Annotated in this window: 99 protein-coding genes, 2 pseudogenes and 1 riboswitch (2 of these 102 only partly in view); of the genes and pseudogenes, 33 read left to right on the forward strand and 68 right to left on the reverse strand. The window is 68.4% G+C overall.

Annotation, left to right across the window (positions count from 1 at the left end):
* The 3 genes from GFK26_RS05590 to GFK26_RS05600 all read left to right on the forward strand — a co-directional run.
* Positions 1-224: the end of a response regulator transcription factor gene (locus GFK26_RS05590; protein WP_099794604.1), read on the forward strand. Its footprint begins 499 nt before the window's first position; the window shows 224 of its 723 coding nt (coding positions 500-723); its start codon lies off the left edge, out of view; its stop codon occupies positions 222-224.
* Positions 225-237: 13 nt separating this feature from the next.
* On the forward strand, positions 238-1443 hold the full coding sequence (locus tag GFK26_RS05595; RefSeq protein WP_153281129.1) for an ATP-binding protein: 1206 nt from the start codon (positions 238-240) through the stop codon (positions 1441-1443).
* A gap of 64 nt (positions 1444-1507) precedes the next feature.
* Positions 1508-2755 carry an O-antigen ligase family protein gene (locus GFK26_RS05600; RefSeq protein WP_153281130.1) on the forward strand — a complete coding sequence of 416 codons (1248 nt, stop codon included), beginning with the start codon at positions 1508-1510 and terminating at the stop codon, positions 2753-2755.
* Here GFK26_RS05600 and GFK26_RS05605 read toward each other — a convergent pair.
* Genes GFK26_RS05605 through GFK26_RS05615 form a run of 3 tightly spaced genes read right to left on the reverse strand, consistent with a single transcriptional unit; the run spans position 2746 to position 4341 of the window.
* Positions 2746-3168 (reverse strand): ABZJ_00895 family protein, encoded by a 423-nt coding sequence (locus GFK26_RS05605; protein ID WP_153281131.1) that lies wholly within the window; start codon positions 3166-3168, stop codon positions 2746-2748. The genes GFK26_RS05600 and GFK26_RS05605 overlap by 10 nt on opposite strands.
* Position 3169: 1 nt before the next feature.
* Positions 3170-3379 carry a zinc-finger domain-containing protein gene (locus tag GFK26_RS05610; RefSeq protein WP_056583879.1) on the reverse strand — a complete coding sequence of 70 codons (210 nt, stop codon included), beginning with the start codon at positions 3377-3379 and terminating at the stop codon, positions 3170-3172.
* An 8-nt stretch (positions 3380-3387) separates the two neighbouring features.
* Complete coding sequence (locus GFK26_RS05615; protein ID WP_153281132.1) at positions 3388-4341, reverse strand: branched-chain amino acid transaminase; 954 nt, start codon at positions 4339-4341, stop codon at positions 3388-3390.
* A gap of 132 nt (positions 4342-4473) precedes the next feature.
* On the opposite strand from GFK26_RS05615, the gene GFK26_RS05620 reads away from it, so the two are divergent.
* Positions 4474-5472, forward strand: a complete 999-nt coding sequence (locus tag GFK26_RS05620; protein WP_153281133.1) for a recombination-associated protein RdgC — start codon at positions 4474-4476, stop codon at positions 5470-5472.
* Between the two features lie 32 nt (positions 5473-5504).
* Here GFK26_RS05620 and GFK26_RS05625 read toward each other — a convergent pair whose 3' ends face one another.
* Complete coding sequence (locus GFK26_RS05625; RefSeq protein ID WP_153281134.1) at positions 5505-5933, reverse strand: glycerate kinase; 429 nt, start codon at positions 5931-5933, stop codon at positions 5505-5507.
* A 190-nt stretch (positions 5934-6123) separates the two neighbouring features.
* On the opposite strand from GFK26_RS05625, the gene GFK26_RS05630 reads away from it, so the two are divergent.
* Positions 6124-6579 carry a hypothetical protein gene (locus GFK26_RS05630; RefSeq protein ID WP_153281135.1) on the forward strand — a complete coding sequence of 152 codons (456 nt, stop codon included), beginning with the start codon at positions 6124-6126 and terminating at the stop codon, positions 6577-6579.
* Between the two features lie 110 nt (positions 6580-6689).
* Here the strand turns inward: GFK26_RS05630 and GFK26_RS05635 are convergent, their stop codons facing one another.
* The gene (locus GFK26_RS05635; RefSeq protein WP_153281136.1) at positions 6690-8207 is read right to left on the reverse strand and encodes a BCCT family transporter; all 1518 of its coding nucleotides are present in this window, start codon (positions 8205-8207) and stop codon (positions 6690-6692) included.
* A 55-nt stretch (positions 8208-8262) separates the two neighbouring features.
* Positions 8263-9651: a DNA repair protein RadA gene (gene radA, locus GFK26_RS05640; protein WP_153281137.1), complete on the reverse strand. Its 1389-nt coding sequence runs from the start codon at positions 9649-9651 to the stop codon at positions 8263-8265.
* Between the two features lie 99 nt (positions 9652-9750).
* Between radA and hpaR the strand changes: the two genes are divergently transcribed.
* From hpaR to GFK26_RS05715, 15 genes are read left to right on the forward strand one after another with little or no spacing between them, the layout of a single operon-like run.
* Complete coding sequence (hpaR, locus tag GFK26_RS05645) at positions 9751-10188, forward strand: homoprotocatechuate degradation operon regulator HpaR (protein ID WP_153281138.1); 438 nt, start codon at positions 9751-9753, stop codon at positions 10186-10188.
* On the forward strand, positions 10185-10817 hold the full coding sequence (locus tag GFK26_RS05650) for a fumarylacetoacetate hydrolase family protein (protein ID WP_153281139.1): 633 nt from the start codon (positions 10185-10187) through the stop codon (positions 10815-10817). The genes hpaR and GFK26_RS05650 overlap by 4 nt, the downstream gene beginning before the upstream one ends.
* The gene (locus GFK26_RS05655) at positions 10814-11596 is read left to right on the forward strand and encodes a fumarylacetoacetate hydrolase family protein (RefSeq protein ID WP_153281140.1); all 783 of its coding nucleotides are present in this window, start codon (positions 10814-10816) and stop codon (positions 11594-11596) included. Before GFK26_RS05650 ends, GFK26_RS05655 begins: the two co-directional genes overlap by 4 nt.
* Before the next feature lie 47 nt (positions 11597-11643).
* Entirely contained in the window at positions 11644-12642 is a 999-nt protein-coding gene (locus tag GFK26_RS05660; protein WP_153281141.1) for a Bug family tripartite tricarboxylate transporter substrate binding protein, read from the forward strand.
* A gap of 37 nt (positions 12643-12679) precedes the next feature.
* Entirely contained in the window at positions 12680-14146 is a 1467-nt protein-coding gene (gene hpaE / locus GFK26_RS05665) for a 5-carboxymethyl-2-hydroxymuconate semialdehyde dehydrogenase (protein ID WP_153281142.1), read from the forward strand.
* A complete protein-coding gene (locus GFK26_RS05670) occupies positions 14143-15117 on the forward strand; it encodes a tripartite tricarboxylate transporter substrate binding protein (protein ID WP_153281143.1) in 975 nt (324 codons plus the stop codon). The genes hpaE and GFK26_RS05670 overlap by 4 nt, the downstream gene beginning before the upstream one ends.
* 2 nt (positions 15118-15119) lie before the next feature.
* Entirely contained in the window at positions 15120-15455 is a 336-nt protein-coding gene (locus tag GFK26_RS05675) for an aromatic ring-opening dioxygenase subunit LigA (protein ID WP_153281144.1), read from the forward strand.
* The gene (locus GFK26_RS05680) at positions 15452-16279 is read left to right on the forward strand and encodes an extradiol ring-cleavage dioxygenase (protein WP_153281145.1); all 828 of its coding nucleotides are present in this window, start codon (positions 15452-15454) and stop codon (positions 16277-16279) included. Before GFK26_RS05675 ends, GFK26_RS05680 begins: the two co-directional genes overlap by 4 nt.
* 22 nt (positions 16280-16301) lie before the next feature.
* A complete protein-coding gene (locus GFK26_RS05685) occupies positions 16302-16709 on the forward strand; it encodes a 5-carboxymethyl-2-hydroxymuconate Delta-isomerase (RefSeq protein ID WP_153281146.1) in 408 nt (135 codons plus the stop codon).
* Between the two features lie 20 nt (positions 16710-16729).
* Entirely contained in the window at positions 16730-17533 is an 804-nt protein-coding gene (gene hpaH / locus GFK26_RS05690; RefSeq protein ID WP_153281147.1) for a 2-oxo-hept-4-ene-1,7-dioate hydratase, read from the forward strand.
* A 12-nt stretch (positions 17534-17545) separates the two neighbouring features.
* On the forward strand, positions 17546-18367 hold the full coding sequence (gene hpaI, locus GFK26_RS05695) for a 4-hydroxy-2-oxoheptanedioate aldolase (protein WP_153281148.1): 822 nt from the start codon (positions 17546-17548) through the stop codon (positions 18365-18367).
* A 39-nt stretch (positions 18368-18406) separates the two neighbouring features.
* A complete protein-coding gene (gene ilvD / locus GFK26_RS05700; protein WP_153281149.1) occupies positions 18407-20143 on the forward strand; it encodes a dihydroxy-acid dehydratase in 1737 nt (578 codons plus the stop codon).
* 37 nt (positions 20144-20180) lie between these two features.
* Positions 20181-21173: a Bug family tripartite tricarboxylate transporter substrate binding protein gene (locus GFK26_RS05705; protein WP_153281150.1), complete on the forward strand. Its 993-nt coding sequence runs from the start codon at positions 20181-20183 to the stop codon at positions 21171-21173.
* An 18-nt stretch (positions 21174-21191) separates the two neighbouring features.
* A complete protein-coding gene (locus GFK26_RS05710) occupies positions 21192-21983 on the forward strand; it encodes a class II aldolase/adducin family protein (protein ID WP_153281151.1) in 792 nt (263 codons plus the stop codon).
* 13 nt (positions 21984-21996) lie between these two features.
* A complete protein-coding gene (locus tag GFK26_RS05715) occupies positions 21997-22974 on the forward strand; it encodes a 2-dehydropantoate 2-reductase (protein WP_153281152.1) in 978 nt (325 codons plus the stop codon).
* Between the two features lie 16 nt (positions 22975-22990).
* Here GFK26_RS05715 and GFK26_RS05720 read toward each other — a convergent pair whose 3' ends face one another.
* From GFK26_RS05720 to alr, 4 genes are all read right to left on the reverse strand, one after another.
* A complete protein-coding gene (locus GFK26_RS05720; protein ID WP_153281153.1) occupies positions 22991-23785 on the reverse strand; it encodes a hypothetical protein in 795 nt (264 codons plus the stop codon).
* A 334-nt stretch (positions 23786-24119) separates the two neighbouring features.
* The gene (locus GFK26_RS05725; RefSeq protein ID WP_101493489.1) at positions 24120-24833 is read right to left on the reverse strand and encodes a YebC/PmpR family DNA-binding transcriptional regulator; all 714 of its coding nucleotides are present in this window, start codon (positions 24831-24833) and stop codon (positions 24120-24122) included.
* 120 nt (positions 24834-24953) lie between these two features.
* Positions 24954-25688, reverse strand: coding sequence for a hypothetical protein (locus GFK26_RS05730; protein ID WP_153281154.1), 735 nt, complete (start codon positions 25686-25688; stop codon positions 24954-24956).
* Position 25689: 1 nt separating this feature from the next.
* The gene (gene alr, locus GFK26_RS05735; protein WP_153281155.1) at positions 25690-26787 is read right to left on the reverse strand and encodes an alanine racemase; all 1098 of its coding nucleotides are present in this window, start codon (positions 26785-26787) and stop codon (positions 25690-25692) included.
* A gap of 170 nt (positions 26788-26957) precedes the next feature.
* On the opposite strand from alr, the gene lplT reads away from it, so the two are divergent.
* The 3 genes from lplT to GFK26_RS05750 all read left to right on the forward strand — a co-directional run bounded on the left by lplT (position 26958) and on the right by GFK26_RS05750 (position 29714).
* Positions 26958-28262 carry a lysophospholipid transporter LplT gene (gene lplT, locus GFK26_RS05740; RefSeq protein WP_153281156.1) on the forward strand — a complete coding sequence of 435 codons (1305 nt, stop codon included), beginning with the start codon at positions 26958-26960 and terminating at the stop codon, positions 28260-28262.
* A 61-nt stretch (positions 28263-28323) separates the two neighbouring features.
* A complete protein-coding gene (locus GFK26_RS05745; protein WP_153281157.1) occupies positions 28324-29214 on the forward strand; it encodes a DMT family transporter in 891 nt (296 codons plus the stop codon).
* Between the two features lie 11 nt (positions 29215-29225).
* On the forward strand, positions 29226-29714 hold the full coding sequence (locus GFK26_RS05750; RefSeq protein WP_153281158.1) for a glutathione peroxidase: 489 nt from the start codon (positions 29226-29228) through the stop codon (positions 29712-29714).
* Here GFK26_RS05750 and GFK26_RS05755 read toward each other — a convergent pair whose 3' ends face one another.
* The 10 genes from GFK26_RS05755 to GFK26_RS05800 form a co-directional block, all read right to left on the reverse strand.
* Positions 29715-30149 (reverse strand): carboxypeptidase regulatory-like domain-containing protein, encoded by a 435-nt coding sequence (locus tag GFK26_RS05755; RefSeq protein ID WP_153281159.1) that lies wholly within the window; start codon positions 30147-30149, stop codon positions 29715-29717.
* Between the two features lie 98 nt (positions 30150-30247).
* Positions 30248-31486, reverse strand: coding sequence for a glycolate oxidase subunit GlcF (gene glcF, locus GFK26_RS05760; RefSeq protein ID WP_153281160.1), 1239 nt, complete (start codon positions 31484-31486; stop codon positions 30248-30250).
* A 24-nt stretch (positions 31487-31510) separates the two neighbouring features.
* Positions 31511-32635 (reverse strand): glycolate oxidase subunit GlcE, encoded by a 1125-nt coding sequence (glcE, locus tag GFK26_RS05765; RefSeq protein WP_153281161.1) that lies wholly within the window; start codon positions 32633-32635, stop codon positions 31511-31513.
* Positions 32636-32651: 16 nt separating this feature from the next.
* Positions 32652-34154, reverse strand: a complete 1503-nt coding sequence (locus GFK26_RS05770; RefSeq protein WP_153281162.1) for an FAD-linked oxidase C-terminal domain-containing protein — start codon at positions 34152-34154, stop codon at positions 32652-32654.
* Positions 34155-34168: 14 nt separating this feature from the next.
* Positions 34169-35830 (reverse strand): L-lactate permease, encoded by a 1662-nt coding sequence (locus tag GFK26_RS05775; RefSeq protein WP_153281163.1) that lies wholly within the window; start codon positions 35828-35830, stop codon positions 34169-34171.
* 115 nt (positions 35831-35945) lie between these two features.
* Positions 35946-36833, reverse strand: coding sequence for a LysR substrate-binding domain-containing protein (locus tag GFK26_RS05780; RefSeq protein ID WP_153281164.1), 888 nt, complete (start codon positions 36831-36833; stop codon positions 35946-35948).
* An 18-nt stretch (positions 36834-36851) separates the two neighbouring features.
* Positions 36852-37781 (reverse strand): SMP-30/gluconolactonase/LRE family protein, encoded by a 930-nt coding sequence (locus GFK26_RS05785; RefSeq protein WP_153281165.1) that lies wholly within the window; start codon positions 37779-37781, stop codon positions 36852-36854.
* Positions 37782-37985: 204 nt separating this feature from the next.
* Positions 37986-39419 carry an ammonium transporter gene (locus GFK26_RS05790; protein ID WP_153281166.1) on the reverse strand — a complete coding sequence of 478 codons (1434 nt, stop codon included), beginning with the start codon at positions 39417-39419 and terminating at the stop codon, positions 37986-37988.
* Between the two features lie 29 nt (positions 39420-39448).
* Positions 39449-39787 (reverse strand): P-II family nitrogen regulator, encoded by a 339-nt coding sequence (glnK, locus tag GFK26_RS05795; protein WP_056583732.1) that lies wholly within the window; start codon positions 39785-39787, stop codon positions 39449-39451.
* A gap of 70 nt (positions 39788-39857) precedes the next feature.
* On the reverse strand, positions 39858-40721 hold the full coding sequence (locus GFK26_RS05800; RefSeq protein WP_153281167.1) for a TorF family putative porin: 864 nt from the start codon (positions 40719-40721) through the stop codon (positions 39858-39860).
* 217 nt (positions 40722-40938) lie between these two features.
* Here GFK26_RS05800 and GFK26_RS05805 point away from each other — a divergent pair, with 217 nt between their 5' ends.
* Positions 40939-42477, forward strand: a complete 1539-nt coding sequence (locus GFK26_RS05805; RefSeq protein WP_153281168.1) for a YifB family Mg chelatase-like AAA ATPase — start codon at positions 40939-40941, stop codon at positions 42475-42477.
* An 18-nt stretch (positions 42478-42495) separates the two neighbouring features.
* On the opposite strand, the gene GFK26_RS05810 is transcribed toward GFK26_RS05805, so the two are convergent.
* From GFK26_RS05810 to tssJ, 6 genes are all read right to left on the reverse strand, one after another.
* Positions 42496-44472, reverse strand: a complete 1977-nt coding sequence (locus GFK26_RS05810; protein ID WP_153281169.1) for a serine/threonine-protein kinase — start codon at positions 44470-44472, stop codon at positions 42496-42498.
* 37 nt (positions 44473-44509) lie between these two features.
* A complete protein-coding gene (gene tagF / locus GFK26_RS05815) occupies positions 44510-45244 on the reverse strand; it encodes a type VI secretion system-associated protein TagF (RefSeq protein WP_153281170.1) in 735 nt (244 codons plus the stop codon).
* A 156-nt stretch (positions 45245-45400) separates the two neighbouring features.
* Positions 45401-49036 (reverse strand): type VI secretion system membrane subunit TssM, encoded by a 3636-nt coding sequence (gene tssM, locus GFK26_RS05820; RefSeq protein WP_153281171.1) that lies wholly within the window; start codon positions 49034-49036, stop codon positions 45401-45403.
* On the reverse strand, positions 49036-50424 hold the full coding sequence (locus GFK26_RS05825) for a DotU family type VI secretion system protein (RefSeq protein ID WP_153281172.1): 1389 nt from the start codon (positions 50422-50424) through the stop codon (positions 49036-49038). The genes tssM and GFK26_RS05825 overlap by 1 nt, the downstream gene beginning before the upstream one ends.
* Positions 50425-50432: 8 nt before the next feature.
* Positions 50433-51728 carry a type VI secretion system baseplate subunit TssK gene (gene tssK / locus GFK26_RS05830; RefSeq protein ID WP_265590137.1) on the reverse strand — a complete coding sequence of 432 codons (1296 nt, stop codon included), beginning with the start codon at positions 51726-51728 and terminating at the stop codon, positions 50433-50435.
* A gap of 243 nt (positions 51729-51971) precedes the next feature.
* Positions 51972-52487: a type VI secretion system lipoprotein TssJ gene (gene tssJ / locus GFK26_RS05835; protein WP_153281174.1), complete on the reverse strand. Its 516-nt coding sequence runs from the start codon at positions 52485-52487 to the stop codon at positions 51972-51974.
* A 134-nt stretch (positions 52488-52621) separates the two neighbouring features.
* Here tssJ and GFK26_RS05840 point away from each other — a divergent pair, with 134 nt between their 5' ends.
* Genes GFK26_RS05840 through GFK26_RS05850 form a run of 3 tightly spaced genes read left to right on the forward strand, consistent with a single transcriptional unit; the run spans position 52622 to position 55800 of the window.
* Complete coding sequence (locus GFK26_RS05840) at positions 52622-53032, forward strand: TssQ family T6SS-associated lipoprotein (protein WP_153281175.1); 411 nt, start codon at positions 52622-52624, stop codon at positions 53030-53032.
* 55 nt (positions 53033-53087) lie between these two features.
* Positions 53088-54992 carry a type VI secretion system-associated FHA domain protein TagH gene (gene tagH, locus GFK26_RS05845; RefSeq protein WP_153281176.1) on the forward strand — a complete coding sequence of 635 codons (1905 nt, stop codon included), beginning with the start codon at positions 53088-53090 and terminating at the stop codon, positions 54990-54992.
* Positions 54985-55800, forward strand: coding sequence for a PP2C family protein-serine/threonine phosphatase (locus GFK26_RS05850; protein WP_153281177.1), 816 nt, complete (start codon positions 54985-54987; stop codon positions 55798-55800). The genes tagH and GFK26_RS05850 overlap by 8 nt, the downstream gene beginning before the upstream one ends.
* Before the next feature lie 42 nt (positions 55801-55842).
* Here GFK26_RS05850 and GFK26_RS05855 read toward each other — a convergent pair whose 3' ends face one another.
* The 29 genes and pseudogenes from GFK26_RS05855 to GFK26_RS05995 form a co-directional block, all read right to left on the reverse strand.
* Positions 55843-56226, reverse strand: a complete 384-nt coding sequence (locus GFK26_RS05855) for a DUF4150 domain-containing protein (protein ID WP_153281178.1) — start codon at positions 56224-56226, stop codon at positions 55843-55845.
* Between the two features lie 40 nt (positions 56227-56266).
* Entirely contained in the window at positions 56267-56977 is a 711-nt protein-coding gene (locus GFK26_RS05860; protein ID WP_194274034.1) for a DUF3540 domain-containing protein, read from the reverse strand.
* A complete protein-coding gene (locus GFK26_RS05865; protein WP_228121924.1) occupies positions 56974-58077 on the reverse strand; it encodes a pentapeptide repeat-containing protein in 1104 nt (367 codons plus the stop codon). The genes GFK26_RS05860 and GFK26_RS05865 overlap by 4 nt, the downstream gene beginning before the upstream one ends.
* A gap of 20 nt (positions 58078-58097) precedes the next feature.
* A complete protein-coding gene (locus tag GFK26_RS05870) occupies positions 58098-60764 on the reverse strand; it encodes a DUF2169 family type VI secretion system accessory protein (protein WP_153281179.1) in 2667 nt (888 codons plus the stop codon).
* Positions 60761-61204, reverse strand: a complete 444-nt coding sequence (locus GFK26_RS05875) for a hypothetical protein (protein ID WP_153281180.1) — start codon at positions 61202-61204, stop codon at positions 60761-60763. Before GFK26_RS05875 ends, GFK26_RS05870 begins: the two co-directional genes overlap by 4 nt.
* 34 nt (positions 61205-61238) lie before the next feature.
* Complete coding sequence (locus GFK26_RS05880; RefSeq protein ID WP_153281181.1) at positions 61239-63581, reverse strand: type VI secretion system Vgr family protein; 2343 nt, start codon at positions 63579-63581, stop codon at positions 61239-61241.
* Positions 63582-63636: 55 nt separating this feature from the next.
* Entirely contained in the window at positions 63637-65967 is a 2331-nt protein-coding gene (locus GFK26_RS05885; RefSeq protein WP_153281182.1) for a type VI secretion system Vgr family protein, read from the reverse strand.
* A 15-nt stretch (positions 65968-65982) separates the two neighbouring features.
* Complete coding sequence (locus GFK26_RS05890; RefSeq protein WP_153281183.1) at positions 65983-68316, reverse strand: type VI secretion system Vgr family protein; 2334 nt, start codon at positions 68314-68316, stop codon at positions 65983-65985.
* 20 nt (positions 68317-68336) lie between these two features.
* Positions 68337-71036, reverse strand: coding sequence for a type VI secretion system ATPase TssH (gene tssH, locus GFK26_RS05895; RefSeq protein WP_153281184.1), 2700 nt, complete (start codon positions 71034-71036; stop codon positions 68337-68339).
* Positions 71033-72169, reverse strand: a complete 1137-nt coding sequence (gene tssG / locus GFK26_RS05900) for a type VI secretion system baseplate subunit TssG (protein WP_153281185.1) — start codon at positions 72167-72169, stop codon at positions 71033-71035. Before tssG ends, tssH begins: the two co-directional genes overlap by 4 nt.
* Positions 72166-74037, reverse strand: coding sequence for a type VI secretion system baseplate subunit TssF (gene tssF, locus GFK26_RS05905; RefSeq protein ID WP_153281186.1), 1872 nt, complete (start codon positions 74035-74037; stop codon positions 72166-72168). Before tssF ends, tssG begins: the two co-directional genes overlap by 4 nt.
* A 166-nt stretch (positions 74038-74203) precedes the next feature.
* Positions 74204-74749 (reverse strand): type VI secretion system baseplate subunit TssE, encoded by a 546-nt coding sequence (gene tssE / locus GFK26_RS05910; RefSeq protein WP_153281187.1) that lies wholly within the window; start codon positions 74747-74749, stop codon positions 74204-74206.
* Positions 74746-75621, reverse strand: a complete 876-nt coding sequence (locus tag GFK26_RS05915; protein WP_153281188.1) for a type VI secretion system accessory protein TagJ — start codon at positions 75619-75621, stop codon at positions 74746-74748. Before GFK26_RS05915 ends, tssE begins: the two co-directional genes overlap by 4 nt.
* A gap of 140 nt (positions 75622-75761) precedes the next feature.
* Positions 75762-76244 carry an Hcp family type VI secretion system effector gene (locus GFK26_RS05920; RefSeq protein ID WP_056583653.1) on the reverse strand — a complete coding sequence of 161 codons (483 nt, stop codon included), beginning with the start codon at positions 76242-76244 and terminating at the stop codon, positions 75762-75764.
* A gap of 51 nt (positions 76245-76295) precedes the next feature.
* On the reverse strand, positions 76296-77804 hold the full coding sequence (gene tssC, locus GFK26_RS05925) for a type VI secretion system contractile sheath large subunit (protein ID WP_153281189.1): 1509 nt from the start codon (positions 77802-77804) through the stop codon (positions 76296-76298).
* The gene (gene tssB / locus GFK26_RS05930; RefSeq protein WP_153281190.1) at positions 77801-78373 is read right to left on the reverse strand and encodes a type VI secretion system contractile sheath small subunit; all 573 of its coding nucleotides are present in this window, start codon (positions 78371-78373) and stop codon (positions 77801-77803) included. Before tssB ends, tssC begins: the two co-directional genes overlap by 4 nt.
* An 82-nt stretch (positions 78374-78455) precedes the next feature.
* Positions 78456-79553, reverse strand: coding sequence for a type VI secretion system protein TssA (gene tssA / locus GFK26_RS05935; protein ID WP_153281191.1), 1098 nt, complete (start codon positions 79551-79553; stop codon positions 78456-78458).
* A gap of 140 nt (positions 79554-79693) precedes the next feature.
* The gene (locus tag GFK26_RS05940; protein ID WP_153281192.1) at positions 79694-80881 is read right to left on the reverse strand and encodes a fumarylacetoacetate hydrolase family protein; all 1188 of its coding nucleotides are present in this window, start codon (positions 80879-80881) and stop codon (positions 79694-79696) included.
* 72 nt (positions 80882-80953) lie between these two features.
* Positions 80954-84692 (reverse strand): annotated as a pseudogene (locus GFK26_RS34540) (molybdopterin cofactor-binding domain-containing protein).
* Positions 84693-84828: 136 nt separating this feature from the next.
* On the reverse strand, positions 84829-85329 hold the full coding sequence (locus tag GFK26_RS05950; RefSeq protein ID WP_153281193.1) for a (2Fe-2S)-binding protein: 501 nt from the start codon (positions 85327-85329) through the stop codon (positions 84829-84831).
* A 112-nt stretch (positions 85330-85441) separates the two neighbouring features.
* Entirely contained in the window at positions 85442-86170 is a 729-nt protein-coding gene (pncA, locus tag GFK26_RS05955; RefSeq protein ID WP_153281194.1) for a bifunctional nicotinamidase/pyrazinamidase, read from the reverse strand.
* Positions 86171-86213: 43 nt separating this feature from the next.
* Positions 86214-86948 (reverse strand): ABC transporter ATP-binding protein, encoded by a 735-nt coding sequence (locus GFK26_RS05960; RefSeq protein WP_070063547.1) that lies wholly within the window; start codon positions 86946-86948, stop codon positions 86214-86216.
* On the reverse strand, positions 86945-87736 hold the full coding sequence (locus GFK26_RS05965; RefSeq protein ID WP_153281195.1) for an ABC transporter ATP-binding protein: 792 nt from the start codon (positions 87734-87736) through the stop codon (positions 86945-86947). The genes GFK26_RS05960 and GFK26_RS05965 overlap by 4 nt, the downstream gene beginning before the upstream one ends.
* On the reverse strand, positions 87733-89658 hold the full coding sequence (locus GFK26_RS05970) for an ABC transporter permease (RefSeq protein WP_153281196.1): 1926 nt from the start codon (positions 89656-89658) through the stop codon (positions 87733-87735). The genes GFK26_RS05965 and GFK26_RS05970 overlap by 4 nt, the downstream gene beginning before the upstream one ends.
* An 80-nt stretch (positions 89659-89738) precedes the next feature.
* A complete protein-coding gene (locus GFK26_RS05975; RefSeq protein ID WP_153281197.1) occupies positions 89739-90944 on the reverse strand; it encodes an ABC transporter substrate-binding protein in 1206 nt (401 codons plus the stop codon).
* 59 nt (positions 90945-91003) lie between these two features.
* Positions 91004-91588 (reverse strand): amino acid synthesis family protein, encoded by a 585-nt coding sequence (locus GFK26_RS05980; RefSeq protein WP_153281198.1) that lies wholly within the window; start codon positions 91586-91588, stop codon positions 91004-91006.
* Positions 91589-91626: 38 nt separating this feature from the next.
* Entirely contained in the window at positions 91627-92268 is a 642-nt protein-coding gene (locus tag GFK26_RS05985; RefSeq protein ID WP_101493533.1) for an amino acid synthesis family protein, read from the reverse strand.
* A gap of 21 nt (positions 92269-92289) precedes the next feature.
* On the reverse strand, positions 92290-93192 hold the full coding sequence (locus GFK26_RS05990) for a UPF0280 family protein (RefSeq protein WP_153281199.1): 903 nt from the start codon (positions 93190-93192) through the stop codon (positions 92290-92292).
* Between the two features lie 161 nt (positions 93193-93353).
* On the reverse strand, positions 93354-94973 hold the full coding sequence (locus tag GFK26_RS05995; protein WP_153281200.1) for a 6-hydroxynicotinate reductase: 1620 nt from the start codon (positions 94971-94973) through the stop codon (positions 93354-93356).
* A gap of 319 nt (positions 94974-95292) precedes the next feature.
* Between GFK26_RS05995 and GFK26_RS06000 the strand changes: the two genes are divergently transcribed.
* From GFK26_RS06000 to GFK26_RS06010, 3 genes are read left to right on the forward strand one after another with little or no spacing between them, the layout of a single operon-like run.
* Complete coding sequence (locus GFK26_RS06000) at positions 95293-96066, forward strand: ferredoxin--NADP reductase (protein ID WP_153281201.1); 774 nt, start codon at positions 95293-95295, stop codon at positions 96064-96066.
* A 30-nt stretch (positions 96067-96096) separates the two neighbouring features.
* Positions 96097-96870 (forward strand): TetR family transcriptional regulator, encoded by a 774-nt coding sequence (locus GFK26_RS06005; RefSeq protein ID WP_153281202.1) that lies wholly within the window; start codon positions 96097-96099, stop codon positions 96868-96870.
* Positions 96816-98015 (forward strand): amidohydrolase family protein, encoded by a 1200-nt coding sequence (locus GFK26_RS06010; protein WP_153281203.1) that lies wholly within the window; start codon positions 96816-96818, stop codon positions 98013-98015. The genes GFK26_RS06005 and GFK26_RS06010 overlap by 55 nt, the downstream gene beginning before the upstream one ends.
* Positions 98016-98136: 121 nt before the next feature.
* Here the strand turns inward: GFK26_RS06010 and GFK26_RS06015 are convergent, their stop codons facing one another.
* From GFK26_RS06015 to metH, 4 genes are all read right to left on the reverse strand, one after another.
* Entirely contained in the window at positions 98137-98526 is a 390-nt protein-coding gene (locus GFK26_RS06015) for a GtrA family protein (RefSeq protein WP_153281204.1), read from the reverse strand.
* Complete coding sequence (locus tag GFK26_RS06020; RefSeq protein ID WP_153281205.1) at positions 98523-99509, reverse strand: glycosyltransferase family 2 protein; 987 nt, start codon at positions 99507-99509, stop codon at positions 98523-98525. Before GFK26_RS06020 ends, GFK26_RS06015 begins: the two co-directional genes overlap by 4 nt.
* On the reverse strand, positions 99506-101269 hold the full coding sequence (locus tag GFK26_RS06025) for an ArnT family glycosyltransferase (RefSeq protein ID WP_228121928.1): 1764 nt from the start codon (positions 101267-101269) through the stop codon (positions 99506-99508). The genes GFK26_RS06020 and GFK26_RS06025 overlap by 4 nt, the downstream gene beginning before the upstream one ends.
* A gap of 100 nt (positions 101270-101369) precedes the next feature.
* A complete protein-coding gene (gene metH, locus GFK26_RS06030) occupies positions 101370-104084 on the reverse strand; it encodes a methionine synthase (RefSeq protein WP_416222545.1) in 2715 nt (904 codons plus the stop codon).
* Between the two features lie 70 nt (positions 104085-104154).
* Positions 104155-104230, reverse strand: a riboswitch (S-adenosyl-L-homocysteine riboswitch).
* A gap of 133 nt (positions 104231-104363) precedes the next feature.
* Here metH and GFK26_RS06035 point away from each other — a divergent pair.
* Positions 104364-105419, forward strand: a complete 1056-nt coding sequence (locus GFK26_RS06035; protein ID WP_153281208.1) for an esterase/lipase family protein — start codon at positions 104364-104366, stop codon at positions 105417-105419.
* Positions 105420-105430: 11 nt separating this feature from the next.
* The gene (locus GFK26_RS06040) at positions 105431-106342 is read left to right on the forward strand and encodes a lipase secretion chaperone (protein ID WP_153281209.1); all 912 of its coding nucleotides are present in this window, start codon (positions 105431-105433) and stop codon (positions 106340-106342) included.
* Positions 106343-106363: 21 nt separating this feature from the next.
* On the opposite strand, the gene GFK26_RS06045 is transcribed toward GFK26_RS06040, so the two are convergent.
* Entirely contained in the window at positions 106364-106801 is a 438-nt protein-coding gene (locus tag GFK26_RS06045; protein ID WP_153281210.1) for a PACE efflux transporter, read from the reverse strand.
* A 109-nt stretch (positions 106802-106910) separates the two neighbouring features.
* Here GFK26_RS06045 and GFK26_RS06050 point away from each other — a divergent pair, with 109 nt between their 5' ends.
* The gene (locus GFK26_RS06050) at positions 106911-107831 is read left to right on the forward strand and encodes a LysR family transcriptional regulator (RefSeq protein WP_153281211.1); all 921 of its coding nucleotides are present in this window, start codon (positions 106911-106913) and stop codon (positions 107829-107831) included.
* A gap of 575 nt (positions 107832-108406) precedes the next feature.
* Here GFK26_RS06050 and GFK26_RS34545 read toward each other — a convergent pair.
* From GFK26_RS34545 to GFK26_RS06090, 8 genes and pseudogenes are all read right to left on the reverse strand, one after another.
* Positions 108407-108601: pseudogene (locus GFK26_RS34545) on the reverse strand (SH3 domain-containing protein); the annotation flags it as partial.
* A gap of 79 nt (positions 108602-108680) precedes the next feature.
* Positions 108681-109727, reverse strand: a complete 1047-nt coding sequence (locus tag GFK26_RS06060) for a homocysteine S-methyltransferase family protein (RefSeq protein ID WP_153281212.1) — start codon at positions 109725-109727, stop codon at positions 108681-108683.
* Positions 109728-109768: 41 nt separating this feature from the next.
* A complete protein-coding gene (gene hutG, locus GFK26_RS06065; protein ID WP_153281213.1) occupies positions 109769-110596 on the reverse strand; it encodes an N-formylglutamate deformylase in 828 nt (275 codons plus the stop codon).
* 10 nt (positions 110597-110606) lie between these two features.
* On the reverse strand, positions 110607-112058 hold the full coding sequence (locus GFK26_RS06070) for a formimidoylglutamate deiminase (RefSeq protein ID WP_153281214.1): 1452 nt from the start codon (positions 112056-112058) through the stop codon (positions 110607-110609).
* Positions 112055-113341, reverse strand: a complete 1287-nt coding sequence (gene hutI, locus GFK26_RS06075; RefSeq protein ID WP_153285870.1) for an imidazolonepropionase — start codon at positions 113339-113341, stop codon at positions 112055-112057. The genes GFK26_RS06070 and hutI overlap by 4 nt, the downstream gene beginning before the upstream one ends.
* A gap of 27 nt (positions 113342-113368) precedes the next feature.
* On the reverse strand, positions 113369-113944 hold the full coding sequence (locus GFK26_RS06080) for a HutD family protein (protein ID WP_153281215.1): 576 nt from the start codon (positions 113942-113944) through the stop codon (positions 113369-113371).
* A gap of 125 nt (positions 113945-114069) precedes the next feature.
* Complete coding sequence (locus tag GFK26_RS06085) at positions 114070-114738, reverse strand: amino acid ABC transporter permease (protein WP_153281216.1); 669 nt, start codon at positions 114736-114738, stop codon at positions 114070-114072.
* Between the two features lie 7 nt (positions 114739-114745).
* On the reverse strand, positions 114746-115343 hold the 3' portion of the coding sequence (locus tag GFK26_RS06090; RefSeq protein WP_153281217.1) for a transporter substrate-binding domain-containing protein. 155 nt of this gene lie beyond the right edge of the window; the window shows 598 of its 753 coding nt (coding positions 156-753); its start codon lies beyond the right edge, outside the window — the gene reads right to left on this strand; its stop codon occupies positions 114746-114748.

The raw sequence follows: 115343 nt of genomic DNA on the forward strand, positions 1-115343 counted from the left end.
ACCAGTTCGACCTGCTCGTGGCGATGGCCGAGCGCGCGGGCCGCGTGCTCACGCGCGACCAGATCATGGAAGCCGTGCGCGGCCGCGAACTCGAAGCCTTCGACCGCTCGATCGACGTGCACATGGGGCGCATCCGCGCCGCCATCGAGGTCGACGCGAAGAACCCGAAGCGCATCCTCACCGTGCGCGGCGTCGGCTACGTGTTCGCCAAGCAGCAAGATTAGGACGCGACCCGCGATGCTGCGCAGCCTCTACCGCCGCCATCTCTACGTCCGCATCTGGCTCGCGGTGGTCGGCGGCGTGGTCATCCTCACGCTGATGGCCAACTGGATCGTGCGCGTGGCCGCCGAGGCCGAGCGCGAGCGCCTGGCGCCCGTGCCGCGCGAAGTGGTCGTGCTCGACAGCCAGGACCGCACCATCGGCACCGGCAAGGCCATGCGCGTGCCGGGCCAGGGGCTGGAGTTCGACGTGTCGCTGAGCGACGGCCGCGACATGACATTGCGCGTCGCGCCGCGCGAACGCCCCACCGGCACCGGCGGCTTCGCGCCCTGGCGCACCCCGTTCGGACTGGGCTGGATGATCGCGCTCGTGGGCGTGGCGGTGGCACTGGGCGTCTACCCGATCGTGCGGCGCATCACCCAGCGGCTCGAAACCCTGCAACGCGGCGTGCAGCGCTGGGGCGAGGGCGACCTCTCGGCGCGCGTGATCGAGGAAGGACAAGACGAAGTGGCCGATCTCTCCAAGCGTTTCAATGCCTCCGCCGAACGCATCGAGCAGCTCGTGCGTTCCCACAAGTCGCTGCTGGCGAATGCCTCGCACGAGCTGCGCTCGCCGCTCACCCGCATCCGCATGGGCCTGGAACTCATGGGCGACCAGCCGAGCCCGGCGGCGCGCGAGGAAATCTCGCGCAACATCGGCGAACTCGACCAGCTCATCGACGAGATCCTGCTGGCCAGCCGGCTCGACGCCAGCGAGGCCGACATGGGCACCATCGAAGCCGTCGACCTCACCGGCCTGGCCGCCGAAGAGTGCGCGCAGGTCAACGCCGAACTCGACCTGGCCGAAGGCACCGACAACGCCACGCTCACCGTGCCGGGCGTGTCGCGCCTGCTGCGCCGTGCGATCCGCAACCTGCTGGAGAACGCCCGCCGCTACGGCGCCGGCGAAATCAGCGTCGAGCTCGGCAGCGCCGGCGGCTACGCCACAGTGCGCGTCAACGACCGCGGACCGGGCGTGCCGGCTGCATTGCGCGACCGCATCTTCGAACCCTTCTATCGCCTGCCGGGCGCCAGCGAGCGCAACGGCGGTGTCGGCCTCGGGCTGGCGCTGGTGAAGTCGATCGCCGAGCGCCACGGCGGCTCGGTGCAGTGCGAAGACCGGCCGGGCGGGGGCGCGAGCTTCGTGATCCGCCTGCCGGCCAAAGCCACCGCCGCACCGCACTGACGCCAGCGGGCGCGCAGGGTCAAGTCAGGTTCGGCAGAAAGGCCGCACCTAAAATCCCGGCCCTATGCAGAGATCGCACATCGTTCGGCCCGCGGCCATGTTCTGGGGGCTGGTGGTGTTCATGCCGGTCGGCGTCACCTACCTGTCGGCCATCGTGCTGCTGCTCGCCCTGCTCGTGGGCGGTGGCTTGCGCGAGCGGTATGCGCGGCTGCGCGCCAACCCGCTGTGGTGGCCGGTGGTCGCCTACGTGGCGTGGACCTTCATCGTGCTGGCCGTGCGGCCGCACTATCCCGAGACCCCTTCCAACCTGTTCCACGGGCTGCGCATCGCCTTCACCTTCCTGATGGCGATGGCGCTCACGCGCGAGGAGGCGCTGTGGGCGCTGCGCGGTTTCCTCTTGATCGCGGCGCTGAACATCGTGCTCATCGTGCTGCACTACACGCTGGGCTTTCCGGTGCCGGGCGCGCTGCGCGGCGTGGTGATGGAAGTGGGCAACAAGTCGATCAGCAACGCGCTGCTGTTCAGCATCGTCGCGGCCAGCGCGGCGGTCTACGGGCTCTCGCAGATCACGGGGCACCGGCCCTGGCGCGCGCTGGCGGCCTTTGCCCTCGTGCTCGGACTGGGCGCAGTGGTCGCGCTGCCGCTCACGTCGCGCACCTCGGTGCTCGCGCTGCTGCTGGTGATTCCGGTGGTCTGCCTGCACCAGTGGAAGAACCACCTGAAGGCGCTGTCGGCCGCGCTGATCCTCGGGGCGGTGGTAATCGGTGCGAGCCTGTACCAGCTGCCGCAGCTGCAGCAGAAGGTCGAGACCGGCATCGAGGAACTCGAGAAGGCGCAGGCCGGCGCCGTGTTCCACGGCAGCTGGATCATCCGCTACTACATGTACCGCGACACCGGCGCGATGATCGCCGACCAGCCCGTCGCGGGCTGGGGCATCGGCGGCTGGACCGACCAGTGGCACAAGCGCGGCCCGGCGCTGTTCGCCGACTCCAACATGCCGCACAACGACTTCCTCTGGGTGGGCGCGCAAAGCGGCATCCCGGGCATCCTGAGCCTGCTGGCGATCATGCTCATCGCCGTCTGGCAGGCCTGGCGCCGGCCGGACATCGCCGGCCGCTACGCACTGGCGGCCACGCTCATCGCACTCATTGCGTCGAGCGTGAACTCGGCGATGCGCGACGCGCAGATCGGCCTGGCGGTGCTGTGGATCGCGATGGTCTACCTGCGGCTGGCGCAGGAATCGCAGGACCCCGATCCGTGGCGCGGCCTGTGGCCGGTGCGGCCGGCGCGGCCGGCCCGTCTTCAGGCCTGACCGCGGTCAGTCTTCTGTTTCTGCGCAGCAGCAACCTGCTTGCCGCTGAGCCCGACAAAGAAATAGATCGTCACGGCGTGCAGCACGCCGATGAAGACCAGCGAGAACAGCAGCGGCCCCATCTGCGGGGCCAAGGCCCCGGACAACAGGCCCACGCCCAGCCCGAACGCGGCCTGGAGTGCCAGGTCGACCGCCAGCATGCCGAGCACGGCACGCGGCTTTTCTTCGCGGGTGAAGTAGCGGCCGTTGCGCTTGCCGAACGCCATGCACGCCCACATGACGGCGCCGAGCAGCGCCGCCGTGTTGGTGCCGGCGTTGGTCTTGACGCCCAGCAGGCTCAGCGCGATGGCGATGCCGAGCAGCAACACCAGGTAGGCGAGGCCGAATCGCACCAACAGGCCGCGGATCGACACGTCAGTGGCGGCTCGAGACGGTCTCGCCCGCCTTCAGGCGGTACACCGTGCCGCAGTACGGGCACTTGGCTTCGCCGGTGCGCGCCACGTCGAGGTAGACCTTCGGGTGGCCGTTCCAGAGCTTCATGTCGGCCTTGGGGCTGGGGCAGAACACGCCGCCCTGGTGGTTGAGCTCCTTCGCGAGGAGTTCGACGACTGCATTGGTGGACATGTTTTCTCTCAGACCTTCGTGAGCCAGTGGGCGTACTTGGGATTCTTGCCGTTCACGATGTCGAAGAAGGCCGACTGGATCTTCTCGGTGACGGGGCCGCGCGAACCACCGTCGCCACGGTTGCCGATTTCGATGCGGTCGAGTTCGCGGATGGGCGTCACTTCGGCGGCGGTGCCAGTGAAGAAGGCTTCGTCGGAAATGTAGACCTCGTCACGCGTGATGCGCTTTTGCACGAGCTCGATGCCGAGATCCTTGCAGATGTGCAGGATGGTGTTGCGCGTGATGCCGTTCAGGGCACCGGCCGACAGGTCGGGCGTGTAGACCACGCCGTTCTTGACCACGAACACGTTCTCGCCCGCGCCTTCGGACACGAAGCCGCTCGCGTCGAGCAGCAGCGCTTCGTCGTAGCCGTCGTCCAGCGCTTCCATGTTGGCGAGGATCGAGTTGGTGTAGTTGCTGACCGACTTGGCCTGCGTCATCGTGATGTTCACGTGGTGGCGCGTGTAGCTCGAGGTCTTCACGCGGATGCCGCGGCGCATGCCTTCTTCGCCGAGGTACGCACCCCAGGACCAGGCGGCGACCATGGCGTGGATCTTGTTGCCCTTGGGGCTCACGCCCAGCTTCTCGGAGCCGATCCAGATGAGGGGGCGCAGGTAGCAGCTTTCGAGCTTGTTCTCGCGCACGACCTGCTTCTGGGCTTCGTTCAGCTGCTCTTGCGAGAAGGGGATCTTCATGCGCAGGATCTTGGCGCTGTTGAACAGGCGCTCGGTGTGCTCGGCCAGGCGGAAGATGGACGTGCCGCCGTCCGCCGTCTTGTAGGCGCGCACGCCCTCGAAGGCGCCGCACCCGTAGTGCAGCGTGTGGCTCAGCACGTGGATCTTGGCGTCGCGCCAGTCCACGAGTTCGCCGTCCATCCAGATCTTGCCGTCACGGTCGTCCAGCGAGGGGGGGATCGAGCTCATTTCCTGATTCCTTTGGGAGCGGTGTGGGTGCGACCCACTGGGAAGTCGCAAAAGCTTTCGATTTTACGGCCGAGCCCGGAACGCGGTGCCCGACAATGGCCGGTTGTGCCAACCAGTGGAAAAAGGGTTCCCGTGTCCGTATTCAAGAACGTCATCGTCTATCGCATCGAACCTGCCTGGTCCCAATCACTGACCGAGGCAGAAGAAGGGCTGGCCAAGCAACGCTTCGTGCCTTGCGGCCCCTCGCAGGAAAAGTCCGCCGGCTGGGTCGAGCCCCGCGGCGAAGCCAACGGCCCATTGGTCGAATCCATCGACGGCCAGTGGCTGGTCGAGTACATGATCGAAAGCAAGCAGGTCCCCGGCTCCGTGGTGCGCCGCAAGCTCGACGAGCGCTGCGCCCAGATCGAAACGACCACCGGCCGCAAACCCGGCAAGAAGGAAAAGAAGGAGCTCAAGGAAGACATCACCCTGGAGCTGCTGCCCATGGCCTTCACGCGCAGCGCGCGCGTCACGGTGTGGATCGACAAGGCCGAGAACCGCCTCGTGATCAACAGCGGCAACGCCTCGCGCGCCGACGAAGTGGTCACCAGCCTCGTGAAGTCGCTCGACGGCTTTGCCGTGGCGCTGATCAACACGCAGATCGAGCCGGCCGCCGCCATGGCCAACTGGCTGCTGACGCAGGAGCCGCCGGCCGGTTTCAGCATCGACCGCGAGTGTGAGCTCAAGGCCTCCGACGACTCGAAGGCCGTGGTGCGCTACGCCAAGCACGCGCTGGACATCGACGAGGTCAAGCAGCACATCACCGACGGCAAGCGCCCGACGCGCCTGGCGCTCACCTGGGACGACCGCGTGTCCTTCGAGCTCACGCACGGCTTGCTGATCCGCAAGATCACCTTCCTCGAAGGCACGGGCGACGGCGCGGCAGGCGGCAAGAAGGAAGACAACTTCGACGCCGACGTGGCCATTGCCACCGGCGAACTCGGCCAGCTGGTGCCGGCGCTGCTCGACGCGCTGGGCGGCGAGGCGGCGTTCTCGGCGGCACCGCCAGATGAAGCACCCAAGGCTGCGGCTATTGCCACCGCACCTGCGGCGCAGGCCGACACGCCCGAAGAAGAAGACGCGCCTTTCTAAGTAAGCAAGCCAGGCGAAGCGCCCGCGCGCCTTCAGGCCGCGGGCGTTTCTTCGTCGGCCGGCGTCTCGGGCCGCGTGAGCGTCCAGCTCTGCAGCTTGCCGCCGTTGAACACGGCATCGACGTAAGAGCCGCCGGCGTCGGTCCAGCGGTACAGCTCGGGCTGCTCGTTCTCGGGCGAGCGCAGTTCGCCGAGCGCGCGCGTCATCGCAATGACGTGCATCAGCGTCACGCCGGGCTTGAGCTTGGCATTGAGCATCACCGAGCTCGCCACCGTGCCGATCGGCCGGTCGGCGGCGCGCTTGAGCACCTGCATGGCGCGGTTGAAGTGCATCAGCAGGAACATCACGATCGCGCCGCCGGCGAACGCCACGCCGCCCCATCCGTATTGGTGCCACGACAGGCCGAGGAGCGCGATGGCCCCCACGGGCACCAGCAATTTCTGGAAATTCATGGGGCGCATTGTCGCCGCCCGGCACGCGCGCCCTCGGAGGCGATGCGGTGGTTCCTGGCGAACGAACGCCCCGTCGCAGTAGCCACCGTGGCTACCGCCGGGCGCAGAAAGCGGTACTCACCCCGAAAAGCACAGGGTACCCAGGCGGCTGCGGGCACATTTCGCCGCACGGGCATCTGCCCGGGCCACCGAGAAACGCATGAACATCCCGCGCTCCGTCACTTTCGTTCGACTCACCCTTGCCGCCGCACTCGCGGGCACCGCCCTCAGCGGCTGCTACGTGGTGCCGCTCGGGCAACCCGCTCCCATCGCGCCATCACAGCAAAGCTACGCCGTCGCACCGGGGCCGGTGTCACAGACCTTCAGCGCGCGGCTCTACCCGTCGAACGCCGAAGCCGCGCGCTACGGCGCCGTCGGGGGCACGGTGACCAACGACATGAACGGCCGCGGCCACTTCAATGCGCAGATCGGCGCCGAACAGTTTCAGGGAGAGGCGACCCGCGTGGCCGGCTCGCGCACGGCCGGCGTGGCAAACGCCACCGGCAGTCGCGGCGGCAACCTGAGTTGCCAGTACACGATGAACTCCGCCACCTTGGGCAGCGGCCAGTGCGTGCTCAACAACGGGCCGGCGTTCACGATGCACATCGGAAGTTGAGCAGCGTCACACACAGAGAAATAGAAGGCCAGGGAGGCCAGGGAGGCCAGGGAAGGTAGGGAGGGTATGCCCGGCGCGACCACCACGCGCCGGGCATTTTTTTCTTTGGGCTACCAGTTCACGAGTTGGCGCATCTTGCGCCGCAGCTCGCGCTCACGCTTCTGCTCGGCCCTCCAGTCGTCGCGGATGGCCAGCGTGACCGACAGCGCCATCAGCAGGATCACGAACGCGAACGGCAAGGCGAACACGATGGTCGCCGTCTGTATGGCCTTGATGCCGCCCGCGAACAGCAGGCTCAGCGCAATCGCCGCCACCAGCACGCCCCAGGTGATCTTCACGCGGGCCGGCGGGTTCGGGTTGCCGTTGGTGCTCATGATGCCCAGCACCAGCGTCGCGGAATCGCCCGAGGTCACGAAGAACACGAACACCAGCAGCGTGCCCACGATCGACAGCAGCCCGCCCATCGGCATGGCCTTGAACATCACGAACATGGTGGTCGACACGTCGGCCTTCACCGCTTCGACCAGCGGCACGCCCTGGAAGATTTCGAAGTTGAGCGCCGCGCCGCCGAACACCGAGAACCAGGCGAAGCCCACCAGCGTCGGGGCGATCACCGTGCCCAGGATGAACTGGCGGATCGTGCGGCCGCGCGAGACGCGCGCAATGAACAGGCCCACGAACGGCGACCACGCCAGCCACCAGGCCCAGTAGAACAAGGTCCAGTCGGCCACCCACGAGCTGTTGCGAAACGGGTTCATGCGCAGGCTCATGCGCACGAAATCGGCGAGGTACGCGCCCAACGTGTTGGTGAAGGTCTCGACGATGGCAATGGTCGGCCCCACGACCAGCACCGTGAGCGCCAGCAGCGCCGCCACCACCAGGTTGCCCATCGACAGCCACTTCACGCCGCGCTCGACGCCGGTGACCGCCGAGGTGATGAACAGCGCCGTCGTCACCACGATGATCGTCGCCTGCGTCCAGCGGCCGATCTCCGCACCGAAGGCCGCGTGCAGCCCGCTGTTGATCTGCGTGGCGCCCATGCCCAGCGAGGCCGCCACACCGAAGGCCGTGGCCACCACGGCCAGCACGTTGAAGGCCGGCGACAGCCGCTGCACGAAGCGCCATGGCAGCGCCTCGGTGGCCGAGCTGACCAGCGGCAGCGCCTTGCGCCGGAAGCTGAAGAAGGCGATCGACAGGCCCACGATGCCGTAGATCGCCCAGGGGTGCAGTCCCCAGTGGAAGAAGGCGTAGCGCATCGCCACGCCCGCGGCATCGGGCGAAGCGGCGATCACGCCGGGCGGCGGATTCGCATAGTGCGAGATCGGCTCGGCCACGCCCCAGAACACCAGGCCGATGCCCATGCCGGCCGCGAACAGCATCGAAAACCACGCGCCGATGGAGAACTCGGGCTCGTCGTCTTCATCGCCCAGCTTCAGGTCGCCGAAGCGGCTGAAGGCCAGGAAGAAGGCCAGCACCACCAGCCCGAGCACCACCCACAGGTAGAACCAGCCGAAGTTGCGCGTGATGTCGGCGAGCGCGGTGCTGAACACGCGGTCGAGCGACGCGGGAGAGACCAGCCCCCACAGCACGACCACCGCGATCAGCCCGGCAGAGACGATGAGTTGCATGGCGGGGTCCTCCTGAATGTGAGTGTTGTCGTGCCGGCGCACGCACGTGCGAGTGTCAGTCGAGTCGGCGCACCACGTCCATCGCTTCCTCGATGCGGTCGACCGGGTGAATGGTCAGGCCCTCGATCTCCTTCGCGCCCTTGCGCGGCGCGTTGGCCTTCGGCACCACGGCCACGCTGAAGCCCAGCTTGGCCGCCTCGCGCAGGCGCTCCTGGCCGCGCGGCGCGGGGCGCACCTCGCCGGCCAGGCCCACTTCGCCGAAGGCGATGAAGCCCTTGGGCAGCGGCTTGCCGCGCAGGCTCGAGGTGATGGCCAGCATCACGGCCAGGTCGGCCGCGGGCTCGCTGATGCGCACGCCGCCCACCGCGTTGACGAACACGTCCTGGTCCATGCAGGCCACGCCGGCGTGGCGGTGCAGCACGGCCAGCAGCATCGCGAGGCGGTCGCGGTCCAGGCCCACCGAGAGGCGACGCGGGCTCGGCCCGCCGTTGTCGACCAGCGCCTGGATTTCGACCAGCATCGGCCGCGTGCCTTCGAGCGTGACCAGCACCACGCTGCCCGGCACCGGCTCGTCGTGCTGGCTCAGGAAGATCGCGCTCGGGTTGGTCACGCCCTTCAGGCCGCGCTCGGTCATGGCGAACACGCCGATCTCGTTCACCGCGCCGAAGCGGTTCTTGATGGCGCGCACGAGCCGAAAGCTCGAGTGCGTGTCGCCTTCGAAATACAGCACCGTGTCGACCATGTGTTCGAGCACGCGCGGACCGGCCAGCGCGCCTTCCTTGGTGACGTGCCCCACCAGCACCACGGCCGTGCCGCTGGTCTTGGCAAAGCGCGTCAGGTGCGCCGCGCATTCGCGCACCTGCGCCACCGAGCCGGGCGCGGAGGTGAGCTGGTCGGAGTACACCGTCTGGATCGAGTCGATCACCGCGATGGCCGGGCGCGTGGCGTCGAGAGTGGCGATGATCTTTTCGAGCTGGATCTCGGCCAGCACCTGCACCTGCGAGTGGTCGAGCCCGAGCCGTTTGGAGCGCAGCGCGACCTGCGAGCCGCTTTCTTCGCCGGTGACGTACAGCGCGTTCTGCCCCGCGCGCTGCAGCGCATCGACCGCCTGCAGCAGCAGCGTCGACTTGCCGATGCCCGGGTCGCCGCCGATGAGCGTCACGCCGCCCGACACGATGCCGCCGCCGAGCACGCGGTCGAGTTCGTCGATGCCGGTGGGGGTGCGTGCGATGTCGGTCGCTTCGATTTCCGAGAGCGTGGCCAGTTCGGAGACGCCCGCCAGCGGCGAGAACTGCGTGCCGAAGCGGTTGTTAGCCGGTGCGTTGCTGCCAGCCACTTGTTCTATCAATGTGTTCCATGCCCCGCAACTCGGGCATTTGCCGAGCCACTTGGGGCTGGTGCCGCCGCATTCGCTGCAGACGAAAGTTGTTTTGTCCTTGGCCATGCAGCGAGTTTAGGTGTCCGCACAAACCCTGATGACTGGCATCTTGGAAAGAAAGCCCCAATCATTTAACATGTTAAATAATTCTGAGAGGCACAGCTTTTGAGCACCACCTTCACGCACCGCAATTTGCCGCGCCTGCTGCTGCAGGCCCGCGAAGCCGTGATGGCCCACACGCGGCCCAGCCTGCGCGAGCACGCGCTGTCCGACCAGCAATGGCGCGTGCTGCGCGTGCTGGGCGAACACGGCGCGGTCGACACCGGCCGCGTCGCGCGCGAGGCCTTCATCCTCGGCCCCAGCCTCACGGGCGTGCTCGCACGCATGGAGCGCGACAACCTCATCACCCGCGCCCGCGATCCGGCCGACCAGCGCCGCACCGTGGTCGAGGCCACGCCGCACGGCATGAAGCTCGTGAAGCGGCTGGGCAGCAGCATCGAGGCGCACTACGACTGGATGGAAAAGTCGCTGGGCAAGGCCAAGCTGACGCAGCTCTACGGCCTGCTCGACGAACTGATCGCGCTGGAGCAACCCGACACATGACCACTTCCTTTCTTCCCACCGGCACCGTGTACGGCACGCTGCTGAACTTCCGCGCCGAAGCCGCAGCGCTCGCGCCGCAGATGACCGAGGCGCCCTACAAGGCACCGCCGAAGGCGCCCGTGCTCTACGTGAAGACGGCCAACACCTGGAGCCCGCACGGCAGCGCGATCGCCGTGCCCGCTTCGGTGCCCGAGGTGGAAGTCGGCGCGAGCATCGGCATGGTGATCGGCGCCGAGGGCGACATCGAAGGCTTCGTGCTGCTGAACGACCTGTCGATTCCGCATGCGAGCTTCTTCCGCCCGCCGGTGAAGTTCAAGTGCGTCGACGGCTTCCTGGGCATCGGCCCGGCGCTGCGCGACGCGCAGGACGTGGCCGACCCGGCGCAGTTCCGCGTCGAGGTGCGCATCAACCGCGAGCTGAAGCAGTCGATCGACTTCTGGCAGCTGGTGCGCCCCGCACCGCAGCTGCTCGCCGACGTGGGCGAGTTCATGACGCTGGCGCATGGCGACGTGCTGATGCTCGGCTGCGACCTCGGCCGCCCGCTGGCCCGCGCGGGCGACCGCATCGACATCTCCGCGCCAGGGTTCGAAACCCTGAGCAATACGCTGGTGAAGGAAGCCACGGCATGAAGCACGCACGCGTCATCTTCGAAGGCCGCGAGCACACCGGCACCGCACATGAATTCAACGGCCAGGCCGACGTCGCCGTGCGGCTGGGCGACGGCCGCGTCGTGCCGCAGGACCAGCTCGTGTGGCTGCCGCCGCTCGCGCCCACGGCGCGCCCGCGCACCATCCTCGCACTCGGCCTGAACTACGCCGACCACGCGAAAGAGCTGGAGTTCAAGGCGCCTGAAGAACCGCTGGTGTTCGTCAAGGGTCAGAGCACGCTCATCGGCCACCGCCAGCTCACGCACCGCCCGGCCGACGTGAAGTTCATGCACTACGAATGCGAACTCGCCATCGTGGTCGGCAAGACCGCCAAGCATGTGAAGCGCGACGATGCCTATGACTTCATCGGCGGCTACACGGTGGCCAACGACTACGCGATTCGCGACTACCTCGAGAACTGGTACCGCCCCAACCTGCGCGTGAAGAACCGGGACACCTGCACGCCGCTGGGGCCGTGGTTCGTCGATGCGGCCGACGTGCACAACCTTCCAGGTGGCCCGATGGCGCTCGAGCTGCGCACCACCGTGAACGGCACCGTCACGCAACAGGGCAACACGCGCGACATGATCTTCGACGCGCCCTTCCTCATCGAGTACTTCAGCCGCTTCATGACGCTGTCGCCGGGCGACCTGATCCTCACCGGCACGCCCGACGGCGTGGTCGATTGCCAGCCGGGCGACGTGGTCGTGACCGAGATCGACGGCGTCGGCGCCCTGGTCAACACCATCGCCGCGCGCTGACCGGCTGACCGAGCTACCCCTTTCAAAAAAAACGGAGACACACCGCCATGACGACTGCCAGAACCCGGACCTTCCGCCTTGCTGCCGCCCTCGTGGCGGCCAGCGCCGCCACGATGTTCACGCCGGCCTCGACCGCGCAAACCACATCGGCCTACCCGACCAAGCCCGTACGCTGGGTGGTGGGCTACCCGGCCGGCGGCGGCACCGACTACCTTGCGCGCACGGCCGGTGCGCAGCTCTCTCAGCAGCTCGCACAGCCCGTCACGGTGGACAACCGCCCCGGCGCGGGCGCGATCATCGCGTCGGAAAACGTGGCGCGTTCGCCGGGCGACGGCTACACCGTGTTTTCGGCCGACAACGGCGTGCTGGTCTACAACCCCGCGCTCTACAAGAAGCTGCCCTACGACGCCGAGAAAGACTTCGCGCCGCTCGGCATGATGGGCCGCTCGCCGCTCATCATCACGGCCGCACCCGGCGCGGGCTTCAGCGACGCCAAGGCGCTCATCGCGGCGCTCAAGGCCTCGCCGGGCAAGTACAGCATCGCCACGCCGGGCACCGGCAGCCCGCACCACCTGGCCTACGAGCTGTTCCAGCGCGAAGCCGGTGTCTCGCTGCTGCACATTCCCTACAAGGGCGGCGCGCCCGCGCTGCAGGACCTCATGGGCAACCAGGTGCCGCTGATGATGCTCGACCTGCCCAGCGGCATCAGCGCCGTGAAGGCCGGCAAGGTCATTCCGCTGATGGCCATGTCGGCCGAGCGCGTGCCGCAGCTGCCCCAGCTGCCGACGGCCAAGGAGCTCGGCTACGCCGTCGAGGCCTACACCTGGCAAGGGCTGGTGGCACCGGCCGCCACGCCCAAGGACATCCAGGCGCGCCTCGGCGCCGACCTGCTCAAAAGCATGAACGACCCCGGCGTGAAGCAGAAGCTCTACGACGCCGGCTGGGAAGCCCGCCCCACGGACGCCGCCGAGATGACCCGCTTCGTGGACACCGAACGCAAGAAGTGGCACGCGCTGATCAAGGCGCGCGACATCAAGCTCGACTGACGACACACCGCCTCAAGGCCGCAACACCTTCACGCCCATGCAACAGATCCATCACCTCATCGACGGCAAGCAAGTCCAAGGCGCCGACTACTTCGAAACCGTCAACCCCGCCACGCAGGAAGTGCTGGCCGAAGTCGCCTCGGGCGGCGAGGCCGAAGTGAATGCCGCCGTGGCGGCCGCCAAGGCCGCGTTTCCGAAGTGGGCCGGCCTGCCCGCGCCGGAGCGCGCGAAGCTGATCCGCAAGCTCGGCGACCTCATCGCGAAGCACGTGCCCGAGATCGCGCAGACCGAAACCAACGACTGCGGCCAGGTGATCGCGCAGACCGGCAAGCAGCTCATTCCACGCGCGGCCGACAACTTCTACTACTTCGCCGAGATGTGCACGCGCGTCGACGGCCACACCTACCCCACGCCCACGCACCTGAACTACACGCTGTTCCATCCGGTGGGCGTGTGCGCGCTCATCAGCCCGTGGAACGTGCCCTTCATGACCGCCACCTGGAAGGTCGCGCCCTGCCTGGCCTTCGGCAACACGGCCGTGCTGAAGATGAGCGAGCTCTCGCCGCTCACGGCCGCGCGCCTGGGCGAGCTGGCGCTCGAAGCGGGCATTCCGGCCGGCGTGCTGAACCTCGTGCACGGCTACGGCAAGGAAGCGGGCGAGCCGCTGGTGGCGCACCCCGACGTGCGCGCGATTTCGTTCACCGGCTCCACCGCCACGGGCAACCGCATCGTGAAGAGCGCGGGCCTGAAGAAGTTCAGCATGGAACTCGGCGGCAAGAGCCCCTTCGTGATCTTCGAAGACGCCGACCTCGACCGCGCGCTCGACGCGGCCGTGTTCATGATCTTCAGCAACAACGGCGAGCGTTGCACGGCCGGCTCGCGCATCCTGGTGCAGCAGTCGATCTACGCCGACTTTGCCGCCAGGTTCGCCGAGCGCGCCAGGCGCATCACCGTGGGCGACCCGCTCGACGAGAAGACCATCGTCGGCCCGATGATTTCGCAGGCCCACCTGGCCAAGGTGCGCAGCTACATCGAGCTGGGCCCGAAGGAAGGCGCCACGCTGCTGTGCGGCGGCCTCGACGCACCGGCCAACCTGCCCGACCGCGTGAAGAAGGGCAACTACGTGATGCCCACCGTGTTCGCCGACGTCGACAACCGCATGAAGATCGCGCAGGAAGAAATCTTCGGCCCGGTCGCCTGCCTGATTCCGTTCAAGGACGAGGCGCACGCCATCGAGCTGGCCAACGACATCGCCTACGGCCTCTCGAGCTACGTGTGGACCGAGAACATCGGCAAGGCGCACCGCGTGGCCGCTGCCGTCGAGGCCGGCATGTGCTTCGTCAACAGCCAGAACGTGCGAGACCTGCGCCAGCCCTTCGGTGGTACCAAGGCCTCGGGCACGGGGCGCGAAGGCGGCACCTGGAGCTACGAAGTGTTCTGCGAGCCGAAGAACATCGCGGTGTCGATGGGCTCGCACCACATTCCGCACTGGGGCGTGGCGTGAGCGTTCAACGCCGCACGCTGCTGCAGGGCGTTGCCGCACTCGCGGCACTGCCCGCACTGGCACGCGCGCAAACGGCATGGCCCGCCAAGCCGGTGCGCATCGTCGTGCCCTTCACGCCCGGCGGCACCACCGACTTCGTCGCGCGGCTGGTCGGCCTCGAACTCGGCAAGGCGCTGGGCCAGCCGGTCATCGTCGAGAACAAGCCCGGCGCCGGCACGGTGATCGGCGTCGATGCGGTCGCCAAGTCGGCACCCGATGGCCACAGCTTCGTGTGCGTGGCCAACAGCTTCACAGCCAACCCCACGCTCGTGCGCAAGCTGCCCTACGACACGTTGAAAGACCTGCGCCCGGTCGCGCTCATGGGCATGTCGGAGCACGTGCTCGCCACGCACCCGGGCAGCGGCCTGAAGACGCTGGCCGACCTGCGCAACCAGGCCAAGGACAAGCCCGGCACGCTGAGCTTCGCCTCCTTCGGCAACGGCACCTCGGCGCACCTGTCGGGCGAGATGCTCAAGCTGCAGATGGGCCTGGACATCGTGCATGTGCCCTACAAGGGCCAGGGCCCGGCGCTCGCCGACCTGCTCGGCGGCCAAGTCACCGTGATGTTTGGCAACTGGCCCGAGTTCCGCAGCCATGTGCAGGCCGGCAAGCTGGTGGCGCTGGGCATGGCGACGGCGCAGCGCTCGCAGTACGCGCCCGCGATACCCACACTGGCCGAACAGGGCGTGGCCATCGAGTCCAATTCGTGGAACGGCCTGCTGGCTCCGGCCGGCACGCCCGACGCCATCGTGCAACGCATGAACGCCGAGGTGAATCGCGCACTCGCGTCGCCGGCCGTGGCCGAGGCGTTCCACAAGGGCGGCATCGCGTCGCTGTCGGGCACGCCCGAGCGCTTTGCCGAGTTCATTCGCAGCGAGATCGCGAAGTACGCCGACGTGATCCGCAAGGCTAACATCCAGATCGAGGGCTGACCATGAGCCTCTATGCGATGCAGAAGTTCCTGTTCGCGCTGAACCGCGACGCCGAGGTGCAGCGCCGCTTCGCCGAAGGCGGCGACACGCGCACCGCGCTGCTGGCCGGCTACGACCTGAACGACGAAGAGCGCGAAGCCATCGGCACCGGCGACATCGGCAAGCTCTACGTGCTCGGGTGCAACGGCCAGTTGCTGATGCACTTCGCGCCGCTGCTGGGCATCGCATGGGCGGACTATCTGGAAGCCATGCGCGAGGGCGTTCGCAAGTACGGCCCGGTCCGCGCAGGCATCTACGCGATGACGACAGGCACAGACGAAAAGGTGGCAGGCGTATGAGTCTCGTATTCGCAGGCGTGTGCAGCCACGCCCCCGGCATCACGGGCCGCGCCCATCTGGCCGACCCTGCCGTGAAGGACGAGTTCCACGCGCAGTTCCATCGCTTCGGCGAGGCGATGCGCGCGACCAAGCCCGACGCGGTGATCGTCATCGCGGCCGAGCACTTCGCGAACTTCTTCATGAACAACATGCCCGCGTATGCGATCGGCATGGCCGACCGCTACGAGGGCCCGATCGAAGACCCGAAGTGGCTGGGCATCGAGGCGCGCACCATCCCCGGCGACGCCGCGCTGTCGCAGCGCCTGATCCGCGAGGTGATGCAGACCGTGGACGTGGCCTACGCGGAAGAGTGGAAGTTCGACCACGGCATCATGGTGCCGCTGAACTTCCTCACGCCGAACTTCGACACCAAGGTCATTCCCGTGAACATCAACTGCCAGGGCCCGCCGCTCACGCCGCTGCACCGCGCGTGGGCCTTCGGCGAGGCCTTGCGCCGCGCCTGCGACAAGGCGCCCGAGCGCATCGCGCTGGTGGGCACGGGCGGCATCTCGCACTGGCCGGCCACGCCCGACTCGGGCAAGGTGAATGCCGAGTGGGACGCCGAGTTCATGCGCCGCTGGTGCGCCAACGACCGCGAGGCGCTGCTTTCGCAGGTCGACTACAACGACGAAGCCACCTACCGCGAAGCGGGCCAGGGCGGCTTCGAGATCCGCACCTTCCTCAGCGTGGCCGCGGCCGCGCGCGGCAAGGGCGAGATCTTCCACATGAAGGCCATCCCGATCTTCGCGGTGACCTGCACGGCCGCCGTGATGTCGGTGGCCTGAACAAGAGAAAAAGAGAACACGCATGCCGCACCTCGTGATCCTGTACACGCCCAACATCGAGGCCGAGACCGACGTGTCGGCGCTGTGCCGCACGCTGGCCGACACCATGCTCGAACAGCGCGACGAGGCCGGCAAGCCGGTGTTCCCCACCGGCGGCACGCGCGTGCTGGCCTACCCCGCCGCGCACTACGCGGTGGCCGACGGCCAGGCCGACTACGCCTTCGTGTACCTCAACCTGCGCATGGCCTCGGGCCGTTCCGAGGCGGTGAAGAAGAAGGCCGGCGACGAGTTGCTGGCCGCGGTGCGCACGCATTTCGAGCCCATCTTCTCGCAGCGCCACATCGGCATCACACTGCAGATCGACGAAGCCCCGGGGCAGGTGTACGACGGCAAGCACAGCAACCTGCATCCCCTGTTCAACAAGACCTAAGCACCGAGAAGCGAGCCCCCATGCTCTCCACCGCCACCATCGCCCAACTGGCCGCCGAACTGCACGAGAGCGAGAAGTCGCGCGTGCAAGTCGAGCATTTTTCCAAGCGCTTTCCCGAGATGACGATCGAGGACGGCTACGCCATCTCGCGCGAATGGGTGAAGCACAAGATCGCCGAAGGCCGCATCGTCAAGGGCCACAAGATCGGCCTCACGTCGCGCGCGATGCAGCAGTCCAGCCAGATCGACGAGCCCGACTACGGCACGCTGCTGGACGACATGTTCTTCGAGCAGGGCGGCGACATCCCGTTCACGCGCTTCATCGCGCCGCGCATCGAGGTCGAGCTGGCCTTCGTGCTCGGCAAGAAGCTGCAGGGCCCCAACGTGACCCTCTTCGACGTGCTGGCCGCCACCGACTACGTGGTGCCCGCCATCGAGATCATCGACGCGCGCATCGAGCAGTTCGACCGCCACACCAAGGCGCCGCGCAAGGTGTTCGACACCATTTCCGACAACGCGGCCAACGCCGGCATCGTGATGGGCGGCCGGCCGGTGAAGCCCGACGCGGTCGACCTGCGCTGGGTGAGCGCGCTGCTCTACAAGAACGGCGTGATCGAAGAGTCGGGCGTGGCCGCGGCCGTGCTCAACCACCCGGCCACCGGCGTGGCCTGGCTCGCGAACAAGCTCGCGCCGTGGGACGAATGCCTCGAGGCCGGCGAGATCGTGCTGGGCGGTTCGTTCACGCGCCCCACCACCGCCGTGCCGGGCGACACCTTCCATGCCGACTACGGCCCCCTGGGCTCCATCGCTTTCCGTTTCGTCTGACGAGTTCTTTTCATGCACACCCCACTCAACACCTTCAAGCAGGCCATGCAGGCCGGCCAACCGCAAATCGGCCTGTGGGTCGGCCTGGGCGACGGCTACGTGGCCGAGCTGCTGGCCGGCACCGGCTACGACTGGCTGCTGGTCGACGGCGAGCACGCGCCCAACGACGTGCGCTCGGTGCTCGCGCAGCTGCAGGGCATTTCCAGCGCGTGGTCGGCGCAGCCCGACGCGCAGCGCTCGCACCCCATCGTGCGCATTCCCGTCGGCGACACCACGCTGATCAAGCAGTACCTGGACATCGGCGCGCAGACGCTGCTGGTGCCGATGGTCGACACCGCCGAGCAGGCCGCCAAGCTGGTGCAGGGCATGCGCTACCCGCCCGAAGGCATCCGCGGCATGGGCAGTGCGCTGGCGCGCGCGTCGCGCTGGCAGGCGTATCCCAACTACCTGCACGAAGCCAACGCGCAGACCTGCCTGCTGGTGCAGGCCGAGACGGTCGAGGCGATGAAGAACCTCGACGCCATCGCGGCCACGCCGGGCGTGGACGGCGTGTTCATCGGCCCGGCCGACCTGTCGGCCTCGATGGGCTTCGTGGGCCAGCCCAACCACCCCGAGGTGCAGGCCGTGATCGCCGACGCCGTCGCGCGCATCCGCAAGGCCGGCAAGGCGGCCGGCATCCTGTCGACCACCGAAGAGCAGGCGCGCAAGTGGCTCGCGGCCGGCGCGCTGTTCGTGGCCGTGGGCGTCGACACCATCCTGCTCGCGGCGGCGGCCAAGCAGCTGCTCACGAAGTACAAGGCCGCACCGGGCGCCACCGCGCCCAACGGCTACTGACCTCTCACGCCCTTTCACGAGCCAGCTTCCGCCAGCCGCATGACCACGCCCACCGACCCGACCCCCAAGCGCTTCCGCTCCGCCACCATCCGCGAGGGCACGATCCGCGCGACCACGCGCAGCTTCCTGCACGCGCTGGGGCAGGACGACGAGGACATCGCGCGCCCGCACGTCGGCGTGTTCCACACGGGCGGCGAGATGAGCCCGTGCAACCTCAACCTGCGCGAGCAGGCGCAGCACGCCAAGACCGGCATCTACGCGGGCGGCGGCACGCCGCACGAATGCCCGGTGGTGTCGGTGAGCGACGGCCTGACGATGGCGCATTCGGGCATGCGCTTCTCGCTGATCTCGCGCGAACTCATCGCCGACAGCGTGGAAGCGTCCACGCGCGGCCACCAGTGGGACGGCATCTTCGCCATCGGCGCCTGCGACAAGAACCTGCCGGGGCTGATGATGGGCATGGTCCGCTGCAACGTGCCCAGCGTGTTCGTGCATGGTGGCTCGGCTTTGCCCGGGCAGATGCCCGGTCCCGATGGCCGCGACCTCAACGTGGTCGACACCTACGAGACCATCGGCAAGGTGCTGGCCGGCACCGCCACGCACGACGAACTCGACGCCATGAGCCGCGCCTGCCTGCCCACGGCCGGCGCCTGCGCGGGGCAGTTCACGGCCAACACGATGGGCATGGTGTCGGAGGCGCTGGGCCTGGCGCCCATCGGCTCGAGCATGGTGCCGGCGGTGTTCAGCGAGCGCGCGCCGCTGATGCGCCGCGCCGCGAAACAGCTCATGAAAGCGGTGCTGGGCGATGGCCCGCTGCCGCGCGATGTCGTGACGCGCAAGGCACTCGAGAACGCCTGTGCCGTGGTCTCGGCCACGGGCGGCTCGACCAACGCGGCGCTGCACCTGCCGGCCATTGCGCACGAGGCGGGCATCAAGTTCCACCTGGACGACGTGGCCGAAATCTTCGCGCGCACGCCGCTCATTGCCGACCTGCGTCCGGGCGGCCAGTACCTGGCGCGCGACGTGTACTACATCGGCGGTGCGGGCGTGATCCTGCGCACGCTGCTCGAGCAAGGCTTCCTGCACGGCGACGCCCTCACCTTCACCGGCCGCACGCTGGCCGAGGAAGTGGCCGACGCCGCCGCGCCCGATGGTCGCGTGGTGCGCGCAGCGGGCAACCCGATCACGCGCGACGGCGGGCTGGCGGTGCTCAAGGGCAACCTCTGCCCCGATGGCGCGCTGCTCAAGACGGCCGGGCTGCAGACGCTGGTGCACCGCGGCCCGGCGCGCGTCTTCAACTCGGAAGAAGAAGCGCAGGCGGCGGTGCAGAACCGCCGCTACGAAGCGGGCGACGTGATCGTCATCCGCAACGAAGGCCCCAAGGGCAGTCCCGGCATGCGCGAGATGCTGGGCATCACCGCGCTGCTCTACGGCCAGGGCATGGGCGACAAGGTGGCGCTGCTCACCGACGGGCGTTTTTCGGGCGCCACGCGCGGCCTGTGCATCGGCTACGCGGGGCCCGAGGCGGCCGACGGCGGGCCGATTGCGGTGCTGCGCGACGGCGACATGGTGGCCATCGATGCACGCGCCGCGGCGCGCAGCATTTCGGTCGAACTGAGCGCCGAAGAAATCGCCTCACGGCTGGCCGGACGTGAGGTAAACGCGGGGGTGGTGCACGGTGGTTTGTTGGAAAAATACGCGCTCACCGTGCGCCCTGCCCACCAGGGCGCCGTGACCCACTCGGGCGCGGTCACCTGGCTGCGCGACGAGTCGTGATCCTGCTCCCTCCTCACCCTCCAGAAAAGAGACAGACATGACCTTCACCCGCCGCCACATGCTGCAGTCCACCGGCGCTTCGGCGCTGCTTGCCAGCCTCGGCCAGCAGGCCTTTGCGCAGGCTGCCGCGCTCGAGAACGCGACCATCGTCACCGGCTTTGCGGCCGGCGGCACCTCGGACACCACCTGCCGGCGCATCGCGCTGAAGCTGAGCCCCGACTACGCCAAGACCGCCGTGGTCGAGAACCGCACCGGCGCGGGCGGCCAGATTGCCGTGAGCTATGTGAAAGGCCGTCCGGCCGACGGCACCACCATCCTGCAGACGCCCACGTCGATCCTCACGATCTATCCGCACATCTACAAGAAGCTGCCGTACGACCCGATGGTCGACCTCACGCCCGTGAGCCTGGCCTGCATCTTCGACTTCGGCTTCGCGGTCGGTCCGGCCGTGCCGGCCACCGTCAAGACGGTGCCCGAGTTCCTCGCCTGGGCCAAGGCCAACCCGGCCGGCGCCAACTACGGCTCGCCGGCCGCGGGTTCCACGCCGCACTTCATCGGCGCGCTGCTGGGCAAGCAAGGCGGCGTCGAGCTCAAGCACGCGGCCTACCGCGGCACGCAGCCGGCCATGCTCGACCTGCTGGGCGGCAACATCTCGGCGGTGTCGGGCCCCATCGGCGACATCACGCAGCATCTGCAATCGGGCAAGGTGCGCATCCTGGGCGTGTCGGGTGCCAAGCGCAACCGCTTCGCGCCCGATGTGCCCACTTTCGGCGAGCAGGGCATCAAGAACATGGCGCACAGCGAATGGTTCGCCTTCTTCCTGCCGGCCAAGGCCTCGCCCGAACTGGTCACGAAGCTCAACACGGCGATGAAGAACGCGCTCGCGCAGAAGGACGTGATCGACGGCCTCGGCACCTTCGGCCTGGAAGCCATGTCTTCCACGCCTGCCGAGCTGGGCGATCTGTTGAAGAAGGACACCGCCAAGTGGGCGCCGATCGTCAAGGAAGTCGGCTTCACGGCTGAAGGTTGATCACATGAAGGAACTGCCATGAACACACTCGCCACCACTGCGCCGTCGGCGCTGGTCCATCCCTCGATCCATCCCGACGAGCGCGCCGCGCGCGAAGAGCTCGCGGCCTGCTATCGCGTGTTCGCGATGCTGGGCTGGGTCGAGATGATCTACAACCACATCACGGTGCGGCTGCCCGACAGCGTGACGGGTGGCGAGAAGCAGTTCCTCATCAACCCCTTCGGCCTGCACTACAGCGAGGTGACGGCCAGCAACCTCGTAAAGATCGACCTGCAAGGCAAGGTGCTCGACGGTTCGACGCACGCGGTGAACCCGGCCGGCTTCGTGGTGCACGCGGCCATCCACGACGGCCTGCCCGGCGCGCACTGCGTGATGCACACGCACACCACGGCCGGCGTGGCCGTGGCCTGCCTGCAGGGCGGCCTGCAGCAGACCAATTTCTATACCGCCCAACTGCACGGCATGGTGGCGTACCACGACTTCGAGGGCATCACGATCCATGCCGACGAAGGCCCGCGCCTCTTGAAGAGCATCGGCGACCGCAACGCGGTGATCCTGCGCAACCACGGCCTGCTGGCCTGGGGCCAGACGCTGCCGCAGACCTTCGCGATCCTGTGGACGCTGCAACGCGCCTGCGAGATCCAGATGGCGACCTTCTCGATGGGCGCTGCGATTCCGGTGAGCGAAGAGATTGCGCAGCGCTGCACGCGCGACGCACTGCAGTTCAGCCCCGCGCATGGCGCCGGGCAGGACGTGTTCAATGCACTGGTGCGGCAAGTGGACCGCATCGACCCAAGCTACCGCAACTGAGGCGCCTGTTCCCATGAAGATTTGCATTTACGGCGCCGGCGCGATCGGCGGATGGATCGGCGTCGGCCTTGCACAGGCAGGCCAGCGTCTCAACGTGGTGGCGCGCGGCGCCACGCTCGACGCGCTGCAGAAGGACGGCCTCTCGCTCATGCGCGGCGAAGTGCGCACGCGCGTGCCGGTGAACGCGGTGGCCGACCCCGAGGCAATCGGTGTTCAAGACCTGGTGGTGATCGCCGTGAAGGCGCCCGCGCTGGCCGGCGTGGCCGAACGCATCGGGCCGCTGATCGGGCCCGACACGATCGTGCTGGTCGCGATGAACGGCGTGCCGTGGTGGTTCCTCGAAGGCGGCTTCGGCGGCGAGATCACGGGGCATCGCCTCGCGGCCGTCGACCCCGAAGGCGCGATTGCCAAGGCCATTCCGTCGCGCAACGTGATTGGCTGCGTGGTGCACGCGAGCTGCTCGCTCGACGGGCCGGGCGTGGTGCGGCACCACTTCGGCAACGGGCTGATCGTGGGCGAGCCTTCGGGCGAGGCCACGTCGCGCGTGCAGAAGCTGGTGGAGCTGCTGAAAAGCACGGGCATCGACACCACGCTGTCGCCGCAGATCCAGAAGGACGTGTGGTTCAAGCTGTGGGGCAACATGACGGTGAACCCGATCAGCGCGCTCACGGGTGCCACCACCGACCTGATCATGGGCGACGACTACGTGCGCGGTTTCATCTCGGCGGTGATGCTCGAGGCCAAGGAGATCGGCCGGCGCATCGGCATCGAGATCACGCAGAGTCCCGAAGACCGGCACGCGGTGACGATGAAGCTCGGCGCGTTCAAGACCTCGATGCTGCAGGACGTGGAAGCGGGCCGTTCGGTCGAGCTCGACGCGCTTGTCACCGTGGTCCGCGAACTCGGCGAACTGACGGGTGTGGCCACGCCGTTCACGGATGCGCTGCTGGGGTTGGCGCGGCTGCGGACGCGGCAGCTCGGGTTGTACTGAGCGGACTGCCGCTGACTTACCAGCGCTTTTCGGGCGCGGCGGCGATGAACTTGGTGCAGGCCTCCACGGCCTTCGCGCGCTCTTCGCGCAGCAGTTGCCAGTTGTCGGCCTGCCACCGCGCCCACGCAACCGCCTCCGACTGGTAGCGGCATTCGATCGGCGGGCGCATGAAGCCGGGGCGCCCCAGGTCGGCGCCGAACTTGAGGCGGAACAGCTCGTCCGATCCCAGCAGGTTTTCGTAGACGAGGTGCCACGGCCCCGGGAGCAGCAGGGTGTCGGCTTCCTTCGGAATCTGGCGCGCCGCCTCGATCTCCTCGGGCGTGGAACCGTCCGTCAAGGCGGTGGCCAACGCGGCCTCGGCGCGCTTCCGGTAGATATCGGTGGCGACCTTGCTCAAGGCGTCGTTGAGTTCGCTCATGGCGGGGTTGACGCCCAGCGGGTCGTCCTTGAGTTCCTCGAGCGTGGTGCCGCCCAGGTCGTCTTTCGAGAAGCCTTGCGCACCCACGCCGCCCGAAAGCACCGCGAACGCGACGTTCAGCGCGACCTGTCCGGCGACGTTGTTGATCGTGTTCTCTCGGCGCACCACCCGCAGGTGCTCGATGCCGGGCTTGTAGGTGCCGCGGTTGAAGCGCAGACGGGTTTGCAGGGGTGCGGCGGGTGCTGCTTCGGCGGGTGCTGAAGCTGCGGCCATGGGTTGTGGCGCGGGCGCTTCGGTCTGGGCCTGCGCCGAGAAGCCGGCGATGGCCAGTGCCAGGCCGAGGGCATGCCGTGCGGCACGCGACGGCGTTCGTTTCTTCGTCGAATGAATCATGTGAGCTGTTTTCCTCCGGGGCGGATTGTCTCCGGCGGGAGGCTCGGTTCTATCGACGATGTTCAGGGCGTGTGCACAGGCCACCGGGTACTTCCCTCCGCGAATGTCCTCCGGGCTTCGCCCTCCCCCTTGATTTCGCTGCGGGAAGCACCCAGTGTCCTGCGCACGGGACGCGGCGGTGGTGTGCGGCCGATCAACAGCCGCACTGCCCAAAGCTCACGTCGATGGGGTGCCTTGCGCAGCGAAATCAAGGAGGAGCCCGAAGGGCGGGGGACATTCGCGGAGCAAGGCTCCCCGTCGGCGGGAGCGTCGCCCTGAACGTCAGCCGTTCAGTTCAACCAGCCAGCCCGACGTACACGTTCTGCACGTCGTCGTTCGCATCGATGGCGGCAAGGAAGGCTTCGACCTCTTCCAGGTCCGCAGCGCTCAGGCTCGCCGGGTCGATCGGATTCTTGGGCCGGTAGCCGAGCTTGGCCGACAGCACGGTGAAGCCCTGGGCCGGCAGTGCGCGGCTCACGAGGTCGAGGTCGGCGGCCTCGGTCAGGAACAGGGTGGTGCCGTCTTCGGCGCCCGGCTCGAAGTCTTGGGCGCCGGCTTCGATGGCGGCCACTTCGGCGTCTGCGTCCGGGGTGGCGGGTTCGGCTTCGATCATGCCGAGGTGGTCGAAGTCCCACGAGACCGAGCCGGAGGTGCCGAGCTGGCCCTTGCGGAACAGCACGCGCATTTCAGGTGCGGTGCGGTTCACGTTGTCGGTCAGGCACTCGACCATCACGGCCACGCGGTGCGGGGCGAAGCCCTCGTACATGACGTGGTCGAAGTGCACCGCCTCGCCCGTGAGGCCGGCGCCCTTCTTGATGGCGCGGTCGAGCGTGTCCTTCGGCATCGAGACCTTGCGGGCCTGCTCGACGACCAGCCGCAGCCGCGCGTTCGAGCCCGGATCGGCGCCGTTGCGCGCGGCGATCATGATTTCCTTGGCCAGCTTGCCGAACAGCCGGCCCTTGGCATTCGCGGCCACGTCCTTGTGCTTGGCTTTCCATTGCGCGCCCATGTCTGCATTCCTTGGTGTTGTTGGGGGGCGGCGAAACGCCGCAGCCCCCGAGGATGCCACGAGCCGGAGGCCTCGCACAGCGGGGCCCCTTCCATCGTCAGGGGGACCGGGTCGTGCGCGTCAGCCCTTTCGGGCGCCCGTGAGCACGCGCACCGCCTCGGGCAGCGAGTGGACCTGCGGCATGAAGTGATCGATGAGCGCGCCCAGCGCCACCGCGCAGACCACGGCGCCCAGCAGCGGCTTCCAGGTGAGCCGCACCGCCGCCATGAGCCAGCCTTCGCGCGCCACGCGCACCGCGGCGCGGGCCGACACATAAGAGAAGGCGACCTCGATCGCCACGGCCAGCAGCGCGTCCCAGCTGAAGTACAGCAGCACGAGCGAGCCCGCGCCGAGCACGACGGCCACGCACAGCAGGAAGATGGCGAGCACCGGCACGACGATGATGGCGCCCTCGTCGGCGCTGCCCGCGGCATCGAGTGCGCCGCCGGCCACGTCGGAGAGCGCGCTGCCGCCGTCGGCGGCGTCGGTCGCGGACCCTTGATCGCCGGTGCTGTCGATGCCCAGGTCCGCATCGGGCGGCTCGAACTCGGTGCGCCGCTCCACCAGCCGCTGCGCCCACCAGCGCAGCACGCACAGATACCCGACGTAGCCCACGCCGAGCGTGACGAGGTAGCGAATGGCCAGCGACTCGACATGCAGCAGGTGCATCTGCAGCGCCGACACACCCCACATCAGGAGCAGCGTGAAAGTGCCGATCAGCAGGCCGTGCGTGCGCAGGCTGTGATCGCGGTGCAGGTCGCGTTCGACCTGGGTTTCCCACAGGCGCACGGAGCGCCAGTTGGAAAGAACCTTCACGTCATTCGTCGGCGGGTGCGAAGGGCACCCGCGGCGCGACCGCGCACATGAGTTCGTAGCCGACGGTGCCGGCGGCCTGCGCCACCTCGTCGATCGGCAGCACCGCGCCGGTCAGGGCCGAGCGGCCCCACAGCGTGACTTCGGCGCCGAACTGCGCGTCGGGCACGGGCGTGAGGTCGACGGTGATCATGTCCATGCTCACGCGGCCCACCATGCGGGTGCGCACGCCGTTCACGAGCACCGGGGTCCCGGTGTCGCAGTGCCGCGGGTAGCCGTCGGCATAACCGACCGCCGCGATGCCGATGGTGAGCGGGCCCTCGGCCTTGAAGCGCGAGCCGTAGCCGATGGTGTCGCCGGCCTTCAGCGTCTGCACCGAGATGAGCCGGGTCGACAGCGTCATGGTCGGCTGCAGCTGCCAGTGCGCTGCGTCATGTTCCGGGAAGTCTGGGGCGCTGCCGTACAGCACGATGCCGGGGCGCACCCAGTCGCCGCGCGTGCGCGGCGCGTGGCGCAGCGTGGCCGCGCTGTTGGCAATGGAGCGCTCGCCGGGCAGGTCGCGCGTGGCGCGCTCGAACACCTCGAGCTGGTGCTCGACGCCGCGCGGGCCGTCGGCGTCGCTGAAGTGCGTCATGAGCGAGATCTCGTCGACCTGCGGGAGCGCGTTCAGGCGCGTCCAGGCCGAGCCGAAGCGCTCGGGCGTGAAGCCCAGGCGGTTCATGCCGGAGTTCATCTTCAGGAACACGCGCTGCGGCTTCAGGGTCTTGTGGGCCGCGAGCATGTCGATCTGCTCGTCGCAGTGCACCGAATGCCACAGGTCGAGCCGCGAGCACAGCTCCAGGTCGCGCGCATCGAACACCCCTTCGAGCAGCAGCACCGGGCCGCGCCAGCCCAGCGCGCGCACGCGCTCGGCCTCGGCCAGGTCGAGCAGCGCGAAGCCGTCGGCGCCGCGCAAGCCTTCGAAGACGCGCTCGATGCCGTGCCCGTAGGCATTGGCCTTGACCACGGCCCAGACGCGGGCGTCGAGCGCCGAACGGCGAACGCGGTCGAGGTTGTGGCGCAGGGCGGCGGTGTGGACGGTGGCAAGGATGGGGCGCGGCATGGGGGTGTTGGGGTGATTTCAGACCACGTTTTAGCATCTTCGGGAATGGGGTCGAATCCCGTGGGGATGCCTGAATTCGCGTCGTACCCCCATGCTATAACCGCCCATTCGCGCCTGACGCGACACTTTTTCACTACCGCCAGCAGACCCTCTGGCCAGCCAGCCCATCGATGAAGCGCGGTTTTTACACGATCATGTCGGCCCAGTTCTTTTCGTCGCTGGCCGACCAAGCGCTTTTCGTCGTTGCCGTCGATCTCATGCGAAGTTCGGGCGCCCCTGAATGGCAACGGGCCGCCCTGGTGCCGATCTTCGCGGTCTTCTATGTGGTGCTGGCCCCGCTGGTGGGCGCCTTTGCCGACGCATTGCCCAAGGGCAAGGTGATGTTCATCAGCAACGCGATCAAGGTGATCGGCTGCCTGATGATGCTGTTCGGCTCGCACCCGCTGCTGTCGTATTCCATCGTGGGCCTGGGCGCCGCGGCCTACTCGCCGGCCAAGTACGGCATCCTCACCGAGCTGCTGCCGTCGTCGCAGCTGGTCAAGGCCAACGGCTGGATCGAAGGGCTCACCATCGCGTCGATCCTGCTGGGCATCGTGCTCGGCGGCGTGCTGGTGGGGCATGCGGTGTCGAGCCAGCTGCTGCTCATCGACCTGCCGCTCATCGACACCGGCATCGACTCGCCGGCCGAAGCCGCCATTGCGGTGCTGATCTTCGTCTACGCGCTCGCGGCCTGGTTCAACACCCGCATCCCGCACACCGGCGTCGAGATGCGACCGCTGCGCTCCGACCCCGCGCAGAGCATGGCGCGCAACCTGGCCGGCCTGCTGCCCGACTTCTGGCATTGCAACGCCCGCCTGTGGCGCGACCGGCTGGGCCAGATCTCGCTGGCGACCACCACGCTCTTCTGGGGCGCGGGCGGCAACCTCAAGTACATCGTGCTGGCCTGGGCCGCCGTGGCGCTCGAATACAACACGACCCAGGCTTCGGCGCTGACCGGCGTGGTCACCATCGGCACCGCGGTGGGCGCCATCGTGGCCTCGATGTACATGCGGCTGGACATGGCCACGCGCGTGATCCCCATGGGCATCGCGATGGGCGTGATGGTCATCGGCATGAACTTCATCGGCAACGTCTGGCTGGCGGTGCCGTTCCTCATCATCCTGGGCGGCCTGGGCGGCTTCCTGGTGGTGCCGATGAACGCGCTGCTGCAGCACCGCGGCCACAACCTGATGGGCGCGGGCCGCTCCATCGCCGTGCAGAACTTCAACGAGCAGGCCTGCATTCTTCTGCTGGGCGGCTTCTACAGCGTGTGCACGGGCCTGGGCCTGTCGGCCTACGGCGCCATCAGCGCCTTCGGCCTCGTGGTGGCGGGCTGCATGTGGATCATCAAGCGCTGGCACGAGAACAACCTCAAGAAGTATCCTGAGGAAGTCGAGCACCTGCTGGCGATCGCCCGCAGCGACAAGCACCACTGATTTCGCGCGACCGCGTTGGTGAATGGCCGGCGCGCCGAGCGCCCTCCATTCCAACGCCCCCATGCCCGCCCTCGCCCTGATGTTCAACGCCTTCGTGTGGGGCGTGTCCTGGATTCCATTCCGCCAGATCGCCAGCCACGGGCTGCATCCGCTGTGGACCACCTGCCTCATCTACCTTGTCATCGCCACGGCGATGGGCCTCGTGCGCCGGCATGCCTGGAAGGCCTTCACAGCCTTTCCGATGCTGGTGGCGCTGGGCCTGGCAGCGGGCTTCACCAACGTGGGATTCAACTGGGCCGTGACGCAGGGCGACGTGGTGCGCGTGGTGCTGCTGTTCTATCTGATGCCGCTGTGGAGCGTGATGCTCGCCTGGCTGCTGCTGGGCGAGCGGCCGACGGGCGGCGCGCTGGCGCGCGTGGCGCTGGCGCTCACCGGCGTGGTGGTGGTGCTGAAGGCGCCGGGCACCGACTGGCCGGTGCCCTCGAGCCTGCCCGACTGGCTGGGCGTGGCGGCGGGCTTCGGTTTTGCCGTGACCAACATCGTGCTGCGTCACCTGCGGCATGCGCCGGGCGAGTCGCGCGCGCTGGCGATGTTCTGGGGCTGCACCGTGGTCGCGGGCGTCGGGGCGGTGAGCGGCACCGCGTTCGGCGGCATCGATTCGCCGCTGCTCGCCTCGCCCGGCTGGTTCGGCTGGGCCGCACTGCTGGGCACGGGCTTCATCGTCGCCAACGTGTGCCTGCAGTACGGCGCACCGAAGCTGGCGGCCAGCGCGACCTCGGTGATCATGCTGTCGGAAGTGCTGTTCGCGAGCGTCTCGTCGGTGGCGCTGGGCGCGTCGACCATGAACTCGCGCATCCTCGTCGGCGGCGCGCTGATCGTGCTGGGGGCTGTGTGGTCGGCGTTTGCGCGAACCCCGCCCGCGCGCGATGATCGCGTTTCCGCGTCCACCTGAGGAACTCCCCCATGACCAGCGTCTATGACTTCCAGGCCACCCGCATCGACGGCAAGCCGGTGAAGCTCTCGACCTTCCGCGGCAAGGTGCTGCTGATCGTCAACACGGCAAGCAACTGCGGGTTCACGCCGCAGTTCGAAGGCCTGGAAGCGCTGCACGAAAAGTACGCCGGCCAGGGCCTCGCGGTGCTGGGTTTTCCGTCCAACCAGTTCGGTGGACAGGACCCGGGCACCAACGAGGAAATCGGTGCCTTCTGCATGACCAACTACGGCGTGAGCTTTCCGATGATGGAGAAGATCGACGTCAACGGCAGCGGCGCCCTGCCGCTGTTCCAGTGGCTCACCAAGGAAAAGCCGGGCCTGCTGGGCAGCACGGCCATCAAGTGGAACTTCACCAAGTTCCTGGTCGGGCGCGACGGCACGGTGCTCAAGCGCTACGCGCCGCTGGACACGCCGGCCTCGCTCACGCGCGATATCGAGGCGGCGCTCGCGGCCGGCTGATCAGAAGCGGAAGTCCGCCGTCTTCGGCGCGCCGCCGACCGTCACGGTCTGGCTTTTTGTCTCGCCCGTCGACGTGCTCACGTCGATCACATAGCGCCCCGCCGGCAGGTCGATCAGGCAGACCGGCCCGGTGGCCGTGAAGGCCATGGCGGCCGACGTGTTTGTGTCGCCGCCCTTGATCGCGACATTCAGGTTGGCCAGGTAGGCACCGTCGGCGCGCGCGAACAGCAGCGCCAGCGGATGGTTCTTCATGGCGGCGCGCATTGCGATCGACTCGTCGGAGCCGATGCCGCCGCACACATGGCGTGTGGGGCCGGCGCCCTGCCAGGGCGGCAGCGCCGACGGCGGCTGCTGCGCCTGCGCAGCGAAGGTGCCTGCGATACAGGCAGCGGCCAGCAATGCACGGCGCAGCGGAAAAGCAGAAACGAAGGACATGGCGCGAACTCCTTGCAGCGTCTTCGGTGCGCCATGATGCGCCCCGAACGCGCGCTGCGCACGTCGGACGGCAACGTGCCCTGCCGTGCGCGTGCGCCCTACCCTGCGGGCGTCTGCAGCGCCGCGTCGAGCAGCTCGACCCAGTGCCGCACGGGCGTGTCACCGCTGCCGCTTTGCAGGTGCGTGATGCAGCCGATGTTGGCCGAGGCGATGGTCGTGGGTTGCAGCTGCTTCAGGTGGCCGAGCTTGCGGTCGCGCAGCGGATACGCCAGCTCGGGCTGCAGCACCGAGTAGGTGCCGGCCGAGCCGCAGCACAGGTGCGATTCGTTCATGGCCACGCGCACATCGAAGCCGAGCGCGCGCAGGTGCGTCTCGACGCCGCCGCGCAGCTTCTGGCCGTGCTGCAGCGTGCATGGCGGGTGATACGCCACCACGCCTTCAGGCGCACGCACGCGGGCCTTCAATGCGGGCACGAGGTCGGGCAGCAGTTCGCTCAGGTCGCGCGTGAGCGCGCTGATGCGCGCGGCCTTCGCGGCATAGGCCGCGTCGTGCTGCAGCAGGTGGCCGTACTCGCGCACGGTGACGCCGCAGCCCGAGGCGTTCATCACGATGGCTTCGACCTCGTTGCCTTCGACAAAGGGCCACCAGGCGTCGATGTTGGCGCGCATCTGCGCCTTGCCGCCTTCCTGGTCGTTGAGGTGGAACTTCACGGCGCCGCAGCAGCCCGCCTCTTTCGCGATCACGGTCTGGATGCCGGCCGCATCCAGCACGCGCGCGGTGGCGGTGTTGATGTTCGGCATCATCGACGGCTGCACGCAGCCCGCGAGCATCAGCACCTTGCGCGCATGCGTGCCGGTGGGCCAGCGGCCGGCGTCCTGCTTGGCGGGCACCTTGGCCTTCAGCGCTTCGGGCAGCAGCCCGCGCACCGACTGGCCGAGCTTCATCGCGGGGCCGAACAGCGGCGATGGCAGCGCCTCTTTCAGCAGCCAGCGCGTGGCCGACTCCAGGGCGGGGCGCGGCACTTTCTCGTCGACGATCTTGCGGCCGATGTCGACCAGGTTCCCGTACTGCACGCCGCTCGGGCAGGTGCTCTCGCAGTTGCGGCAGGTGAGGCAGCGGTCGAGGTGCAGCTGCGTGCTGCGCGTGGGCACATGGCCTTCGAGCACCTGCTTGATGAGGTAGATGCGCCCGCGCGGCCCGTCGAGCTCGTCGCCGAGCAGCTGGTAGGTCGGGCAGGTGGCGGTGCAGAAGCCGCAGTGCACGCACTTGCGCAGGATGGCTTCGGCTTCGCGGCCCGCGTCGGTGTCGCGGAATTCGGGGGCTAGTTCGGTTTGCATCGCGGGGTGGTGTCGTTTCTTTTTTTACTGGTCGCCTGCGAAGAGCCGGCCGCGGTCGAAGACCCCGTGCGGGTCGAACTCCTGCATCAGCGCGCGATGGATGCGTGCCACGGGCGCGCTCAGTGCGTCGAAGCGCGGCACGCTGCCGTCGGCGGCTTGCGCCGCGGGCACGCGGAACAGCGTGGCGTGGCCACCGGCGGCCTGCGCAGCTTCACGCAGGCGCGCGGCCTGCGCGGGCGGCGCGAGGTACCAGCGCTGCCCGCCGTGCCACTCGACCAGCGGCGCAGCGCAGCCCTCAATGGCGATCACCGGCGCGGTCTGCGGCACCGACAGGCGCCACAGCGCCAACGAGCCGTCGGCGTCGGCGTCGCGCGCGAACCACGGCATGCGCTGGTCACGCAACGCGGCCCAGCCGGCAGCCGCGCGTGCCGGGTCCTGGCGTTCGCCGCCGAGCTGCGTGCAGGCCGCTTCCACGGCCGCCACGGCGCCGCGCAGCCGCAGGCGCAGCACGCCCGCGCCGGGCGCGTGTTCGAACCAGCTGCTCGCATTCAGCGGCAGCGGGCGCCCGCCCCATTCGTTGAGCAGGCGCAGCGCATCGGCCTGGGTGCAGGCGAACGCGAGCGTGGCCTCGGCCGGCGGCACGGGCAGCACCTTGAGGCTCACTTCGGCGATCACGCCCAGCGTGCCGAGCGAACCCGCGAGCACGCGCGAGACGTCGTAGCCGGCCACGTTCTTCATCACTTGGCCGCCGAAGCTCAGCACCTCGGCACGGCCGTTGACGAGCGTGGTGCCGAGCACGTAGTCGCGCACCGCGCCCACGCCGGCGCGCGACGGGCCGCTGAGGCCGGCGGCGACCATGCCACCCACCGTGCCGCCGACATCGAAGCACGGCGGCTCGAACGGCAGGCACTGGCCTTGTTCGGCGAGTGCGGCTTCGAGTTCGGCCAGTGGCGTGCCGGCACGCACGGTGACGACCAGCTCGCTGGGTTCGTAGCTCGTGATGCCGGCGAGCGCGCGCAGGTCGAGCAGTTCGCCGTGCGGCGGCTGGCCGTAGAAATCCTTGGTGCCGCCGCCGCGCAGGCGCAGCGGTGTGGCGTCGGCCGCGGCGGCGCGCACGCGCTCGACGACCTGCTGGAGGGCGGTGTCCATGTTCGTCATCAACTTCTCAGAATCTCGGCAGGTCGGCGTGCTTCAGCCGGCCGCCGCGCACCACTTCTTTGCCGTACTCGGCGCAGCGCTGCAGCGTGGGAATCACCTTGCCGGGGTTGAGCAGCCCGGCGGGGTCGAAGGCGCGCTTGATGCCGAACATCTGCTCGTTCTCGGCCGCGGTGAACTGCACGCACATGCTGTTGAGTTTTTCCACGCCCACGCCGTGCTCGCCCGACACGGTGCCGCCCATGGCGACACTGGTCTCGAGGATGTCGGCGCCGAACAGCTCGCAGCGGTGCAGCTCATCGGGGTCGTTGGCATCGAACAGCACCAGCGGGTGCAGGTTGCCGTCGCCCGCGTGGAACACGTTGCAGCAGCGCAGGTTGTATTTTTTCTCCATCTCCTGGATCGCCAGCAGGATGTCGGCGAGCCGCTTGCGCGGGATGGTGGAGTCCAGGCACATGTAGTCGGGGCTGATGCGGCCCGACGCCGGAAAGGCGTTCTTGCGGCCGCTCCAGAATTTCATGCGCTCGTCTTCGCTGGTGCTCACGGCGATGGCGGTGGCGCCGCAGCCGCGCAGCACGTCGGTCATGCGGCCGATTTCTTCTTCGACCTCTTCGGGCGTGCCGTCGGATTCGCACAGCAGGATGGCGGCAGCGTCGAGGTCGTAGCCCGCGTGCACGAAGTCTTCGACGGCGGCGGTCATGGGCTTGTCCATCATCTCCAGGCCGGCCGGGATGATGCCCGCCGCGATCACCGCTGCGACCGCGTCGCCGGCTTTGCGCACGTCGTCGAAGCTGGCCATGATGCAGCGCGCCAGCTGCGGTTTGGGCACGAGCTTCACCGTGACCTCGGTGGTCACGGCCAGCATGCCTTCGCTGCCGATGGCCAGCGCGAGCAGGTCGAGGCCCGGCGCATCGAGCGCCTCGCCGCCGAATTCGATCAGCTCGCCCTCGGCCGTGAAGCCGCGCACGCGCAGCACGTTGTGCAGCGTGAGGCCGTATTTCAGGCAGTGCACGCCGCCCGAGTTCTCGGCCACGTTGCCGCCGATGGTGCAGGCGATCTGGCTCGACGGATCGGGCGCGTAGTAGAGGTTGAAGGGCGCGGCCGCTTCACTGATCGCGAGGTTGCGCACGCCGCACTGCACGACGGCCGTGCGGCTCACGGGGTCGACCTTCAGGATGCGGTTGAACTTGGCGAGCGAGAGCGTCACGCCCAGCGCGTGCGGCATCGCGCCGCCCGAGAGCCCGGTGCCGGCGCCGCGTGCGACCACGGGCACGCCGAGCTGGTGGCAGGCCTTGAGCACGGCGGCCACCTGCGCCTCGGTCTCGGGCAGGGCCACCACGAGCGGACGCTGGCGGTAGGCCGTGAGGCCGTCGCATTCGTAGGGCGTGGTGTCTTCGGCGTGCCAGATGAGCGCATGCGCGGGCAGGTGCGCCTGCAGCGCCCGCACCACCTGCGCCTGGCGCTCCGCCTTCGACAGCTGCGTGTGCTGGTCGGTCGTGACGGGAGCATTCATGGCGGGAGCAACTTTCAGCGGACGACCATCAGGGTGAATGGCCACACATAGGCCTGCAGCGTCACGTACAGGCCGACCAGCGAGGCCAGCGCGATCGAGTGGAAGAACACGTAGCGCAGGATGTCGCCTTCGTGATTGAACCACCGCGTGGCGGTGGAGGCCACCACGATCGACTGGGCGTCGATCATCTTACCCATCACGCCGCCCGAGCTGTTGGCCGCGCCCATGAGGTTGGGCGCCAGGCCGAGCTGGTCGGCCGCGACCTTCTGCATGCCGCCGAACAGCACGTTCGATGCGGTGTCGGAGCCGGTCATGGCCACGCCGATCCAGCCCATGAGCGTGCCGAAGAAGGGATAGAACACGCCGGTGTTGGCAAAGGCCAGGCCCAGCGTGGTGTCGGTGCCCGAGTAGCGCGTGAGCGTGCCCAGCGCGAGCATCAGCACGATGGTCATGAGCGAGTAGCGCACCATCCAGAGCGTGCGGACAAAGGTGCGCACGATCTCGACGGGGTTGTACTTCATGAACAGCGCGCTCACGATCGCCGACAGCAGGATGCCGGTGCCCGTGGCCGACAGCAGGTTCAGCACGTACACCGCGCCTTCCTTCGTGGGCGCCGTCACCACCGGCGGCATCTTCTCGATGAGGTTGTGCAGCCCGCCCATCGGGAACGACGGTGCGAAGACACCGTTGAGCGCGGTCTTCACCGACGGCAGGCCCCAGATGAAGACGAACACCGAGAGGATCACCCAGGGCATCCACGCGCGCACCAGCGCCTCGCGGCTGTGCACGACGATGGCGGCCGGCGGCTTGGCCTCGTGCGCGCTCACGTCCTTGCCGCGCAGCGAGGGCGAGCGCCACACGTTCTTGGGCTGCCACACGCGCAGGAACAGCACCAGGCTGGCCATCGACACGATGGCCGCGATGATGTCGACCAGCTCGGGGCCGATGAAGTTCGACACCAGGTACTGCGGCACCGCGAACGACACGCCCGTGACCACGATGGCCGGCCAGATTTCCATCATCGCCTTGCGCCCCGCGAAGGCCCAGATGAGCCAGAACGGCACCAGCAGCGAGAAGAACGGCAACTGGCGGCCGATCATCGCGGTGACTTCCATCAGGTCGTAGCCGTGCACCTTGGCCAGCGTGATCACCGGCGTGCCGAGCGCGCCGAACGCGACCGGCGCCGTGTTGGCGATCAGCGAGAGCCCCGAGGCGGCCAGCGGCGAGAAGCCCAGGCCGATCAGGATGCCGGCCGTGACCGCCACCGGCGTGCCGAAGCCCGCCGCGCCCTCGAAGAACGCGCCGAAGCAGAACGCGATCAGCAGCAGCTGGATGCGGCGGTCCTCGGTGATGCCCGAGAGCGAGTCCTGCAGCACCTTGAAGCTGCCGTTCTGTTCGGCCAGCTGCTGCAGGAAGATGATGTTCAGCACGATCCAGCCGATCGGCAGCAGGCCCGTGAAGCCGCCGAAGAGCGCGGCGCGCCCGGCCATTTCGGCCGGCATGCCGTAGGCGAACACGGCGACCACCAGCGCGGCCAGCAGGCCGAGGCCAGCGGCGATGTGCGCCTTGATGTGAAAGAAACCAAGGCACGCGAGCATCACCACCACCGGGATCGCGGCGAGCGCGGTGGAAATGATCATGTTGCCGAACGGGTCGTAGATCTGCTGCCAGGTCATGCGTTGTCTCCGGGGAGTCTGTTGTTGTGACTCGCACTCTAGGGAGAAGCACGCCGTTCGAATTGAAGGTTTTTTGCCCGGGCGTTGATAAAAATTTGTCGCGCGGGCCTGTCGGTCAATGCAGCGTCTGCACGATCCAGTCGACGAAAGCCGCGCACTCCCAGCGCTCCAGCGTGCCCGGCTGCCAGCAGATGTAGTGGCGGTGCGGCGAGGGCACGGGCCGGTCCGACAGCGCCACCAGCCGACCCGATTCGAACCAGGCGGCGCCCAGCTTCTGGCGCACCAGCGCCACGCCGAAGCCACTCGCGGCCGCGTCGTACACGAGCCCCAGGTCGTTGAACTGCGAGCCCAGGTGCGGCTCGGGCTGGTCGATGCCGCAGCTCGCGAACCAGGTGCTCCAGGGCTCGAGCGGGCTGCGGATCAGCCGCGCGCTGGCGATCTCGGCCGCGGTGCCAAAGCCGTCGAAGGGCCCGAACTCGTTGAGGTAGCTCGGGCTGCAGGCGGGCACCACGTCTTCGCCGATGAGCAGGCGGTGCTCGCAGTCGGCATACGCGCCGATGCCGTAGCGCACCTGCAGGTCGGTCTGTTCGGCCGTGACGTCGAGCAGCGGAATCGACACATGCAGGGCCAGCTCGATGTCGGGGTAGATGTTGCGAAAGAGTTCCAGCCGCGGCATCAAAAACTGGCGGCTGAAGGTGGGCGTGACCGCCACGCTCAGGCGCGGCGCACGCAGCGCCGCGTCACGGCTGCCGGGCGTGGCCTGCTGCAGCGCGGCCAGGCCAACGCGCACATTCGCAAGGTACGCCGCACCGTCGGCCGTGAGGCTGAAGTCGCTGCGACCGAAGAGCTTGAAGCCCACGTGCGCCTCGAGCTGGCGGATGCGGTGGCTCACGGCGCTGGCCGTCACGCACAGCTCGTCGGCCGCGCGGCCCGCATGCCGCAGCCGCGCGACGGCCTCGAAGGTCAGCAGGCATTGGATCGGAGGGATGTGGAGCAAGGCCATCCGCGGCAGTTGCCCGACTCAGTCTTCGAAGAAATTCACCGGCAGGCCCGGCGTGTCGACGCGCATCGAGAGCACCGTGCCCGAGGCCGGGCGCTGCGCCAGTTCATCGGCCGGGCGGCCCTTGCGTCCGCTGGTGACGAACAGCGTGCGCAAATCGTCGCCGCCGAAGCAGGGCATGGTCGGGCATTGCACCGGCACCGCGATGGCCGCGACGCGCTCGCCCGTGGGCGCAAAGCGCAGCAGCTGCGCGCCTTCGAACATCGCGACCCAGTAGTGGCCGGCGGCGTCGATGGTGGCGCCGTCGGGGCGGCCGTCGTAGTGCGACGGCGCACCGGGTACCCAGCCCGCGGGCTTGGCGTCGAACTGCTGGAACACACGCGAATGCGACAGCGTGTTGGCCTCGGCATCCCAGTCCCAGGCGCGCACCGCGTGCGCGGCGGTGTCGGCCCAGTACAGGGTGCGGTTGTCGGGCGAGAACGCCAGGCCGTTGGCGGTGGTGACGTGTTCCAGCATCGACGTGATGTTGGGAGACACGTCGCCGGGGCGGGCGTCGAAGCAGTAGAGCGCGGCGTTGGCGCGGTCTTTCGCCTCGTTGAGCGAACCGGCCCAGAAGCGGCCGAGCGCGTCGCACTTGCCGTCGTTGAAGCGCATGGTGCGCACGTCGTGCTCCACGCGTGCCATCGCGACCAGCGGGCCGCCCCATTCACGGGCGCGGTAGATGCCGTCGCGCAGCGCGATCACGAAGCCACCGCTGCGTGCCGGCGCCATGCAGCCGGGCTCGGTGGGCAGGGCCCATCGCTCGACCGTGGCCGTGGGCGAACCGATGTCGCCGCGCGTGCGCAGCACGGCGCGGCCCGGGATGTCGAGCCAGTAGAGCGCGCGTTCGTGCGGGTGCCAGAACGGCGACTCACCCAGTTCGCAAAGGCTGTCTTCGATGGAGGTCCACATGGTGGGGCGATTGTGCCCCCGGCCACGCGGGCCACGGGCAAAAAAAAGCCCGCTGACGCCGAAGCGCTCGCGGGCTGAACATCCAAAGGAGACTCGCCTGAAAAAATCGGGATCTGTTGTTCTTCTTTGTATCGAAAAGGGTGGTGGTGGTCTTTGAGGAGCGGGGCCGGCGCCGTGCCGGATCACCCGCTTCCTGTGTGCGAATCAGCGGTTGTAAGCCGTTTCGCCGTGCGAGGAGATGTCGAGGCCTTCGCGCTCTTCTTCTTCCGACACACGCAGGCCGAGGGTCAGGTCGGCGATCTTGAAGGCGATGAATGCCACCACGCCGGACCACACGATCGTGAACAGCACGCTCTTGACCTGGATCCAGACCTGGCCGCCCATCGTGAAGGTGTCGGGGGTCAGGCCGCCGGTGCCGCCCAGGCCCTTGGCTGCGAACACACCGGTCAGGATGGCACCCAGGATGCCGCCCACGCCGTGCACGCCGAACACGTCGAACGCGTCGTCGGCGCCGAGCATGCGCTTGAGGCCACCCACGCCCCACAGGCAGACCAGGCCGGCCAGCAGGCCCATCACGATCGAACCCATCGGGCCGACGAAACCGGCGGCAGGCGTGACGGCCACGAGGCCGGCGACCGCACCGGACGCAGCGCCCAGCATCGAGGCCTTGCCCTTGTGCAGGCTCTCACCCAGGATCCACGACAGGGCCGCGGCGGCGGTGGCGAGCACCGTGTTCACGAAGGCCAGGCCGGCAGCGGCGTTGGCTGCACCGGCCGAGCCGGCGTTGAAGCCGAACCAGCCGACCCACAGCAGCGAGGCGCCGACCATGGTGAGCGTGAGCGAGTGCGGCGTGAACGCTTCCTTGCCGTAGCCGACGCGCTTGCCGACCATGTAGGCACCGACCAGGCCGGCGATACCGGCGTTGATGTGCACCACGGTGCCGCCGGCGAAGTCGAGCGCGCCGTCCTTGCCCAGCAGGCCGCCGCCCCACACGATGTGGGCCATGGGCACGTAGCTGAAGGTGAACCAGATCACCGAGAACAGCAGCACGGCCGAGAACTTGGCGCGTTCTGCGAAGGCGCCGACGATCAGCGCCACGGTGATGGCCGCGAAGGTACCCTGGAAGGCGAAGAACACGTATTCGGGAATCGTGGTCAGCGCGCCGAAGGTCTCCTGCGTGATGCCCTTCATGAAGATCTTGTCGAAGCTTCCGAAGAAATTGCCGTCGCCCGTGAACGCCAGGCTGTAGCCGTAGATGGCCCACAGCAGGCTGATCAGCGAGAAGATCACGAAGACCTGCATCAGCACCGACAGCATGTTCTTGGAGCGACCCAGGCCGCCGTAGAACAGCGCCAGGCCGGGGATGGTCATCAGGATCACGAGCAGCGTCGAGGTGAGCATCCAGGCGGTGTCGCCGGAGTCGACCTTGGGCGCAGGCGCCGCAGCCGGAGCGGCAGGCGCAGCTTCGGCGGCAGCGGGGGCTGCAGCCGCGGGAGCCGCTGCAGGAGCGGGCGCTGCAGCAGCAGGTGCCGATGCAGCCGGCGCCTCAGGAGTGGCGGCGGGTGCCTGGGCCAGCGCCGAAGTGCCGGCGACGAAGACGCTCAAGCCGAGCGCAAGAGAGACAAGAAGTTTTTTCATGGTCGTTGTTCTTTCGGGCCAGGAATCGGTCAGAGGGCTTCGCGGCCCGTTTCGCCGGTGCGGATGCGCACGACCTGCTCGAGGTTGTAGACAAAGATCTTGCCGTCGCCGATCTTCCCGGTGCGCGCGGCCCCCTCGACCGCCTCGATCACGCGGTCGACCAGCTCGTCGGAGATGGCCGCCTCGATCTTCACCTTGGGCAGGAAGTCGACCACGTACTCGGCACCGCGGTACAGCTCGGTGTGGCCCTTCTGGCGACCGAAGCCCTTCACTTCCGTGACGGTGATCCCCTGCACGCCGATGGCCGAGAGTGCTTCACGCACCTCGTCGAGCTTGAACGGTTTGATGATGGCTGTGACCAGCTTCATGATGAGTTGCTCCTTCTGGATGGATGAAAGGCGGCGCGGCAACGTGGGCCGCGCCTGGTTGTTGTGTCGATTACAGCGTCTTCGTCAGCGTGAGGATGAAGCGCGCCTTGTTGGGCGAGTAGTAGGTGGTGCCGAAGGTACCGAAGTCGGGGATGTCGATGCCCGGGTAGGCCACGACCTGGTAGTTGGACTTCTTGTTGGCGCCCTGCACCGAGCCCGTGAGCGTCAGGCCGCTGCCGAAGTCGTAGGTCGCGCCGACGTTGTAGTCGACGTAGCTCTTGTAGCCCAGGCTGCGGATGTCGCTGGACATGTTGGTGAAGCCGACGGCAGCCTTGAGCGTGACCTTGGGCACGATCTCCTTGCTGTAGGCCAGGTTCAGGTAGCCGGTGTTGCGGCCCTTCAGGCCCGAGCCCGACTTGGCGCCGGCGTAGCCGAAGTAGTCCTTGGACACGGTGTGCGAGTACTTGGCCGTGAACGAGCCGAAGGCTTCGTTGGCGTAGGTGGCGCCCACGTAGAGCTCGGTGGTGTTGCCCACCGAGTTGCCCGGGTAGATGTAGGTGAGCGCACCGACGTCCATGTCGACCGGGCCGGCCTTGAACTTGTAGCCGCCGTACAGGTCGCTCTCGATGCTGTTGCCCTGGAGCCAGTTGACGCTGGAGTTCCAGTTGCCGACGTAGAAGCCGCTGTCGCCGAAGGCGTAGTCGAAGCCGCCCTGGATGGCGGGCTTGAAGCCCTTGGTCTTGGCGTAGTCGTTCTTGCCGATCATGTCCTGGTCCTGGCCGCGGAACTTGTAGTTCGTGGTCAGGGTGACATTGCCCGTGAGCAGGGGCGCGGGCGCCGGTGCGGCGTCGGCGGCCTGGGCCATGGCGGCGCCGGAGGCGGTCAGTGCGGTGGCCAGAACGATCAACGCCTGGGCGGCGGTACGGTGCGTCATCAGGGAACTCCTCGCAAGTGTGTTGTTGGACCTGAGCACCCTCAAAGCAGGGAGCGTGCCAAAGTGCACAAATACCGCTCCGGCCAGAGGGCGGCGATGCCCGGCGGTGAGCGCCAAATCGTTACAAGCCCTGTTTCCGGCAGTTGCACACGCTTGCACGCTGCACGGTCCTGGGCCTGCATGTCGCGGGCGCACCAACTTGGGGAGAGGGAGAAAAATGAGTCTGTCTTTGGTGCAAAGCCGCGCCTTGCTCGGCCTGGAAGCCGCCGCCGTCACGGTCGAGGTGCATCTGGCGAACGGCCTGCCGAGCTTCACGTTGGTCGGACTGGCCGAAACGGAGGTCAAGGAAGCACGCGAACGCGTGCGCTCGGCGATCCAGAACGCCGGCCTCGACTTCCCGACGAACAAGAAGATCGTCGTCAACCTTGCGCCCGCTGATTTGCCGAAGGACTCGGGCCGCTTCGACCTGCCCATCGCCCTCGGCATCCTCGCGGCCAGCGGGCAGATCGAGAACCACCGGCTGGCCGGCCACGAGTTCGCCGGCGAACTGTCGCTGTCGGGCGAGCTGCGCCCCGTGCGCGGCGCACTGGCGATGGCCGTGGCCACCTACACGCAGGGCACGGCCGTGCGGCTGGTGCTGCCCATGGACAGCGCCCACGAGGCCGCGCTGGTGCCGGGCGCCGAGGTGTTCGGGGCGCGGCACCTGCTCGACGCGGTGCGGCAATTCGTCGCCAGCGGCGGCGGGCCCGTCGATGCAAGCGACGACGGCTGGGCCCGCGTGCGCGCCGCGCCCGGCGACGGTGCGCCGCGCTATGCCGACCTGGCCGACGTCAAGGGCCACACGGGCGCCAAGCGCGCGCTCGAGATCGCCGCGGCCGGCGGCCACAGCCTGCTGATGGTGGGCGAGCCGGGTTCGGGCAAGTCGATGCTGGCGCACCGCTTCGCCGGCCTGCTGCCGCCGATGAACGTGGACGAGGCGCTGGAAAGCGCGGCCATCGCCAGCCTCGACGGCCGCCTCGCACCCGAGCGCTGGATGAGCCGCCCGACGGCCACGCCGCACCACACGGCGAGCGCGGTGGCGCTGGTGGGCGGCGGCTCGCCGCCGCGGCCGGGCGAAATCTCGCGCGCGCACCACGGCGTTCTGTTTCTGGACGAGTTCCCCGAGTTCACGCGCGCCGCCCTCGAAGCGCTGCGCGAGCCGCTGGAGACCGGCACCATCACGATCACCCGCGCCGCCCGGCGCGCGGAGTTTCCGGCGCGCTTCCAGCTCATCGCCGCCATGAACCCCTGCCCCTGCGGCTACCTCGGCTCCACGCTGAAGCCCTGCCGCTGCACGCCCGAGCGCGTCGCGCGCTACCAGAGCAAGCTCAGCGGCCCGCTGCTGGACCGCATCGACCTGCACATCGAAGTGGCGGCGGTGTCGGCGCCGCAGCTGCTCGATGCACCGGCGGGCGAATCGACCGACAGCATCCGGGCGCGCGTGGTGAGCGCGCGCGAACGCGCGCTGCGGCGCCAGGGCCATGCGAACCAGGCGCTGCAGGGCCGCGCGATCGACACCCACGCCGTGCTCGACAGCGCCGCGCGCCATCTGTTGCAGCAGGCGGCCGCGCGGCTGGGCTGGTCGGCGCGCAGCACGCACCGCGCACTGAAGGTGGCGCGCACCATCGCCGACCTCGCGGCGGAAGATGCCGTGCAGGCCGCGCATGTGGCGGAGGCGGTGCAGTACCGCCGCGCGCTGCGCACCGGCGCGCCCTGACCCGCCGGCCCTCTTCTGCTACTTGAACTCGTGGCTCACGACCGGTGCGGACTTGCTGTCCTGCACCGTCACGCGCTGGCGGTAGGCCGTGAGGTCGCCGTTGCGCACTTCGATCGTGTAGATGCCCGGGCGCAACGGCAGCGACTTGAGCGGCGGGCTCACGCCGCGGTCCGCGCCGTCGACGAAGACCTGGCCCCAGGGCCGGATGTTGAACTGCACACGGCCCATGCCGGGTGCCGCGGCCGGGGGAGGCGGTGACACGGGCGGCGCACCGGCGATCACGGTCGGCACGGGGTTCGTGGGGCCCGCGGCCGGCGGCGGCGCCGACTGGCGGTCGAACTCGGCGATCGCGTTGCGCGCCTCCCGTGCGTGCGGGCCGCGGCGGTAGCGCCGCAGGTAGGCCTCGTAGCCTTCGCGCGTGTTCTCGGCCTGCGCAAGGAGCCACGCCTCCACCTCGGCCATCACGGCGGGGTTGGCAGGAGGTGGCGGCTCGGGCTGCGCCGGCTGTGCGGGCGGGGCCTCGGGCTTGGCCGGCGGCGTCGCAGGTGGCGTGGGCGCGGCTGCGACCGGCACGTTGTCGAGCGGGCTCAGCGGGGCGCTGGCCGATGCGGCGGGCGCGGACGCCGGCGGCGCCTCCGGGGCGGCCCCGGCGGGCGGCATCGCCGCGGGCGGCGCGCCCGGATCGGACATCGGCACACCGGGCGGTGGTGCCGCGGCGATCATCGGATCGGACGGCGCCTTGGCTGTCAGCCGCCAGCCGATCCAGCCGCCGACCGCGAACAGCGCGAGCACCAGCGCGCCCACGAGGAACCACGGCGGACGCTTCGACGGCTTCGACGGCTTCTTCGGCCGTGCGACAGGCGACGGTGCCGGCGGTGGCGGGGCCTGCACGCGCGCGGGCGCGGGCGCGGCTTCCACGGGCACGGGCTGCACCTCGGGCGCTGGCGGTGGCATTTCGACTTCCGGCTCCGGCGCAGGCGGTTCCTGCGGCACGGGCGCCGCCACGGGCACGACAGCCGCCGCAGCAGCCGCTGCCACAGGCGCCGACCGGTCCACCACATAGAGGTCGCCCAGCTTCACCAGCCCCAGCTCGGCCGCAAAGGCGGCCACTGTCTGCGTGCGGTCCTTGCTGTGCACGGCCAGCGTGTGGTCCACCGCGGCGCAGAAGGCCGGGCTCAGGTCGTCGCGGTCCATCGACGACAGCGGCACGTAGGCGTCCTGCACGCTGCGCACCACGGCCGAGGGCGGCGGATGGCCGGTCACGGCGCGGTACAGCACGGCGCCGAGCGCATAGAGGTCGGTCCACGCGCCCTGCAGCAGCGTGTTGTCGTCGGCGTACTGCTCGATCGGCGAGTAGCCCGACTTCACCATCACCGCGACCTCGTCGACAAGGTCGGCGATCGACTTGCGCGCGGCACCGAAGTCCAGCAGCACCGGGCGGTCGTCCTGCTGCTGGATGAAGATGTTGTCGGGTGCGATGTCGCGGTGGAAGCACTGGCTGTGGTGCAGCGTGTCGAGCGCCCCCAGCAGCGGCCCCAGCATGCCCAGCAGCCACGGTTCGGTCAGCGTGCCGGGCTCGTTCTCGGCCAGCTTGCGCAGCGTGCGGCCCTTGTAGAGCTGGATCGCCATGTAGGCCGTGGAGTTGGCCTCCCAGAAACGATGCACGCGCACCAGCGCCGGATGGCTGAACTGCGCGAGCGTGCGCGCCTCGTTGATGAAGCTGCGCAGGCCGGCCGCGAAGGTGGCCGTGAGCCGCTCGGAGCGCACGTGCACGCTGTTGTCGCCCACGCGGCGCGCGAGCATCGAGGGCATGTATTCCTTCACCGCCACCTCGCGCTGCAGCGAGTGGTCATACGCGCGGTAGACGATGCCGAAGCCGCCTTCGCCGATGACTTCGAGCAGCTCGAACTCGTCGAGCCGGTGGCCCGTGCCGAGGGGATGGGGGCGCTCCTCCTGCGGGTCGGGCGTCGCGCTGGGGCTGGCGGGCGTCGTCATGGGATGTCTCTTTTTTCCTGCGGGTGGATCGGGCGCGTCATGCCCATGGCACGTGGCCTTGCGAAAACAACTGGGAGAACAGCGGCGTGTTGAGCCCGCCGCCGTGCGCCGCGGTGCGCAGCGGCGAGCCGTCGGCCTGGTTGGTCCACCAGTAACTGGTGCCGCCGAAGGGGTCGAAGCACAGCGGCAGTTCGGGCCAGCCCAGGCGCTGCTGCGCGCTCGCGCCGCGCGCACCGTGGGCTGCCGGGCCCGCCGCCGCGCCGAGGATCGAGAGGATGTCGTCCGAGCCGCCGCTGGCCGTGCGAAAGCCCGTGCGGCCCGCAGCCAGCACCTGGCTGTCGAAGAGGTCGGGCGCCACGCCATGGCGAATCGCCTGCAGCAGCGCGCTGCCGCACTGCCAGTACCACGCGGCCGAGCCCTCGAGCACGGCGGGGTGGTAGCGGCTGGCGTCCACCTGCAGCGTCACGCAGGCCGGGTAGTAGCGGCCCACGCGGTCGCAGCTGGGCGCGATGCAGCCGAACTGCACCGCGTTCACGCCGTGCGTCGCGGGAATGGCGAAGTTCCAGACCGGCGCCACCGCGTAGTGCCGCGTCATCGCGTCGGGCCAGCGCTTGAAGCTGCCCAGGCCGTTCTGCATCCAGCGGTCCCACCAGGCCTGCAGCTCGCGCGGCATGCGGCGGTAAAGAAAGTCGCCGGCCGACGGCAGCTTGCCGTACCAGCCGATCTGCTCGTCGACGGGCGACCAGGCCTGCGGAGGAAGCGCGCTGTTCATGCCCGCGCCCCTCTGTCTTGCTCCTTCCCCCTTTGGGGGAAGGCTGGGATGGGGGCAGGCAGAGCGCCCGATGGAAACGCCGCGTGCCCCCACCCCGACCCTCCCCCGGAAGGGGAGGGAGAAAGAGGGCACGCCGCGCGCACGATGTGGTTCATCTCAGGATTTCCCCGGGCACGAGAAGCTGTTCATCTGCGACAGCCGCAGCGGGTTGTAGACGCTGTTGGCCGTCACCGCGAGCACCACCTTCTTGCCCTGCAGGTCGAAGGTCGCATTGAACGATTCGGGCGTGCGGCCCGACGAGATCGAGGCCTTGTCGAACAGCCGGTGCAGCGCCCACGGCCCTTCGGTCACGATGCCGCCGGCCGGCGTGCCGTTGGCGACCGTCACCTGCAGCCGCACCTGGTTGCTGTTGCGCGGACCGGGCCACTTGACGCTGCTGGGCGCCTGCGGGCCGTGGGCGTAGCGCACCGTCTGGCCGTCGATGTCGAGCGTGAACTGCGTGAGCGCGGCATCCATGTCCTCGGGCCGGATGTCGAGCGTGAACGAGGGCGTGCGTCCGCCCGCCATGCCCGAGAAGAACACGTCGCGGATCGCCTGCGCCTTCTGGAACGCATCGAGGTACGCCGAGCGTCCTGACGCGCTGCCGTCCACGCCGCGCTTGAAGGTCCACGGGTTGACCGAGGTGTCGACCTGCGAGGCGAGGTTCTTCTGGAAGAAGTCGTCCATCATCCCGCCGGGCGCGAACAGCTGCGCGAAGTCGCCGGCCGCCACGTCGCGGCTGGAGCCGCGCGCGAAGGGGTAGCGCCCTGCAATCGCCTGGCTGCAGAACTGCCCGATGGTCGCGGCGGCGTTCTGCCCGATGTTCTGCCGCGTCACCGCCGCAGCCTTCGACGACGCGGTGGCCGAGAGGTCGTTCAGCATGCCCTGGAACGGCACCGGCAAACGCCCCGCTTCGGCCTGCAGCTTGGTCACGGCGTCGCTCGAGGGCGGGATGTTGCCGCTGCGCAGCGCGGTGTCGGTGGCGGTGAGGAAGGTGTACAGCTCGTTGATGAGCGCGGCCGTCTGGTCCAGCGGCGTCTGGCCGCCGGCCTTGGGCGCGGTCACCATGCGGCGCAGCGGCGCGAAGTGGTTGTCGACCAGCGACTCGGGCCGGTCGGGTGCGGTGTTGCGGCGCTGGCTGCCGTCGGGCTGGCCGATGAGCTGTTCGATGCGCTCGCGCGTGCTCGTCACGCGGTTCTGCGCCTGGTCGAGCAGGCTGCGCGCGGCCTCGTCGTGGTTGCGCAGCAGGTCGGTCTCGCGCGCGGCGCCGCGGATGATGCGCGACATCGGCGACTCGCCCGTCGACAGCACGCGCGTCATCTGGATGCTCTGCAGCAGCGACTTGCTCTCGGCCAGCCGGATGTCGGCCAGGTACTCGTCCCAGGTGCGGATGTAGTCGGTGAGGTACAGGCGCCGCACCTCGCGCAGCAGCAGCTCGCGCGACGTGATGTCGGCCATGCCCGGCGCGCGGATCTGCAGCACCCAGCGGTCTTCCTGCTCCAGCCCGAGCGTGGTCTCGGCCATGCGCTTGTCGAAGATGTCCCAGTAGCCGCGGTAGGTGAAGAGCGTGGGAATGCCGTCGGTCAGCGGCTTGCCGCCCGCGCGCCGCACCACCAGCGCCGACTCCGCACCGCCCGCCTCGGCGATGGTGAAGGCATTGGGCGCGCTGGTCTGCAAGAGGATGCGGCGCAGCCGCGCGTACGAGCGCTGCGCGAGCGGCACGCCGGCCAGGCGCTCGCGCGTCTGCGCGATGAGCTTGTCGTCCTTGGTGAAGGGCGAAGTCACGACGCGGTCGGCGAACAGCGTCTTCAGGTGCGCCTCGAGGTTGGTGCGCTGCTCGCGCGTGAGCGAGGCGCCGATCTTGCGATCGACATCGGTCAGCAGCCAGGCCTGCAGAAAGTCGGCGTCGTAGCGCTCGGGGTCGTACAGCATGAGGTAGGCCTTGAGCGCCTCGTAGCTGTATTCGGCATCGGCCTTCGCGGCCTCGCGCAGCGACTGCTCGACGCGTTGCGCGGCCTGCGGCAGCAGCACGGTTTCGAGCGCGCGCTGGTACACGCCGTCGGTCGCGGCCTGCAGCTTCTCGCCCTGGTAGAGCCCGAAGCGGTAGCCCACGGGCGGATCGCCGATGTCGAACTCGGCCGACTTGGGCAGGTCCCGCAGGCGGTCGAGGATGAGCAGCGAGCTCGCGACGTCGCCGCTCGAATCGACCACCGTCGGCAGCTCGCCGCGCGCCGCCGCCTTGTTGAAGGCCTTGGCATTGCCGTCGACCTCGGCCACGTAGGCCTTGTTGTGGCGCCAGCTGTTGGCCCATGCGCCCAGCAGCACCACCGCGAGCACACCGACCAGCGCGTAGCCCGCGAGGTCGATCGCGCGGCGCCGGCGGTACCAGCGCAGGTTGGTGCCGGCCACGCCTGCGTCGCGGAAGATCACCTGCTGGAGCAGCTCTTTCAGGAAGTAGCTCTTGCCCGGCCCCGGCGGCGGCGCGGGCGGCGCGTTCACCTGCAGGTAGCGCTTGATGGCGCCCATCACGCGGTCGAAGGCCGTGCCCTCCTGCGTGCCGCTGGTGAAGTACACGCCGCGCAGCAGCGGCGCCACCTCGAACTTCGACGGGTTGAACACGTCGGCCAGGAAGGTGCCCAGGATGTCCTCGAAACTCGCGAACTGCTGCGGCAGCAGGTAGGCCTGCGCGCGCCGCATCGGGTCGGGCTCGGTCGCCATCAGCTCGGGCAGGCGCTCGTCCAGGCGCTGGTGCAGCAGCTTGTATTCCTGGTGGAAGCGCTCGCGCAGGTCGGCCTTGGCCGGGTCGGCGGGGTTGCCTTCGATCGGGAAGGTGAAGCCCCACACCTGCTGACGCTCGGCGCGGCCCAGCGAGCCGAAGTACTCGTTGAAGCCGGCCAGCAGGTCGGTCTTGGTGACCAGCACGTACACCGGGAAGTTGATGCCCAGGTCGTTGCGCAGTTCGAGCAGCCGCTTGCGCAATGCCATCGCGTGGCGTGCGCGCTGCGCGTCGTCGGCCAGCGGCAGGTCGGCGATGCTGATGGTGAGGATCGCGCCGTTGATCGGCTGGCGCGGCCGGAACTTCTTGAGCAGTTCGATGAAGCCCTTCCACTCGCCCTCGTCGGTCTCACGGTGGCTCTCGTGCGTGGTGTAGCGCCCGGCCGTGTCGATGAGCACGGCCTCGTTGGTGAACCACCAGTCGCAGTTGCGCGTGCCGCCGATGCCGCGCACTGCCGCCTTGCCGAGCTGGTCGGCGAGCGGAAAGTCCAGGTCGGAGTTGACCAGCGCCGTGGTCTTGCCCGAGCCCGGCGCGCCGATGAAGATGTACCAGGGCAGCTGGTAGAGGTACTGCCGGTCGAACAGCGCGAAGCGCCCGGCCGCCTTGCCGCCGGGGCCGGGGGCGAAGCGCATGTTCTTCAGCACCGCGGTCGCGTCGGAAAAACCGCTGTGCAGCTCCTTGATCTCGGGCGCGTCTTCGGGCTTGGCGGCCTTCGCCTTGGGCGACGGCGTGCGCAGCTGGTGCAGCAGCTGCGCGTTGAGCCGGCGCTCGCGCCACTTGCGGTAGGCCACGCGCACCAGCCACACGCCGAACATCAGCGCGATGACGACGATGCGCACGAACTCGCTTTCGAGCGGCCGGTAGCGGCCCACGGCGATCACCGGGCCGATGACCCAGATCAGGAACGCGAGCGCGATCAGCCCCAACAACACCCAAAGGTCGCGGCTGACGAGAAAACGGAAGAGCGCGCGCAGCATCAGCGGGTTCCTCCTTGTTGCGGGTGCTGCGGTTGCGGCGCAGACCCCGGCACGGGCACGCCCGCCACCGGCGCCACCAGCAGCGTCACCTCGACGCGCCGGTTGCGCGCGCGGTTGGCCGCCGAGTCGTTCGGCACCAGCGGATCGGCGTCGCCACGGCCTTCGGCACGCAGGCGCTCGGGCCGCGTGAGGCGCCGGCCGATCATGGTCTTCACCGCATCGGCGCGCGCCTGCGAGAGCTGCCAGTTCGACGGAAAGCGCACGCTGCGGATCGGCTGGTCGTCGCTGAAGCCGCTGACCAGCACGTGGCCTTCCACCGCGTTGAGCGCATCGGCCACGCGCGCGAGCACCGGCGCGTAACGGTCGAGCACGCGGTCGGAGCCCGAGGCGAACAGGCCGTCGCCGCGCAGCACCACCACGCTGCGGTCGGCCTCGTCGCGCACCGTGAGCAGGCCGTCGCGGATCTCGGGCTCGAGAAAGCGCTGCAGGCGCGGCTGCACCGCCACGGGCGCGGCCACCGCGCGCTGCGTCTGCGGCAGGCGCACCGCGCTCACGGCGGTGAACGCGCCGTCGGAATGGCCCGCGAGGTTGAAGGTGAGCACCGCGAACACCAGCACCAGCAGCACCGCCGCCACCGCGCCCACGGCCCACACCGGCAGCCAATGGCGCGTGCGGCGCACGGGCGCGCTCGCGTCCTGCCAGTGCGGCGACAGCGGCGCGGCGATTTCGCCGCGCGTCTGCCGGATGATCTGCAGCAGCCGCTGCTTGAGCGTCTCGAGCTGCGAGCGGCCGTTGTCGATGACGCGGAAGCGCCCCTCGAACCCCATCGCCAGGCAGAAGTAGATGAGCTCGATGAGGTGCAGGTGCTGCTGCGGGTTCTGCACCAGCCGCGACAGCAGCTGGAAGAACTTCTCGCCGCCCCAGGTCTCGTTGTGGAACATCACGAGCAGGCTCTGCGACGACCAGATGCTGCCGCCCCACGGCGTGAGCGCCGCGGCCTCGTCGACCGCCGTGCACAGGCAGTAGCGCGCGCCGATGATCACTTCGGGCGCGATGCCGGCCTGCTGCGCGCGCGTCTCGAAACGACGCACCTCGTCGACCAGGTGTTCGCGCAACTGCGCCGGCGCCGGATGGTGGCCGGTGGCGCGGATCTGCGGAATCAGGTCGAGCAGCGGATTGGCCGCCGCCACCAGCGGGTTGTTGCCCGCCAATGCCGTGTCGCCCGCGTGCGGGCGCCGCGCGTCGTGCCACGCGGTGAAGGCATCGGGCTGCGGCTGCGATGGTTGCGGCTGCAGCGACCCCGGGCCGCTGCTGGTGTTCACACCGCCGCCCGGGTTGGGCGGCACGAAGCCGCCCGGGCCGACTGCCATGTCATTGGCACCGTTCATAGGGTCCCTCACGGACGGATGGCCCAGAACTCCATGGCGAGCCCTGGAAAGTCGCCGGCCAGGTGCATGGCGACGCCGCCCGATTTCTCGAGCTGGCGCCACATGTCGCCGCCCTTGTCGAGTTCGAAGTAGTGGTAGCCCGCGTGGTACGGAATCTGGCGCGGCGCCACCGGCAGCGAGCGCACGACCACGCCGGGCAGCTGCAGCTGCACGAGGTCGCGGATGCGCTCGACCGAGCCGATCTTGACCTGCGTCGGAAAGCGCTGCTGCACCGCATCGGCCGGCAGGTCGGCATGCACCGCGAGCACGAAGGCCGCGTTGCGCACCAGCACCGGGTCGGGCATGCGCCCCACGCGCACGCCGTGGCTGCGCTCTTCCAGTTCGATGGCGATGGCGCTCTGCTCGAGCACCGCCGACAGCGAACGCCGCAGCTCTTCCATCAACGGGCGGATGCTCTCGTTGAGGTTGTCGTGGTCGTACACCGGCCACACCACCGGACGGCGCGTGGGCGAGGTGTGCGTGGCGAGGTCGCAGCCCAGCTTGAGCCAGTCGACGAACAGCGTCTCGGGGTGCACCTGCACCGCCTGCTGCGCATGCCAGGTGAGTGCGAGGTAGCGGTTGACCAGCTCCAGCAGCAGGAAGTCGGAGACCTCGCTCACGCCGCCACGCCCCGGCTGCGACAGCCGCGAGGCCAATGCCTCGGAGCGCTGCGTGAGCAGGCCGTGCAGCTCCGCCGTCATGCTGCGCAGCATCGGGTGCGCCGAGGCATCGAGCACCGGCGGAATGTAGTTGGCATCGACCACCAGCTTGTGGTCGGTGCGCCGCTCGATCACGCGCACCGCACCGATGGCCTGCCACTCGGCCGTGAGCGACGACGCGCGCGCCAGCCGCAGGCGCGGCTTGGCCAGCTGCAGCACCGCGGGGCCGAGCGCCACCGCGTTGCCGTCGGCCACTTCGCGTTCGACCACGCCGAAGCGCGCGGCCGAGCCTTCGTCTTCCGAGAAGATCACCTCTTCGCTGCCGGGCCGGCGCAAGGGCAGTGCCAGCACGATGAGTTCGTCGGTGAGGTCGGTGGGCACGTCGAAGGGCATCGGTGCGTCTTCGAGGCCGAACGAAAACGGCGTGCCGTCGGGCAGCACGCCCGCGCCGGCGAGCAGCGACACGCGGCCGAGCGCGAAGGCATCGCGGTCGATGTCCAGGTGCAGCCATCCCCAGTAGGCACCTTGCATGCCCGCGGTGCGGCGAGTGACGTACTGCTCGACATAGCGCTCCATCTGCTGGAAGTGCTGGGGCCGCAGGTACATGCCTTCGGACCACACCACGCGATTCGCCAATGCCTGAGATTGGGCGCCCTGGACGGCCGCGCCCGCGTTGCGAACTGTCACCAAAGAACCTCCTGGAGTGCTCACACGGAGGCGGGGAATGCGCTGTACAGCGGCTCCCCGCTCGATCTTCTTTCGCGCCTGATGCTACACGGCGCCTCTTGCGTTCTGCACGACTTTTCAGAGGCAGATGCGCCGCACTTTCGTATTAGCGCGCGCTGAAAATTAACGACTTGGTAGCACTTCGAGGCCGCTCTTGCGCACCGCGATACGCACGCCCTGCTCGCTCGGCGAAAACTGCCACACCTTGTAAAGATTCGTTTGCTTGGGCTCCTTCAACGGCAACACGATGCGCCACCGAGCCGCTTCCAGCTTGCGATAACCGGCGATCACGCCGATGGCGCGCGAGTCGAGTCCGGCCTCGCGCTTGAACACGCGTTCCTCGCCGCTGCGCATGATGGCCTGGTCCGCGTTCACGAGTTCGGTCATGAGCGTCTCGCGGTCGCGGTCCTGCAGCGCGAAGTAGTCTGCCGTCTCAAAGTTGCCGGAAGATTTCAGTTCGAAGACCTTCACGAGAATCGGTGCGGCCTGGCCGCGGCCATCGGGATTCACGCCTTCGTCGATGCGCACGGTGATGGCATACGGCGTGGGCATCGACTTCGCTGTCGATGCACAGCCGGCGAGGCCTGCGAGCAACGGCGAGGTTGCCAATGCGCCTTGAATCAAGGTCCGTCGATGCATGAGATCTCCCTGAAAGCTTCGCGATCTATATTATCGAAACCATGCACGCGCACGGTGTGCATTGCGTGCTGTTGCATCACGATGCACGGCACACTGTCTCTCACGCATTGCCTCTCGCGAAGTAGGAGAAAAGATTGAAGTCTTGCCTGCCTGTTCTGTCTTTTGCCTTCACGCTTGCGCTGTTGAGCGGCTGCCAGAGCACCCCCGATGCATCGCAGCAACCCGAACGCCTGAGCCAGCAAGTGGCGCGCACCACGCTCGAACGTGCGCAGCAGGCCTACGATGCGGGCGACTACCCCAAGGCCATCTCGACACTCAAGAGCGGCGGCGTGTCGGTGTTCGACGGGGCCGAGCCCGCGACGCGGCTCGCCGCGCTGAAGCTCGAAGCCTTCAGCTACTGCGTGAACAACCAGATCCCGGAATGCCGCACGCAATTCCGCAAGCTCCTCGATGTGTTCCCGAGCTTCGACCTGAACGTCGCGGAACGCACCCACCCCGTGTGGGGCCCCGCGTTCGAGGCCGCGAAGAAGATGAAGCGCGGATGACACGCGGCCGGCCACGGCCGCGCAGTGCTCATGCCGCGACGAACATGGAGATGCCATGCGCTGGACAGTGATTGAACACGGCGGCACGCCCGTCGCCTCGGGGCCTTCGGCGCTGCTCGCCGCCCCGGGCGGCACCATCGGCCGCAGCCCCGACAACCACCTCGTGCTGCCCGATGAACAGCGGCAGATCTCGCGCCTGCAGGCCACCGTGCGCTTCGACGACGAAGGCGCCGCCGTGGTCCGCAACATGAGCGCGGTGCTGCCCATCAGCGTGAACGGACGCATGCTGCGGCACGAAGAAGAATCGCGCGTCGCGGAAGGCGACCGCGTGACCATCGGCAGCTACGTGCTCCAAGCCGCGAGTGCCGCACAGGCCGCGCCGCCCGCCGTCACCGAAGCACCGATCACCGAACCGATCGGCGAACATCCGGTGGCGCCGATCACGGAGCCGCCGCCTGTGTTGCCCGTGTCCATGTCTGCAGCGCCAGCGCCTTCTTCATCGATCAGCGCGCTGCTGCCTGCCGCCTCGCCGGCGTCCGATGTCTTTGCGGACCTGTTCGGCGAGGGCGCGCTGCCCATCGGCGATGCCCCGCCCGAGAAGACGGTCGCGATGCCCACCTTCGCGCCCCCGCCGGTGAACGCGCCGATGAACGCGCCGGCACCTGCGCCGCTGCCCGCACCGCCGCCACCACCACCACCGCCCCCGTTTTCTTCCGCTGCTGCAGCGGCTCCGGCGGCCATGCCGGCATCCGCGCAGATGCCGTCGGCCGCCGACTGGGACGCCATCCTCGCGAACGCGCCGCGCCGCGTCGGCGATGCGGCGGCGCCGATGCCCGACCCGATGGCGCAGGAGCCCTTCGCCCTGCCCTCGCAGGCGCAGCGCAACCCCGTCGATCCGCTCGCCGAGCTGAACCCGCAGGCGACGCAGGGCCTGTCCGACCTCGCGCTCAAGCGCAGCATGGACCCGCTCTCCTTCTTCGCCGAAGACCGCGATGCGCCCTCGCCGCTGTCCGACCCGCGCCCCACGGCGCTGACGCAGGACAACCCGCTCGATGATGTGCACCCGGCCATGGACCTGATCGCCAGGCCGCCGGCCGCGTCGTCGGGCCACAGCCTGGCGAACCATGCGCGCGAGATGACGTCGCAGTTCAATCCGCCGCAGCCGGTGGCGATCACGCCGTCGGTCGCAACGCCAGAGCCCGTGGAAGAGGTTGCACCGCCGGTGATTGAAGAGCGTGTCGTTGCCGCAGCGCCGGAGATTCCGGTCGCGGTCGCAGAGCCCGTCGTGCCGGATGACGCGCCGCCTGCCTTGCCAGTCGCTGCGCCGGCACCCGCATCGCCCCGCACATCCTCGTCGGGCGACGACCTGTTCAAGGCCTTCCTCGAAGGCGCCGGCGTGCCCGAGATCGCGGGCCAGCAGCCGCTCGATGCCGACGCGATGCGGCACCTCGGCCGGCTGATGCGCGCCTTCACCGACGGCACCATCGAGCTGCTGTCGTCACGCGCCATGCTCAAGCGCGAGGTGCGCGCCGAGATCACCATGATCGTGGACGAAGAGAACAACCCCTTCAAGATTTTGCCCAACGGCCGCGCCGTGCTGATGCAGATGTTCGGCGCGCGCATGCCCGGCTTTCTCACGCCCGAGGCCGCCGTGCACGACGCGCTGGGCGACCTGCAGTCGCACCAGCTCGGCATGGTCGCCGGCATGCGCGCCGCGCTGCTCACGCTGCTGCACCGCTTCGACCCCGGCGGTCTCGACAAGGCCACGCCGCACGACGGCGGGCTCGGCGAGAAGTTTTTGCCCGGCGGGCGCGAAGCGCGGCTGTGGCGCCAGCTGAAACAGCTGCACGCCCACACCACCGCCGCCGTCGAAGACGACTTCCAGGCCGTCTTCGGCCGCGCTTTCCAGCAGGCCTACGACCGCGAGATGGAACGCTTGAAGGAGGCGCGCCGTGCTTGAAGCCACCCGCACCTTCGCCGTGCCCATCTCGACCTCGCAGTTCTCGTGCGTGGGCGAACGCAGCGGCAACCAGGACGCCATCGGTTACCACCTGGACGAACGCAACGCCTGCTTCGTCGTGAGCGACGGCGTCGGCGGCCACGCGGGCGGCGAGCTGGCCTCGCGCATCGTGGTCGACACCGCGCTCAACACCTTCGTCGACCACCCGTCCGTCGCCGCCGACGACATCCGCCATGCCGTGAAAGAGGCCAACGACGCCGTGCTCGCCAAGCAGCGCGAGCTGGCCGACCAGAACCGCATGAGCGCGACCATCGTCTCGCTGTTCGTCGACCGCGCCACCGGCGAAGCCTGCTGGGCTCACGTCGGCGACAGCCGCCTCTACTGGTTCCGCCGCGGCGCGCTCATGCAGCGCACCGAGGACCACAGCCTGTCCGAACGCTCCGGCGAGGCCGCCGCAGGCCAGGGCGCCAACGGCGGCGAGCGCCTGGTGAAGAGCAACCTGCTGTACCGCGCGCTCGGTGCGCGCGCAACGGCGGAGACCTCAGTGTCGACACCGCAGCGGCTCGCCGATGGCGATGCGTTCCTGCTGTGCACCGACGGGCTCTGGCAGCTCATCTCGCAGCAGGTGATGGAGCGATCGCTGCAGCTGGCGGCCAGCGCGGAAGAATGGCTGGCGTTGCTGCGGCGCGCGGCGGAGGCGAAGGCCGATGCGCTGCAGGACAACTACTCGGCGTTGGCGGTGTGGGTGGGGGCGCCGCAGCAGGTGACGCTGGCGGGGGTGGCACGGCCGCCCGCGACGGCCGGTTGAAGCCTGCGCCGCGGCGAGGGCTTCAGCGCCTCGCCGCGCGGTTCAGGCGCACAGATTCACGCTGGTGAGCTGCGGCGGCGTTCCCAGGATGCCGTTGACGTTGCCGCGGTTCTGCTTGGTGAAGCTCGTCACGCGCGTGGCCGGCGAGCCCTTGATCAGGAAGGTGTTCGAGGCGGTGATCTTCTTCGACTGCCCCATGACGCTGGGCACCCGCACGCCGAGCCCGATCCCCGCCGTGTCGCCGAAGGTGAGGGGGATCTTGGTCTTCTTGTTGTGCGCCATCATGCAGGACCAGAAGATGTTCGGCACGTTGGGGATCGCCATCAGGCCCAGCCCGATGTCGATGTGGGGAATGGGAACGGCCGGCGTCTTGCAGACGTCGGGCACGCCGATGTCGAGGCTGGGACCTTGGGCGGCAAAGAACATCTCGGGGCTCCTTTGGAAAGTGATCGGTTGACGGGTGCATTCAGCCCATGTGGATCTGCTTGGCATCCGCCTTGATCAGATCCTTGGCCGTGACCACGGTATTTCTTCCATGCACGCGCGCCATCTCGCTGGCGTTGTAGTCGATCTGGCCCGCATGCACCTGGTCCACGCCCTCGGTCATGCGGAAGGCCGACTTGCTCAGGTGCACGAGGCGGTCGACGATGGCTTCGTAGACGCGGCCGACAACGCGCATGTTCAACACCGTCGCGCGCGCTTCCACGCCCTGGTAGCTCATGTGGCCGACCTGGCATTCGGCCGCCTGCGCGTCCAGGTGCAGTTGCGCGGTGTCCATGCGCAGCGCGCGCGGGCCGCTCAGCTGCAGCTCGCTGGCCGCTTGCACCCTGACCGCACCGCGCTGCGAGGCCAGCGTGAGATCGCCCGCGACCTCGATGTGGGCGACACCTGCATCGGCCTGCTCGGCCACCGCCGTCAGGTAGAGGCGACGCTCGTCGGGACCGCTGACGAGCACGATGTCGCCGATTTCGGGCCGCAACAGGCAGCTGGCGGCGCGCAGGCACCGCAACACATGCCCGTCGCTGTCCACGCTGTGGATGCCGCCGGGCAGGATGGCCGTGACGGTACCCAGCGCATTGACCACACCGCCGCCCTCAGGCCTGGGGCCAGCGGCGGCGCGGGTGCGCATGTCGCGGCGTGCGGGGGGCGCGTCGGAAACTGTGTCTCTGATCGTCATGTTCGGGAATCCTTTTCTGCGGCCTGCCGCGCCGCGCCAGCTTCGCCGCGCCGCCTGGAGGGATCGCGATGGCTCGGTCGGCGCGCGGAGTAGGCCTCGGCCTCGTACAACGCATCCTCCTGGAGCAGCAGGCCGCCGCGGTCGGAGAACAGCGTGCCCTCGAGCACCGCGCGGTGCACCTTGGTGCGCATCAGCGCGGCACCACGAAAATCGGCGCCGCGCAGATCGGCGTAGGAGAAATCGGAATAGGCAAGTTGTGCCTCCGAGAACTGCGCGGCGTTGCAACGTGCGCGGTGGAAGACGCATTGCTCCAGTTGGGCACCCGCCAGATCGGCGCCGTCCAGCCGCGCATCGGCCCAGACGCTCTGGAAGAAATGGCCGCCGTTGAAGGCCACGCCGCCCAGGTCCGCGCCCACGAACACGCTGTGCGCCGCGGCCGCGCGCCGGAACGATCCGCCCTCGATGCGCGCCCCCTTGAAGTTGCACTGGCGCAGCGTCGCTTCGTCGAAGTCGCAGCCGGCGAGGTTGGCATCGGGAAACTGGCACAGGCTGAAGGTCTGCCCACGGAACACCTGTCCCGACAGATCGCACTCGGAAAAGACGCATCGCTCGAAACTGCAGCGCGCGAACACTGCGGAGCGCAGGTCGGCCCGGTAGAAGATGGCGCCGTCGAGCGGCGCGCCGGAGAAATCCGTCCGGTCGAGCCGCGCCCCGTAGAACACCAGCATCTCGGACTTGATGCCGCGCAGCGAAGTCCCGACCAGTTCGCAGTCGGAGATGCCGATCACATCGCCCTCGACACCATCGAAGCGCGCGTGCGCAAGCCGCGTGTTGTAAAAGCTCGTGCCATGCATGGTGGCGCCGTCCATCGCGGCGCCTTCGGCATTCACGCCGTAGAAGTTGCAGCGGTCCAGCACGGCGCGCTCGAGCCTGGCGCGGCCCAGTCCGCAGTCCCCGAAGACGCTGCCCTTGAGAGAGGCGCCCGACAGGTCCGCACCCGTGAAGTCGCTCTCGATGAACATGCCGCCCGACAGGTCCAGGCCGCGCAAATCCATGCCGGCCAGGTTCTGGTTGGCGATCTCCTGCCCGCGCTTGACCATGACCTGCACCTCCTTCGGCGTCATCGCGGGCCCTCCTGCGCCTTGCGCCTGGGCACCGTGACCACGTTGACGGTGTAGGCCTCGTCGAAACGCGTGGTGTCGTCGATCAGGCACCGGGACAGGTCGGCCTGGAACAGGTTGGCCCGGTGGAAATCGGTGGCCACGAGGATGGCCTTGCTGAAGTCGGCCTCGATCAGGCTGGCATCGACCAGCGAAGCGGCGGTGAGATCGGTGCGCACGAAATCGGAACCGTCGGCGTTGGCGCCCCCGAGGCGGGCGCCCCGCATGGAGGCATCGGTGAAGTCGGTGTTGTCGAGCTTCGCATCGCGGAAGTCGGCTTCGTCCAGGCGGATCGACTGCAGGTTGCATTCGATCAGCGTCGCGCCCTGGAAGTCGGCCTTGCGCAAATCGGTCGATCCCACGAAACAGGTCGCGACCAGGCGCGCATCGGAGAAGTCCATCGCATCGGTGCAGTCGGTATCGGTCCAGTCGCAGGTGTCGAGCGTTGCGCCGCAAAAGCGCAGCCCGCCCGCCTGGCATTCGATCCAGTCCACCTTGTGAAAGCTGGCGCCCTCGAAATCCAGGCCGTTCAGACGGGAGCCCTCGGTGAAGCTCAGGTTCCGCAGCTGCGCACGCTCGAAGCCGCAGTTCTCCCACACCACGCCCTCCGCCTCATGGAGATCGAAAAATGTGTCGGCGAATCTGCAGCCGCGCGCGGCCATGCCTTCGAGTTGGGTGGACTCGAAGCGCGCACCGGTGAAATCCGAGTCCTCGCACTGCGCCAGCGCCAGGTTGGCGTCCTTGAGGTTCACTCCCCGCATCGAGGTGCCCGCAAGGCGTGCACGCGCGAGCAGTGCATCCGACAGATCGCCACCATCGAGCCTGCTGCCGCTGAGATCGGCGCACTCCAGCATCGCGCGGTGCCAGCATGCGCCGCGCAGGTCCATGTCGCTGAGATCCGCGCCCGTGAGATCCATGTCGGACAGGTCGCGCGCGCCGGCCATGCGACGCTCGACGTCCATGCGCGTTTCGGCCGACCGCTCCCCGGACATCTTGTCCGCCGCATCCTGGTGTTGTGCCGTGCGGCGGTAGTTCTCGAGCAACTGGCGCGCGGCAGCGTCATGAATCTCGCGCAACTGCGCTATCTGCTCGGGCGTCGGAGAAAACCCGCTGCCCTCGGACTGGGCGACGATGCTTTCGATGCGCGCCCACCTGTCCACCGTCGGCGGGCCCTTCTGTGTCGACGATTCGGTCTGTTGCACCAGGTCCGACGTGTCGAAGCCCGCCTTGCGCGAGTGCACGGCGTTCGCCTTGGCGGCCTCGTCGAGTTCGCGGCGCGCCACCTCGATCTTCTGGCGATGCTCCTCGATGAGCACCTTGCGCTGGGCCATGTAGGCCGGCAGTTCGCGCAGGGTGGGCACCTTCTCCATGAGATCGACGGCGGGCGGCTCCTCCTGCCCGGCCACGCCCAGGCCCGAGGACTTGAACGACACCTTCATGCGCTCGCGCTCGTAGTCGGCGCGCGCCTGCATGTTGCGTCGCATCGGCGATGGCTCGAACTGCGCGTCGAGGTCGGGCCACGGGCCGATGATCGGATCGGGCAGCAACAGGTCGTCGCGCATGCCGTAGAGCGCGCGGTCTTCCGACTCGCTGCGCAGCACCAGCACGTCGCGCCAGCCATCGAGCCCCTGGGGCGGCAGGGCCGCCTCCTCCATGGCGATCATGGCGTGCGTGACGTCCGCCGCGTCGTCCTGTTCGACTTCCACGAAGCCGTGGTAGATCAGGCCCACGCGCTCCAGGTGCGGAAAGAACCAGGCGGTAGTCAGGCGCATCGGCACGTCGTGCAGCGTGCCTTCGTCGAGCTTCACGCTGTTGATGGGGCCGCGCACGACGATGGCACGAGCGCGCCAGTCGGGCAGCCGGCCGTGCTGCACCGTGCGGTCGGGATGCAGGTTCCAGAGTTCGAACTGCGCGCCCGCCAGTTCGCCGTCTTCGCGCCCGAACCATTGGTCCGGCGGCGCGGCATTGAAGAAGGCCCAGTCCATGTCCTTCGCGTAGCCGGGATAGAGATGGTTCTGCCAATGCTCGTCGTACTGGCGGCCCAGCCGGTCCGCGCGCGAGGGCCGCGTGGCCTCGACGGGCCCGAACCCCGCGGGCTGCACGGTCTGGTCGGGCCGCTGCACGCGGGCGCGCGGATCCTCGATGTTCGCAAGGCGCTGCGCCCGGACACCGCCGACCTGCTCGTGCGCCTGCCCGATGCCACCCGGATTCTCGGCAAACCCCGGGCCGCCGAAGGCATGGCCCCAGTCGATGCGCATCGACTCGAAGGGCTGCGGGGCGCTCGGCCTGCCATCGACCCAGAAGCGGTCGCCGAAGACCAGCAGGTCCTTCTGCCGTGCGCCGACGCGGACACGGACCGCGCATTGCGTCTTGTCCTGCTGCTGGCGCGTGTAGGCCGAGCCCGTGACGAGGAATTCCGGATGCAGCTTCGGCATGCCCAGGTCGAACGCGCCGTCGATGCCCACCTCCTCGCCGAAGATCTTCCAGCACTCCTGCTCCGGGATGAGCCGGGCATCGCTGCCCAGGCGATCGGTCATCGCGATGGCGGTCACGGCCAGCCAGTGGCGTCCGTCGTTGGCGAAGGGTCGGGTCAGCATGCCCAGACGCAACGGTTTGATGATTTTCATGCGTCGATCGAGGAGGGAATCTCGAGCTGCGTGCGGTCGCGATCCACCGCGACGCGCAGCGCCGTCGGGCTCTTGGCGTAGACGATGGGCAGCGGGCGGCCACCCGAGAAGTTGGCCAGCAGTTCCTGGTCGATGAAGGTCCGCAGGGTCACGCGATGATGCTCGCCATCCGAATCCGTGAACGTGATCAGCAGCTCCGCAGCCGCCATGTTTGGCGAACCTCCGCGCCAGGTCACCAGGCGGAATCCGGGCCGGGCCAGGGCCAGGATCTGGGCCACCGCGCGCGCGCCCTCGTGGCGCAGCGCCTCCCACTCCTGCTCCTCCGCGACATGCGCCGCCTTGGTCGCGCTGCCGGCGCGAAAGACGCGCGAGCTGCCGAACGTCGACACCATCAGGACCGCAACGCCGAGGACGGCGACCGCTATTTCCAGCCATCTCATGGTCTGCATCCGCCGGGATTCCCTCGTGATGGCTTCATTTCTCGACGTCGAATGCGCTCTTGAAGAACTGCGCCGCTCCGGCCACGATCAACAATGGATCGAGCCAGAAATGGTAGTGACCGAGTTCCTGCCTGCTGACTGCCTGCACCCAGTTGACGGCTGAGACATTCACGAACGCCCCCTTCTGCAGCAGCGTGTTGCGCACCGCCAGCTGGAACTTGGCGGTGTAGGAGTCGGCCGAGCCCGCCACGAACAGGGCCTGGTGGCCGATGCCTTCCTTGACCGCATGGAGCCACCACTTGGCATCCAACGAGTTGACGGTCTTGACCGGCGTGTTCTCGATATCGACGCCGGTCACATTGATCTTGAGGGTACCTGGCACGTGGATCGTATGGCTGCTGCCGGACAGATGAAGAACGGTCGGCGCGAAGATCACTTTCGGCCCGGTCACGGTGGTGAGCTTGGGACCCTGCACCAACGTCATGTCGATCGCGTTCACCACCTCCACCCGGGTTGCACCGGTGATGCGGATGTCCGCCCCGCTGACCAGGCGCAGCACGCTGCCGTTGATCGTCACCAGCACTTCGCCATTGACCGTCTCGGTGATGCCGCCGGTGACCGTGCGCATCTCCCCGCCCGTGATCGTCTCGGTCGCACCGCCCGTGATCGTGCGTTGCTCGCCGCCCGCCACCGTCTCGGTCGCGCCGCCCGTCACCGTGCGCTCTTCGCCGCCGTCGATCGTCTCCACCGCACCGGCGGTGATGTGCCGCTCCTCGCCCGCCTCGTAGGTTGCCGACTCGTGCCCCTTGATCAGCGTCGTGCGCGTTTTGTCGGTCGTGTGCGTCTCGTCGCCCTCCACCTCCACGTCGAGGTTGCGCTCGGCGTGCAGCAGAACCTGCTCGGCGCCCCTCTTGTCTTCGAACACGAAGGCGTTCGCGTTCGCGGGCGAGCCGCCCTTGGTTGAACGCGACACGATGCCGCTCTGGATGGCCTCGCCCGGCAGGTCGAACGGCGGCATCTGGTCGGCGTTGTAGACACGGCCGACGATGAGGGGACGGTCGACACGGCCCGCGATGAAATCGACCACCACCTCCTGCCCGATGCGCGGCACGTGCACGGTGCCGTAGCCATCGCCCGCCCAGGCCTGCGAGACGCGCACCCAGGCTGAACTGTTTTCATTGCGCTGGCCTTCGCGGTCCCAGTGAAACTGGACCTTCACGCGGCCGTATTCGTCCGTCCAGATCTCCTCGCCCTCGGGGCCCACCACCGTCGCGGTCTGCGGCCCGCTCGTGCGCGGCATCTGCGTCTGTCGCGGTGCGCGGTAGGGGTTGTCCGCAGGCTGCGCGACGAAATCGAAGCCGTACATGCCCGATGCGCTGCCGGTGGCATACCCACCCTCGCGCAGCATGTAGGCAACCGAGACGATCAGGTGCTCGCGGTTGTCGTCCTCGCGCGGCGCGTTGCGCATGGTGAACCTGGCGCCCGGCGCCATGCCGCGCACCGTGGCATGGCCGGTGCTGCGCGAGGCCAGCGACTGCGCCTCTTCCAGCCGCACGCGTGCATAGTGCTCGGCCTGTCCGGCATCGACGTACTCGCCGAGCCACTCGTGCATGTCGTAGCCGGCGTTGTCATGCGCGCGCGGCTGGCTGCGCGTGCTGCCGAGGTCGCTCTTTGGCGTGGTGAAGTTGAAGTCGTTCACCGCGTAGCTGCCCGTGCGAACCTCCTCGGTCACCTGCCAGTCGTCGATGACCTCCATGTCCTCGCGGATGTCGCGGTCGGCCGCGAAGTAGTCGATGGTCTCGTAGCCCGGCATCGGCTCGTGGGCCCCCGCATCGTCGGCCAGCACCAGTGTATGGCGGCCCTTCTCGTGCTTGAAGTAATAGTAGATGCCCTCCAGCTCCATCAGTCGGCTCACGAAGTCGAGGTCGCTCTCGTTGTATTGCGCACAGTACGCCCACTGCCGGTAGCTGCCGCTCAACTTCTTCTCGAACGCAAAGCCGTAGGCGCCGAACACATCTTCGAGGATGTCCACGACCGACTTGTTCTGGAAGATCCTGCTGCCGCTCGAGAACGATAGATACCAAAGCCAGGGGCGCAATACGGCGCGATAGATCGTGTATCGCGAAGTCCCGCCTTCCCGGCCCACCTTTGAAAAACGCACCACCTGGCCGTCAAGGAAGCGCGGGGCGCCGACTGCGGTCTTGATCTCCAGCGACAACGGTTTTCCGAGAAGCGACTTCGGATCGATCGCCACGTCTGTGCTGAGCAATTCGACCTCGAACTCGTAGGGCCGCGACAGGCGCTCGATGCCTTGCATCGAGCGCAGCAGCAGCTGATCTTCGCCCAGTGGAGTGTGGGTCTTCACGATGCGGTCCATGGGCTCGGAAACTCCTGATGGGTGGATGTGCAAGGCCGGCTGCGATGCAGCAGGATCATTTCTTCTTCGTCATGTAGACGCACGACAGGTGCAGCTTGCAAATGCCGATGTTCAGTCCCTTCTTCTTCGAACTGCGCGCCGAGGTCTCGAACTTGACCGGCGCATCGAGCAGGAAGTTCGTCGCCCTGTTGGTGAACCATCCGTTGATTTGCGTGTTGATTCCGCAGGCCTGCAACTTGAGGCCGTAGAAATCGGTTGCGAGAACGATCGCCCGCACGGTCTGGTTGGACCAACGCAGGAAATCGCACTTGAGCCACGTCTCATCGGCGACGTTGAGGATCGTATGGGGCGACCGGGTGATGCTTACCGTCGCCTTGATCGTGTAGGTGCTCGTGGTGTCGAGGTGCTGCGTCGTGTGATAGATGATCAGCGGCGCCACCACGACCTTCGGACCGGTGACCGAGGTGCAGTCGGTCCCGTTCACCTGCTTGAGATCCATCGCATGGACCGTCTCGATGCGCCCACTGCCGGTGATGCGCAGATCCGAGCCACTCAGGAGCCGGATGCTGCCTCCGTTCACCGTCAGCATCACGCCGCCATTGACCGTCTCGGTGATGCCGCCGGTGACCGTGCGCGTCTCCCCGCCCGTGATGGTCTCGATCGCCCCGCCCGTGATCGTGCGTTGCTCGCCGCCCGCCACCGTCTCGGTCGCACCGCCCGTCACCGTGCGCTCCTCGCCGCCGTCGATCGTCTCCACCGCACCGGCGGTGATGTGCCGCTCCTCGCCCGCCTCGTAGGTTGCCGACTCGTGCCCCTTGATCAGCGTCGTGCGCGTTTTGTCGGTCGTGTGCGTCTCGTCGCCTTCCACCTCCACATCGAGGTTGCGCTCGGCGTGCAGCAGGACCTGCTCGGCGCCCCTCTTGTCCTCGAACACGAAGGCGTTCGCGTTCGCACTTGACCCGCCCTTGCTCGAACGCGTGACGATGCCGCTCTTGGTCGCCTCGCCCGGCAACGAGAACGGTGGCATCTGGTCGGCGTTGTACACGCGCCCCACGATCACCGGCCGGTCGATGCGGCCGCCGATGAAGTCCACCACCACCTCCTGGCCGATGCGCGGCGTGAACACACCGCCGAAGCGCTCGCCCGCCCAGATGTGCGACACGCGCACGAAGCGCGAGCTGTTCTCGTTGCGCTGGCCCACGCGGTCCCAGTGAAATTGCACCTTCACACGCCCATATTCGTCGGTCCAGATCTCTTCGCCCTCGGGCCCCACCACGGTCGCCGTCTGCGGCCCGCTCGTGCGCGGCACCGGTGTGTGCCGCTGCGCCCGGAACGCCTGCGCGCTGGGCTGCACCACGAAGTCGAAGTTGTATTCCCCCGGCGCCGCACCGCTCGCATAGCCGCCCTCGCGCAGCGCGTAGTCGACAGCCACCACAAGGTACTCTCGGTTGTCGTCCGATCGCGGCGCGTTGCGCATCGTGAAGGTGCCGCCCGGCGCCAGGCCGCGCACGGTCGCGCGGCCCACGCTGCGCTGCGCCAGCGCCTGCGACTCTTCCAGCCGCACGCGCGCGTAATGCTCGCCGTCTCCGGCTTGCGGGTAGTCGCCCAGCCACTCGTACATCTCGTAGTCGCCGTTGTCGTGCCCGCGCGGCTGGCTGCGCACATTCACCAGGTCGCCCTTGGGCGTGGTGAAGTTGAAGTCGTCCACCGTGTAGCGGCCCGAGCGAACCTCCTCGCTGGGCTGCCACTCGCGGATGACCTCCAGGTCTTCGCCGATGTCGCGGTCCGCCGCGAAGTGGTCGATGGTCTCGTAGCCCGGCATCGCCTCGTGCGCGGCGATGTCGTCCGCCAGCACCAGCGTGTGCTGGTTCTTCTCGTGCTTGAAGTAGTAGTAGATGCCTTCGAGCTCCATCAGCCGGCTCACGAACGCGAAGTCGCTCTCGTTGTACTGCACGCAGTACTCCCACTGCCGATAGCTGTTGCTGAGCTTCTTCTCGAACGCGAAACCGTAGTCGCCGAACACCTCTTCCAGGATCTCCACCACGCTCTTGTTCTGGAAGATCTTGTTGTCGCTCGAGCGCGTGAGGTACCACAGCCACGGGCGCACCGTCGCCCGGTACACGGTATAGCGCGGCGTGTCGCCTTCGCGTCCGATCATCGAGAAGCGCACCACCTGGCCGTTCAAAAAGCGCGGCTGCGCTGTCGCCGTCAGGATCTCCAGCGCCAGCGGCTTGCCCAGCACCGACTTCAGATCGATCGACGCGCTCGGGCTCAGCAGGTCCACCTCGAACTCGAACAGCTGCGACAAACCCTCGCTGCCATGCATCGAACGAAACTTCAGCCGGTCTTCGCCCAAGGGGGTGTGCGCCTTCACGATCCTGGTCATCACCGCCATCCTTTTTCAGTTCGTCTTGACAAAGATCGTTCCCTTTACCGCCCTCATTCCATGGGTCTTGCGCTCCTTCAGGAACTGTCCGAACTTCAACCAGCCGACCTGGTACTTGTTCATCGTCTGGATCTCGGTCTTCGCGGCGAGGTTGACGAAGATGCCATTGACGGACAAGAACCACTTGCTCACCATCAGCTTCATGCCGTAGATGTCGAACGCCACGTTGTGCGTCCCGCCCTGCCACACTTCGATGTCGTAGCGCGTCCAGCGCCAGTGGCTGTGCTCCTGGATGTGGAGCGTCTGCGTGGGCTTGTTGTGGATCACCACCTTGGCGTTGACGATGTAGTTGACGGTGTTGATCGTGTAGGTGTCGGCGTAGTGGATGATGAACGGCGCGAACACGATCTTGGGGCCGGTCACGGTGGTGATGTTCGGCCCCATCACCACCTTGGCGTCGATCGCGTTGACGATCTCGATACGCCCTGCACCAACGATCCGGATGTCGGTGCCACTGAGAAGCCGCACCACCGTGCCGTTCACCGTCAGCGTCACGCCGCCATTGACCGTCTCGGTGATGCCGCCGGTGACCGTGCGCATCTCCCCGCCCGTGATCGTCTCGGTCGCCCCGCCCGCGATCGTGCGTTGCTCGCCGCCTGCCACCGTCTCGGTCGCGCCGCCCGTCACCGTGCGCTCCTCGCCGCCGTCGATCGTCTCCACCGCACCGGCGGTGATGTGCCGCTCCTCGCCCGCCTCGTAGGTTGCCGACTCGTGCCCCTTGATCAGCGTCGTGCGCGTTTTGTCGGTCGTGTGCGTCTCGTCGCCTTCCACCTCCACATCGAGGTTGCGCTCGGCGTGCAGCAGGACCTGCTCGGCGCCCCTCTTGTCCTCGAACACGAAGGCGTTCGCGTTCGCACTTGACCCGCCCTTGCTCGAACGCGTGACGATGCCGCTCTTGGTCGCCTCGCCCGGCAACGAGAACGGTGGCATCTGGTCGGCGTTGTACACGCGCCCCACGATCACCGGCCGGTCGATGCGGCCGCCGATGAAGTCCACCACCACCTCCTGGCCGATGCGCGGCGTGAACACACCGCCGAAGCGCTCGCCCGCCCAGATGTGCGACACGCGCACGAAGCGCGAGCTGTTCTCGTTGCGCTGGCCCACGCGGTCCCAGTGAAATTGCACCTTCACACGCCCATATTCGTCGGTCCAGATCTCTTCGCCCTCGGGCCCCACCACGGTCGCCGTCTGCGGCCCGCTCGTGCGCGGCACCGGCGTGTGCCGCTGTGCCCGGAACGCCTGCGCGCTGGGCTGCACCACGAAGTCGAAGTTGTATTCCCCCGGCGCCGCACCGCTCGCATAGCCGCCCTCGCGCAGCGCGTAGTCGACAGCCACCACAAGGTACTCTCGGTTGTCGTCCGATCGCGGCGCGTTGCGCATCGTGAAGGTGCCGCCCGGCGCCAGGCCGCGCACGGTCGCGCGGCCCACGCTGCGCTGCGCCAGCGCCTGCGACTCTTCCAGCCGCACGCGCGCGTAATGCTCGCCGTCTCCGGCTTGCGGGTAGTCGCCCAGCCACTCGTACATCTCGTAGTCGCCGTTGTCGTGCCCGCGCGGCTGGCTACGCACATTCACCAGGTCGCCCTTGGGCGTGGTGAAGTTGAAGTCGTCCACCGTGTAGCGGCCCGAGCGAACCTCCTCGCTGGGCTGCCACTCGCGGATGACCTCCAGGTCTTCGCCGATGTCGCGGTCCGCCGCGAAGTGGTCGATGGTCTCGTAGCCCGGCATCGCCTCGTGCGCGGCGATGTCGTCCGCCAGCACCAGCGTGTGCTGGTTCTTCTCGTGCTTGAAGTAGTAGTAGATGCCTTCGAGCTCCATCAGCCGGCTCACGAACGCGAAGTCGCTCTCGTTGTACTGCACGCAGTACTCCCACTGCCGATAGCTGTTGCTGAGCTTCTTCTCGAACGCGAAACCGTAGTCGCCGAACACCTCTTCCAGGATCTCCACCACGCTCTTGTTCTGGAAGATCTTGTTGTCGCTCGAGCGCGTGAGGTACCACAGCCACGGGCGCACCGTCGCCCGGTACACGGTATAGCGCGGCGTGTCGCCTTCGCGTCCGATCATCGAGAAGCGCACCACCTGGCCGTTCAAAAAGCGCGGCTGCGCTGTCGCCGTCAGGATCTCCAGCGCCAGCGGCTTGCCCAGCACCGACTTCAGATCGATCGACGCGCTCGGGCTCAGCAGGTCCACCTCGAACTCGAACAGCTGCGACAAACCCTCGCTGCCATGCATCGAACGAAACTTCAGCCGGTCTTCACCCAGCGATGTATGGGCGCGCACGATCCTGGTCACGAAGGTGTCTCCTTGTCTTTCTACGCTTCGGAAAACTCGTACGTGAAGTCGTCGCCTGCTGCGCCCAGCTGCACGCCGGCGAGCTTGCGCGCACTGACGGTGGCGCCGATGACTTCTTCGCTCAGTCGGGGCAGGATGGTGTGCGTGAGGATCGCGTCGATCATCCGTCCACCCGACTCTATGGCCGTGCAGCGGCGTGCGACAAGCGCGACGGCGCTGTCGTTGTAAGCCAATGCAATGCCGTGGTTGGCCTGCAGGCGCGCCGCGATGCGGTCCAGCTGCAGGCGAATGATCCGGTGCAGCGCATCGGCCTGCAGCGGGTAGTAAGGCACGACCACGAGCCGCCCGAGCAGCGCGGGCGCAAACACCTTCAGCAGCGGCTCGCGCAGCGCGGCGGCCAGCGGCTCGGGGTCGGGGCGCAACGTCGGGTCTTCGCACAGCTGCATGACGAGGTCGGTGCCGACGTTCGACGTCATGATGATCACGGTGTTGCGGAAGTCGATGTGGCGGCCTTCGCCGTCTTCCATCCAGCCCTTGTCGAAGACCTGGAAGAAGATCTCGTGCACGTCGGGGTGCGCCTTCTCGATCTCGTCGAGCAGCACCACGCTGTAAGGCCGGCGGCGCACGGCCTCGGTGAGCACGCCGCCTTCGCCATAGCCCACGTAGCCGGGCGGTGCGCCCTTGAGCGTGGAGACGGTGTGCGACTCCTGGAACTCGCTCATGTTGATGGTGACGAGGTTCTGCTCGCCGCCGTACAGCGCCTCGGACAGCGCGAGGGCGGTCTCGGTCTTGCCGACGCCCGAGGGGCCACACAGCAGGAACACGCCGACGGGCTTGTTGGGGTTGTCCAGCCGCGCACGCGCGGTGCGGATGCGCCGCGAGATGGTCTCCAGCGCATCGGGCTGCGCGACCACGCGGGCCGACAGAATCTCGCCGAGCCGCAGCACCGACTGCGCATCGTCGCGCACCATGCGGCCGATGGGAATGCCGGTCCAGTCCGCAACCACCGTGGCGACGGCCTGCGCATCGACGGCTGCGAGGATGAGCGGTGTCTCGCCTTGCAGCTGCACGAGCTGGTCTTGTGCCTCGTCGAGTTCGGCGCGAATTTCTTCGGGTGTCCTTTCGGGCTCGGCGGGCGCTTCTTCTTCGTTGTGGTCTTCGACCTCAGCCTGCACCGGCACCGCCGCAGGCGACAACAGCTTGCGCAACGCAACGATGCGCTCGACCAGCGCGGCCTCTTCCACGCGCCGCTGCTCCAGCAGTTCGAGTTCGGCCTGCGCCGCCGCCACTTGCGCCGCGATATCTTCGACGCGCTGGTGCTCGCCGACACCGATCGCCGCCTCGCGTCCCGCGATGCCCGACTCGATGCCGAGCACCTCGATGCGCCGCTTCAGATCTTCGAGCGCTGCGGGCAGGGCATGCTGGCTCAGCGCCACGCGCGCACATGCCGTGTCGAGCAGGCTCACGGCCTTGTCGGGCAACTGGCGCGCGGGAATGTAGCGGTGCGACAGGCTCACGGCCGCTTCGAGCGCGGCATCGAGGATGAGCACGCCGTGGTGTTTTTCCAGCTCGGCCGAAATTCCGCGCAGCATGACCACGGCCTTCGGCTCGGTGGGCTCGTGCACCTGGATGGTCTGGAAGCGCCGCGTGAGCGCCGGGTCTTTCTCGATGTACTTCTTGTACTCCGACCACGTCGTGGCGCCGATGGTGCGCAGCCGCCCGCGTGCAAGCGCGGGCTTGAGCAGGTTCGCCGCGTCGCCGGTGCCGGCGGTGCCGCCCGCGCCCACCAGCGTGTGCACTTCGTCGACGAACAGCACGATGGGCTTGGGGCTTTTCTCGACCTCGTCGATCACCTGCCGCAGCCGCTGCTCGAACTCGCCCTTCACGCCCGCGCCGGCCTGCAGCAGCGTGGGGTCGAGCACCCACAGCGACACGTCCTTCAGCGAGGGCGGTACGTCGCCTGCGGCCAGGCGCGAGGCCAGGCCTTCGACCACGGCGGTCTTGCCGACACCGGCCTCGCCGGTGAGCAGCGGGTTGTTCTGGCGGCGGCGCATGAGGATGTCGACGATCTGGCGGATCTCGTCGTCGCGGCCGTACACGGGGTCGAGCTCGCCCGCGCGCGCCTTGGCCGTGAGGTCGCTCGCGTACTTGGCGAGCGCCGAGCCGCCGGCGGCGGGCGCATCGCCCTGGTGCTGCGCCACGGGCGCGCCCGTGCCCGCCTCCGACGCGGCGTCGTAGTCGTCTTCCGGCGAGCCTTCGGTCCATGCCGCGAGCTGCGCGACGAGCACGTCGGGCACGAGCTTGTCGAACTCGCGCGAGATGCCCGAGAGCACCTGGCGCAGGCCCGGCGTCTTCACGATGCCCGCGAGCAGGTAGGCGCCGCGGATCGACGTGGCTTCGAAGCGCAGGCTCGCGTACACCCACGCGCGCTCGACGGCGTGGTCGACGTGCTCGGAGATATCGCTGATCGAGGTGGCACCGTGCGGCAGGCGGTCGAGCGCGCGCACGAGGTCCTGCTCGACCGCATCGAGGTTGAGCCCCGCGCGCTTGACGATGCGCAGCAGGTCGCTGTCCTGCAGCTGCAGGATCTGGTGCAGCCAGTGCACGAGTTCAACGTAGGCATTGCCGCGCAGCTTGGCGAACGCAGTGGCAGTCTCCAATGCCTTGTAGAGCATCGGATTCAGTTTGGAGAAAAGAGAGACGCGGCGGATGTCGGTCATGAAGTAGCCGGTGCGTTGCGGGAAAAGAGCGCCTCGGGCTGGAACACCATGTCGCCGGCATCGGTGTCGGACAGGCGCGTGCCGAGCCAGCTGCCCCAGCCCAGGCGCTGGTCGCTGCTCAGCCGCATGCCGCGCGCCTCGGGCTTGCTGAGCACCAGCCGCAGCTCCCAGGCGAATTCGATGCCGACGTACTGGCGCACCCAGTCGACCACCTGCCGCAGCCGCGGGCTGCCCGGCAGGAACTCGCGGAACTGCTGTTGCGACAGCGGGCCGAGTTCGAGCCGGAACTTGCTCTGCGCATCGCGCACCGCCAGGCCGATGGTGGCGCCGCTGCCGAGCCGGTGGTTGCGCCCGAGCAGGCCGATGCGGCTGACCTGGCGCTCGTCGATGCGCACCCAGTCGCTCACGAACTCGACCACGCGCACGGGCACGTCGAAGTACAGGCGCAGGATCTGGATCAGCCCTTCGGGGTTGCGCGTCTGGCGCACCAGGTGGCCCGCCATGTGGGTGCGCGCGTGGTCGGCGATGCGGTCGCGCGCCTTCAGGCCGGGCTGCCCCATGTTCATGAGGCTGGCCACGTAGTCGACGAAGCGGTGGCCGTCGGGACGGTCGAGGCTGTTGACCGACTGCGCATCGGCCCAGGCGCGGTAGAACAGCAGGATCAGCCGGTGATGGAACAGGTCGGCGAACGCGCTGAGCGTGTTGTCGGCATGGTGGCGCTTGCGCTCGCGTGCGTACTCGGTCAGGTGCAGCGGCAGCGGGCCGTTGGGACCGAACAGACCGAAGCCGTAGATCGAGATGCGCGGTGCGCCGTCGTGGTCGACCTCGACGCCTGACACGTTCGACGGCGCAAAGGCCATCGAGGGCTCCTGCCCCAGCCGCAGCGGCTCGTCGAGCGGGCGCGGCGCGCGACCCAGCAGCGGATGGTCGCCCTGCGCGTCGAGCCGGCGCAACAGCATGAACAGGTCGTGCTCGAAGGGCTGCTCGACGAGCTGGGCCCACAGCACAGGGTCGGCCTCGGGCACGCCGCGGCGCGGTGCGGCTTTCGCCTTCGCTTTCGTGCGGGCCCGCGCCTCGGCCTCTGCCGGCAGCACGCGCGGCATCGTGTCGTCGGTGAGGCCGGTCGTGCTCATACGGCGGGGCGGCGTCCCACGCGCGGGGTCCAGCGTGCAATCTCGCCGCGCTGCAAACTGGACAGCGCGAACTCGGTGAACGCATTGAGCGACACGTGCCGACTGAAGAACTGCTCCAGCACGGCACCGAACAGGTACGGGCTCGCGCCCGAGAACGCGACCTCGTCGATCTGCAGCGCAATCTCCACGCCGCGCCCGAACACAATCGGGCCCGGCTCGGGCAGGCGGCGGAACACCGGCGCCAGCGCCATCGAGCGCACGCCCTGGATCTGCCGGCGCACGGCCGGGTCGGCGAGGTTGCCGTACAGGTCGAGCATCTCGCGCAGCGCGGCAGCGCCCTGCGTGGCATCGACGTCGGTCAGGCTCAGGTAGTTGAGCCCCAGGTGACTGATGAGGCGCCACGTGAGCGCACCCTCGGCCAGCGCCGGGTACGGCCGCGACGGGCCGCGCAATATGCGCACGCCGCGCACGGGCGCCGACACGCGCAGCGTGAAATCGGACTCCAGCCCGGTGGGCAGCAGCAGCGGCAGGTCGCGGTTGGTGCACAGCGCATCGAGGGTGATGTGGCGCAGGCTGTGCGGGAACGGCGCGTCGTGCTGGTCGACCAGCGACACGTACACCTCGCTGCCGGTGTAGCTGGTGCGTGTGCCCTGCGCACGCGCGCGGTCGGACACGAGGCGCGGCTCGCGGCGCAGCGAGAAGTAGGCGCCGAAGTCGCCGTCGTCGGATGCGAACGAACCGAGGAAGGGCCGGAACTCGCGCTCCTCCGAGCCGTTGGCCATGTGGCCTGTGACGCGCTCGACGGTGAAGATCTCGAAGTCGCGCGGGCGCGTGCGGTCGATCACCGCGTGGTGCTCGTGCTGGCCCGGCCCGACCGGGATGCGGTCGCTGCGGCGCGGCACGAGGTTGATGATGGGCGTGCAGAACAGCGAGAAGTGCTTGGCGTCGACGAGCCGCTCCAGGTCGGCGTCGGCGCGGTCGAGCAGGATCACGATCTCCATCGTGGTGCCGCCGATGGCCGAGGCCGCCGCGCGGAGGTGCTTCACGCTGAAGAACAGGTAGCGCTCGGGAAAGGCGAAGTACTCGTGCAGCAGGCGGTAGCCCTGGAACGAGCGCGCGTCGTAGGGCAGCAGCGACTGCTCGGGGTCGAAGCCCTCGTGGCGGATCGCCTCGTCGCCCAGCGGCACGATGCGCGCCGTGCTGCCGGGGCCCGCGCGGCACACGGTGGCCACGCTGTGGTGAGCAACCAGTTCGAGCACGCGCAGCGCATGCAGCTCCGCGCCCGAGAGAAAGAACTCGAGCCGATCGAGCGGCATCTCGGCAAAGCGCGCGCCGCCCACGGCTTCGAGCTTGATGGTGATGGCGCTCTTCGCCTGGCGCGCCGCCATCGGCAGCGCATGCGCAACCTCGGCCGGCACGGGGCCGAGGCTGGCATCGGCGATCCTGATCGGCCACAGCGTGACGGCGTGGCCCGTGCGGAACTCGCAGGCCGTCTGCTCGCCCTTGATCATGCGACCGCGCAAGAGCGTGTGGCGCGGCAGCTCGTAGCCCGCCTTCAGCGAGCCTTCGTTGAGGTTGCCGTCGATCTGCACCACGGCCATGGCCGGCAATGGCGCAAGGAAGTTGGGGTACACGACCTCGAGCAGGCGCTGCGAGAAGCGCGGAAACTCCGCGTCCATCTTGAGCTGGATGCGCGCCGTGAGAAAGCTGAAGCCTTCGAGCAGGCGCTCCACGTAGGGGTCGCTGACCTCAATGCCGCGCATGCCCAGGCGGCCCGCGATCTTCGGGTAACGCTGCGCGAACTCGGCCCCGAGCTCGTGCATGTAGGTGAGCTCGCGGTTGTAGTAGTCGAGAAGCTTCGCGTCCATCAGTGGCCCCGCGCTTCGTCTTGTCCCCTCTCCCTTTGGGAGAGGGTTAGGGTGAGGGCAGCGGCCTCGACGACGCCGCCACCCGTTGCAAGGCCGTCTGCCCTCACCCCCGCCCTCTCCCAGAGGGAGAGGGAGTCAATCCGGGGAGCGCGCGCAGAGTTCTGCATCACAGCCCTCCCGTCGGCCGCAGCACCATGTGCCCGCTTTCCAGGTCCAGCTCCGAACGGAGGATGAACTCGATCGGGTACGGCACCGACCACAGCGTGCCGCGGATCTCCAGCGCGAGCAGGTTGTGGTGCTCCAGGTCGGTCGCATCGGTCACGCAGCGCACGTCGATGCTGTCCTTCATGATGCGCGGCTCGAAGTCGATGATGGCCGCGCGGATGGCGGCTTCGACGTCGGCGAAGTCGACCTCCGACATGCGCCCGCCGGCCCAGCCGCGCACGCCGTAGTTCACCACCGAGCCGCGCGCGCGCGGCATGCCGTTGATGCGGTGGTCGGCGCCGAAGTTGGTGGTGTTGAGCAGCCACTGCAGGTCACGCAGCACGGAGTCGCGCAGCAGCTTGCCGCTCATGAGGAAGGCGCCCGCGCGCTCCTGCCCGTTCTGCGGCGCCTTGTCGGTGAGGCGGTCGAGCAGCACCGGTTGCAGGCGGTCGCGCGCGACGCTCTCTTGTGCATCGCCGTCGAGGTCGGTGGTGATGGCGGGGCTCATGGGGCCGGGCCTTCCGGTGCTGCGGCTTCGAATTCGATGCGCCGCAGGTCGAGCAGCGAGTGATCGCCAGCCTCGCTGATCAGCGTGCGCTGGCCGATGCCCGCGAACTGGTCGTCGCCCGCGAGCGGCTGCCAGTCGGTGCGGCGGCCCAGCGCGGTCTCGTCGTCGAGGCTGTCGAGCGCGCCCGGGTAGCGCACGGGCACGAGGGCGCTGAGGCCGCGGCCGTCGTGCAGTTCGATCTCGGCCGGCGCCCACAGCAGGTCGACCAGATGCTGCGGGCGCGAGAACTTGATGCGGCGCACCGCGGGCAGCGGCAGCCACGCATAGCCCGAAGGCGTGAACAGTTCGAGCACGGCGCCGATGCGCGCGTCGCCGTCACACAGCCAGGCGAAGTCGCTGTGGGCCGCGGGCTCGCCGTCGAGCGCCTGCACGCCGCGCGCGTCGGAGCGGTCGATGGTGGTCAGCGTGCCTTGCAGCGCGGGCGCTGCGTCGCGTGCCGCCTCGCGCAGTGCCGCGGCCTCGTCGGCACGATCAGCGGGCAACACGGCGGCACCGAGCAGTTGCTCGACCCAGTCGGCATTGCCCGAGACGATGGCCGGCGTGCGTCCGCCGCCGGCCCAGAAGTCGCTGCGCGCTTGCTCACCCCTGAGAGCCATCGCGCAGGTGACGCTGGCCGGCGTGAACGTGGGGTCGAGCTTCGTCGCGAGCTTGAGCTGGTCTTCGGCCCGCTGCCATTCGCCGCGCAGCGCGAGGAAGTGGCACAGGGCAAGGCGCAGGCCGGCGTTCTGGGGACTGGCGCGGATCTGCCGCTGTACCCATTCGGTGTGCTCGGCCACGGAGCGCTCGCCCAGCACTGCAAACCCATCGCCCATGAAACTTCCCCGTTGACTGGCTGAAAGGTGAAAGGCGGCGCGCCGCGAAGGGCCGCCGCAGGAGACAGACAAACGGCTGTGGACCGCCGGCGAAGGCCGCGGAGCCGTGGCCCCGTCGACCTGCCGCGCAACAAAGGAAATCAGGCTTCCTTGTTTTCCTTGATGTTCCAGCCCAGCACCGTCTCGGCGCCCTTGCCGCCCTTGTCGGTCTGCTCCCAGTACTGCTGCTTCACCTTCGCGGCCTGGAAGGCGTACTGCACGAAGACGGCGTCGGAGCCCTGCTCGGCCGTGTACTGCACCGAGGTGACGAGCACCTCTTCGAGCGTGACGCGGGTGTATTCGATCTGCGAGCCGCCGGCCTTGCACACGGCCACTTCGACCTTGCTCAGGTGCTTGCCGCTCGCGCAGTTCTTCAGCACGGAAGGCGCGGCCTTGTCGATGCGTGCGAGCACCTGCAGGTCGTTGAAGCTCGCCTTGCCCACGCCGCCGCCACCGCCGCTGACCATGTTGCCCGGCTGCGTCGCACCCCATGCAAACGACTTGATGTCGGTCCAGTCCTTGTGGTTCGAGTCTTTGGACTCACCGTTTGCTCCCTCGACGCGCATGAACATGTCTACTGCCATGATTGACCCCCAAAAGTTATCGATGAATTGCCCGGTAGCGGGACAGTGGAATTAGCTGCTGTCCTTCTTGTTGGACGGCAGCTTCGAAACCAGCCGCAACGACACGGTCAGCCCCTCGAGCTGGTAGTGCGGCCGGAGAAAAAACTTGGCGGCGTAGTAGCCGGGGTTGTCCTCGATGGCTTCCACCTGGACCTCGGCCGCCGCCAGCGGCTTCATCGCCTTCGTGTCCTGCGACGAGGTGCCGGGGCTGCCGTCGACGTAGTTCATGATCCAGTCGTTGAGCCAGCGCTCCATGTCCTCGCGCTCGCGGAACGAGCCGATCTTGTCGCGCACGATGCACTTCAGGTAGTGCGCGAAACGGCAGCACGCAAACAGGTACGGCAGGCGCGCCGCCAGGTTGGCGTTGGCCGAGGCATCGGCGTCGTAGTACTCGGCCGGCTGCTGCAACGACTGCGCGCCGATGAAGGCCGCGAAGTCGGAGTTCTTGCGGTGCACCAGCGGCATGAAGCCGTTCTTGGCCAGCTCGGCCTCGCGCCGGTCGCTGATGGCGATCTCGGTCGGGCACTTCATGTCCACGCCGCCGTCGTCGGTCGGGAAGGTGTGCGTGGGCAGGTTCTCCACGGCACCGCCCGACTCCACGCCGCGGATCGACGTGCACCAGCCGTACTGCTTGAACGAGCGGTTGATGTTCACGCCCATCGCATAGGCCGAGTTGGCCCAGGTGTAGCGCGTGTGCAGCGCCGAATCGGTTTCTTCCTCGAACTCGAACTCGTCGACCGGGTTGGTGCGCGCACCGTAGGGCAGGCGTGCCAGGAAGCGCGGCATGGCCAGGCCGATGTAGCGCGCGTCTTCCGAATCGCGGAGCGACCGCCACGCGGTGTGCTCGGTGTTCTGGAAGATCTTGGTCAGGTCGCGCGGGTTCGACAGCTCCTGCCACGAGTCCATCTGCATCACGGTGGGCGAGGCGCCGGCGATGAAGGGACAGTGCGCGGCGGCGGCGATCTTGGCCATCTCGCCGAGCATCTCGACGTCGGGCGGGCTGTGGTCGAAGTGGAAGTCGCCAATCAGCGCGCCGAAGGGCTCGCCGCCGAACTGGCCGTACTCGGCCTCGTAGATCTTCTTGAACATCGGACTCTGGTCCCAGCCGATGCCCTTGTGGCGCTTGAGCGAGCGCGCCACTTCGCGCTTCGAGGCGCACATGACGCGGATCTTCAGCTGCTCGTCGGTCTCGGTGTTGTTCACGAGGTAGTGCAGGCCGCGCCATGCACCTTCGAGCTGCTGAAAATCTTCGTGGTGCAGGATCTGGTTGATCTGCTCCGACAGCTTGCGGTCGATCTCCGTGATGATGGCCTGCACGCTGCGGTAGGCGTCGTTCGAGATGGTGACGGTGTTCTCGAGCGCCTGCACGGCCAGCGTCTTGACGGCGTTCTCCACCGCCTCGCGCGCCTGCTCGGTCTTGGGCTTGAACTCGCGCTGAAGAAGGTCGGAGAACTCGTTCGGTTCGAGTGCTTCGACGGTCGCGGTCTTCGCGCGTGCGCTCTGCTGGGATGCGGTGCTCATGGTGCGGTCCTGTCGTCGGCTTGCTTGGCTGCTGCTGCTGCATCTGCGGCCGCCTGCGCGACCGCGGGGTTGGGCGCGGACGCCAGCGACTTGAGCAGCGCCGGGTTCTGCAGCGCCTGTGCAATGAGTTGCTCGGCGCCGTTCTTGCCGTCCATGTACGAGAGCAGGTTCGACAGCTCGGTGCGCGCTTCGAGCAGCTGCTGCAGCGCATCGACCTGGCGCGCAATGCGCGCGGGCGAGAAGTCGTCCATGCTGTCGAAGGTGATGTCGACGTTCATCTGGCCTTCGCCGGTGAGCGTGTTGGGCACCTGGAACGCGACGCGCGGCTTGATGGCCTTCATGCGGTCGTCGAAGTTGTCGATGTCCACCGCCATGAATTCGCGCTCCGCGAGGTCGGGCATCGGGTCGGTCTGCTTGCCGGCGAGGTCGGCAATGACGCCCATCACGAAAGGCAGCTGGATCTTGCGTTCGCTGCCGTAGATCTCGACGTCGTACTCGATCTGCACGCGCGGCGCCCGGTTGCGCGCAATGAACTTCTGACCACTGTTTCTGACACGGTTGTCTGCCATAAGCTTCCTCTTGAAACTGAATGCATGGGTCGTACCGGTCGGCCGATGCCGGGGCGTTCGGACGTGCCGGCTGCAACGACCGCTAGGGCGATGCGGTGCCGCCGTTCAACGGGCGGCCGGCAAGGCTTTCTATCTTCTGCAATCCCTCGGGCACGAGCTCTTCGATGATCTGGAAGAAGTTGAGGTCCAGCAGCCGCTGGGCCCTGCGGATCAGCATGGGCGCCGGGTGGCTCGGTTCCGTTCGCTCCAGGAACTCGCACGCTTTTTCCAACAGCACCTGCACATCTTCACGAGCCGATATTTCAATCTCTTGAATGCGCAGCGGACGCGCAGCCATTTGCGGGGCCGCTGCAACGTGCGCGGTGGACGAGCCACCCGGTGCGTGCACTTGCGCCGCACCGCTTGTTTGTTCTGCACTGCCCGCGGCCGACGCCTGCGGCACTTCGCTGTGCGGCTGCTCCGGCAGCAACTGGCCCACGGTGCGCAGCGACCGTTCGAGCCGCGAAAAATCGGGCGCCCAGCTCTGGCCCAGCGCGCGCTCGCAGGTCTCGCGGATGCGCTGCAGGAGTGCCAGAGCCTCACGCAGCGCCACCACCGGCGGCGCCGCCTTGTCGTGCGCGCGGCGCGCGGCCTCGCGCAGGCGGCCCACGCCGCCGGGGTAGTCCACCTGGTCGCTCTTGCTCGAATCGAGCAGCGCCTCGACCTGCCGCAGGCTCATCGCCGTGCCGCCGTCTTCGAGCAGCCGCGCATCGCGCACGCTGCGTCCGAGCCCTTCGGCTTCGGCCAGTGCGGCCAGCGCATTCATGCGCGGCAGCGGGTCTTCGTTCGTGCCATCCACGACGCGCGGATGCACGTCGTTCCAGAAAGTCTGCAGCACCGCATCGACCTGGCGCAGCCCGTCGACATAGCCGGGCAAGCCGCGGCTTTCGGTCCATGCGAGCGTGAGCGGCACCAGCACGCGCAGGTCGCGCGTGCGCAGGCACAGTTGCCGTGCGATGCGGTCTACGCGCGCCCAGTCGGGCGGCTCGGCGGGGATGATCGTGTCGCCGAACTGCTGCTCGCGCTTGCCCGTGGCCGCCTGTTGAAGCGCCATGAAATCGGCGTCGTATTCCAGATCTTCACCACAGGGAAGCGGGCCTTCGACGGGCGTCTGCAATAGATCGATCTCGTTCGGCAGCAACCACGTCTCCCTTGATTTATCCACTCGCGATGGTAGTTATCTTGAGGGTAAGAAGAGGCATGGTCAACCGCAACAGAATGCAAAGTACAGCCTCTGAATTCCAAAGGAGTACATCTGCTTTTAAAGTGCAGAAATACGGTTTACAGCAACTGGCGAGCGGCCAGGTTGCGCATCAGGGCACCGAGGCCGAAAGACCACCGAGGCGCTTGGTCTGCATGCACCACGCGGTTGTTCAGTGCGCCCAATTCCGGCGCGGCAATGCGCACGTGATCACCCACGACATGCGTGAATCCTTGCCCCGGTCCGTGACGGTCTTGTGTCGGCGCGAACATCGTGCCCAGAAACAACATGAAACCGTCGGGGTAGGCGTGGTGGCGGTTGAGTGTCTGTGCCACGAGGTCGAGCGGATCGCGGCTGATCTTCGACAGCGAGCTCGAGCCTTCGAGCGTGAAGCCCTCGGGGCCCGTCACGTTCAGCGCGACTGTGATGCGGCGTACATCGGCAATGCCGAAGTGCGCATCGAACAGACGGATGAACGGGCCGATGGCGCACGAGGCGTTGTTGTCCTTGGCCTTGCCCAGCAGCAGTGCGCTGCGGCCTTCGAAGTCGCGCAGGTTGACGTCGTTGCCGAGCGCGGCGCCCAGCGTCTCGCCGCGGCTGTTCACTGCGAGCACGACCTCGGGCTCGGGGTTGTTCCAGGCCGAGTCCGCGTGAATGCCCACGTCGGCGCCCGTGCCCACGGCCGCAAGCACCGGTGCCTTGGTGAAGACCTCGGCGTCGGGGCCGATGCCGACTTCGAGGTACTGCGACCACATGCCCTGCGCGATGAGCACGTCCTTCACCTTCATCGCTTCGGGCGAGCCCGGCACGATGTCGGCGAGGTTGTCGCCCAGCACATCGCCGATGGCCGCGCGCGTGGCTTCGGCGCGGGAGGCGTCGCCACGCGCCTGCTCTTCGATCACGCGTTCGAGCAGGCTCGCGACGAAGGTCACGCCGCTGGCCTTCACGACCTGCAGGTCGCAGGGTGCGAGCAGCCAGGCTTGGTTGCTGTCGCGCGTGCTCTCGTCGCTGTTGGCGAGCACGGCCTCGAGCGCGGCGATGCGCGGCGCGGTGCCACTCTGCAGTGCCGCGCGCACGGCTTCGGACGGCGAGCCCTGGCCTTCGAGCAGATCGCTCATGGTCGGCGCAAGCTTCGACAGATCGTGCAGGCCATCGCCCTGAACGGCCACCAGCACCGGGCCCACGCCGGGCTGCCAGAGGCGGCCGACAAGGGTGGCGCGCTGGGCGTCGCGGGGCAGGCTCGAAGCGGTCGAAAGGTTCAATGGCATGGCGGGATGTCTCCGTGAAATAGGGTCTGCGCGCCATCGTAGCCGCGGCCTCGGGACGGCGTCCGCCGCGGGTCAGTGGCCCGGCGCGGCCCGCACGCGCGCCACCTCGGCGGGCAGGTTGGTCCACGCCGCTTCCTGCGGTGCGAAGCGTGCGCGCATGTAGCCCGCGAGGTCGGCGATCTGGCGGTCGTCGAGCGCGTCGCGGAAGGCGGGCATGAAGCCGATGTCGCGGTGCGCAGGCGCGCGCACGCCGTCGAGGATGGTGCGCAGCAGGTTGTCGGGCCGTGTGCTCGTGAGGCTGCTGTTGAGTGCGAGCGGCGTGTTCACGCCGAGCAGCGTGGGGCCGTCGCCGTCGTGGTGGCACGACGCGCAGGCGCTGTCGAACATGCGCTGCGCGGGGCCGAGCAGCTGGCCTTGCGTGCGCGCCGCGTTGTCGACGGCCTGCTGCGCGAGCGCCTGCGGCTGCGCGACCGGCTTGGGGTTGAACGACCCAAGGTAGACGGCCATCGCGCGCACGTCGGCGTCGGGCACCTGCGCGAGTTCGCGCACCACCTCGGCCATCGGACCGCCCGCAATGCCGTGGCGCGGCGAGTGGCCGTTGCGCAGGTAACGGTAGAGCGCGTCGGTGTCCCAGGGCACGGCGGCCTTCGACAGCTGCGTGAGCGCGGGGGCTTCCCAGCCATCGACCATCGCGCCTGAGAGGTACGCACTGCCGCCCTGCTCCGCACCGAGCGCGTTGCGCGGCGTGTGGCAGGCGCCGCAATGGCCCAGGCCGTTGACGAGGTAGGCACCGCGGTTCCACTCGGCGCTCTGCGTGGGCACGGGCTGCAGCGGCGCGGGGTCGTGAAACAGCGCGTTCCAGCCGGCCATCAGCGGACGCAGGCTGAACGGGAACGTGAGTTCGGACTTGGGCGTTTCCGCGCGCACGGCGGGCATCGCCATGAAGTAGGCATAGAGCGCCTGCAGGTCGTCGTCACTGGTCTTCGCGAACGCGGTGTAGGGGAACGCGGGGTACAGGTGATGGCCGTCGCGCGAGACGCCTTCGCGCATCGCGCGCTGGAAGGCGCTGAAGGACCAGCGGCCGAGGCCGGTCTCCGCATCGGGCGTGAGGTTGGTGGTGTAGAGCGTGCCGAAGGGCGTCTCCATCGCGCGGCCACCGGCGCTGGGTGCGCCGCCGGGTGCGGTGTGGCAGACGGCACAGTCGCCGAGCGCGGCGAGCACGCGGCCGCGTTCGATGGTGGACTCGCTGTAGACCGGTGCGCTGAGCGACACGGGCGCGATGGCCGAGCGCCAGCCGAGCAGGCCGGCGATGACGCCGAGGCCGCCGATGAAGAGTGCGGCGCCGGTGGCCCACAGGCCTTTGCGCCTCGGCCAGATGGTCCCCGCATTGCTCCTTCCCCTCTGGGGAAGGTTGGGATGGGGCACAGCGGCGTCACCACTCGAGCGCCGCTTGCCCCACCCGCCCTCCCCAGAGGGGAGGGAGCAAAACCCTATTCAACTCAGCCAGCACCGTCTCCGGCGTGAACGGCGGCGACCTGAACCTGACCCCCGTCGCATCAAAGATCGCATTCGCAATCGCCGCCGTCCCCGGCACCGACGACGACTCGCCTGCCCCCAGCGACGGCTCGCCCGGCCGCGGCATGTGCATGATCTCGATCACCGGCACGTCGCGGAAATTGATGATCGGGTAGCTGCCCCACTCGCGGCTCGCGACCACGCCGGTCGGCAACACGCCCGGCAACTGCGCACCGCCATCAGCATTACCTTGCTGCGGCGCGAACTTCACCTCTTCCATCAGCGCGCGGCTGGTGGTCTGGATCACGTTGCCGTGCACCTGGTGCTCGACACCCGCCGGGTTGACCAGCAAGCCTGCGTCGTGCCCCACCACCACGCGGCGCACATGCACCTCGCCGGTCTTTCGATTCACCTCGACATCGGCCACCCACGCAGCCCATGCGGCGCCGAAGCCCGGCCACTTGCTGTGGATGTAGCGCGCGTACGCAAAGCCCTGGCCGAAGAGGATGTCGCCGCCTTCGCCGAGCCCGCCATCGGCGTTCTCCTGCGGTCCGGTGCGCATGCGCCAGCCGGCCTTCTGCGCGGTGGCCTGCACGAGTTCGATGGCGCGCGGGTCGTCCAGATGCCGCAGGCGGAACTGCATCGGATCGACACCCGCCGCCGTCGCCAGCTCGTCGATGTACGACTCGTGTGCGAACGAACTCGGCAGCGCCGACACGCCGCGCAGCCACGAGGCGCGCACGATCGGCGCCATGTCGTTGACCTTCACGCGCAGGTTGTCGTAGCTGTAGGGCGGGCGCGCGGTGCGGTCGCCCATCTCGTAGGCCTGCGCCACGGGCTCGACCGTGCGCGTGAGCAGCAGCGCGAGCGTGGGCGCGCCGTTCGAGGGGTACGAGGTTTCGAAGTCGTAGGCGGCGACGCGGCCGTCGGCCATGAGCCCGCCGTCGATCTCCATGAGCTGCGCGGCGCCCTTGGGCTCCCATGCATGCTCCTGCTCGCGCGAGAGCTGCACGCGCACCGGCGCGCCCACGGCACGCGCGAGCAACGCGGCATCGGCCGCCACGTCGTCGGCGCCGTTGCGGCCGTAGCAGCCTGCGGCCTCCATGCGCACCACGTCGACCTGTACGTCGTCCACGCCCATGAGCTTCGCGAGATCGGCACGCAGCACGTGCGGGTTCTGCGATCCGGCCCAGCACCGCAGCTGCATTCCGCTGCCATCGGCGGGCTGCCAGTCGGCCAGCGCGCACGACGGGCCGATGGACGCGTGCATCTGGTACGGCCATACGTAGGTGCGCTGCATCGGTTGCGCAGCGGCGGCCATGGCGCCATCGACATCGCCCTCATCGACCAGCAAGCGCTGCGTCAACGGGTTGTCGCGCAGCGCCTGTGCCACGTCGCGCAGATCGGGCATGCCGGGCCAGGGCTTCCAGGTCACGCGCAGTTCGCGCATCGCCTGCTCGGCGTGCTCCTCGCGCTCGGCGACGATGCCGACGAAGTCGCGGACGACGACCACGGCGCGGATGCCCGGGATGTGCGCGATCGACGATTCGTCGACCGATTCGAGCGTGTTGCCGATGAAGTCGCCATGGTCCGCGCCCGCGTACGGCGGGCGCACGACGCGGCCGTGCAGCATGCCGGGCACGCGCATGTCGTGCACGAACACAAGGTCGCCCGCGAGCTTGGCCGGGATGTCGACGCGCGCCTGGCGCGTGCCGACGAGGCGGTAGTCGGCCGGGTTCTTGGGTGTCGCGTCGAGGTCGAGGCGCAGCACCGTGCGCTGGTGCGCCACGAGGTCTGCGTAGTTGACGTGGCGGTCCGGTGCCTCGGTCACGCGCACCACGCCGTTGCGCACCTGCAGCGCATCGACGGCCACGCCCAGCCGCTCGGCCGCACGCGCCAGCAGCCAGGCCCGCGCCTGCGCGGCGGCCAGCCGCAGCGGCTGCGCGTGGATCTGGATCGACGCGCTCGCGATGGTCGCGCCCTGGTTGGGCGCACGCGCGGTGTCGCCGAGCATCATGCGCACGCAGGGCATGCCGAGGTCGAGTTCTTCGGCCACGATCTGCGCCAGCGCGGTCTGGATGCCGGTGCCGAGATCTACGTGGCCGTTGAGCGCGGAGACACTGCCGTCGTCCCACAGCGCGAGCAGCACTTCGTCGCCTTCGGTGGGGTTGCTGGCGATGAAGGCGGGCTGGCCCTTGGCGGGTGGTGGGGGCGGGGCGTCGCGCACCACGAGCAGCACGCCATCGGCGGCGAGGAATTCCGCGCGGGTCTGCGGCAGGTCGGCGCGGCGTGTCATTCGTTTTTCTCCCTCTCCCTCTGGGAGAGGGTTGGGGTGAGGGCCAGCGGCGATGGCAAAGGCTGTGCATGTGCGAAGGCCGATGCCCTCACCCTAGCCCTCTCCCGCACGCGGGAGAGGGGACAACACGAGCGGCTCATGGCTTGACCTCAGCACGCATGCGCACCGCCGCGCGCTGCACCGCATCAAGGATCTCGATGTGCGTCCCGCAGCGGCACAGGTTGCCCGACAGCTCGCTGCGGATGCGCGCCTCGCTCGCGTGCGGATCACGCGCGAGCAGCGCCGCCGCCTGCATCACCATGCCGTTCAGGCAGTAGCCACACTGCGCAGCCTGCGCGTCTTCAAACGCGGCCTGCACCGGATGCCAGCGCCCGCGCATGCCCAAGCCTTCGAGCGTCGTAATACTGCGCCCCGCCACGCCATGCGCCGGGATCACGCAGGACCGCGCGGCCACGCCGTCGACATGCACCGTGCACGCACCGCACTGCCCGAGCCCGCAGCCGTACTTCGGCCCGTTGAGCCCGAGGTCGTTGCGCAGCAGGTGCAGCAGCGTGGCTTCGCGCGGCACGCCGGCGAGCGTGTGCGCCTGGCCGTTGACCTGCAGGTGCAGCGGCTCAGCGCCGCAACTGGCCGTCACGGGCACCGGGCTCCAGGCCCGCGAAGGGTGTGGCCCGCGATCGAAAACTTCATGCGTTGTCTCGTCCGTCGTCGTGGTTGTGGTTGCTGTCGTCTGCCGCGGCCCGGCGGCATCAGGCCGCCTGGATGTCGCCCGACTGGATGCGCTTCACGCCCTTGGCCGTCATCTGCTTCCAGGCGGCGGCCAGCGAGCCGTTGAGGTCGATGCCGCGCGTGGCGTCTTCGATCACGTAGGCCTCGAAGCCGGCCTTGCGCGCGTCCATCGCGGTCCAGGCCACGCAGAAGTCGGTGGCGAGACCCGTGACGAACACGGTCTTGATGCCGCGCGCCTTGAGGTAGCCGGCCAGGCCGGTGGCCGTCTTGTGGTCGGCCTCCTCGAAGGCGGAGTAGCTGTCCATGTCCTTGTGGAAGCCCTTGCGGATGATGAGCTGCGCGGTCGGCACCTTGAGTTCCTTGCCGAGCGCGGCGTCGTCGGTGCCCTGCACGCAGTGGTCGGGCCACAGCACCTGCGTGCCGTAGTTGAGCTTGGTGGTCTCGAAGGGCTTCTTGCCGGAATAGGTGCTCGCGAAGGAGGCGTGGCCCGCCGTGTGCCAGTCCTGCGTGACGACGATGTTCTGGAACGCGGGTGCCAGCGCATTGATGACCGGGATCACTTCGTTGCCGCCCTTTACCGCGAGCGTGCCGCCATAGAGAAAGCAGTTCTGCACATCGACCACGATCAGCGCGGCCTTGCCGCCGGGCTTGATCTTGCCGGCCGCGAAAGCGGACGAGAGCCCAAAGCTGCCGAGGCTGCCGACGAGCCCAAGGGCAGCGGCGGACTTCAAGACGGTTCTGCGATGCATGGCGTGGACTCCGGTGGGTTGAGGGAAGGAAGAAAGGAAACAGTCAGACGCTGAGGTAGGCCCTGCGCACTTCTTCGTTGGCCGCCAACTCGGCCATCGTCGCGTGGTAACGGATCTGCCCCTTCTCGAGCACGTAGGCGCGATCGGAAACCAGCTCGGCGAAGTGCATGTTCTGCTCCGACAGCAGGATGCTCACGCCCTGCGCCTTGAGCTCGAGGATCATGTTCGCCATCTGTTCGACGATGACCGGGGCCACGCCCTCAGACGGTTCGTCGAGCAGCACGAGGTACGGGTTGCCCATCAGCGTGCGCGCGACGGTGAGCATCTGCTGCTCGCCACCGCTCATGCGGCCACCGGGGCGGTTCGGCATCTCGCCGAGGTTGGGGAACAGCTGGAACAGGCGCTCGGGCGTCCACAGCGGTGCCGCGGTGCCGTCGGCCCACTGGCGCGCGGGCTGCTTGCCGACCTCGAGGTTCTCCATCACCGTGAGGTCGGTGAACACGCGCCGGTCTTCGGGCACGAAGCCCAGGCCCAGGCGCGCCGCATGGTGCGGCTCGCTTTTCGAGATGTCGTGCCCGAGAAAGCGCACCGCGCCGCGGCGCTTGCTCAGCATGCCGATGAGCGTCTTGAGCGTGGTCGACTTTCCCGCGCCGTTGCGGCCCATGAGCGCGACGACTTCGCCGCGCCGCACTTCGAGGTCGACGTCGTAAAGGATCTGCGCGGCGCCATACCAGGCGCACAAGGCCTTGGCTTCCAGAAGCGGTTCGTGCGTGCTCATGCGGTAACTCCAAGCGCTGCGGCTTTCTCTGCAATCTTCTCGAAGGTCTTGCCGCTGCCGAAGTACACCTCCTGCACCTTCGGGTGGTCGCGGATCTCGAGCGGCTTGCCCTGCGCGATGAGGCGCCCGCGCGCCAGCACGATCATGCGGTCGGCGTACGCGAACACCACGTCCATGCTGTGCTCGGTGAAGAGCACGGCCATGCCGCGTTGAATGACGAGGTCCTTGGTGAGCGCCATGAGCGAGTTGCGCTCCTGGGGCGCCATGCCGGCGGTGGGCTCGTCCATGAGCAGCAGCTTGGGCGAGTTGGCCATGGCGATGGCGAGCTCGACGCGCTTCACGTCGCCGTAGGCCAGCACGCTGCAGGGCCGGTCGGCCTGCGCCTTCATGCCGACCTGGTCGAGCAGCGCCAGTGCTTCGTCGCGCTTGTGGTCCGCTGCGCGGCGCCACATCGAGAACAGCTTGTGGTCGTGCGAGAGCAGTGCCATCTGCACGTTCTCGACGACGGTGAGCGAGGCGAAGGTTTCGGCGATCTGGAAGGTGCGGCCCACGCCCTTGCGCCAGATTTCGCGCGGCTTGCGGCCCACGAGTTCGTGGCCGTCGAGCGTGATCGAGCCTTGGTCGGCCTTGAGCTGGCCGTTCACCATGTTGAAGGTGGTCGACTTGCCGGCGCCGTTGGGGCCGATGAGCGCGAGCAGCTCGCCCGCGGGCAATTCGAAGCTGATGCCGTCCACGGCCTTGACGCCGCCGAAAGACTTGCCGAGGTTGTCTACCTTGAGGAGGCTCATGCCTTCACCTCCTTGAGCTTCGCATCTGCTTCATCATTCTTCGGTGCACGCCACCGGTCGACGAGTTGCTTGATCGACCCGGCAATGCCCTGCGGGAACAGCAGCACGAGGATCAGGATGATGGCGCCGAGCATCGCGCGCCAGTAGTCGGTGTTGCGCGCCACGGTGTCGTGCAGCCAGGTGAAGGTGACGGCGCCGACCACCGGCCCCGCCAAGGTCTGGATGCCGCCGAGCAGCACCATCACGAGGCCGTCGACCGACTTGCCGACCGACAGGCTCTCGGGCGAGATGCTCCCCTTCGAGAACGCATAGAGCGCACCGGCCAGGCCCGCCACGGTGCCGGCGATGACGAAGGCCGCCCACTGCATGCGCTTGACGTCGATGCCGATGGCATCGGCGCGAAGCACCGAGTCGCGGCCCGCGCGCAGCGCATAGCCGAAGGGCGAGAACAGCACGCGGCGCAGCCACCACACGCCCGCGCCCACGAGCACCAGCGTGAGCCAGTAGTACACCTGCTTGTCCGACAGCCACTCCGACGGCCACACGCCGGTGAGGCCGTTGCTGCCGCCCGTGAAGCTGTCCCACTGGTAGGTGATGGCCCAGGTGATCTGCGCAAAGGCCAGCGTGAGCATCGCGAGGTACACGCCCGACAGCCGCACCGCGAACCAGCCGTAGACAAAGGCACCGAGCGCGGCCACCAGCGGCGCGACCACGAGCGCCAGTTCCATCGGCAGGTGCAGCGCACGCACCAGCAGCGCCGCGCCGTAGGCCCCGAGGCCGAAGTAGGCCGCGTGGCCGAAGGAGTGCATGCCGGCCGGCCCCATGATGAAGTGCAGGCTGGTGGCGAACAGCGCGGCGATCAGCAGGTCGATCATCAGCACCGTGGTGTAGGGCGAACCGGCCGTCAGCAGCGGCAGCGCGGCAAGCACCACGGCAAGCCCGGCGGCGGCCACGATGTAGGCGGTGCTGGGCCGGCGCAGCGGTTCTTCCTGCATGCCGACGTAGCGGCTTGGCGCCTGCGGCCGGCCGAACAGGCCCCACGGGCGCCACACCAGCACGATGGCCATCACGAGAAAGTCGACCATCAGCGTGAGCTTGGAGAACGACACGTCGATGCCGAAGATCTGCACCACGCCCAGCCAGATGCACACGGCCTTGATCTCCGCGATGAGCAGCGCGGCCACGTAGGCGCCGGGCAGAGAGCCCATGCCGCCGACCACCACGACGACGAAGGCGGCGCCGATGGTGTTCAGGTCCATCTCGAGCGTGGCGGGTTCGCGCGGCAGTTGCAGCGCACCGCCCAGGCCCGCAAGCAGCGCGCCGAGCGCGAACACGGCGGTGAACAGCCAGGCCTGGTTGACGCCGAGTGCGCTGACCATTTCGCGGTCCTGCGTGGCGGCGCGCACCAGCGTGCCGAAGCGCGTGCGCGTGAGCAGCAGCCAGACGAGCCCGAGCACCAGCGGGCCGACGACGATCAGGAACAGGTCGTACGAAGGAAACTGGCGGCCGAGGATTTCGACCGAACCCTTGAGGCCCGGCGCACGCGGGCCGAGCAGTTCGTCAGGGCCCCAGAGCCACAGCACCGCGTCCTTGATGACGAGCACGAGCGCGAAGGTGGCCAGCAGCTGGAACAGCTCGGGCGCCTTGTAGATGCGGCGCAAGAGCAGCACCTCGATGAGCGCACCCAGCACGCCCACCGCGAGCGCGGCGATCAGCAGCGCAGGCCAGAAGCCCACGCTCGGGCCGAGCTTCTCGACGAGCGTGTACGCGGTGTAGATGCCCACCATGAAGAACGACCCATGGGCGAAGTTGACGATGCGCGTCACGCCGAAGATCAACGACAAGCCGGCCGCCACCAAGAACAGCGAAGACGCGCCGGCCAACCCGTTGAGCAACTGAACAACGAAGCCTGAAAAGCTCATGAAAGACCCTGAGGAAACTGGAGACACCGCGCCCCGCCGTCATCGACCGACGGCAGGCGCGTTGCGGGAACCGCGCGCAATCAGTCGGCGGGGCGCATCTTCTTCACTTCGTCGTCCGTCGGCTGGAACTTGGCGCCGTCGAGGTACACGTAGTCGACCATCACGCCCTTGCCGCCGTCGTTCTTGGTCTTGCCGACGTACGCGCCCATGGTGGACTGGTTGTCCTGCGCGCGGTAGCTGATCTTGCCGAAGGGCGTGTCGACCTGCAGGCCCTTGAAGGCTGCGACGAGCTTCTCGGTGTCGGTGCTGCCGGCCTTCTTCACGCCGGCCGCGATCGAGTAGATGGCGCTGTAGCCCACCACCGAACCCAGGCGCGGGTAGTCCTTGAACTTGGCCTGGTAGGCGTCGTTGAAGGCCTTGTGCTCGGCGGTCTTGATGCCGTACCAGGGGTAGCCGGTGACGATCCAGCCGTTGGGTGCTTCGTCCTTCAGCGGGTCGAGGTACTCGGGCTCGCCGGTCAGCACGCTCACGACTTCACGGTCCTTGAACAGGCCGCGCGTGTTGCCTTCGCGCACGAACTTGGAGAGGTCGGCACCGAACAGCACGTTGAAGATGGCGTCGGGCTTGGCGTCGGCCAGGGCCTGCGCCACGCTGCCCGCATCGACCTTGCCCAGCGGCGGTGCCTGCTCGGCGACGAACTCGACGTCGGGCTGCGCGGCCTTCAGCAAGGTCTTGAAGGTGGCGACCGACGACTGGCCGTACTCGTAGTTGGGGTACACGATGGCCCAGCGCTTCTTCTTGAGCTTGGCCGCCTCGGGCACCAGCATCGCGACCTGCATGTAGGTCGAGGGACGCAGGCGGTAGGTGTACTTGTTGCCGTTGCTCCAGACGATCTTGTCGGTCAGCGGCTCGGCGGCGAGGTAGAAGAATTTCTTCTGCTTGGCGAAGTCGGTGAGCGCCAGGCCGGTGTTCGACAGGAAGGCGCCGGCCAGCACGTCGACCTTCTCGCGCGAGATGAGTTCTTCGGCCACGCGCACGGCGTCGCCGGGGTTGGCGTTGTCGTCGCGGCTGATGAGCTCGAGCTTCTTGCCGTTGACGCCGCCCTTGGCGTTGATTTCGTCGACCGCGAGTTCCATGCCCTTCTTGTAGGGCTCGAGGAAGGCGGGCTGCGCCTTGTAGCTGTTGATTTCACCGATCTTGATCACGCCCTGCGCATGCGCGGGGACCAGGGCCGAAGCCAGCGTGACGACGGAAGCGGCGCAGAAGACATGGCGCAATGGATTCATCGGGAAGCTCCTAGAAGTTCGAACAGAAAACACGATGCAGGTGACGATGCAATGACAGGTCAGCGAAGGCCGTCTTCGCCCTTGATTTCGCTGGCCTGCAGGCCGCCGACGCGCGGCAGCGGTCGGCCGCTGTCGGTGACGGCCACGGCAACGACGATCTCGTTGGCGCGCGGCGCGTCGGCCACGCGGGCCTCGATGGCGTCGAAGTGGCTGCGCACGAAGGCGGCGTCCTTGTGGCCGAGCGGCACGTCGATGGCGGTGCCCAGCGTGCCCTGCTTCTTGGCCGAGGGCACGAGCGCGGCGCCCTTCTCGACCGCCACGCGCAGCGGCGCGCCCAGCTTGGGATGCAGGATGGCGGCGGCATGCTCCAGCTCGCCGCGCTCGCCGACGATGGCGGCCTTGCCGTAGCTTTGCACCTGGCCGGGCTCGATGCCCAGCGCCTTCACGGCCTTCTGGCCGAGCAGCGCGCCGAGCTCTTCGCCGATGGCGATGAGTTCGTCGAGGCTCTCGCTGTAGCGGCCGGCGTAGGGGTTCTCGATGACGGCAATGGCGACGGCGCGGCGCGTGGGCGGCGTCACGTCTTGCCCCATTTCCTTGCGGGTTTCGTCCACTTGAATGACGAGCTTGCGGATGTTGGCGGTCATGTCTGTGTGTTCCTTGTCTTGTCTCTTGTCTTGCGGGCTCAGCGCAGGCCGTCCCACTTGCTGATGTCCTTCGCGAGCAGGCCGCCGACACGCGCATGCACGCGGTAGCCCGTGCTCATCGCGAGGATGAAGACGATCTCGTCGGCCAGCGGCGCACCGGGCACGCGCACCTCGATGGCGTCGAACTGGCCGCGCACGTAGCTGGCGTTGATGTTGGTGAGCGGCACGTCGAGTGCGGCGCCGGGCGGGCCGACCTTCTTGGTCGAGGGCACGATCGACAGCGCATTGCCGGGCTGACCGGTTTTCTCTTCGGCCTTGCCTGCGGTGTAGGCGGCGCGGCTGCCCTTCCAGCCGAGCAGTTCGCGCATCGCGTAGCCGCCGGGCACATGCCACAGCGCGCCGTGCTCCAGCTCGCCGTCGGCACCGACGATGGCGCCCTTGCCGTAGGTGGCGATCTGCTCGAGCGGCACGTCCATGGCGGCGTGCAGCTGGTGCGCCATGTCGACGCCCACGGGGTCGAGCAGCGCCATCATCGGCAGGATGTCGGGCTCGTAGCGGCCCGCGAAAGGATTGGTCAGCACCGCGCCGATGGCACCGCGCACCAGCGGGGTGTCGGCACGTGGGCCGAACTCGTGGTGGATGTGCTCGACATGGGTGAAGACGCGACGGATTTCGATCATGAAAAAGAACCTTGCTTTTCGTTAAGCAAATACTGAACCAACTGCATCGGGCAGCGCGACGTCCAGCGACTTCGAGCATAAGGGTTCCACCAGCCGCCACTGCCCCTGGCAAACGAGCAGAACGGCCCACACGAGCCCCCTTTTCTGCAGCGCGTGGGCGCACGCCGCGCCCGCATCGAGTGCATGGTGCACCTGCGCGGGCGCCAGCGTCGGCACGTCGACGGTGACGAGGATGTCGCCGAGGTCGCTGTCGTCCTTGCAATCGTTGGCGGGCTTGCGCTGGATGAGGGCATCGGCCACATCGACGGCGTTGGCGATCACGGTGGCGGCGGCATCGGCCTGCGCCGCGGTGGCGGCCAACACCGTCACGCTGTCGGCGATGCCCAGCGAGAAACTGCGCCCGCGCCAGCCGCTGGTGGCAACGCCGCGCACGGGCTGGTCGGCGTGCAGCTCGAACTGGCCGTCGGTGGTGAGCACGCGGCTGTCGCGCCAATCGAAGCGCGCGAGGTCGGCGAACACGCCCACGCGCGCCGAGTGGCCGGGCGCGAGGTGCAGCGCGATGTCGCCGCCGTTGTTGATCCACGCGCGCTCGATGCCGGGCCGGTCGTAGAAGGCGATGAGTTCCTGCGCCACGCTGCCGGCCACGGCCGCCATGGGCGTGAGGAACAGCGGCGAAAAAGCATCGCAGGCGTCCCACATGCGCCGCGCGACGACGCCGCGCGGACGCTGGCGTGCGGTCACGGGCAATCGCAGCTGCGGCAGTTCGCGCACGAGTTCGTCGAGCACGTGGCCGAAGCGCGCCCAGGCTGCGTCGTGCGCGGCGGCGACGGCGTACGGGTCGCCGTGCGCCTCGGCCACGATGTCGATCGGGCCGTGGTTGAAATGCCAGCGGCTCGCGTCGAGCGCCGTGCGTTGGGCGCTCATGGCGCAGCCTCGGGGTTCATGCATTGCTCCCTCCCCTTCCGGGGGAGGGCCGGGGTGGGGGCACGCGGCGCATCCATTGAGCGCTCTGCCCGCCCCCATCCCAGCCTTCCCCCAGAGGGGGAAGGAGCAAGAGCCAAGACGCGCATCGAGTCGGGCATCGCTCAACCCAGCATCGGGGCATGGCCCAGCGGCCACGGATTGGCATCGTCGATGACGAGCCACTGGCGCGCCAGCGGTGCGCCGTCTTCCTGCCACGCACCGCGCGCGAGCGCCTGTTCTAGCGGGAAGATGTGTTCGACGTGGCCGCCGAGTGCTTCGTAGTCGGCGCGCCGCATGCTGAACTCGATGGGCGCGACGATCGCCGGCGTGGGCACGGTGCCGAAGCTGTGGTCGGGCATGCGCATGACGTCGGCCATCACGGTGATGCCGCCACCGGGCCACACATAGGCCGGCGCGCCGCCGCACGTGACGTTGACCAGCGCGCGCTTGATGGCGCGCGTGAGCAGCACCGGGTTCTCGGTGACGCCCGCACGCAGGCTGCCGCCGGCGCCGCCGAGGAAAAGCACAGTGCACAGCGAAGGCTCGCAGTTCTCGCCGATGCGATCGACGATGCGGCGCACCTCGGGGGGCATCTCCTGCTCGATGGGCTTGAGTGCGTCATCGAGCACGTACCACTGCGCGTGTTCGCCGGTGGTCGAGGTCATGAGCAGGCGCAGGCCGGGGCGGGCCACGCCCTCTTCCCAGCCTTCGATGATCGAAAGCGGATCGGCGATGTCGGTGCCGCCCCAGCCGTTGCCGGGGTTCGCGACCTGGAAGTAGCGCCCCGGCGTCGACTTGCGCCCCAGCATCTGGATGCCCGAGGGCGTCATGTCGAGGCAGCGGCCGGCCTGGTGTTCGGTGAGCACACCGGTGATGTGGTCGTCGACCACCACCACCTCGTCGGCCACGCCGGCGAACTGGCGCGCGAAGATGCCCACGGCCGCCGAGCCGCAGCCCACGCGCATGCGCTGTTCTTCGACGCCGTTGACGATGGGCGCCTTGCCGGCCTGGATGACGAGGCTTGCGCCGCCGTCGATGGTGCACTCGACCGCCTGCTTGTTGCCCAGCAGCTGCATGAGTTCGGCCGTCATGCGGCCTTCCTTCTTGCTGCCGCCCGTGAGGTGATGCACGCCGCCCAGCGACAGCATCTGCGAGCCGTACTCGGCCGTGGTGACATGGCCCACGACCTCGCCCTTGTAGCGAACATTGGCCTGCTCGGCGCCCAGGAAGCGGTCGGTGTCGATCTTCACCTTGAAGCTGCAGTAGCTGAAGATGCCTTCGGTGACGACGGTGACCATGTCGACGCCCTGGGCTTTGGAGGCCACGATGAAGGGCGCGGGCTTGTAGTCGGGGTACGTGGTGGACGAGCCCACGCCGGTGACGAAGACCTCGTCGGCGTGCAGCAGGTCGCCGTTCCAGTCGGGCGTTGCGTCGGCCTCGGCCACTTCGGCACCGGGGCGATCGAAGGGCACCAGCGCCGGCTGCTCGCTGGCGAGCGTGCGACGCAGCAGCACCACCGGGTCGACACGCACCAGCACGCCCTGGCGGTTGGCGTAACGGTCGCAGGCGCCGGTGCGGCCGTCGGAGATCTGGCACAGCACCGGGCAGGCGTTGCACTCGACCTTGGCGGTGCTCATCTTCTCGTTGCGCGGCGGCGCCTTGCCGAAGGCGGTGCTGCCGGCCTCGGCGATCTGCGGCATGTCGATGCCGGGCAGTCCGTCTGTCTTGGTGTGTTCAGTCATCGGGGCGATCTCGTGGTGTGGTGCTGTCGGAGCGGGTCTTCAGGCTCCGGAGGTTTGCAACAAACGTGCCGTGCAAGTGCTTGTGCGCCGGCTGTCGTTTGTGTAGCATCCCCTACACTTTCATGTTGCGTTCACTACATCAAAGGTCAATGTAGCAAACAGGCCCGATGCTTGCAATGGTGTTTTCTCGCGGTGTTCATCGGGGTTTTTCCGACCAACGACAATGGAGGGTTGCTAGCCGGCCGATGGCGGACGCCCCAAAGGCGTGCATTTCGGCTCAGCCACCCTTTCCTGTCTTCAACCAACACTTGAGTTCTGTATGAGTGCATTCAGCGAAGAACGCGTCCTGAGCGTCCACCACTGGACCGACCGCCTGTTCACCTTCACCACCACGCGCGACCCGTCGCTGCGCTTCTCGAACGGTCATTTCACGATGATCGGCCTGAAGGTCAACAACAAGCCCCTGCTGCGCGCGTACAGCATCGTGAGCCCCAACTACGAGGAGCATCTCGAGTTCCTGAGCATCAAGGTCGAAGAAGGCCCGCTCACCTCGAAGCTGCAGCACATCCAGGTGGGCGACACCATCATCGTGGGCCGCAAGCCCACGGGCACGCTGCTCATCGACTACACGCTGCCGGCCAAGCGCCTGTACCTGTTCGGCACGGGCACCGGCCTGGCGCCGTTCATGAGCATCATCCGCGACCCCGAGACCTACGAGAAGTTTGAAAAAGTCATCCTGGTGCACGGCGTGCGCCAGGTCGACGAGCTGGCGTACCACGACCTCGTGACCGACCATCTGCCCAAGCACGAGATCCTGGGCGAGATGATCGCCAAGCAGCTGCTGTACTACCCCACGGTCACGCGCGAGGAGTTCCGCAACCAGGGCCGCGTCACCGACCTCATCGAGAGCAACAAGCTCACCGACGACCTCGGCCTGCCCCCGCTCAACGTCGAGGAAGACCGCGTGATGCTGTGCGGCAGCCCCGGCCTGCTGGTCGACCTGAAGCACATCCTGGAAAAGCGCGGCTTCAAGGAAGGCAACACCTCGACGCCGGGCGACTTCGTGGTCGAACGCGCCTTCGCCGAGAAGTAAGCAAGCAACAGAAGAGGCGCTGCGCGCACGATGGCCGACTCCCGCTCCGTCAGCAAGCCCAAGCCCCAGCGCCGCACCGGCGTGCGCGAGGCCGCGGCCCAGGCCACGCGCGACAGCATCCTCAAGGCGGCGACCAAGGTGTTCGCCAAGTACGGCTACGACGGCGGCAGCGTGGAGAAGATCTCCAAGGCCGCCAAGTCGTACGACCGGATGATCTATTACTACTTCGGCAGCAAAGAGGGCCTGTTCATCGCGGTGCTCGAAGGCATCTACCAGCGCATGGACGACGCCGAAGCCGCGATCGCGCTCGACGCGAGCCGGCCGGTGGAAGCGCTCACCGAAGTCATCCGCTTCGTGCTCGGCTACTACCGCAAGAACCCCGAGTTCGTCACGCTCTTGAACACCGAGAACCTGCACAAGGGCCGGCACATCTCGAAGTCGCTGCGGGCGCGCGAGTACTCGTCGCGGGCGGTGGCCATCATTGCGGAAATCCTGGCCAGCGGCGCCGCCCAGGGCCTGTTCCGCACCGACCTCGTGGCACGCGACATCTACCTGCTGATCGCGTCCACCGGCTATTTCTACACCTCGAACCGGCACACGCTCACGGCCTTCCTCGGCGAGCCGATGGAGTCGCCCGAGGCGATCAGGCACTGGGAAGATTTCGTGATCGAGACCCTGCTGCGCACCGTGCGCGCGGACGACATCCAGGAACAAGACAACACCACCCCACCCCACGAGGACACCACGAAATGGCAGAAATCGCAGCCGGCGCAAAGTCGGGCAAGGTCGTCATCAAGAACATAGGGCTGCTGCTCTCGGGCGACATCGACAAGCCCATCCTCGACGCCGACACCCTCGTGGTGAACGACGGCCTGATCGTCGCGATCGGCAAGGAAAAAGACTGCGACCTCGAAGGCGCGCAGACCGTCATCGACGCGCGCAAGACCTGCGTGGCGCCCGGCCTCATCGACAGCCACGTGCACCCGGTGTTCGGCGACTGGACGCCGCGCCAGGGCCAGATCGGCTGGATCGACTCCACCATGCACGGCGGCGTGACCACGATGATTTCGGCGGGTGAAGTGCACCTGCCCGGTCGCCCGAAAGACATCGTCGGCCTGAAGGCATTGGCCATCACCGCGCAACGCGCGTTCGACAACTTCCGCCCCGGCGGCGTGAAAGTTCTCGCCGGCGCACCGGTCATCGAAAAGGGCATGGTCGAGAGCGACTTCAAGGAACTCGCCGAAGCCGGCGTGGGCCTCTTGGGCGAAGTGGGCCTGGGCTCGGTGAAGGCCGGCTACGAGGCCAAGCAGATGGTGGCCTGGGCGCGCAAGTACGGCATCCAGAGCACGATCCACACGGGCGGCCCGTCGATCCCGGGCTCGGGCCTGATCGACAAGGACGTGGTGCTCGAGGCCGACGCCGACATCATCGGCCACATCAACGGCGGCCACACCTCGCTGCCCGAGGCGCATGTGTGCGAGCTGTGCGAGAAGAGCACGCGCGCCATCGAGATCGTGCACAACGGCAACGAGAAGGTCGCGATTGCGGCGGCCAAGGCGGCGCTCGAACTGAAGTGCCCGCACCGCGTGATCCTCGGCACCGACGGGCCCGCGGGCTCGGGCGTGCAGCCGCTGGGCATCCTGCGCATGGTGGCGATGCTGTCGTCGATCGCGAACATTCCGGCCGAGCTGGTGTTCTGCTTCGCCACGGGCAACACGGCGAAGATCCGCAAGCTGAATTGCGGGCTGATCGAAGTGGGCCGCGATGCCGACTTCGTCTTCATGGACCGCGCGCAGCATTCGCCCGCGCCGGGCCTGCTCGAAAGCGTGCAGCTGGGCGACATCCCGGGCGTGGGCATGGTGATGATCGACGGCTTGGTGCGCTGCGGGCGCAGCCGCAATACGCCGCCTGCGACGGAGATTCCGGTGGTGGTGTCGGGCGGGCACTGAGCGCCTGCGCCTGTCTTTCTCCTTCCCCCTCTGGGGGAAGGTCGGGATGGGGGCAGGCAGAGCGCTCGATGGATGCGCCGCGTGCCCCACCCAGCCCTCCCCAGAGGGGAGGGAGCGAGATTTACTTCGCGCGGAACACCAGGTAGCGCGCCGACAGAAAGTTCACCCCCAGCCCCGCGCAGCTCCCCAGCGCCACGCCGGCCGCAGGCGCCCACTGGCCCGTCGCCCAATGCAGCACGAGCACATAGGCGCCGTAATTGACGACCGCGCCGCCCAGCATCGTCACGAGATAGCCCAGGTACTCGCGCAGCACCGAACCGTCGGAGCGCCGCGCGCTGAACGTGTAGCGGCGGTTCAGCGCCCAGGTGGCCGTCGCGGCCGCCAGGAAAGACAGCACCCGGGCCCCGTACCACCCCAGCAGCGGCGCCAGCAGGTACAGCACCACCACGTCGACCACGAACCCCGCCGCGCCGACCACGGCGAACGACAGGAACTCGCGTCCGATCTTCATCGGCTGCGCAGGCTCTCGCGCACGCAGGGCTGCGCCAGGTAGCGCAGCCGCTTGGCCTCCTGCCGGCCCAGCGTGACGGTGTGCATCACCACGCCGCAGACGAAGGACAGCAGCGCCGCCAGCATCGCGCCGGTGGCGAGCACCGCCGTGGGCAGCCGCGGTACCAGGCCGGTGTGGGCGTAGGTCATGAACAGCGGCACGGCCAGCGCGAGCGCACCGATGGCGAGCACGGCGGCGACGATCGAGAAGAACTGCAGCGGCCGCTCGCTCACGAAGAGCTTGCCGATGGTCTTCAGGATGCGCCAGCCGTCGCGGTAGGTCGAGAGCTTGCTGTGCGAGCCTTCGGGGCGTGTGCTGTAGGCCGTGCCTTCCTCGGCATAGGGCATGCGCAGTTCGAGCGCGTGCACGGTGAGTTCGGTCTCGATCTCGAACCCCTGCGACAGCGCGGGGAACGACTTGGCATAGCGGCGCGAGAACACGCGGTAGCCCGAGAGCATGTCGGTGAGGCCGCCCCCGAAGAGCTGCGCCACGGTGCCCGTGAGCAGCCAGTTGCCGAAGCGGTGGCCGGCGCGGTAGGTGAGCGCGTCCTGGCCGTCGTCGACGCGGCTGCCGACCACCATGTCGAGGTTGCCCTCGACCAGCCGCGCGATGAGGCGCGGCGCGGCGGTGGTGTCGTAGGTGGCGTCGCCGTCGACCATCACGTAGATGTCGGCCTCGACGTCGGCGAACATGCGCCGCACCACGTTGCCCTTGCCGCGCGCGGTGACGTGCGTGACGATCGCGCCGGCGGCACGGGCCACGGCGGCCGTGTCGTCGGTGGAGTTGTTGTCGAAGACGTGGACCTCGACGCCGGGCAGCGCCGCGCGGAAGCCCTCGATCACCTGGGTGATGGCCAGGGCCTCGTTGAAGCAGGGGATGACGGCGGCAATGCGCGGCATGGCGGGGCTGCCGGCGCTGCGAGGGGAGACATCAGAATCGGTCATGGTGCAGCGGAAAGAATACGGTAGACGCGGCAGCCGTCTTTTTCATACTGCACGGCGAAGTATTTGTCGAAGTCGGTGCGCGCGCTGAACACGGGCACCACGCTGTCCGGCAGCACGACGGCGACGAACCCCAGGCCCCCAAGCTTGCGCGCCAGGTCGCCGCCGGAGAGCTTGCCGAAATCGGTGTAGCGCCATGGCCCGAGCGTGTCGCCCCAGATCGGGTTGGGACCGTAGTAGATCGCCTCGTTGAGCGCGATCTGGTAGACCCGCCCCTTTGCGTTCGCGCGCAGGTAGTCCATCACGGCGTAGCCCGGCACGTGCTTGCGCAGGAAGGCTTCGCGGCTTTCGGGCGTGGGCGAGACCATGGCCACCTTCCTGGCGGTCTGCCCGACCGACACGGCCGCGAGCACGGCCAGCAGCAGCACCACGACCCAGTCGCCCACACCGGCGCCGCTGCGCGGGCCGACCGGTGCGGCGGCAACCTTCGCTCCGCGCAGGCGGCGCACGCCCGCCGCGATCCAGACCCCCAGTGCCTGCCAGCCCACGGCCGCTGTCAACGCCAGCAAGGGGAACGAAGCCGTCAGGTAGCGCGGGTAGCGCGAAGTCACCACCCACACAGCCACCGAGTACAGGCAGAACCAGCCCGCCGCACGCACGGCGGCGGAGCGCTTCCACCACACGCTGAACGGCGCGAGGAACACGGACCAGATCAGTGCATTGGGCATCTCGGCGTGGACGCGCACGTCGGCCACCTGCTGCACGTAGTCGGCCGGGGTCCACTCGGTGAAGCCGAACACGCGCGCGCCGATCGGGTTGAAGGGGTCGCCCGTCATGATGGCGTTGCGCGCGTACCAGTAGATGCACGGGATCAAAAAGCACAGCAGCGCCGGCGCCCAGGCCCGCCACACGCGGCGCTCGTGGCGCACCACGAACAGCGCCACCAGCGGCAGGAAGATCAGCGCCTGGTACTTCGAACCTGCTGCCACGCCGAGGCAGAACGCCGCCAGCGACAGCCAGCGCGTGCCGTCGCGCAAAGGCTCGGACTCGCGCCACCACCAGAGCGCCACGCAGGCGGTCAGCACGAACAGCGCCACGCCCATGTCGATCAGCGCGTTGGCGTAGTCGCCCAGGCCCAGCCAGATGGCCGCGCCGATGCAGGCGGTGAGCCGGTTGGCGTGCAGGATGCCCAGGCGGAAGATCATCACCACCGACAGCGCACCCGCCAGCGCGTTGAGGAAGTGCGGCAGCACGTCGTCGCCCACCTGCAGCGCGGCGGCGTACAGCAGGTTGTAGTTGTACGGGAACCAGGGGTAGCGCAGCCACTCGTGGATGCCCAGCGAGCCCTGTTGCGCTACCTGCCGCGCATAGGGCAGGTGGTACATGAGCTCGTCGAAGGCGGCCGGCGGTGCGAGCGGCGCCACCAGCGCGGGCAGCGCGACCAGCGCCAGTGCGATGGCGGCGATGCGCTCGAAGCGGGTCCATGGCGGAGCAGCGGGTGCGGCCGCGCGCAGCGTGCGCAATGCGCGGATGTCGGCGCGCCAGCCGCGCCACTGCCAGGCGGCGGCCACGACGCCCGCACCGACCAGGCCCAGCGTGGCCTCGAGGCGGAACAGCCCGAAGATGGCGAGCGCCTGGAAGGCACAGATGTACAGGCCAACGCCGAGTGCGGCCGCCATGGCGGCTTCGAGCCAGGCGTCGCGGCGCGACGGGGGACGCAGGTGCGCGAGCACCGCACGGCCGGCACCCCAGCAGGCGATCACGAAGATCGCGAACTGGGCGTAGTGCGCGGCGGCAAAGATCAGCTTCTGAATATCAACTCCCGTGGCCGGTCACTCCGGTCGCGCCGACCGGCCGGCAGGTTCAAAGGTTCGGCGCCAGCAGGCGCTCGAGCTCCGATTCGCTCGTGCGACGCCGCGCAGCCTGGTCCTGCAACTGGTCGTGCCCGATCTTGCCGACGTTGAAGTACGTCGCATCGGGATGCCCGAGGTAGAAGCCGCTCACGCTGGCGGCGGGCATCATAGCGAGGCTCTCCGTCAGGGTCATGCCAATGTCCGCGCAGTTCAGAAGGTCGAACATCGGGCCCTTCACGCTGTGGTCGGGGCAGGCCGGGTAGCCGGGCGCGGGGCGGATGCCGCGGTACTTCTCGGCAATCATGTCGTCGTTGCTCAGGCCTTCGTCGCTCGCGTAGCCCCACAGGTCGGTGCGCACGCGGTGGTGCATGGCCTCGGCAAAGGCCTCGGCCAGCCGGTCGGCCAGCGCCTTGAGCATGATGGCCGAGTAGTCGTCGAGGTCGTCCATGAAGAACTTCTCTTTCTTCTCGACGCCCAGGCCGGCCGTGACGGCGAACACGCCGACGTAGTCCTTCACACCGCTGTCCTTGGGCGCGACGAAGTCGGCCAGGCAGCGGCTGGGGCGCATCACGCCGTCGATCATCTGCTTCTCGGTCTGCTGGCGCATGCCGTACCAGGTGAGCGCGACTTCGCTGCGCGTCTCGTCGGTGTACAGCTCGATGTCGTCGTCGTTCACGGTGTTGGCGGGCCAGAAGCCGACCACGCCGCTGGCGCTGAGCCAGCGCCCTTCGATGAGGCGCTTGAGCATGCGCTGGCCGTCGGCGTACACGCGCACGGCCTCGGTGCCGACGACTTCGTCTTTCAGGATGGCGGGGAACGGGCCGGCCAGGTCCCAGGTCTGGAAGAACGGACCCCAGTCGATGTACCTGGCCAGCTCGGTGAGGTCGAAGTTCTTGAACAGGCGCCGGCCGATGAACTTGGGCACGGGCGGCGTGTAGCTCGACCAGTCGACCGGTGTCTTGTTGGCGCGCGCCTTGGCCAGCGGCCACATCGGCACCTGCTTCTTGTTGGCGTGCTGCGTGCGCACCTTGGCGTAGTCGGCGTTGATCTCGTCGATGTACGCGGTGGCCTGGTCGGAGAGCAGGCTCTGCGCCACGCTCACGCTGCGCGAGGCATCGGGCACGTAGACCACGGGGCCTTCGTAGTGCGGCGCAATTTTCACGGCGGTGTGCACGCGGCTGGTGGTGGCGCCGCCGATCATGAGCGGGATCTTCTTGATGCGGAAATGGTCGTCGCGCTGCATTTCGCCGGCCACGTACTGCATTTCTTCCAAGCTCGGCGTGATGAGGCCCGACAGGCCCACGATGTCCGCGCCTTCGACCTTGGCACGCGCCAGGATTTCGTGGCACGGGACCATCACGCCCATGTTCACCACTTCGAAGTTGTTGCACTGGAGCACGACGGTGACGATGTTCTTGCCGATGTCGTGCACGTCGCCCTTCACGGTGGCGATGATGATCTTGCCCTTGGTGCGCACGTCGCGGCCCGCGGCCTCGTCGCGCAGCTTTTCTTCCTCGATGTAGGGCAGCAGGTGGGCCACGGCCGACTTCATCACGCGCGCCGACTTCACCACCTGAGGCAGGAACATCTTGCCGGCGCCGAACAGGTCGCCCACGATGTTCATGCCGTCCATGAGCGGGCCTTCGATCACGTGCAGCGGACGGCCGCCCTTGGCCAGGATCTGCTGGTAGGCCTCTTCGGTGTCTTCGACGATGAAGTCGGTGATGCCGTGCACCATCGCATGCGAGAGGCGCTGGTTGACGTGCACCGGGTGCTCGGGCGTGCCGCGCCATTCGAGGCGCTTGCTCTCGTCCTTGGCACCGCTCTTGGCGGTCTCGGCCACTTCGACCAGGCGCTCGCCGGCGTCGGGGCGGCGGTTGAGCACCACGTCTTCGACGCGCTCGCGCAGCGCGGGCTCCAGGTCGTCGTACACGCCGACCATGCCGGCGTTGACGATGCCCATGTCCATGCCCGCCTGGATGGCGTGGTACAGGAACACGGTGTGGATCGCTTCGCGCATCGGGTCGTTGCCGCGGAAGCTGAAGCTCACGTTGCTCACGCCGCCCGACACCTTGGCGCCCGGCAGGTTCTCTTTGATCCAGCGCACGGCGTTGATGAAGTCGACGGCGTAGTTGTCGTGCTCCTCGATGCCGGTGGCAATGGCGAAGATGTTCGGGTCGAAGATGATGTCTTCGGGCGGAAAGCCCACCTCGTCGACCAGCACGCGGTAGGCGCGCTCGCAGATCTCGATCTTGCGTGCGTAGGTGTCGGCCTGGCCCTTCTCGTCGAAGGCCATGACCACGGCGGCGGCGCCGTAGCGCTTGACCAGCTTGGCCTCGTGCTTGAACTTGTCGACGCCCTCCTTCATGGAGATGGAGTTGACGATGCCCTTGCCCTGGATGCAGCGCAGGCCGGCCTCGATGACCTCCCACTTGGAGCTGTCGACCATCACAGGCACGCGCGCGATGTCGGGCTCGCTGGCAATGAGGTTCAGGAAGCGGACCATCGCGGCCTTGCTGTCCAGCATGGCCTCGTCCATGTTGATGTCGATCACCTGCGCGCCGTTCTCGACCTGCTGGCGCGCAACGGCCAGGGCGTCCTCGAACTGGCCGTTGAGGATCATCCGCGCGAAGGCCTTGGAGCCGGTGACGTTGGTGCGCTCGCCGATGTTGACGAACAGCGTCCCTGCGCCGATGGCGACCGGCTCGAGGCCGGACAGCTTCATGGGAGGGGGAGCGACGGGAGCGGAAACGGATGCGGGAATCTGGGACATGGCCTCACCTGCGGAAGAGTCGAACAGGCGAGCGTCGTTGTCGCCCCAAGCCTGACGATTCGCCTCTGTGGCGAACCGCTGCAACGCTCCTTGGGAAGTCGCGCATTTTAGGTCGATTCGATGGCGCCCTGGGAAAACCCCAGTTTTCATTCCTGCATGTGTCAACAGAATGCGCCCACCGTTTCCGAACGAACGTTCGTGTTTTTAACCAGACGTAAGGGAGAGCGCCAGATGGTCAGGAAGTCGATTGCCCGGTTGCAGCGTGCAGCCACCCCGATGCGCGCCGTGGCCCTGAGCTGCGGCCTCCTGGCCGCCGCGGCCCTCACGGTTCACACGCCACCGGCCCGTGCCGCGGCCAGCGACACCGCCACGCGCGTCGAGGCCTTCGTTACCTCCGACACCGCGAAGACCCGCTACCCGATCGTGCTGGTCCACGGCCTGCTGGGTTTCGACAACCTGCTGGGTGTCGACTACTTCTACGACATCCCCGGCCAGCTGGCCGGCGCGGGCGCCAGGGTGTACGTGGCGCAGGTGTCGGGCACCAACACCTCCGAGATCCGCGGCGAGCAACTGCTCCAAGAGCTCAAGACCATCCGCGCGCTCGAGCAGAACCCCACGCTCAAGTTCAACCTCATCGGCCATTCGCAGGGCTCGCCCACGGTGCGTTACGTGGCGGCGGTGGCGCCCGACATGGTGGCGTCGGTCACGTCGGTGGGCGGCGCCAACGGCGGCTCGAAGGTGGCCGACCTGCTGGCCAAACTGCCCGAAGGCGGCATCGCCCAGACGCTGGTGGTGAAAGCCATCGGCCTGCTGACGGGGATGATCGGTTTTCTCTCGGGCAAGGACCCGAGCCAGCTGCCCGAGGTGCCGCTGAACGCGCTGGCCTCGCTCACCACGGCGGGCGGCGCGGCCTTCGACGCCAAGTTTCCGCAGGGGCGCCCCGCCGCGGGCTCGTCGTGCGACGTGAAGAGCGGCGCGGCGGTGGCCAATGGCGTGCGCTACTACTCGTGGTCGGGCGTGTCGACCAGCTTCAACCTGTTCGACCCGAGCGACACGGCGCTGTCGACGCTGGGCGGCCTGTTCTTCTTCGGCGAGGCCAACGACGGCCTGCTCGCGGTCTGCACCACGCGACTGGGCACGCACCTGGGCGACTACCGCCAGAACCACCTCGACGAAGTGAACCAGGCCTTCGGCAACACCTACGGCAGCCAGTTCCCGTACTACGAGAAGAAGCCGCCGGCGCTGTTCAGGGAACAGGCCGCGCGACTCAAGAGCGCGGGGCTCTGAGGACGCAGCGCATGCGCGGTGTGGCGTTGACCCTCGGCGCGGTCGCGCTGGTGGCCGTGGGGACCGGATGGCTGGCGCTCGGCCCCGAGGCGGTCGATGCGCCGCGGGCCACCGCGCCCGCAGCAGCGACCACCACCGCCGCACCGTCTCCCGCGCAACGTCCGGCCTCCACCGCCGCAGCCCCCGACGCCCTGCTCACCAGCGACCTCATCACCCTTTTCGACCAGGTGCTCGCCGAAGCGCAGGCCGACAGCAAGGCCACGCTCATGGCCCGCGCGCCCGCCCTGCTCGCCAAGCACCTGCGCGAAGACTGGCGCGTGCGTGCGCTGGGCCTGCTGGAGCGCTACGTCGACATGCAGGAGGCCCTGCGCACCCTGCAGCCGCCCGCGCCCGACGACCCGGCCTTCCTGCGCCGCAGCCTGGAGGCGCGCGAGGCGGTGCGCCGCCAGTTCTTCGCGCCCGAGGAAATCGAAGGCCTGTTCGGCGACCAGATCCGGCAGGACCAGTTCATGGCCGAGAAGATGGAACTGCTGTCCAACCCCGACCTCACGCCCGAGCAGCGCGCCGCGGCGCTGGCGCAGAGCGAGCAGGCCTGGCTGTCGCCCGCGCAGCGCGAGGTGCGCAAGGACGCGGTGGCCCACCTCGACGTGATGCGCCAGACCGAGGCGCTGCAGGCGCGCGGCGCCAGCCCCCAGGAGCGCTTTGCCGCGCGCAGTGAGACCTACGGCTACGAGGTGGCGCGCGGCCTGGCCACGCTCGACCAGGAAACCCAGGAGTGGAACGCCCGGCTCGACCGCTACGCCAACGCGCCCGAGGCCGAGCGGGCCCAACTGCGCGAGACGCTCTTCAACGAGAACGAGCGCCTGCGCCTGAGCGGTGCCCTGGCGATGCGCTCGTCCGCTGCGCCCAAGCCGGCGCGATGAATCCGCCAAGTAAGCGCAGGCTTACGCAGGCTGCGCTTCGCCCAGCGCCGAGGCCGGCAGGCCGAACACGCGGTCGAAGGCCCAGTTGAAAACGAAGGTGTAGACCAGGAAGAACACCACCAGGCCCAGGTCCATCACCAGCGCCTGCCAGAGCGACACGCCCAGGCCCCAGGCCAGCATCGGCACCAGGAAGGCGATCAGGCCGCCCTCGAAGCCGATGGCGTGGGCGATGCGGCGCTTCAGGCTGCGCCCCCGCACCGCCTGGCGCGACTCCCAGCGCTCGAACAGGGCGTTGAACGTCAGGTTCCAGATCACCGCGATGACCGAGGCGCCCACGGCCAGCAGGCCCGAATGGCCGAGCCCCGCGTCCGACATCAGGGCCAGGCCGGCGCTGGCCGCCACGATGGCGATGCCCTCGTAGAGGGAGATGTAAACGATCCGACGCTGAATGCCCTGCATGAATTTCTCTGTGTGTTTGACTGCGATGGGTAGACTTTATTTGTGATTTGCTGATATAAAAAGTTAACTTGTTTCAGTTTTATTGATAGATCAGACAGATCGGGGCGCCATGGCTTTCTCCAGCGACAACGTCGAGGTCTTCCTGGCTGTGATCGACCACGGCTCGTTTTCGGCCGCCGCGCGGGCGCTGCGCAAGGTGCCGTCGGCCGTGAGCATGGCCATCGCCAACCTCGAGGCCGAGCTGGCGCTGCCGCTGTTTGACCGCAGCGGCCGCGAGCCGCAGCCCACGTCGGCCGCGCGCTCGCTCGAGCCCCAGGCCCGGCTGCTCGCGGCCCAGTTGCGGCAGTTGCAGGTGCAGGCGCTGGCGCTCACGCAGGGGCTGGAAGACCGGCTCACGCTGGCCATTGCGCCCGAGCTGCTGGCCGCGCCGTGGAGCGGACCGCTGGCGGCGCTGGCCGACGACTACCCGCTGCTGCAGGTCGAGGTGCTGGCCGCGCCGCAGGCCGATGCGCTGGCGCTGCTGCACAGCGGCCGGGCGCAGCTTGCGCTGGTGTTCGAGCGGCCCAGCCTCGACGGCCGCGAGGGCTTCCAGGAGGTCGGCAGCGACACCATGGTGGCCGTGATGGCGCCCGACCACCCGGTGCTGCGCGCCGCGGCCGGCGAGCGCCTGCGCGAGGAACACCTCACCAACACGCGGCAGATCGTGGTTGCCGGGCGCGACCTGGGCACCAGCGACCCGCGCTTCGTGTTCGCGCGGCACGTCTGGCGCACCGACAACGCGCTGGCGGCGCTGAGCCTGATCACCGCCGGACTGGGCTGGGGCTGGCTGCCGCGCAACTTCGCGCGGCCGCATGTGGCGGCCGGCGCGCTGGTCGAGATTCCGTTCGAAAACCTTAGCAACGGGCTCGACCTGTGGGTGGACGTGGTGTGGTCGCGCGAACGGCCGCTGGGCCTGGGCGCGCAGCGCTTCGTGGCGCTGATCGCGCGCGACCGGCAGGCGGCGGCCGGCATCGCGACGCCGGCCGTGTAAGGCAGGTCAGTTCTTGCCGTGGCCGTGCCCACCGCCCCCGCCACCCTTGCCACCACCTCCGTGTGGACGCCCTCCTCCGCCACCACCGCCGCCCCCACCGGGCCGGCCCCGCCCGGATGCGGATGCGACACGCCCGGCGGTGGTCCGGGCCGGAAGCCCGGCTGCGGACGCGGCGGGCGGAAGCCAGGGTCGACGGACGGGCGGTAACCCGGTCCACCGGGTGGACGCACACCGGGTCCGTGCGGCGGACGGACCCCAGGCCCGTGCGGCGGACGCACGCCCTGCCCCGGCGGCCAGGGCCGCGGCTGCCAGGCCGGGCGCACGGGCGGCGGCGGGCGCCAGCCTGCAATCGGTGGCGGCGGTGGCCGCTGGCCCCACCAGCGCCGGTCGCCGTACCAGGGGCGGTCGCGGTAGTAGTCGGCCCAGTAGCTGCCGATCACGAAAGTCACGATGGGCACGCCGATGACCGCGCCGTAGGTGGCCAGCGGCACGCGCTGCTGCTGGTAGGCGTAGTCGAGGTTCCTCGACCAGACCCAGCCGCGCCCGCCGTCGGGCAGCACCACGTCGCACCAGCCGTAGCCGCTGGTGCAGCCGACCACGTCGACCGGCTGGCCCGGCCCGAGCCGTGCCACCAGCGGGTAGTCGCCCGAGGGCCCGGCGCGCATGTTGACCGCGCCGCGCGTGAAGGCCTGCTGCGCCGCCGCCGCGAGCGGCAGCAGCAAAACGAGCGCGCCCAAGGCGGCGCGACGCAAGAAGGATGTGACGTTCATTGGGTGGCTCCTGTGCGCGCCAGCGTAGGCGCGGGGCGCGGAGCCGTCAATCAGCCGAAGGCGCGCGCGGCGCCTGGCTTCAGGCAGCTTCTTTGTAGAAACCGTTGGTGTTCAGCAGGCGGCCCTTGGCCGGTGCCACCGCCGCGCCGATCGCCGCGATGTGGTCCGGCGTCGTGCCGCAGCAGCCGCCCACGATGTTCACCAGCCCCTCGGCCGCGAACTCGTGCAGCAGGCGCGAGGTGACGTCGGGCGTCTCGTCGAAGCCGGTGTCGCTCATCGGGTTGGGCAGGCCGGCATTCGGGTAGCAGCTGATGTAGGTGTCGCCCGCCACGCGCGCCAGCTCCTGGATGTAGGGGCGCATCAGCGTCGCGCCCAGCGCGCAGTTCAGGCCGATGGCCAGCGGCTGCGCATGGCGCACGCTGTGCCAGAAGGCGGTGACGGTCTGGCCGCTGAGGATGCGGCCCGAGGCGTCGGTCACCGTGCCGCTGATGATCAGCGGCAGGCGGTGCCCGCTGTTGTCGAAGTACTCGTCCACCGCGAACAGCGCGGCCTTGGCGTTGAGCGTGTCGAAGATCGTCTCGACCAGGATCACGTCGGCGCCGCCTTCGACGAGCGCTTCGGTCTGCTCGTAGTACGCCGCGCGCAGCGATTCGAAATCGACATTGCGTGCGCCCGGGTCGTTCACGTCGGGGCTGATGCTCGCCGTCTTGGGCGTCGGGCCGAGGGCGCCGGCCACGAAGCGCGGCTTGTCCGGCGTGCTGTACTTGTCGCAGGCCGCGCGCGCCAGCTTGGCCGACTCGAGGTTCATCTCGCGCGCCAGGTGGGCCATCTTGTAGTCCTCCTGCGCGATGGTGGTGGCGCCGAAGGTGTTGGTCTCGATGAGGTCGGCGCCGGCCGCGAGGTAGGCCTCGTGGATGTCGGTGATGACGTCGGGCCGCGTGAGCGACAGCAGCTCGTTGTTGCCCTTCACGTCGCGCTCGAAGTCCTTGAAGCGCTCGCCGCGGTACTGTTCTTCGGTGAGCTTGAAGCGCTGGATCATCGTGCCCATCGCGCCGTCGAGGATGGCGATGCGTTGGGCGAGGATGCCAGGCAGGGCCTGGCCGCGGGTGTAGATGACGGGCTTCATAGACCCCGATTGTAGAAACCGGGGCCCGGCCCTGATGCCCGTCAGCCCTTTCGCTGACCCTCGACGAAGGCCAGCACCGCTTCCAGCATCCGGCGCACATGCGGCTTCACGCCCGCCGCCACGTCGGGCAGGTAGTCGAAGGGCAGCGCTTCCTGCATGTAGCTCGACTGCGTCATCTCCAGCTGCACCGCGTGCACGCCGCCGGCCGGGTTGCCGTACTGGCGCGTGATGTGGCCGCCCTTGAAGCGGCCGTTGAGCACGCCGGTGTAGCCCGGCGCCGATTCGGCGATGCCGCGCAGCGTGGCGGCCAGCGCGGGGTCGCAGCTCTTGCCGTCGGCGGTGCCCAGGTTCAGGTCGGGCAGCTTGCCTTCGAAGAAGCGCGGCAGCACGGAGCGGATCGAGTGCGCATCCCACAGCGCGACGGTGCCGTGCGCGGCCGTGAGGCGGTCGAGCTCGGCCTGCAGTTGCTGGTGATAGGGGCGCCAGACGGCGTCGCGGCGTTCGGCGATCTCGGCGTCGGACGGGTGCTCGCCGGTGTTCGCGTAGACCGGCGTGTCGTCGAAGGTGTCGACCGGGCACAGGCCGGTGACGCTCTGGCCCGGGTACAGGCTGGCGCCGTCCGGCGGACGGTTCAGGTCGACCACGTAGCGCGAGTGCGTGGCCACGAGCACCGAGGCGCCGAGTGCATCGGCAAAGTCGTAGAGCTGTTCGAGGTGCCAGTCGGTGTCGGGCACGTGGCGTGCCTCGTCGGTGAAGCGCGCGGCCAGCGCGGGCGGCACATGCGTGCCGACGTGCGGCATCGAGATCAGCAGCGGGCGCGTGCCCTGGCGAAAGCGGAACGCCGGTTCGGTGGTGGTGAAGAGAGCCATGGGTGAATTCTCAGTCTTGCAGAAGGTGGGTGCGTGCCGCCACGAAGGCGGAAGCCGCGCTGTCGTGCAGCGCGTGGCGGCCGGCCGTGACGCGCGCGCGGCCCGCCACCCAGACCGCGTCGACGGCCGAGGTGCGGTGGCTTGCAAACACATGGGCCGAGAGCATGTCGGGGGCCGACAGGCCCCGCAGCGCGAGGTGGTTGGCATCGAGCACGACGAAGTCGGCCTGCTGCCCCGCGGCCAGCCCGCCGACCGTGCGGCCCGCCGCCTGCGCCCCGCCCTGCACGGCTTCGAGCGTGAGCGCGGTGGCCACGTGCGGCTGCGCTGCGCTGGCGCCGACGTTGCGCTGGCGCCTGGCGAAACGCTGGCTGTATTCGAGCATCAGCAGTTCTTCGGCCGCGTTGACGCTGGCGTGGCTGTCGGAGCCCACGCCCCAGGCGCCGCCGTGGCTGCGCCAGCGCGCGAAGTCGAAGATGCCGTCGCCGAGGTTGGCTTCGGTCGTCGGGCACAGGCCCGCGACCGCGCCGCTGCGTGCGGCGTATTCGTACTCGGCGTCGTTCATGTGCGTGGCGTGCACGAGGCACCAGCGCGCATCGACGCTCGCGTGGTCGAGCAGCCATTCGACCGGGCGCAGGCCGCTCCACTCCACGCAGTCGTCCACTTCCTTCGTCTGCTCGGCGATGTGGATATGGACCGGCGCGGTGCGGTCGATGGCGTCGAGGCCGGCGAGTGCCTCGCGCAGCGCTTCGGGCGGCACGGCGCGCAGCGAATGCGGCGCCAGGCCCAGGCGCGCGCCCTGCGCGTCGCAGTCGGGCTTGAGCGTGTCGAGCAGGCGCAGCATCGACTCGGTCGAGCGGATGAAGCGGCGCTGCCCGTCGGTGGGCGGCTGGTCGCCGAAGCCGCTGGTCTGGTAGAGCACCGGCAGCAGCGTGAAGCCGATGCCGGTGTTGTGCGCGGCGCGCAGCAGCGCGCGGCTCAGCGCCGCGTCGTCGGCGTAGGGGCGGCCATCGGTGTCGTGGTGCACGTACTGGAACTCACACACGCTGGTGTAGCCCGCCTCAAGCATCTCGGCGTAGAGCCAGGTCGCGATGGCTTCCATGTGCTGCGGGCCGAGGCGCGCGGCAAAGCGGTACATCAGCGTGCGCCAGCTCCAGAAACTGTCCTGCTGCTCGGCGCGGTGCTCGGTGAGGCCCGCGAAGGCGCGCTGGAAGGCATGCGAATGCAGGTTGGGCATGCCGGGGATCACCGGGCCGGTCGCCACTTGCACACCAGCGGGTGGTTGCGTGGCGGACTGGACCTGCGTGAGCTGGCCGGCGTCATTCCACGACAGCAGGACGTTCTTCGTCCACCCCGCGGGCAGCAGCGCATCGGCTGCGAAAAGTGTTTGTCTTGCGCCCTCTCCCTCTGGGAGAGGGTTGGGGTGAGGGCTGTCGGCCTTCGATATCACTGTCGTCGTATTCATGGCCGCTGGCCCTCACCCTGCCCTCTCCCAGAGGGAGAGGGGAAAGAAATACAAATACGGCCCTGGCGCACCGCGGTGCGCAGTGGACGTTGACCGAACCAGTAGGCCAGCTCGGCCGCTTCGCGCACGTTCCACAGCACGAAGTTGGCGGGCAAGCCGGGCGCGATGGCGCCGTGCGTGGCCTGCAGGCCCAGCGCGCGCGCGGCGTGCACGGTGACGCCGGCCAGCGCCTCGGGCACGGTGAGGCGGAACAGCGTGCAGGCCATGTTGACCATCAGCAGCAGGCTCAGCGTCGGCGAGGTGCCGGGGTTGTGGTCGGTCGACACGGCCATCGGCACGCCCGCGGCGCGCAGCGCGTCGATGGGCGGCAGGTGCGTGTCGCGCAGCGTGTAGTAGGCGCCGGGCAGCAGCACGGCCACGGTGCCCGACTGGCGCATGGCCGCGATGCCGTCGGCCGACAGGTGCTCGATGTGGTCGCACGACAGCGCGCCGTAGCGCGCGGCGAGCGCGGCGCCGCCCATGTCCGAGAGTTGCTCGGCATGCAGCTTGACTGGCAGTCCCAGCGCCTGGGCGGCTTTGAAAACCTGCTCGGTTTCCGCGAGCGAGAAGGCGATGCGTTCGCAGAACACATCGACCGCATCGACCAGCCCTTCGGCCGCGAGCGCGGGCAGCATCTCTTTGCAGACGAGGTCGATGTAGTCGCCGCTGCGGCCCGCGTATTCCGGCGGCAGCGCGTGCGCGCCGAGAAAGGTGGTGCGCACGGTGACACCGTAGGCCTCGCCCAGGCGCCGCGCCACGCGCAGCTGCTTGCGCTCGTGTTCGAGCGCGAGGCCGTAGCCCGACTTGATCTCGATGGCGCAGACGCCGTCGGCCAGCAGCTGTTCGAGGCGCGATGCGGCCTGTGCGAACAGCGTGTCCTCGTCGGCCTCGCGCGTGGCGCGCACCGATGAGACGATGCCGCCGCCGGCCTTCGCCACTTCTTCGTACGTGGCGCCCGCGAGCCGCATCGCGAACTCGTTGGCACGCTGGCCGCCGTAGACCAGGTGCGTGTGGCAATCGACAAGGCCAGGCGTGACGAGCGCGCCGCCGCCGTCGTGCGGCGCGAGCCCCGCGAACTCGGCGGGCAGATCGGCGCGCGCACCGACCCAGCGGATCGTGCCCTGCGCGACCACGAGGGCGGCTTCGGCATCGGGCGCCAAGCTCAGGCCAGGCGCCGCACCGGGTGCGAGGCGCAGGCCGGTCCAGAGGCCGTCGGCCGAGGGGAATTCGCTGGGGGGTTTCATCGTCATCTCTTTGTGTCCTTTCGCCGGTCAGCCGGGCACGAAGCGCACGGCCACGAGCCGCGCGTCTTCACTGCCCGGTGCGGCTTGCCACGCTTGCGCGTGATCGGTCCAGCACAGGCCTTCGCCTTCAGCCAGGGCTTCGTCGTCATTCAAGCGCCAATCGCCACGCAACGCCAGCAGCACGCCGTGCGCCGCGGGCGCGATGTCGACGGCATGGTCCAGCACCTGCACGTCGGCGCGCCACTGGCCGCCGCGCGTCATCACGTTGAAGTCGTTCGAGGCGCCGCCGAGCAGCGTGCAGTCGATCGGGTCGTCACCGGAAAAGGCGAAGGGCCGGTGCGGCACGTCGAGCCGGTGCGACACGCGGCCGTCGTGCGTGAAGAGGCGCACGCCGTCGCCTTCGAGCAGCATGATCTGGCGGTCGACACCGGGGAACACCGAGAACGGGCCGGGCGACGCGATGGTCGCGATGCTCACGCGCCAGCCGAAGCTGTCGAGCCCCGCACCTGGCGGCCAGCTGGCGATTTCCTGCGTGGTGCCGCCGCCGTTTTTCCAGGGCGTGGCGCGCAGGGTGGCACGGGAAAAGCGTTGCACGCCGGTCATTGCTCCTTCCCCCTCTGGGGGAAGGTTGGGATGGGGGCAGCGCCCAACGAGCGCCGCGCTTGGATCAAGGCCGTCGTGCCCCACCCCTGCCCTCCCCAGAGGGAGGGAGAAAACAGCGAAGCCACTCATCGCATCAACCCGCCCTGGCGCAGCTTCTGCTCGAAGTGCCGCAGGATCAAGGTCATCGTGCCCGTGAGCACGAAGTACACGACCGCAATCGCCAGGTACACCTCCAGCGAGCGGTACGACACGCTGATGATCTTCTGGCCTTCGTGCATCACGTCATGGATGGTCAGCAGCGAGACCAGCGCCGAGTTCTTGATGAGCGCGATGAACTCGTTGCCCAGCGGCGGAATCATGCGCACCACGGCCTGCGGCAACACGATCTGGCGCATCGCCACGCCGGGCGTCATGCCCAGCGATTGCGCGGCCAGGGTCTGGCCCTTGTCGATCGACTGGATCGCGCCGCGCACGATCTCCGACACGTAGGCGCCCGAGTACACGCCGAGCCCCAGCACACCGCACAAGAAGGCCGGCAGCAGGATGCCGAAGTGCGGCAGGCCGAAGAACAGGATGAACAGCTGCACCAGCAGCGGCGTGCCGCGAATGGCCGCCACGTAGGCGGTGCACACGCCGTAGATCCAGCGCCGCTTCGGGTTCAGCCGGCCGATGCCGACCAGCAGGCCCAGCACGCAACCGAGCGCCAGCGCGCAGGCGGTGATTTCCACCGTGACCAGCGCGCCGCGCAGCAGGTCGGGCCAGCCCTGCCAGACGGGCGAGAAATCGAGATCCATGGTCCGCTTACTTGGCGTTGGCGCTGAACCACTTTTTGACGATGGCCGCGTAGGTGCCGTCGGCCTTGAGCTTCTCGATCGCGCCGTTCACGGCCTTGGTGAGCTCGGGCGTGTCCTTGCGGATGGCCATGCCGTATTCCTCGGTGGTGATCTGCTCGTCGAGCACCTTCAGGCCGCCGCGCGTGCGCACGTACTGGAAGGCGGCGGGCTTGCCGGTGACGGCGGCGTCGGCGCGGCCGATGTCCACGAGGTTGAACATCTCCTGGTTCTTCTCGACTTCCAGCAGCTGCACCTGCGGGAATTTTTCCTTCGTGTACGACACGGACTTGGTGCCCACCTGCACGCTGACCTTCTTGCCGTTGATGTCGGCCGGCTTCTTGATGGTCGTGTTGTTGTCCTTCACCATGACCACGAGGCCGCCGGCGTAGTACGGCACGGTGAAGTCGACGACCTTCTTGCGCTCGTCGGTGATGTAGATGCCCGACACGGCCATGTCGAAGCGCTTCGAGATGAGGCCCGGCACGAGGCCCTTGAAGTCGATGTCGATCCACTCGATCTTGCGGCCCAGCGTCTTGCCGATGGCCTCGACCAGCTCGACGTCGAAG

This window comes from Variovorax paradoxus, from assembly GCF_009498455.1.
GTDB lineage: Bacteria > Pseudomonadota > Gammaproteobacteria > Burkholderiales > Burkholderiaceae_C > Variovorax > Variovorax paradoxus_H.

Excerpts from the sequence above, each read along its gene's own strand:
- GFK26_RS05980 (WP_153281198.1), bottom strand. The coding sequence starts at position 91,588 with ATGACCGCCAACATCCGCAAGCTCGTCATTCAAGTGGACGAAACCCGC.
- ilvD (WP_153281149.1), top strand. The coding sequence starts at position 18,407 with ATGACCACGCCCACCGACCCGACCCCCAAGCGCTTCCGCTCCGCCACC.
- GFK26_RS05715 (WP_153281152.1), top strand. The coding sequence starts at position 21,997 with ATGAAGATTTGCATTTACGGCGCCGGCGCGATCGGCGGATGGATCGGC.
- GFK26_RS05755 (WP_153281159.1), bottom strand. The coding sequence starts at position 30,149 with ATGTCCTTCGTTTCTGCTTTTCCGCTGCGCCGTGCATTGCTGGCCGCT.
- GFK26_RS05650 (WP_153281139.1), top strand. The coding sequence starts at position 10,185 with ATGACCACTTCCTTTCTTCCCACCGGCACCGTGTACGGCACGCTGCTG.
- GFK26_RS06000 (WP_153281201.1), top strand. The coding sequence starts at position 95,293 with ATGAGTGCATTCAGCGAAGAACGCGTCCTGAGCGTCCACCACTGGACC.
- GFK26_RS05600 (WP_153281130.1), top strand. The coding sequence starts at position 1,508 with ATGCAGAGATCGCACATCGTTCGGCCCGCGGCCATGTTCTGGGGGCTG.
- GFK26_RS05810 (WP_153281169.1), bottom strand. The coding sequence starts at position 44,472 with ATGACGACGCCCGCCAGCCCCAGCGCGACGCCCGACCCGCAGGAGGAG.
- radA (WP_153281137.1), bottom strand. The coding sequence starts at position 9,651 with ATGGCCAAGGACAAAACAACTTTCGTCTGCAGCGAATGCGGCGGCACC.
- GFK26_RS05775 (WP_153281163.1), bottom strand. The coding sequence starts at position 35,830 with ATGACCTGGCAGCAGATCTACGACCCGTTCGGCAACATGATCATTTCC.
- GFK26_RS05595 (WP_153281129.1), top strand. The coding sequence starts at position 238 with ATGCTGCGCAGCCTCTACCGCCGCCATCTCTACGTCCGCATCTGGCTC.
- GFK26_RS05825 (WP_153281172.1), bottom strand. The coding sequence starts at position 50,424 with ATGAACGGTGCCAATGACATGGCAGTCGGCCCGGGCGGCTTCGTGCCG.
- tssC (WP_153281189.1), bottom strand. The coding sequence starts at position 77,804 with ATGAGCACCGCATCCCAGCAGAGCGCACGCGCGAAGACCGCGACCGTC.
- GFK26_RS05870 (WP_153281179.1), bottom strand. The coding sequence starts at position 60,764 with ATGAAAATCATCAAACCGTTGCGTCTGGGCATGCTGACCCGACCCTTC.
- GFK26_RS06080 (WP_153281215.1), bottom strand. The coding sequence starts at position 113,944 with ATGACCGGCGTGCAACGCTTTTCCCGTGCCACCCTGCGCGCCACGCCC.
- lplT (WP_153281156.1), top strand. The coding sequence starts at position 26,958 with ATGAAGCGCGGTTTTTACACGATCATGTCGGCCCAGTTCTTTTCGTCG.
- GFK26_RS05995 (WP_153281200.1), bottom strand. The coding sequence starts at position 94,973 with ATGACTGAACACACCAAGACAGACGGACTGCCCGGCATCGACATGCCG.
- glcF (WP_153281160.1), bottom strand. The coding sequence starts at position 31,486 with ATGCAAACCGAACTAGCCCCCGAATTCCGCGACACCGACGCGGGCCGC.
- GFK26_RS06035 (WP_153281208.1), top strand. The coding sequence starts at position 104,364 with ATGGTCAGGAAGTCGATTGCCCGGTTGCAGCGTGCAGCCACCCCGATG.
- GFK26_RS05990 (WP_153281199.1), bottom strand. The coding sequence starts at position 93,192 with ATGAGCGCCCAACGCACGGCGCTCGACGCGAGCCGCTGGCATTTCAAC.
- tssH (WP_153281184.1), bottom strand. The coding sequence starts at position 71,036 with ATGACCGACATCCGCCGCGTCTCTCTTTTCTCCAAACTGAATCCGATG.
- tagH (WP_153281176.1), top strand. The coding sequence starts at position 53,088 with ATGCGCTGGACAGTGATTGAACACGGCGGCACGCCCGTCGCCTCGGGG.
- hutI (WP_153285870.1), bottom strand. The coding sequence starts at position 113,341 with ATGAAACCCCCCAGCGAATTCCCCTCGGCCGACGGCCTCTGGACCGGC.
- GFK26_RS05875 (WP_153281180.1), bottom strand. The coding sequence starts at position 61,204 with ATGAGATGGCTGGAAATAGCGGTCGCCGTCCTCGGCGTTGCGGTCCTG.
- GFK26_RS05725 (WP_101493489.1), bottom strand. The coding sequence starts at position 24,833 with ATGGGCGCGCAATGGAAAGCCAAGCACAAGGACGTGGCCGCGAATGCC.
- hpaI (WP_153281148.1), top strand. The coding sequence starts at position 17,546 with ATGCACACCCCACTCAACACCTTCAAGCAGGCCATGCAGGCCGGCCAA.
- GFK26_RS05800 (WP_153281167.1), bottom strand. The coding sequence starts at position 40,721 with ATGACGCACCGTACCGCCGCCCAGGCGTTGATCGTTCTGGCCACCGCA.
- GFK26_RS05710 (WP_153281151.1), top strand. The coding sequence starts at position 21,192 with ATGAACACACTCGCCACCACTGCGCCGTCGGCGCTGGTCCATCCCTCG.
- GFK26_RS06020 (WP_153281205.1), bottom strand. The coding sequence starts at position 99,509 with ATGACCGATTCTGATGTCTCCCCTCGCAGCGCCGGCAGCCCCGCCATG.
- GFK26_RS05985 (WP_101493533.1), bottom strand. The coding sequence starts at position 92,268 with ATGATCGAAATCCGTCGCGTCTTCACCCATGTCGAGCACATCCACCAC.
- GFK26_RS05705 (WP_153281150.1), top strand. The coding sequence starts at position 20,181 with ATGACCTTCACCCGCCGCCACATGCTGCAGTCCACCGGCGCTTCGGCG.
- GFK26_RS05625 (WP_153281134.1), bottom strand. The coding sequence starts at position 5,933 with ATGCGCCCCATGAATTTCCAGAAATTGCTGGTGCCCGTGGGGGCCATC.
- hutG (WP_153281213.1), bottom strand. The coding sequence starts at position 110,596 with ATGGCTCTCTTCACCACCACCGAACCGGCGTTCCGCTTTCGCCAGGGC.
- hpaE (WP_153281142.1), top strand. The coding sequence starts at position 12,680 with ATGCAACAGATCCATCACCTCATCGACGGCAAGCAAGTCCAAGGCGCC.
- tssG (WP_153281185.1), bottom strand. The coding sequence starts at position 72,169 with ATGAGCACGACCGGCCTCACCGACGACACGATGCCGCGCGTGCTGCCG.
- GFK26_RS05635 (WP_153281136.1), bottom strand. The coding sequence starts at position 8,207 with ATGCAACTCATCGTCTCTGCCGGGCTGATCGCGGTGGTCGTGCTGTGG.
- GFK26_RS06085 (WP_153281216.1), bottom strand. The coding sequence starts at position 114,738 with ATGGATCTCGATTTCTCGCCCGTCTGGCAGGGCTGGCCCGACCTGCTG.
- GFK26_RS05860 (WP_194274034.1), bottom strand. The coding sequence starts at position 56,977 with ATGACGATCAGAGACACAGTTTCCGACGCGCCCCCCGCACGCCGCGAC.
- GFK26_RS05920 (WP_056583653.1), bottom strand. The coding sequence starts at position 76,244 with ATGGCAGTAGACATGTTCATGCGCGTCGAGGGAGCAAACGGTGAGTCC.
- GFK26_RS05865 (WP_228121924.1), bottom strand. The coding sequence starts at position 58,077 with ATGGTCAAGCGCGGGCAGGAGATCGCCAACCAGAACCTGGCCGGCATG.
- tssE (WP_153281187.1), bottom strand. The coding sequence starts at position 74,749 with ATGAGCCCCGCCATCACCACCGACCTCGACGGCGATGCACAAGAGAGC.
- glcE (WP_153281161.1), bottom strand. The coding sequence starts at position 32,635 with ATGGACACCGCCCTCCAGCAGGTCGTCGAGCGCGTGCGCGCCGCCGCG.
- GFK26_RS06010 (WP_153281203.1), top strand. The coding sequence starts at position 96,816 with ATGGCAGAAATCGCAGCCGGCGCAAAGTCGGGCAAGGTCGTCATCAAG.
- GFK26_RS05745 (WP_153281157.1), top strand. The coding sequence starts at position 28,324 with ATGCCCGCCCTCGCCCTGATGTTCAACGCCTTCGTGTGGGGCGTGTCC.
- GFK26_RS05880 (WP_153281181.1), bottom strand. The coding sequence starts at position 63,581 with ATGGACCGCATCGTGAAGACCCACACTCCACTGGGCGAAGATCAGCTG.
- GFK26_RS05805 (WP_153281168.1), top strand. The coding sequence starts at position 40,939 with ATGAGTCTGTCTTTGGTGCAAAGCCGCGCCTTGCTCGGCCTGGAAGCC.
- GFK26_RS05960 (WP_070063547.1), bottom strand. The coding sequence starts at position 86,948 with ATGAGCACGCACGAACCGCTTCTGGAAGCCAAGGCCTTGTGCGCCTGG.
- GFK26_RS06005 (WP_153281202.1), top strand. The coding sequence starts at position 96,097 with ATGGCCGACTCCCGCTCCGTCAGCAAGCCCAAGCCCCAGCGCCGCACC.
- alr (WP_153281155.1), bottom strand. The coding sequence starts at position 26,787 with ATGCCGCGCCCCATCCTTGCCACCGTCCACACCGCCGCCCTGCGCCAC.
- tssJ (WP_153281174.1), bottom strand. The coding sequence starts at position 52,487 with ATGCATCGACGGACCTTGATTCAAGGCGCATTGGCAACCTCGCCGTTG.
- GFK26_RS05675 (WP_153281144.1), top strand. The coding sequence starts at position 15,120 with ATGAGCCTCTATGCGATGCAGAAGTTCCTGTTCGCGCTGAACCGCGAC.
- GFK26_RS05660 (WP_153281141.1), top strand. The coding sequence starts at position 11,644 with ATGACGACTGCCAGAACCCGGACCTTCCGCCTTGCTGCCGCCCTCGTG.
- metH (WP_416222545.1), bottom strand. The coding sequence starts at position 104,084 with ATGAAGCTGTCCGGCCTCGAGCCGGTCGCCATCGGCGCAGGGACGCTG.
- GFK26_RS05940 (WP_153281192.1), bottom strand. The coding sequence starts at position 80,881 with ATGCCATTGAACCTTTCGACCGCTTCGAGCCTGCCCCGCGACGCCCAG.
- GFK26_RS06060 (WP_153281212.1), bottom strand. The coding sequence starts at position 109,727 with ATGAAGCCCGTCATCTACACCCGCGGCCAGGCCCTGCCTGGCATCCTC.
- GFK26_RS05970 (WP_153281196.1), bottom strand. The coding sequence starts at position 89,658 with ATGAGCTTTTCAGGCTTCGTTGTTCAGTTGCTCAACGGGTTGGCCGGC.
- tagF (WP_153281170.1), bottom strand. The coding sequence starts at position 45,244 with ATGAACAGCGCGCTTCCTCCGCAGGCCTGGTCGCCCGTCGACGAGCAG.
- GFK26_RS05680 (WP_153281145.1), top strand. The coding sequence starts at position 15,452 with ATGAGTCTCGTATTCGCAGGCGTGTGCAGCCACGCCCCCGGCATCACG.
- GFK26_RS05720 (WP_153281153.1), bottom strand. The coding sequence starts at position 23,785 with ATGATTCATTCGACGAAGAAACGAACGCCGTCGCGTGCCGCACGGCAT.
- GFK26_RS06015 (WP_153281204.1), bottom strand. The coding sequence starts at position 98,526 with ATGAAGATCGGACGCGAGTTCCTGTCGTTCGCCGTGGTCGGCGCGGCG.
- GFK26_RS05685 (WP_153281146.1), top strand. The coding sequence starts at position 16,302 with ATGCCGCACCTCGTGATCCTGTACACGCCCAACATCGAGGCCGAGACC.
- tssM (WP_153281171.1), bottom strand. The coding sequence starts at position 49,036 with ATGCTGCGCGCGCTCTTCCGTTTTCTCGTCAGCCGCGACCTTTGGGTG.
- GFK26_RS05655 (WP_153281140.1), top strand. The coding sequence starts at position 10,814 with ATGAAGCACGCACGCGTCATCTTCGAAGGCCGCGAGCACACCGGCACC.
- GFK26_RS05780 (WP_153281164.1), bottom strand. The coding sequence starts at position 36,833 with ATGGCCTTGCTCCACATCCCTCCGATCCAATGCCTGCTGACCTTCGAG.
- GFK26_RS05610 (WP_056583879.1), bottom strand. The coding sequence starts at position 3,379 with ATGTCCACCAATGCAGTCGTCGAACTCCTCGCGAAGGAGCTCAACCAC.
- pncA (WP_153281194.1), bottom strand. The coding sequence starts at position 86,170 with ATGCATCGCAGAACCGTCTTGAAGTCCGCCGCTGCCCTTGGGCTCGTC.
- GFK26_RS05790 (WP_153281166.1), bottom strand. The coding sequence starts at position 39,419 with ATGAAAAAACTTCTTGTCTCTCTTGCGCTCGGCTTGAGCGTCTTCGTC.
- GFK26_RS05975 (WP_153281197.1), bottom strand. The coding sequence starts at position 90,944 with ATGAATCCATTGCGCCATGTCTTCTGCGCCGCTTCCGTCGTCACGCTG.
- tssF (WP_153281186.1), bottom strand. The coding sequence starts at position 74,037 with ATGGACGCGAAGCTTCTCGACTACTACAACCGCGAGCTCACCTACATG.
- GFK26_RS06050 (WP_153281211.1), top strand. The coding sequence starts at position 106,911 with ATGGCTTTCTCCAGCGACAACGTCGAGGTCTTCCTGGCTGTGATCGAC.
- GFK26_RS05965 (WP_153281195.1), bottom strand. The coding sequence starts at position 87,736 with ATGAGCCTCCTCAAGGTAGACAACCTCGGCAAGTCTTTCGGCGGCGTC.
- GFK26_RS05615 (WP_153281132.1), bottom strand. The coding sequence starts at position 4,341 with ATGAGCTCGATCCCCCCCTCGCTGGACGACCGTGACGGCAAGATCTGG.
- GFK26_RS05630 (WP_153281135.1), top strand. The coding sequence starts at position 6,124 with ATGAACATCCCGCGCTCCGTCACTTTCGTTCGACTCACCCTTGCCGCC.
- GFK26_RS05770 (WP_153281162.1), bottom strand. The coding sequence starts at position 34,154 with ATGAATGCTCCCGTCACGACCGACCAGCACACGCAGCTGTCGAAGGCG.
- GFK26_RS06045 (WP_153281210.1), bottom strand. The coding sequence starts at position 106,801 with ATGCAGGGCATTCAGCGTCGGATCGTTTACATCTCCCTCTACGAGGGC.
- GFK26_RS06040 (WP_153281209.1), top strand. The coding sequence starts at position 105,431 with ATGCGCGGTGTGGCGTTGACCCTCGGCGCGGTCGCGCTGGTGGCCGTG.
- hpaH (WP_153281147.1), top strand. The coding sequence starts at position 16,730 with ATGCTCTCCACCGCCACCATCGCCCAACTGGCCGCCGAACTGCACGAG.
- GFK26_RS05915 (WP_153281188.1), bottom strand. The coding sequence starts at position 75,621 with ATGGGCGATGGGTTTGCAGTGCTGGGCGAGCGCTCCGTGGCCGAGCAC.
- glnK (WP_056583732.1), bottom strand. The coding sequence starts at position 39,787 with ATGAAGCTGGTCACAGCCATCATCAAACCGTTCAAGCTCGACGAGGTG.
- GFK26_RS05885 (WP_153281182.1), bottom strand. The coding sequence starts at position 65,967 with ATGACCAGGATCGTGAAGGCGCACACCCCCTTGGGCGAAGACCGGCTG.
- GFK26_RS05750 (WP_153281158.1), top strand. The coding sequence starts at position 29,226 with ATGACCAGCGTCTATGACTTCCAGGCCACCCGCATCGACGGCAAGCCG.
- tssK (WP_265590137.1), bottom strand. The coding sequence starts at position 51,728 with ATGTACCTGCGGCCCCAGCACTTCCAGCAGATGGAGCGCTATGTCGAG.
- tssB (WP_153281190.1), bottom strand. The coding sequence starts at position 78,373 with ATGGCAGACAACCGTGTCAGAAACAGTGGTCAGAAGTTCATTGCGCGC.
- GFK26_RS05855 (WP_153281178.1), bottom strand. The coding sequence starts at position 56,226 with ATGTTCTTTGCCGCCCAAGGTCCCAGCCTCGACATCGGCGTGCCCGAC.
- GFK26_RS05785 (WP_153281165.1), bottom strand. The coding sequence starts at position 37,781 with ATGTGGACCTCCATCGAAGACAGCCTTTGCGAACTGGGTGAGTCGCCG.
- GFK26_RS06070 (WP_153281214.1), bottom strand. The coding sequence starts at position 112,058 with ATGAATACGACGACAGTGATATCGAAGGCCGACAGCCCTCACCCCAAC.